Consider the following 115,343-nt stretch of genomic DNA (forward strand, 5'->3'; position numbering starts at 1 on the left):
AAAAAAGACAATTTCTATATTATTTCAATAGAAATTGTCTTTTTTCACTTATCCAGATACTTTATGTCCCGAACTCTATATTAAAAAAGATACTTAAAGTATCTTACAACAAGTATCTTCATTTAAAACAACCTGTATTTGTTGCTCATTAATTTTATAATAATTCCATGTCCCATGCTTTTCAGCAATAAGAACATTTGCATCTACTAATTTTTTTAAATGATAAGAAAGTTTAGATTGTTTTATATCTAATAACTCTTCTAAATCACATACACATAATGATTTATTGAAGCTTTGGCTAATTTGATTTAGTATTTTTAATCTGATTTTATCGGCAAGTGCATTAAACATATTTTCATAAAAGTCAAATTGTTGATCTTCACTCATATCAGTCTTTGTTTTAATAACTTCCATAAAAGACCATCCTTTTTATAATATTTCATTGAGTTTATATTATCTTTACTTCAATTCTTGAATTGCTTGTTTATAGTTATTTTTTGTTGATTCGCCATACTGATTAATGTTCCCTTTAAAGAACTCCTTTTCCATATATATTGTAGCTTCTTTTAAATTGATTTCTCTTGATAGCATAACAAGATTTAAATAACTTACAAAATAACCCACAGTTAAAGTACTTGCATGGTTTACTCGCTATCAAGCACGCCTCCTTATTGTCAACGTAGTTTTATATCATTTAATACATCAATTTTTTTTGATGTATTAAATATAAATCAATATCTATATTATCGCAAGAAAAAAACTATGATTTTACATAAACTTAGGTATTTCTCACAGAAATATTAAAATAATTTTTTATAAATTGTATTATTAAGAATTAAATTTAGTAAAATTTTTAAAACTCAAACAATAACATAGACACCAATCTATATAGATGTTAATCTATAATAGCAAATTAATTAATGAGGTGAGTATAATGTTAAATATTGAAATATACGAAGAAGCTATGTGCTGTTCTACTGGAGTATGTGGTCCAGAACCGGATGAAACACTAATAAAAGCGAACCAAATCAATGAATATTTAAAGCAAAATCAAATAGAAGTTCAACGTTATAATATGAATAATAATCCGAATGAATTCATTAAAAATCAAGAAGTTATTCGTTTAATTCAAGAAAAAGGTGATGAAGTTTTACCAATCACTTTTATAGAAGGCGGTATAGCTAAAACGGGCGCTTATATTACCCAAGAAGAAGCCGATGAAATTATTACAGTTAATCAAATGAGAAATGGAGGATGCTGTGGTGGAGATGGATGCTGTTAAATACTTAAATAAATTGAATTTAGATAACATTGAGTTAACAAAATATTTGTTTTTTACTGGTAAAGGCGGCGTAGGTAAAACGACGATATCAAGTTTTATTGCTTTAAACTTAGCAGAGAATGGAAAGAAAGTAGCTTTAGTAAGTACTGATCCAGCTAGTAATTTACAAGATGTATTTCAAATGGAATTATCTAATAAATTAACTAAATATCAACCTATACCTAATCTCTCTATAGCCAATTTTGACCCGATTGTTGCTGCAGACGATTATAAAGCACAATCTATAGAACCTTATGAGGGTATTCTACCAGAAGATGTGCTTTCTGAAATGAAAGAACAGTTAAGTGGTTCATGTACAGTTGAAGTAGCAGCATTTAATGAATTTACAAATTTTTTATCCGATAAAACTTTAGAACAAGAATTTGATTTCATTATATTTGATACAGCTCCCACAGGTCACACCTTGAGAATGCTTGAATTACCTTCTGCATGGACAGATTATTTAAATACAACGAGTAATGACGCTTCTTGCTTAGGTCAATTATCAGGTTTAAATGAAAATAGAGTTAAATATAATTCAGCACTTGAAAAACTACGTAACCAAGATGATACGACCATGATGTTAGTTGCGAGACCTACTCACTCTTCTATATATGAAATTCAAAGAGCGCAACAAGAATTACAACAACTGTCAATTTCTAAATTCAAAGTAATCATTAACAACTATATAGAAGAAAGTCACGGTTTAATTTCGAGTCAGATGAAATCAGAACAAGATAAAAACATTAATCATTTTACTGAATGGTTAAATAACAATCATGCTTATTACGTTCCATATAAAAATCAGAAAGAAGAAGGTATAGAAAGTTTAACTAATCTATTAAATGATGATAACTTAATTGAAAATGATGACTTTATTGTTGAAGATCATCCGCAATTCAATAAATTAATCGATGAAATTGAAAATAGTAAAGTTCAATATTTATTTACAATGGGAAAAGGTGGCGTTGGTAAAACGACAGTAGCAACGCAATTAGCTACAACGTTATCTAATAAAGGATATCGTGTTCTTTTAGCAACTACTGACCCTACTAAAGAAATTAATGTTGAAACTACAAGTAATTTAAATACTGCTTATATTGATGAAGAACAAGCATTAGAAAAGTATAAAAAAGAAGTACTAGCCACAGTGAATGATGATACACCACAAGACGATATTGATTATATTATGGAAGATTTAAAATCACCTTGTACAGAAGAAATAGCATTTTTCAAAGCCTTTAGTGACATTATGGAGAATCAAGACGACATGGATTACGTCATTGTAGATACAGCTCCTACAGGCCATACCTTGCTGTTACTTGATTCTAGTGAAAATCATCATAGAGAATTAAAGAAAAAATCAACTCAAACTACCAGTAATGTTGAAACATTATTACCCAAAATTCAAAATAAAAATTTAACACAGATGATAATTGTAACATTAGCAGAAAAAACACCTTATTTAGAATCTAAACGTTTAGTAGAAGATTTAAATAGAGCTAATATAGGCCATAATTGGTGGGTTGTTAATCAATCGTTAGTTACGCTAAATCAACGTGATGACCTTTTTAGTAACAAAAAAGAAGATGAATCATTTTGGATAAACAAGATTAAAAATGAAAGTCTTGATAATTACTTTGTCATACCTTATCGAGTATTAGAATATTGATATTATTGATTATAATGAGAACTATATGATAAATAGAGTCTACTTTAAACCAGTTAATAATTTAGGAGTTAAGCAAATATGTAATTTATCAAATGACAATAAAAATTATTAACAATATAAAAGATTCTAAGTAGAAAGGGAGAAAAAAATTGAATTATAGTGAAATATCGCAATACTTGAAAGTGATGGCTGATAGTAGCCGTCTTGAAATATTAGATTTGTTATCTTGTGGTGAATTATGCGCTTGTGATTTATTACAGCATTTTTCTTTTTCTCAACCCACATTAAGTCATCATATGAAAGTATTAAAAGACAATAATTTAATTACATCTAGAAAGGATGGTAATAAAAATTTATATAAATTGAATCATGATGTATTAGATGACATTACATCACGACTCACTCTATTGAGTTCCAGTACTGTCCCATGTATATGTGAAACTGTAGAGAAAGGTGAATGTTAACAATGACAATATTAGCAATCACAATTTTTATATTAACGTTAATTTTTGTTATATGGCAACCTAAAGGTCTAGATATTGGTATTACTGCATTAATTGGTGCTGTAATTGCTATAATCACTGGCGTTGTAAGCTTTTCAGATGTACTAGAAGTTACTGGAATTGTTTGGAATGCGACCTTAACTTTTGTTGCAGTTATTCTCATTTCACTCATATTAGATGAAATTGGGTTCTTTGAATGGTCTGCTATACATATGGTGAGAGCATCAAAGGGTAATGGCTTGAAAATGTTTGTTTACATTATGTTGTTAGGCGCTATTGTAGCAGCTTTCTTTGCGAATGATGGAGCTGCATTAATTCTCACTCCAATCGTGCTCGCTATGGTAAGAAATCTTGGGTTTAATCAAAAAGTCATTTTTCCTTTTATCATTGCAAGTGGATTTATTGCAGATACTACATCTCTCCCATTAATTGTAAGTAATTTAGTCAATATTGTTTCTGCTGACTACTTCCATATTGGATTTATTGAATATGTAAGTCGTATGATTATTCCAAATATATTCTCTTTAATAGCAAGTATTGTTGTATTATGGTTATATTTCAGAAAAGTTATTCCTAACCATTTTGAAATTAAAAATCTTAAAACACCTAATCAAGCCATTAAAGATCCAAAATTATTTAAGTTTTCGTGGATTGTTTTGTCAATCTTACTCATTGGTTATATAATTAGTGAATTTATTCAAATTCCAGTATCGTTAATTGCTTGTTTGATTGCATTTATATTTACTGTATTGGCCTATAAATCGAGAGTAGTAAACACGAAACAAGTTATCAAAGGCGCACCTTGGAATATTGTTCTCTTTTCTATAGGAATGTATTTAGTTGTATTTGGTCTGAAAAACGTGGGTATTACTGCATTATTAGCTAATATGCTATCAAGCATATCAAACTATGGATTGTTTAGTAGTGTGATAGGTATGGGCTTCATATCCGCATTCCTTTCAGCCATTATGAATAATATGCCTACCGTATTAATTGATGCCATTGCTATTGGACAATCTGCAACTACCGGTTTAATCAAAGACGGCATGATTTATGCCAATATCATCGGCGCAGATTTAGGACCTAAAATCACACCTATCGGCTCCTTAGCAACACTACTATGGTTGCACGTTTTAACACAAAAAGGGGTAAAAATTTCATGGGGCACATATTTTAAAACGGGTATTGTTATTACGATTCCTGTTCTGTTTATCACATTAGTTGGTTTATACGTTACACTTATTATATTTTAAAAAAGAGGTGTCAATAATGACAAAGAAAATAATTTACTTTATATGTACAGGTAATTCATGCCGTAGCCAAATGGCTGAAGGCTGGGGCAAAAACATCTTAGGTGATGAATGGCAAGTATATTCTGGCGGTATTGAGGCACACGGTGTCAATCCAAAGGCAATTGAAGCAATGAAAGAAGTTGGAATTGATATCTCAAACCATACTTCTAATTTAATTGACAACACTATACTAAACCAATCCGATTTAGTAGTAACTCTATGTAGTGATGCTGACAATAATTGTCCTATATTACCGCCGAATGTAAAAAAAGAACATTGGGGATTTGATGATCCAGCAGGCAAACCTTGGTCAGAATTCCAACGTGTTAGAGATGAAATCAAAACCGCCATTGAATCATTTAAAACTAGATAAACTTTAAGCGTCTCAATATCATTGGGACGCTTTTTTATTATTAATTATTTTATACTTTTTGATTTATCTTCAGGATTAGTCATTTTTCTTATCTATTTAATTTACACACTAAAAAATATCCTCCTTAACAATAATAAGTTATTTAAATTATTGATTAAGGGGGATATTTTTTATATCTATTTATTTCTCAATCTAGAACTAGATTTTTATCGTGCTTTCAGCTCATTTCCTGTCATCCATTTATGATTTTTAATGATTTTACCATTATCTTTGGATTTGTAATCAACTACGTAAACAGTCGTCTTTTTCACGTTATCTATATTGGCTGTAGCACCTTTCATACCAGACATATGACTTGCTTCTAATTTAACAGTATCGCCTTTACTAAATCCATCTTTAGGTGCATCTTTGATTTCTTCGTTTACGATCCATTTATGATTGTTTACTTTTTCATTTCCATTTGTGGGTTTATAACTTACAACATAGGCATATGTTTTATACGCACCTTTTACAGTAGCTTCTGCACCTTTCATACCTGGCATATGTCCTGCTGTAATCGTTACTTTATCTCCTACTTTAAATTCACCCTCATTAGTCGATGTCATATCTTCAGGAACTTTACTTTCATCATTATGCTTCATATGGCTCTCACTTTTTTGGTCATTAGTGTCTTTATCTTTTTTCATCATATTAAAATCTCCCTATTGATTAGTTTGTTACTTTTATTTGACCCATCATTCCATTATCTTCATGCTCAAGTATATGACAGTGAAACATGTATGTTCCAGTATTTTTAAATACAACCTCTATTTTAGCTTTTTGTCCAGGTTCCAAAGATATAACATCTTTTTTACCCCTCATATCTTTTGGAGGTTTCTCCCCATCCACAGATAAAACTTTAAATTGCGTTCCATGGATGTGGAAAGGATGTTTCATACCACCCATTTTATCTTTGACGTTTTCAATTTCCCATACTTCTTTCTGGTTTAACTTTTGTGTAAAATCTATTCTGTTAGGATCGAATTTATTACCATTAATGGTAACATTATCATTCATACCTTCTAATTTTATTTTTTTACTTACTTTTGGTGTATTACCTTTGTTAGAACTTTTCTCTTTGTTACTAATCGGTAAAATTACAGTTTTATCATTATCAACCAGACTGATTTTCTCGCCTTTCATTTTAGATAAATCTATTACTATTTCTTTTCTTTCTGAAGGAGCTAAATTAATTTCTTTTAATTTTTTAGCGTTTTTTAATTGACCGCCATCTGAAGCAATATACTCAAAACTTTGATTATTACTTAGCTTAAGATTTAAATCTCGAGCATTAGAACCATTTAAAAGTCTCAAACGTATTTTCTCTTCTTTTGTTGTCAGTTTGGGGTTTACTATTCCGTTCACAAGAACAGTATCACCTTGAGTGCCATCTTCGTCTTTCGTTTTTGAATAATTTAATTTTTTAGATACAAATGTTTTATCTTGGATTATTATAGGCAAATCATTTTTTCCATAATCACTAGGATAATTATTCTTTTTACTATCTTCTATATATAATAATCCTGATAAGCCATTATAAACTTGTTTAGCTGTATTTGGAGAGGGGTGGGGGTGATACCATAACGTAGCAGAATCTTGATTAACCTCAAATTTTATAGTTTTTTCTTTTCCTGGTTTTATAACCTGAGAAGGCCCTCCATCCACTTTTCCATTTACTTCTAATCCATGCCAATGAAATGTTGTATTTTCATCTAAGTTATTTATTAACTTAATTTTAACTTTATCTCCTTTTTTTAATTTTAAAGTTGGTCCAAGTAAATTTCCATTGTAGCCTAGAGTATTAGAAAAATTATTTTTGTAAAACTCTGTCTTTCCTTCCTGAGCTTTTAATGTATAATTTTTATAACCATTGTTATCTTTTTTTGACTCTGCAACTTTAGGAAATATTATTTCATTTTTTCCTTGTGAAGAATTTAATTTCTTTCTTTCGTCATGATGTTTCATATTTGTCATATCCATTGTATTTTTCTTATCTTCTTTCATATTCATCATATCATTCTTACTTTCTGCGAAAGTATCATTAGACGCAATAATTATTATGGAAAAAATTATAATTAAAATTGCAAAAACTTTATTATACATAAGGTTTACCTCTTTTATTTTAATTTTAATGTAAAAGCATTAATCGCTACTATAACTGTACTTAAAGACATTAATATTGCTCCTACAGCTGGTGATAATATTAACCCGATAAAAGCTAATGCGCCAGCTGCTAAAGGTACAGCAACAATATTATAACCTGCACCCCACCATAAGTTTTGCACCATTTTTCTCATAGTATTATTTGAAAGAGTCAAGAAATGAATGATATCTGATGGATTACTTTTAACAAGTATGATATCACCTGAATCCACTGCAACATCTGTGCCTGCACCAATTGCTATACCAATATCGGCTCTTATAAGACTCGGCGCATCGTTGATACCGTCTCCGACCATCATGACTTTATTACCGTCACTTTGATAATCTTTTATAATGCTTTCCTTATCTTCTGGCATGAGTTGTGCGTGAACATCACTAATACCTAATTCTTTTGCGACAGCGTGTGCCACTTCATTATTGTCACCTGTAAGCATGACTGGTGTAATATTTCTTGATAGTAAATCAGCTATCATTTGTTTTGAGCTTTCTTTAATTTGATCTCCTTGAGCAATCATGCCAATGACTTGTTGATCCTCAATTAAATAACTGATTGAATTACCTTGTTGAGCTAATTTAGTAAACAAGTCATCGTCATAATTAAGTTTATGTTTATCAAGATAAGAGACATTTGTTATTTTATATGTTTTATTATCAATTAGACCTTCTAATCCGACACCTGGAATATTATTAACGTCTTGTGGATTAGTAAATGAAACATTTTTACTTTTCGCAAAATCAACAATACTTATAGCTAATGGGTGATTAGATTGACTTTCTAATGAGGCGAAAAGGCTTAATATTGTATCATTACTCAAATCATTTTTAAAGCTCTCATAATGATTCACAGAAAAGTTACCCTCAGTTAAAGTACCAGTTTTATCCATCATTACATAATCGATATGTTGAGCTATTTCTACAGACTCTCTATTTTTAATAATTAAACCATTATGTGCACCAATTGAAGTAGAACGTGCAGTGACTAAAGGTATTGCCAAGCCTAAAGCATGTGGACAAGCAATGACTAACACAGTTACAAGACGTTCTAATGCAAAATCAACATCATTTTGAATGAGCATCCAGACAATAAAAGAAATCACGCCAACACTTACAGCAAAGTAGAATAAATAACCCGCTACTTTATCAGATAACAATTCAGCACTAGATTTATCATTTTGTGCTTGATTAACAAGTCCCATAACTTGAGAAAGATATCCATCTTCTCCAACAGCTGTAACCTTGACTTGTATTGTTCCAGACCCATTAATAGAACCCCCGATGACGTTGTCATTTTGATTTTTTTGTACTTTTTTAGATTCTCCAGTGACTAGGGATTCATCTATAGATGTTTGTCCTTGAACGATAATACCATCTGTTGGAATGCTTTCTCCGGCTTTTACTTCGACGATATCATCAGTCATGATGTCTGATATTTTAACTTCTTCGCGTTGGCCATTATCCATAACTTTAATAGCACTATTAGGTAATAGTTCTGCCATTTTCTTTAAAGCATCTCCAGCATTTCCGACAGCATTCATTTCTATCCAATGTCCTAATAGCATAATTAAAATTAAGGTTGCTAATTCCCAAAAAAAGTCCATTGTATGACCAGTTGCACTACTAAAGTTATTCATATAAAAAGCATACAAGCTATAAATATAAGCTACTGAAATACCTAGAGCAACTAAGGTCATCATGCCTGGTTTTTTTGTAGCAATTTCATCTTTACCACCAGACAAGAACGGTTTACCACCATAAAAGAATAAAATTGTACTTAATATTAACACTACCCATTCAGAACCTGGAAATGTGAATTGAAAAGGTAAGTTAACACCCATCATTGGCGATAAGAGAATGATAGGTATTGCAAAAATTAATGAAACAAAAAACTTAACTTTAAAATTTCCATGATGATGTGCATGGCCACTATGATGATGTGAGGCATGGTTATCATGATGCATGTGATTGGAATGATTCATGTGATTTTGATGATTATGCTCTTCACCATTATTATTCAAATTAACCCCTCCCAATGAAAACGTGATAGTAAAGTTACTTATACCATAACATATACCCCCCTACGGTATAAATAGTTTCGATTTATCTTCATTTATGGATTTATTTATATCATTCTGAAAATTATTTCTACACCTCCTACATTAGACCTTGTCATCGATGTTTAAAACAAGGTTTTAATTAAAAGATCTCATCTTAACTATCGCATGACAATACACTCTGACCAAGGTTAGCATTAGCAACACAAGTTATATATTAATATTCTTAAAGAAAATAACGCATTTCAAAGTAGTTCTAGAAAAGCAAACTGTCTAAATCATTATTTAAAGAAGCCAGTAAATGAATTCATAATAAACTCATTTACTGGCTATTTTTCTAGTACTTATGCTCAGTTTCTTCAAACTATATTAATCATTTTTTGATTCTCAAATTCTACGCCACAATATCTGCATTTTATTAAAGATACTATATATTCGATCAATTTCAAAGTAAGTTATATACAATTTATTTTTTAGTTTTATTTATGATATGCTTCACCCTATCAGTGATATTGCTAAAAAGATATTCAATAATGTCATTTTATTACTTAGTAAAAACTTTTTCTTGTATACCTATCATAAATAAGGATACATTTGATTATTTCTTCTCATAATAAACTCTTTAATAACATTAAAATTACTAGTGATTTACACTCACCTTTATGATTTTCATCATCATATTTCAATGTAATAATTGTTATTTTTATTAGTTAAAGTTCATACCATATTTTCTAGTGCAAAATACATTCTTCCAATAATTTTCTCTATTGATTATAGTGTCTACCTTAGTCTTTGTATCAAAAATCTCTAAAATTGAATATTGAAAATTATTTATGATGTAATCTTTCCCTTTATCTAATTTAATTTCATTTAATAATTTATTACCACCTGTTAGATTTTCTATGTTGGCATAGTCCGACCATCGTTGCCATATTCCATCAGTATTACCTGATGCTGATCCTATGTATAATTTGCCATTACTTAAGTCGGTTATAACATAAACACCTTTTACATTCATTAAAGCTTGTTTCCAACTAGGTTCATTTCTTGATATAATTTGTTGCATTTGTGGGTGGGATAACGTTACATTCTGATAACCAGGAAAATGTCCTAATTTAGTATTAGGAGCAATTTCATAAACCTCAGGTTCTAAAGTATCTTGAATATTTTTATATAATCTATTATATAAATCTCTACCTATAGGTTTTTTTAATTTAACGATAAGTCTTTTTCTATATTCTTTATAATCATCCATTAAAGTTAATTCATAACCTACCTCATCAAATACTTCAGGTTCAATCTTTTTGATTTTATATAATCCCCCAAAAATAAAATATTCTGGACCATATGGATAATATTGAGCAAACGCTAGTAAGTAATCTGCATGATTCAAATTGTTATTTGGATGTTTCGTTTTCCATGCATTAATTTGTTCCCATTCAGTTTCATCTTCTTTAAAAAGTAAATCCCAAGCTTTTATTTCAACATTACCTGCATTCATATTAAACTTTATTTTAGTTTTATTTAAATTCGGTACTTTTATAAATTTATTAAGTTCAATCATAATTTTCTTATCCTCTCATTTTTAAATATTATCAATTAGCCAATTTTTGATAATATATTTAATCCCCGTTCTTTACACCTTATCTAAAATTGAGGATATCTTTCACGTAAAATAGACTAACAGCCAACACAGCTCCCATGTGAAATTTTTATAATCTTCATATATTACCTTATCTTTCAGAAAGTAATTTAATCATTATTACAATATTTCGATATTCCGCAATGAAATATCTAAAGTTATTATTTAAACAATTTACCTACACATCTTCCAGATATTTCAAATAAAGTAACTTTAATATTCTAAACAATATCAATTATAAAAAATGATACCTCTGGTATAAAAAATCTTTCCAGAAATATATTTAATAAAAATTACAAAATCTTAGAGATACTCATCTCTTTTTCTTCGAAAAATTATCGATTTTAATCATCCTCGCTTGGCATAAAGTTCATACTATCAGAAAAATAAATGTTCTCTTGCTTGCCTTCAGTAAAGGTAAATTCTACATCTTTCGTACCAATTGAAGAACCTTTTAAGTCACCTGTACCTTTCAATAATAACTTTGGTGCTTGTTTCGTTGGAATATCATATCTTTCCCTTAATTGTTTTACATTATAATCGCTATTTTCTAAATCATATTCTGCAGAGTAACTAGGTACATTGGGATTGTATGATATATTCCCATTCTTATATTCTTTTAAATCTTTAAAATTTGCATATTGAGCGAAGAATTTAAATTCACCTATTTCTCTCTTTATCTTACTATCTTCAATTTTTTTAATAGGGATTATTTTATTGTTTTCCATTTTGACTGGATATTTTTTCTTATTGTTTTGAGGTCTTCCTTTATTATCATATGTAATTTTATTGGTTATATAATCACCTTTAGATGTTTGTGTATTTCTATTTATTTTCAACACCATACCTCTAGGTTCTAAATCTTCTCCTTTACGTTGTATAGCCATTTCCGAGTGTAGTAACCATGTCCCTTTATCATCCTTATCAAATTCTTCATCTCGATAACCTTCTTTATCGTATAAGTCCTCAAGATTTTTGATAGGATACATACCTAATGTTTTCTCAAAACTTTTTTTAATTTTTTCTTCTTTATTATCTTCTTTTGTCATACTTCCACATCCACCAATAAAAAACGTTATTATTAAAAAACTGACGCATAAAAGTAACTTTTTCGAATGTTTCACATTTTCACATCTTTCTATTTATCGTATATTTGTAAACACCATATAAATCAAATTCTTAAACTTCTTCATATTACTCTTTCATATTACCAAACAATAAATACTTAAGATGTAATTCAAATTTAATTTTGCCCTTTATAATTAATAAATGAAACCTCATCACTTACGATATGCTACTGTATATCAGATAGTGATGCGATTTTTTAATTATCCATTCCACATATTAAAACAAAACGACTTTCATAATTAAATTTTGACATTTAAAAAATTTAAAATAGCAAAGTGTATTTACCATTGTAAATTACTTTGCTATTTATGTAGTTCGTCCTTATAAACAATACTAAAGTTCCTTTAAAGTCATTTTACTTTCTTTATTTTTTGTTATTTTCAACAGAATTTAGACTGTCAGTAGTCTTATAAATATCATTTTGAACTTTACCATTCAATTGATTTGTTGAACTGTTTTTCTTTTGGCGTCGCTTGTTGATTGTTTATTTTACTCTCGACTACAAAGACCGTCTATGCCACAATTAGTGCAAAACTTGTCACTCTCATTTACAATTTCATGACCACGATATTGGCAGAATTTATCATCCCGATTTACATTACCCCCCCACAAGCTAAACATTCCATTAAATTGCGCTCTTTATTTTTAATTATTATTAATACAAATATTCTAATTTATTTGACCTTAAAACACTATATAAATTTAAAGTTTTTTAAATATTTACAATAAATAGTTAAATCGAGACATTGCAACATCTGTAGTACAATAAAATTCTAAAAATAAGCTAACAAGAATAGCCCACATACAAATTGGAATATCACTATGCAAACTATGTAAAAAATAAAAATACATTACCTAAAAAGTCTACGTCATTCGTGAAGATGACGTGGACGCTTTTTATTATGTGATGCTTTTACCAGAAGAATACTAAAAGGAGTAACAAATATGAATACAATCAAAAGTACGATACACACAGAAGCGATTTTTAGCGATGATGAACAACACCGATACTTACTTAAAAAGACGTGGAATGAAAAGAAGCCCACATGTACAGTGATAACGATGTCCCCTCATTTAGACGGCATATTATCACTCGATCTTACAACTGTTCTTATCCTCAATCAATTAGCGAATTCAGAACGATACGGTGCTGTATATTTAGTGAATTTATTTTCGAATATTAAAACCCCAGAGAATCTCAAACATATTAAAGAGCCTTATGATAAACATACAGACAGACACTTAATGAAAGCAATAAGTGAGAGTGACACAGTAATTCTAGCTTATGGAGCCTATGCGAAGCGACCATTTGTTATCGAACGTGTTGAACAAGTGATGGAAATGTTGAAGCCTCACAAAAAGAAAATTAAAAAGCTCATAAACCCAGCAACAAATGAAATCATGCACCCACTCAATCCTAAAGCACGCCAAAAATGGACATTGAAATAAAAGGAGGATTATCTATGAACCATGTGACTACACAATCAGACTGACTGACACACGGTTGCTAGTAGCTGCCTAGTATCGCATGAATACGTTTCAATATTAAGGGTCTAGTATGTCATTTCACAGTAATCGAAGGCTAAGAAATATTGGATAAAATCTATAATGATTTTATGAATGATTACTCTATAGCAACCGTACTTAATAATGATTTACAGACAATTATTAACCATTATCTATCAAAGTGAATATTATAATACTTATAAAAAAATAGAGCATCCTTCACTTTGCGGTGAGGAATGCTCTATTTAATATCATTTAATTCATTGGTATTATTATCTAATTAAAAAACAATAGAATACTTAGTTTGACTGTTCATGATTAAAATATTCTTTTAATTCTTCCCACTAAATACGAATAAAAGCATATTTTTACTGTTCTTACGCATTCTTCCGATTAGCTTTTCTATATCGTTTTTCATTCAATAATAATTTTCTTAACATCTTCTAAGTAATCATCTTCAATCATTGGCTTTAAAGTATTTCCATCAATAGCATTTAACATTACATCTTCTTTTTCCTTCAGTCTGTTATAAACTGCTTTATCGATAAAACCTTTATGGGCTCTATCCCCTTCAGACATCAAATAATAATACCTTGTATATTGATTATTATTTAACCCTAAACGATGTATTCTATCACGTGATTGCAACATAAACGTTAAATTAAAGTTATATTCAAAATATATTGCATCATGTACTGTCTGATGTAAAGATATGGACTCGCCTAATGTATTAGGATTAGATATTAGAACTTGTGCATTTCCATTCCTAAAATTATTGATCATATCTACCCTATCTTCTTTAGGTGTTTCTCCATAAATCAATATTGAATTAATATCACTTTCTAGTAACCTCTTATTGATTTTATTCATTGTACCTACAAACAATCCCCATACTAGAACTTTTTTTCCTTGGCTAACTAAGTTTTCAATCAATTCAATACCTTTTTCGAATTTTGGAGAAGTTACATTTTTTAAATCAAAAGAATTATAAATTTGTTGTTTTACTTGATTTTCTTCTTCTTTATTTAATGCTTTATCCAAATCGAAATTTAATTCATCATTCAACATTCCTAGTTCGCTATAATTAATATTCTTTTGCAATAATTCTGGGTTAGTTGAAGCTTGTAGTAACCTTATATAAATCGCTAGTATCCCAGATTCATTTTCGTATATCGCTTTTGCTAATTCAATTTGAATATTACTAGGCTTAACACATAATATAATATCATTTTCTGCTTGAGGCACTTCCAAATCGTTCTTATTTGTACGCCAGAAAAAAGGGTTCAACTTGTCATTAATTTCATTAGGATCAGGATTTTGTAAATCAGCAACATTCCAACCAAAATAAGTATCATACTCATCTTTATATAAAATATTTAAGAAGTTAAATATGTCTTGATAACTATTTGGAATTGGGGTACCAGTTAAAACGTATCTGTAATAACTTTTAGGACCTAAAGTTAATGCATAACTTGCTCTGCTACTATTAATACCTTTTATCCTATGAACCTCATCATAAACTATCATTGTCTTATCATTAATAAGTTCATTTAAAACCCCTACATACTTTTGTATTGCTTCAAAATTCAAAACAATGACATTTGCACTTCCCCAATCTGTTCGTACTTTACCTAAATCATTATATTTTTTATCTCTTAGGTTCATAAAGTGTAATTCTCTTTTATCTTGAAAAACTTCAATAAATTCTGAACGCCAAGCTTCAAATGCATTAATTGGAGAAATAACTATTAATTTATCAACTTTCCGCTTTATTTCACTAGACAAAAAAGCAAATGTGCCATACATCATAGCCGTTTTACCAGCTCCAGGTACAGAAAAATTGGCTGCTCTTTTCATGGTGGCTAAATAAAAACTCGCTCTTACTTGAATAGGTTTTAATGGTCTTGTAATCTCTTGATTTATAACATTATTAAAATTTGAAAGTTCTTCTTGCCATCTTGAATCATTTTCTTTAATTGTTAAGCCAGCAATTCTTTGTTCATTAATAGCATAAGCATTTTTACTAATAAAACTTTTTATATTATTATCTATTAATATATCAGGTTTCGATACTTTAGCTAATGCTTTATTCAGCTCTGAAACTAATCTTTCTATTTCAAGATGTGATAAATCCGCTTTTAAAACATAATTAGTGAAATCAGAAAAATAACTTGTGAATTTCTTTAAAGTTCTATGAACCTTTCTGTTCGTAAGATCACTGTCTATACTATCAACAAAAACAAATTCATTATTAACTTCAACTAGTTGTATCTCAGATTTCATGTTCATAAATATCTATCAACTCTCTACTACAATTATTTATTCTTATTAGCATTTCTCTAATTTCTTTTAATTGTTTTAGATTAAATTGTTCAAAATTAAGACTACTAGGTAAACCATTGCCTTTTTCCATATCATTGAGACTTTCAGACATTGATTTAACATTTTCAATAAAACTTTCCACATTAGCATTTCGTTTACTTTTGCTTACAACTTTGTTATATGAAGAACTTACTTCTCGTAGTTCAGGTATCGATTGGCTTAGTGTACTCTTTAAATCTGCGGTAGATTCTACACGTTTTTCTTCTAATTTATCTCTCAAACCATCGATAGCATCTTCTGTTTCTGTATTAAATTGATGACTACCCTCATTTGAAAAAACGATATTTTCAAAATAATCTCTTCCAGCATATGCCCGTGTGCTTGTCCCTGATTGAATTTGCAAAAGGACAAAACTAAAAAATTTTTCAATAGCATCTTCTAACGAAGGTCCACCTTTAGGATAAGCTTTATCTAACTTAGGTACTGCTTCTTCAAATAATGAATAAATGCCAGCATCTTTTATAATATAATAAGAATTCTCTTGAGCATTAATAAAATCTAAAAATTTTCTTATTAATTTTGCAGAACCTAATTGCTTTTCAATAGTTTTTTTTGTTTTATTTGACTCATTTGCATAGTCCGCTACAGTCATCAACTTTTCAACTTCAATTGTTTGATAAATATCCACCGCTTCATCAACTTTATCATAATCTTGCTTTCCTTCTATACCCATTTGTATTGCAAGTTCTAATTGCTTGATTTTAGCTCGATCAGTCTTTTTATCATAAGTAAATGGTAAAATAACAGCTTCAAAATAAAAAGTATTTCCTGTTTCTTGTTCTAACTGTCTAAGCGCAGTAAACCTTCTATTTCCGTCAATAACTCTACCATCATCTAATACATAACCAAATACTTGCTGACCTTTATCTTTAATAGATTTTTTAGTGTTTTTTAAAGCAGAAGTATTAGCCTCATATATCATATTTTCAATACTTTTATTATAATTATTATCTTCAAATTCATAAGCAACTTTTATATCGTCGCTTACTCTGGATATTACAGAAGCAATTCTTCCATTTCTATCATTATAATACAGAAACTTTAGTGGTATTCTATATACCTCTAAAGTTTCTTGATTTAAATCGGTAATAGTTGTTGGTAACTTAGGTTTTGCTCCGGTTTTATCTACTAAACCATCTTGGACTTTTTCAAGTAATGAAATTTTTTCTGATTTCCCCATCATATTCCCTCACTTTGAATCATCTAATTTTTTAATTTCATTATAAACATCTTGCGCGCTAGTAGCTAATTGATATTTAATATTCAAATTATCTAATGTGTTAAAGAATTTTTTTTGTATTTCACCAATACTTTTATCTCCTAGTCTCATGTTTTCTGCTTTTGTTTCAACAATAAGGTATTTTGCATCTTGTTCATCAGTTTCTATCATATAGACAAAATCAGGCGTAGTAGTGCCACCAGTATATTTAGGAACTTGTATCGCTTTTTTAGGCAAATTACCAAATACAGTTACATTTTTATCGTAATTTCTTTTTAACAACTCTAACTCAGGTGTTACACTATCATATCTAACTGGTGGTCTTTCATATAAAAATCTTTTTTCAGTTTGAATGTTATTTTCAACGTTAGTACCTAAATAATTTGCATCTACCCAATCTTTAAACTCTGATATTTCTGAATCATAAATGGTTGTAGTAGCAGAAAAATCTAATTTTTTATATTCATAACTTTGACTATATTTTTCTTCAAAACGCTTGTTAAATTCTCTTATTATATTATTTAAACTTAATTCACTCAAGAATCGTTCATCACTATTATATTTATCTTTTAAAACGGAAAGTAAATTTTTATGCATTATAGATATTGGTACATTAGTTTTAAGTACAATTTGTTTTAAAAACTTACCATAGTTCATATAAATAAATTCATTTCTATAATTATATTCTGAAATAGATTCCTTGATAACTTGTTTACCTTCATCATCTTTTTCCAAAGATTGATGTATTCTTTCTGGTTGTTGTTTAACAAATAAATCATCGTCGTTCAACAATCTTTCAACAAACAAATACAGATCATCTTCACTCATCTTTTTGAATTCTAACATATATCTTTTAGATAAATTTTCCCATAAGAATCTCAATTTATTCCAATTCTCTTTATTTAACTTCACTTTTAAATTGGGTGGATTTTTTTTCATATCTCTGACTTTATCTGCATTTAATTTAGATGCATTAACTTCTGGATATAATTCTAACAGCCATTCAAATCCTGATTTTTTAACTCCATCAATTTCAACATCTGTTTTAAACTCATTTTTCCTATTAATTAGATTTCGTTCATCTAATTGTTCTAATAACACTTCATCATTATAATGAGGATCCACTTGCTTTCTATGTTCAACTATTTTATTAATCATTTCATCTGTTAATTTATCTTCACTTAATTTAACGTCTACATCAGAATTTATTTCTCCAATTAATTTTTCTGCGAAATCCTTTTCATCATATCCAATTAAAAATGAAAGTCTACTTGGAAATTCATCTTGTGTTAATCTGTGACCATTCTCATCAACAGGTAAACGCAAACCTCTTCCTACTTCCTGTATCTTGCTATTTTCAGAACCAGAAGTTCTCAATTTCGCAATAACGAAAACATTAGGGTTATCCCAACCTTCTCTTAATGTCCATTTTGAAAATAAAAATCTTCTTGTAATCCAGTTACCATTCTCGTCTTTAAAACTCAGCATTTTTTCTTTATTTTTAAGTATATCATTAACTTCAGCCTGTATTGCTTCATCACCGGAACCTCTGTCTTCACCAAAATACCCTGCATGGACCATTTGATTCTCACTATTAAGACTATCATATGTCACTCTTAAAAAATCTAAGTATTCAATCTCTCGTGGTAATTTTTTAACTTCAAATTCTTTTATTAATTTTCTAAGTTTAACTTTTAAGAGTCTCTCAAAAGTCTGTTTCAACCAGCCCTCTTTGTTTCTATATGACCTAATAGAATCAATAAAAAATAATGAAAGTGTTTTTACTTTTGGTTGAAAATTTTCTTTTAGGTTATCTCTCATAAAATTATTGATTTCATGCTCAAAATGTTGATTGATAGCATCATTAATAATTAATTCCTGGTAATTAGTTGTAAATGTGCCAGGCAATAAATCCATACCTTTACTAATTTCTAAGTCATTAGATAAAGTTTTAGCACCAGAATAACTTAAGTCACCTTCAAATAACGAATCTATATTTGCTAAATTCTCGCCTATACCTAGCGTCCATTTATTTTTTCCTTTTTTCAAAACTATCTCTTTGGCTTTTACACTATCAATGGTATATCTATTTTTCGCTTGTTCTGGAGTCAAATTTGGATAGTAAATATCTATTCCCTTTACAAGTCCCTGATTAAAGCTGTCAACAGCATTCAATTCAAATTGAGGCCTACCTCGATAATAATCTTTAATATATACAGCTTTTTTTCCTGTTCCTTTTTTTACTTCAGGAAAAGTAGCACCAAACCTAACAATCATTTGAGGTTCAAGATTTTCTATAGATTTGTAGTTCTTCTTATCCCTAGGAAACCTATGGGGTTCGTCTATTATAACTACAGATTTGGTAGCTTTTAAAGCTTCTATAGGGTTTGAGTAATTACTTAATAAAGTTTGGTCGTAATCAACCTTTGTCATATTTGATGAATTTAACATACCTGCATTAATAAGTAATACTTGAATTTGATTAGCATTTAAATTACTGCTTTCAATAAAGTTACTCAAATGAGGTGGAAAAATTTTTCTGCCTGATCTAGTATTAAAATCGCCTTTATTTATTGTATTTATTTCTATTTCAACATTTCCGTATGTTTCTTGGAAATGTCTTTTAGTTGATAAACTAGTTAAAAAATTCTTTGCTCCCTCTTTAATTGCAGGACTTGGAACTACTAATATAAATTTAAAAATCCCAAATTTTTTATGTAATTCATACATCATTTTAGTATAAACATACGTTTTACCTGTCCCGGTCTCCATTTTTATATCTATGTTAGCTTCTTCTGAATATCTATTTATTATTAAATTATTAGCGAACTCATTGTCACAATTTTTTGAAGTTAAATACTTTTCGATTCCTGTGAAAGTATCTATTATTTTTTTAACTGCTTGTTGTTGGTGAATTAGTTCTTCTAAGAATATTTTCATATTAAAACCTCTTTATTAAATTAACTTTATTATCTAATTGATCCAAAGCTATTTCTAATTCTCTAGTTTCCTCTAATCCAAAAGAATAGCCATATAGTATAATATTTTGCAATAATAATTTATTATTACCTATTAAATTAACCAATTCTTTTGTATTTTTACTACGCCAACCTTCTTTAATTAAATACAACCTTGAATTCTCAATATAATTAGCTTCGTAGTCAAAAATGGTTAGCTTAGATACTTTTGTATTAAAATCATAGCCATCTTGTACTAACCAATTTTCCATTATAACTTCTTCACCTGTTGCTCCGCCTTCTAATCCTAAGTTTTCACTAGAGAAAATATCAATCATATTATCAAATAAATCAAGACCAATATTTTCAAAATTATCAATTTTTTCCAAAACACTGATTGGGGGAGTTACTACAAAGTAATGTCTATATAATTCTAGGTTTTTTTCACTATTTTTTTCATAAATTTTATTTATACGACTTAAAGTTAATTCATCAATACTCTTATAACCTAATTCAAATAGCCTTTCATTAGAAGCAACAGGAACTTTCACATTGTTTTCAGTAACACTATAAGTTTTCTCTGGAATTTGAACGATAATATATTTTCTATTTGTTTTTTCCTTTATGTTAGCTTCAATTACCGCTTCAGCTGTCGTACCTGATCCCCCAAAGAAATCTAATATTATTGAATTTTCATCTGAAAAGTATCTAACTAATTTTTCAACAAATTCTACTGGTTTTGGACTTGTAAATAAAGACTCGCCATCAAATAAGTTCACTAAATACTTAGTAGCCACTTGATTCATAAATTTATTATCAGCACCAAAGAGTGAATTCACTGGATTATATTTGCTTTTTACATCTTTCAAATATTTTTTCACAATAAATCCTCTTTCTGAACCCTTAACTTCCTTCTTAAATTTTACTTTCCCTGATTCAACCCAGTTCTCAAATGTTGTTTTAGAAAAAGCCCAATATCTACCTTTTGGCGGAAGATCGATAGTACCTGTATAGGGATTTTTAATTTCAAACAGTGTATTTTTACTACCACTTCTGGCACTTGGATTATCTGGCGCCCACGGGCCATTAGGATCATTATCAATATTTTTATAAATTCCAAATTCTTTAGCATCACCTTTTATTTTTACCTGATTAATATTTTTAGCATATAACAAGGTGTGTTCATGTTGTTGGTTAAACCCCGTCAAAGAATCATTTGTAGTAGATTTAGTTTTTCTTATAATATCACCAACAAATGAAGATTCACCAAAAATTTCATCTAATAATACTTTCAAAGTTGCAAATTCATTTTCGTCAATTGAGACACTTATTTTTCCAGTTTCTGTAAGTAGCTTTCTAGCTAATAATAACCTAGGATACATAAATGCTAGCCAAGCAGAATGATTAGATTTTCCTTGTATTGATTTAAATCTAATCAATTCTTCGTTTGATAAATTAAATATTTCCATTAATTTTTCATCACTATATTCAAATTTATCTGGATATGTAAAACCATCAGATCCTGTATTATAAGGTGGATCAATATATATATATTCTATTCTACTTTGATAATTGTTTTGCAAATGACGTAAAACTTCTAAATTATCACCTGAAAAAATTAAATTTTCATTTTTGTTTTCAAAATTAATCTTTTTGTTTGGCACTATAATAGATGTTGGCTTTTCCCCAGCCTGCTTTTTCGCATAATTTTTACCTACAAAATTTAAAGAATAACTTGAACTAAACAATGACTGCTGTGAATTTTTAATATTATTATTAAATTTTTCAAAGTCAAAACCACCCAATTCTATTAAATTTCCTTCTTCGTCATAAACATTACTTCTAAAATAATTAGGTATTTTCTCTCTCAATTCTTCCAAAAAAACACTATTTTCACTTACTGTATTATTAAAGCTTTCGTTATCTTTAATCACTGTAACACCCCTAAATTATAATTACTTTAATTTTAACATATCTATTGCTTTTGAATATATTGCCAACAGTAGTAACCTAAGATTTATTATTAGAATTACAACGATTAAATATAAAAATTGATACACCAGATAACATTATAAAATTCACACAATATCAAAATACTGCGATAGCAGTGGATAATAAAAATTCAGAAATACATATAACTTTTATTAATCAAGTAACAAGTGAGATCGCATTAACAGGTATTTATAAAACTTATGAAGAAAAAATTACGACTTAAACGCTGAAGATATTAAAAATTCAAATCAAGAAATAAATGATTTAGGTATAAATTCAGAAGAAAATTAAGATAATGACGGATTCAGATGAAGCTCTAAATGCTTTAGCAGATATTAAACAAAATCAAAATAAACAATTCACACAAAAAGTCGAAAACACTTTAAATAAAGTACTCGATAAACGTGGTTTATCAGAAATATTATCAAATAGTCAAATTCAAATGATTAATAATAAATTGGTTAGTGTAGCAAACTTTAATGTCTTAACTTCTAATCCAAAAGCATTTAAACAAAATACGAAAGATGTATTAAAAAGGAGGGCACAATTTTATTATTTAGTAATATCTCTAGTATGAAGTACCTTATCAAAACCGCACCATTTATAGTACACTTCATTGTAACAGTTAATCCTGAGTTTCAAAATAATTTATAATCGAACTGTGATAATGTCCTTGATTTTATTTCTATTAGTCAAATCGTCTGTATTTTCGGTCAATATTTTTGGTGTATGATTAGCAATATCGTCTTTTAGTTTTTGAGTCCCGTATTTAACTCCATGAGTTTTAATTGTATCAGCTGATGCAAAACAATATTTGTCAGAACTTAAATGCATAAGTTCCCTGAATAATTCTTCTTGTTTTTCTGTCAGTTTTACTTCAAGAATATCTGCCAAGAGGAGTTCAAAATGATTAAACACTCGTCCGTATTCTACCTTCGTTATATGTCTACCAATGTATCTGTATGATAAATCACCAAAAATATCTTTATTCAAGATTCCAGTTGCAAATATTTCTTCTTCAAATTCACGACTAAGATTATTTACATTTTCTCTACATGATGTTTTATTGAATCGTTTTACAAATCTTCTTAAATCTTTGTTCTTAACTAGTAGCCTATAGTCCCTTTTAGTTACTTCATCTACTGGGATTCGATTATCACTTTCAGCTGGGATATATCTTGACAGATATTCTCCCTCTTCTTCATAAAACTTGTATGCACCTCCTACAGGTTGATATTTCCCTGACCTATTATTCAATACTAAAAAATATCTATCATCTATTTTAATTCTATAAAGATATGCAAACGAAATTCTTATTAAAGTGTCATCTTGTAATACACCCGCTCTTTTTAACCTTCTCTGAGATGTCTTCCAGTTACTATTATCAGCTAATTCAATCATACTTCCCCAAATCCCAGGTATAATAGCACCGGCAAATAAAAGAACAACTTCTGAACCAAATAGTATATTAACCTTACTTAAAAAATTGCTAAACAATATAAGTATCAAAAATACAACACATGTACCTAACATTTTTATAATTTTTTTCCAATAGTTATATTCTTGCATTTTAAATACCTCCTATTGGTATATCTACATGACCTATACCTACGCATATGTCATTTTTAATTAAATAACATTCGATATAATGTAATCCTGCAAAATTTGAATTCTCTATAATTTCAGTACCCCTATTGTCTACTATCTGTCCTCTTATACAATTTCGCTTTTCAGCTTCAATACCGATATTTCTAACCTTCCAAAGAATTTTATCATAGGTCGGACAATCAGTATCCCCGAGCCTACACCTAATAGAAAAATTATATGGAATAAACTTTTTAAGTTGTGGGGAGAGTTTATCAAAAAACTTCTCAATCGGCATAACAGAAAAACCATTACCTGAAACATCACAGTCTATGGAAACATTATAGTTTTCATAAATCGGATATAATTCTTCTATAAATTGCTCAGTATCATTGAAACTTAGGAAACGACTCTCACTAATATTGCTTCTTTGATTTTGTTCGGCTAATTCCTCCCAATAAGAATGATTGAAAAACAATGCCCAAGCTTGCAGAGCATCTTCTCGCGAGCATTCCTTATCAAAAAGTATGTCCAACTTATTTAGACTCGCTCTCAATCGATTTTTCCAATTTTCCATTCGCTTATAATCAACATCTCTAATTATTAGCTCTCTCCCATTATCGACAGGAGCGTTAACATCGAGGTGAATATCCAGACGCTGCACAATAGCTTGCATAGTGTAATAAAATTTCTCATCTAAGCGTGAATAATAGTTTTTTAGCTTTGAGTCACATAATATCGTTTGAACAAGTCCACTCGGCATATTTTTCCAACTATCCCTTGATTTACAGAACATCTTGGACAATCTCACTATTTTACGTAAATCATCACCAGAATACTTTACTCGATTAATGAACCACTCTTCTAATGCCTTAATGTGCCTTTCTGTCCATTCTGTCCCTGCATGCTCATATATATAATTATCGTCCCACTCATATTCTTTACTACGTTGGAATACAGCAAAGTCCATATGATAACCAAGAGAACTATACTTTAAACGTACACAACTAGTCTTTACTTCAGGTGGTTGTGCAAATTGCCTAGTTTTTCTTTCAAGAGCGTTTGCTACCATATTACGAGTAGCTTGTGCACCCAAACTATTAAGACAATCTGCTTCAAATACTATACCTACATCAATATCATAGTCTTTCTCGTCATTCTGCGTAATGGTATGCATAGCCATGCTACCTTGAATACGGTCCTCTGAAATTTTATAACTTGTATTTTTCTCTTCATTATATTCATTTAACCCATCTTTAATCCTTCTAATATTCTGTTTTCTTCTTTTTCTTAGTTCGTCCTGTTCTTTAGCAGAAAGTACGACTTTTTTACGATAAAAAGTACTGAATTCCTTTGAGCAATCATACATTTTAAAAACTCCCTTCGTATAAAGCAAACATACATTCAATTAGTTGTTACGTATTTTATTAATAATTTTATATAAAATTTATTTTTATTTTATAGTATTAAATATTATTAAAAAAACCGCATCATTTATGATACGCTTCACCTCTCATGATTTTGAATGCGCGATAAATTTGTTCAATCAATATTACACGCATCATTTGATGTGGGAAGGTCATGTTGCTGAATGATAGTGCGTAGTTGCTGCGTTGTAAGACGTCTTGGTGTAAACCATTGGAGCCACCTATGACAAATGTAAAGTCGCTTTGACCTTGTGTCATGCGTGTTTGCAGTTCTTTAGCGAGTCCTTCTGAAGACACCATTTTGCCTTTGATTTCCAACGTGATTACTGTAGATTGGGAGTTAATCTTATTGAGTAGGCGTTGGCCTTCTTTTTCTTTAACTTGTTCTATTTCTTTGTCGCTCATATTTTCAGGTGCTTTTTCATCTGGTACTTCTATTAATTCGATTTTCGTGTAAGGTCCTAATCTTTTTTCATATTCTGCAATGGCTTGCTTCCAATATTTTTCTTTTAGTTTTCCAACTGATAAGATAGTAATCTTCATTTTATCCTCCAAAAGTACATGATTTATTCGAGTTATCCACAAGTTATACACTTATGCACACATTTCCCTCTTAGTATAACAATTGAATTAACATTTTCTTAGTGTTTTTTAGGAATTATACACATATTTAAAGAAATTCATTGTGAATTTGTGGATAAGTCTGTGAATAATGTGGGTATTTATGTGTGTATTGTACACAATTCTGGATAACTATTTCCTAATCAGTGGATAACTTTACGGTTGTCTTAACGTTATTTTTACAATTATTCCCTATATTTCAGACCTTTTAGACTCACTTACTTCAAATACCGTCACTGATATCCTATTTTCCACACGCATCTTTTTAATCCTAAATTAATATCACCATTATCTTTATGTAAGTGAACTATCATCTAGCAGTATATGTATCACCCCTACCTGAGTCTCATCAATCATCACTACGACATTCAATCAAATATATGAGTGCTCCACTTTCACCTCAATTAAGCATGTGATTAATTAAATGAATTCATATTAACTACGATGATATTGACTTGATAAAGTCTCACATGACAATGTTTTGAGTTACAACATAACTATGAAAGCAGCGGTAGATCATTTATTACGTTGAATCATACTTGTGTTGAACATAGAAACTCACTTTTATATTAAATAGTATGGCCACTAACTATAAATACAATATATTTAAAAAATATTTAAATGCCAATTTTTATTTTGTTACAATTTCTAAATGTTTTTAAATTTTAACTTTATATTTAAGTTTTTATGAGAGTCTTAATATTTTATTTATTCATATTTTTACATCATTACTTTTTTATCAACTAGGAAATGTAATATAAATCACAAAGCGTGTAAGACATCGTTCTCCCCCTTCCATGATGCGCTTTCATTTCAAAAAAATTCCTTAATCAATCGTTCATGCGCAAGCCTGTTTAAACTAACACATAATCATTCCCTGCAATTCTCCTGATCACTTTTCCAAAAAAATAACCTACTTAAGCGTAATACTTAAGTAGGTCGTTTGTCTTACCTCTATTCAATTATAGTGTATAAATCGGTGTGGCTTGTGCTTTATCGGTATCGCAAAGCAATACTTCTTTCTCTGTATCGATATCGTGTTCGTTGAGCACTTGTCCAACACTCATGCGTGCGAGGTCTTTCATATTATTGTCTTGTGACAAATGAGAGAGGTATATACGTTTCGTATTACCTGTAATGACATCACTCATCGCAAGACCCGCGTCTTCATTGGATACGTGACCCATATCACTTAAAATACGTTGTTTCGTCTTCCATGGATAGCGACACATGCGTAACATATCGACATCGTGATTACTTTCAAACATAAAGACATCACTACCTTGAATCATACCTTTCATACGATCTGAAACGTAACCAGTGTCAGTTATCATCGTAAATTTCTTATAGTTATTGTGGAAGATGTAGAATTGTGGATCAATCGCGTCATGTGACACGTTAAATGATTCTATATCAAATCCTGCAAGAGATTTCGTTTCATATGGATTAAAGATAAATTTCTGATCCATTGGAATGCGGCTATCTTTCTTCTCTATCGCTTTCCATGTATTCTCATTCGCGTAAATCGGAAGTTTATATTTACGTGCTAAAACACCAAGACCTTTAATATGGTCGATGTGTTCATGTGTCACTAAAATTCCGTTTAAATCCTTAATGTTTCTGTCGATTTGGCTGAAAAGTTCTTCCATCTTCTTGCCAGTTAAACCTACATCGACGAGTAGGCTACCTTTCTCACTTTCTACGTAAGTGGCGTTACCTGTACTACCACTTGCTAATACACTCATACGTATCAAGCGACTCATCCTTTCTCATATGTACCATAGTTATTTTGTTTATAGGGGTGTGGGGGAACTCGAGTGTCTTACGCTTTATTGAGATGCTTCGACTAAGTTGGCTTTCACTCAATGTTGATTTTTTATCCTAAATTGCGTAGATATTTTAAAGTTTCGATATTCCTTAATACAGTTATTCAAATATCGAAACGTCACGTCCTCTAAATTTCCTTTATATTATACTATATCAATTTTAAAAGTTGAGTTCCAATAGTCCGTTTATACATGATACTAACGGCCATTTAAAATACACACCGCTTCATAACTACGTCGATATTGAGCCTGGCATTGCATTCTCTTAAAGAACCTAACATATCGACCAACATCATTTTTGATATCCACCCTATTTAATTACTCAATCACTTTCAATACGTAAAAAAGCCTGAGATTACTCATCGGTGTCTCAGGCTTAGTTTATATTATCTTATATAGCTTCATAATCAATCCGTAACCCATCACATGTCGTTGGTTCGATAAATGACTTCCAACACAAGTACGCCAAAGTTTGCTCTAGACAGTACAAATTAACGTAACCTTCTATGCTATCGCTTGACGGTTTCATTCAAACGATACGCCACGCATCAATAACCTCTAATAATCAATCACTTTCGGATTATGATTTGTAGCTTCTACATAATAGGTTTGAACTTCATCCTTGCCTTTATGTTTTACTTTAATTTCCCAGTTAGGTTGGAGTAATTGAACGTTTGTTTCCTTTACAACTGAATAATAGCCTAGGCGTGCATCAAGAACTTGATCATTTTGTTTTAAATATCTATTGTAATAAAGGGCTTCAATAGCTTTACGCGGCGTGATGACTTGTTTCTTCGTGCTATTTGAACCTTTAGCTACTTGTATATCATCCATCGCTGTCTGTTTATAGCTTGTCGCCTTGCCATCGCTCAAATTAAACGTTAGGCGCGCTTTACTATTATTCATAATCGGATAATCTTTATACGTTTGTTCGTAAGTGACTTTATCTTTAGTTAAATCACTTAACTGATACTCTTTACCGTTAAAGATTTTCTTTGCAATGTACTCTTTGATATCTTGTAAGTTCTTATCACTCACTTGAACGCCTTTATCAATATCTCCTTCAAGTGTTTTGTCGGAATCAGACGTTTGCATGCTTGAATGATCTTTCGCATAACTTGAGAAATTCTTTGAACGGGCAGTAATTTGTTCAAGTTCAGTATCTTTAACATTTTGATTCAAGACATCCTTGGGCACGTCAATTTCTTCTTGTTGAAAATTGACCTCGTTTACCTTTTCCGAGTCATTAACTTGTGATTTATTCACTTTATCAATATAAACGATGACTAAAAAGATGTTCACAAGAATAAAAACGAAAATGAAAAGTGTTTTCGTGAGTTTCCAGTTCATTTATTCAAGCCTCCCATCTTTATAGGCATACCAATTGCCATCGTATTCTACAAACCAACGTGGTATTAATTCACAGTTACGTTGAACTTCAATATCTTCGTTATTTGCCTTGTCGTCCATATCATAACCAATCGCAATGTTCGTTACCTTTTCAAAATCAATATCAGGATGGTTGGCTAATGCAGAACGCACGGACTCAACGGTAGGGACGGATTTAGATTCTTCACTGTTCAGTGTGACGTCCGTCTTAAGTAGCGAACGTTGATAATCGTAAACGCCTTTATCCCCCCATGTGACTTGGATTTCATTGAAGTTATGTTTATTAAACGTTGGGTGACCGTTGAGGAATCTTTGATATGTGAGTTTCCCCGTTCTATTATCTGTCTTAAATAGGCGATAATCTTCATTTAAGAAGCCACCATGACTATTTATAAACTCGTATGTGCCTGGGATGGTTTCTTGCATGTTGCTTGAACTTTTCGCGTCTTCAGATAAATTCTTATAATGATACATTTCATCTTTATCGTTATAGTTGGCGACACCAGTATTGTTGTTGTATGTTGTCGTACCACTTTGAGAGCTACGAACAATCGTTGAATCATCAAATAGTATTGAGTTCATGCGTTCAACACTGATCGTATTGAAGACCATGCGATACGTCTTTAAGTCTTTCGGTTTGCTTGGTGCAAACACGTGTGTTGCTTTGTCGATTGTATCTTTATTCGTGATGATTTCCGTATAGGGTTGCATGTCAGGTTCGATACTTTTAAAAGCTTTGTCAACGTTATTCCCTTTCATCGTTGTCTTAAGTTTAACTACTTCATGACGGTCTTTGCTAATCGCATATAGTACGACGTGGTTATTATGATCTTGATCGATAAGGAGGCGATCAAAATTAAAGTTATTCGGCACTTTCGCATCGATATCGAGTACTTGACTTAAGTATGTTGAAAGTGGCAAATCATAAGTGAAATCTAGGACGATAAAGTCGTTGCTTAGTTCAGGTATAACAAGGTTATGTTCCCTTTTCAGATGTGATACAGATTTAACTTCTTGATTTTTTAAAGGTTGAATCATCTTGTCTAAGACTGCACCTGATGCCACTGTTCCTTGAGATTTTTCATCTCTAGAATGCACGATTTGAAATGGTGTAATCGTTCCTTCCATTTCTGCAGTCATTGGTTTAGTAAGTGGTTTAGGCTTATCACTTTTACTATTATCCGTGTTATCAATATTTGAAAGGTCTGGAGAAAAGTTCCAGACCATGTATGTCAAAACGATACTCATCAAGACGAGTAGGACTAAAATAATTGATTTAGTATGTTCTTTGTTATTCATCCCAATCACCGTCTTCAATGATTTCGCAAGGAAGTGTAATAAAGATTGACGTACCTTGTCCTTCCACACTGTTAGCCCAAATTCGACCGTTATGTGCTTCGACAATCTCTTTGGAAATAGCTAGACCTAGTCCTGTACCACCCATCTTACGTGTACGTGCTTTATCTACACGATAGAATCTATCAAATATTTTATCTACCTTGTTAATCGGTATTCCAATACCATTATCTTTAATACGAATCGTCATTCTATTGTAAAGTGCATTTTGTTTCACATGAAACTCAACACGTTTCTCGCCACGTGAATATTTCATTGCATTGGTAATGACATTATCAAATACTTGTGTCATCTTGTCTGGATCGATTTCAGCAAAGATGGTTTGTTGCGGAATTTCGCGTACGAATGTCGTATCTTTCGCTGTCATTTCATGACGGTTAATAATTTTGTTGATAAACATATTGAAGTCGATAATTTCTTTCGTAATTTGATCTGATTCATTATCCATTTTAGATAATTGAAGTAAATCATTCACTAAACGAATCATACGTTCAGTCTCTTCGCGTGTGACAGATAGGAATGATGGTGCCAGTTCTTTATCTTGCCAAGCACCTTCTTCAAGTGCTTCGATATAGCTATTCATCGATGTCAGTGGTGTACGTAATTCATGTGAAACATTCGCAACGAATTCGCGACGTTCACGTTCGACTTGTTGTTGTTCTGTGACATCATGTAGTACGGCAATGTAACCTGTCACGAAACCTGTTTCTTGGACAATCGTACTAAAGTTTACGCGTGCAATAATGCCTTCTTCTTCGTTAATATCTAACAAGAAGGAATCACTATTTTCTTGAATTTCCTCTAATGAGAATTCATTTTCTAAGTTAAGGACACTAAGCATGTAGTAGCCGATGACATCTTCTTTCGCGAGACCGAGCATTTTCAGCGCCATGTCGTTTGCAATACGTACACGTCCACGGCGATCTGTCGCAAGAATACCGTCGCTCATATGCGTGATAACAGAATCTAGACGACGTTTCTCACTTTCTGTATTCGCTTGTGCTTCTTGGACACGTTTCGATAAGTTATTGAAGGCAAGTGCGAGTTCACCGATTTCATCGTTACCGTATATCTTCACTCGTTGCGTGTAGTTACCTTTAGACATCTCGACGGTTTGGTTACGCATATCGGTTATCGGCTTAGTAATCGTTCGTGCAATGAAGAATCCTAGTATCACTGTAATGAATAGTGATATCGCTGTCCCTACGATGAATATCTGATTAATGTTGTTCAGCTGATTGTATACATCATTAATTTTCGATTCTATGTATATATCACCGATTGTCTGTTTATCGACTTTAACCGGTATATTATATACCCAAACACGCTCTTTACCACTTCCGTAATCCTTAAGAACCATATGATCATTCGTTTGTCCTAAGGAGAGCGCCTTTTGAACTGAACCGTCGTTGACCTTTTGATTGATAAGACCACGGTTAGACTGCTTGGTTGTTGCCATGATGATTTGATCTTTATCAATAAAGCGTATTTCTCCTATTTCTTGGCGATTCGCATATTCATTCAAAAGGTCTTGGATATCCTTTTGAGCGTTGACTGAACCTTTATCTTTATCTTTATAAACCTTTTCAATATTGACGTCTAATTGCTTCGCATATTGTGTTATGTTTTTCTTGAAGTTATCGAGTAATTCCTTTTCTAAACTATTCGTAAAATACAAACCGATGATTTGCATACCAATAATAATGAGTAGTACATAAACAATAACGAGTTTCGTGTGAAGGGATTGTAGTTGTTTAAGCCACTTCATAAGACGCTCCCTCTAATCATGTTGTTGGAGGAAGTATCCAACGCCTCTACGTGTCACAATGTATTCTGGATGAGATGGATCATCTTCAATTTTTTCTCTTAAACGGCGAATTGTTACGTCCACAGTACGAACATCACCGAAATAATCGTAACCCCACACTGTTTGTAGTAAGTGTTCACGTGTCATGACTTGACCCATATGTTTAGAAAGATAATGGAACAGTTCGAATTCACGATGCGTTAATTCAATGTCTTCTCCACGTTTTTTAATTGAATATGCATCTGGATAAATCACAATATCTTTAATTGTAATTTCATTTGTCGCACCACTTACTTCTTGAGCTGGTTGTGAATAATGACGGCGTAAGTTCGCTTTCACACGTGCGATGAGTTCACGAGTACTAAATGGTTTAGTTACGTAATCATCTGCACCTAATTCAAGACCTAAAACTTTATCAATTTCAGAATCTTTCGCTGTCAGCATGATAATCGGCATTTCATATTTTTTACGCACTTCACGACATACTTCCATACCATCTCTACCAGGTAACATAATATCAAGTAAGACGATATCTGGTTCTTCTTCATAGATTAAATCTACTGCGTCATTACCGTCATAAGCGCAATATACGTCGTAACCTTCTTTTTTTAAATTAAATTCTAAAATATCAGCAATTGGTTTTTCATCGTCAACTACAACAACTTTTCTAGCCATATATTATAAACCTCTTTTCTCAAAGTGTAGTTCTTCCGTTCGTTTACATTGCTAATGTTATATCAAATTTTCGAAGTGCTTCATTATTATTCTGTTCTCTATATAACATATAGCTACCTATTATATAATTTACCATTTATGAACGGTTAATTCTATTTTAGTATTTAAAATTATAGAATAATATTATTTATAATTTTACCATTGAAATACAGTTCCGCAAAATAAGTTAGACTTTTGCAATATGCTTGACGCTTTTGTTTAGGTTTATCATCATATTTTATCAGTTTCGTATATGTCAAAAGTGCAGTAATGACAGTATTTGTAATTATAGAAATATAAGCATGTATAGGAATATTAAGTTTTCATTGCATGTTAAATAAAGTAGGTAATGTGAATCAGAAAGATTAATAAAGTGAAGGTACAATGTTGTATGTAAAAAAGCATAAAAAAATGCCTACCCTATTGGGTAGGCAATACGGTCCCGACGGGAATCGAACCCGCGATCTCCTGCGTGACAGGCAGGCGTGTTAACCGCTACACTACGGGACCTAGCATGGTGACTCCTACGGGACTCGAACCCGTGTTACCGCCGTGAAAGGGCGGTGTCTTAACCGCTTGACCAAGGAGCCGTTCTTAAGCACAAGATAGATTATAGCATAGCTCTACTTTTGATGACAAGATATTTTTTACATAAATTTAATAATATTTTTGTTTCGTTAATCAACCAACACAAACATGCTATGAAGCTTACTGTGGAGAAGAATAAAACCATTGATTTCATTCAAAACTAATTTCAAATTGCTGTTTTAAAATAAAACTGGAGTATGACAAAAGAAGATTGCGAATCATTGTCCTACTCCAAAATAAATAACAGGCGACCATTAAGTTGTGGCCGCCTGTTTAAATATGATTCACTGCATATATAGATAGATATGAGTTAGAAAGCTTTTTACATTCATGTTTATTGGACTAAGAATAATGTTAATCATTTCGTTCAATGCGTTCAATGCTCTAATTAAACAAAACTCACATGCTTTCTTGACGTTTTATTCTACCAAAGTTTCTCTAATAAATTCGTTTGTTCGCGGTCTGGACCTACTGAGAAAATTGAAATATGGACACCGCATAATTCTGAAATACGTTCTAAGTAATTACGTGCATTCTCAGGAAGCTCATCTAAACTACGACAACCTGTAATGTCTTCAGTCCAACCTGGAAGCTCTTCGAAGATAGGTTTACAACGTCTTAATTGATCTAAGTTTGCTGGGTACTCAGTAATTTTTTCACCATCTAATTCGTAAGCAGTACAAATTTTAACTGTGTCTAATCCTGTTAAAACGTCGATTGAGTTAATTGAAAGATCTGTGATACCACTTACACGACGTGAATGACGTAATACAACTGAGTCGAACCAACCTACACGACGTGGACGTCCAGTAGTTGTACCATATTCACGACCCACTTCTCTAATATGGTGGCCATCTTCATCAAAAAGTTCAGTTGGGAATGGACCGTCACCTACACGAGATGTATATGATTTACATACACCAATCACTTTAGACACTGATGTAGGGCCAACACCTGTACCTACTGTAACGTTACCTGCAACTGGATTACTAGATGTAACGAATGGATATGTACCATGGTCGATATCTAACATGACACCTTGTGCACCTTCGAATAATACCTTTTCATCAGCCACATTTGCATCGTCTAAAATTTTAGCTGTGTCTGTCACATAGTCTTTTAAACGTTGACCTGCAGCATAATATTCGTCAAAGATTTCATCGAATGTTGGACAAGTTTCGTTAAACATGCCTTTAAAGTATGCGTTTTTATATTCAATATTTTCTTTAAGTCGGCGTTCGAATGTTTCCTTTTCTAATAAGTCTGCCATGCGAATACCGATACGTTGTGCTTTATCTACGTATGCTGGGCCGATACCTTTTTTCGTTGTACCAATTTTATTATCGCCACGACGACGTTCTTCATATTCGTCTTGAGCTAGGTGATAAGGTAAAATGACTTGTGCGCGATTTGAGATGCGTAGGTTGTCAGTTGAAATGCCACGTTCATTTAACCCATCTAGTTCTTTTAATAATGCGACTGGATCTACAACAACACCATTACCGATTACAGCTAATTTATCTTTATAAAAGATGCCTGATGGTACTAAGTGTAATTTGTAAGTTTCTCCACCGAATTGAATCGTATGTCCCGCATTGTTACCACCAGAAAATCTAGCAATTACGTCTGCTTGCTCTGCTAAAAAGTCTGTTATTTTACCTTTACCTTCGTCTCCCCATTGTGTCCCAACTACTACGATTGATGACATATGAGCACCTCCAAGTTTTTCTCGTTTAACCACTAGGTATTTTACCAATATGATTTTGAATTTGCAAATAAAAATCGAACATTAATTAGCGTTCGATAACGCATTATCTTTCAGTATTTTTTCTGTGCGAAATCACTTTTAAACGTTTCTATGACAGTTATTCAAAGGGTATTTAAGTGAAATACATACACATACTTCCAACATTTTCAAAAGAGAAAAACAAAATAAAAACCGTACAATAAACAGTTTACAACAATTATTGTACGGGAAAATATTTTTTATGACATATCTGCATGAGCATAATCAATATCTGTAAATTTATTATATTGTTTCATAAAGTGAAGTTTCACAGTACCTGTTGGACCGTTACGTTGCTTGGCGATGATGATTTCAATTTCACCGTTATCATCATTTGTCTGTGGTTCAAAACCAGCATCGTCATCATCTTCATCACCTTCACCACGATTATAATAATCATCACGATATAAGAAAGCGACAATATCGGCATCTTGTTCTATAGACCCAGATTCACGAATATCACTCATCATAGGACGTTTGTCTTGTCGCTGTTCAACGCCACGTGATAACTGACTCAGTGCAATAACTGGGCATTCTAATTCACGTGCAATCGCCTTAAGTGTACGTGAAATCTCTGAAACTTCTTGTTGACGGTTATCTGAGAAACGTGATCCGCTTCCTTGAATCAATTGTAGATAATCAATCACAATCATATCAAGACCGTGCTCTTGTTTGAGTCGACGACATTTAGAACGTAAATCATTGATACGGATACCTGGCGTATCGTCTATGAAGATTTTAGTTCGTGATAGCTTACCTACCGCAATCGTAAAGCGACTCCAATCTTCTTCAGTCATTGTCCCAGTTCTTAAACGATTGGAATCAACGTTACCAGAACTACAGATCATACGTGTTGCCAATTGGTCGGCGCCCATCTCAAGTGAGAAGATACCGACAGTATACATATCTTCATGCGTGGCAACCTTTTGCGCAATATTTAAGGCAAAGGCAGTCTTACCTACTGAAGGACGTGCCGCTAGAATGATTAAATCATTACGGTTAAAACCAGCAGTCATTTGATCTAAGTCACGATAACCAGTTGGAATACCTGGTGTTTGACCACTATTTTGGTCGAGTTCTTCTGCGGTTTCATATACCTGTCCTAAGACATCTCTAATATCTTTAAAACCATCACTTTCTCTTGTAGAAGATAGTTCTAAAATACGTCGTTCGGCGTCGCTTAAAATCGTATCTAATTCTAATTCATCATTATAGCCATCATTCGCTATACTATCAGCGGTTTGAATAAGTTTCCGTTTCAACGCATGTTTAAAAACGATATCCGTATAGTACTGAACGTTTCGCGTTGTCGGTACACTCGTCGATAGTTCGGCAAGATATTGAGGGCCACCCGCTTCGTTTAAGCTACCTTCACTTGATAATTGATCCATCAATGTGACAACATCAATTTCCTTATTATCCTCATTTAGGTGCATCATTGCTCGAAAAATATGTTGATGGGCGCCTCTATAAAACGACTCAGGAAGCAAGACTTCCTGAGTAGTATTAATGAGTTCTGGATCTATAATAATGGCACCTAAGACAGATTGTTCAGCTTCATTGCTATGTGGCATTTGATTTTGCTCATACATTCCATCCATTATCTACTTACACCTCTTATTTCAATCCATCTTTTATTTTATCGTCATCTGATATTGTCACGAGATACACTACAGATATTTCAGAGGTTAACAAATTGTATAAGTCATACATCTTATATAATTGCACCTATAATAGTAATCATGTACTATCCTCGCGTCATATCTTTAAATTATTGTTCTACAGTGTGCACACGGATTGTACCTTCGACTTCTTTGTCTAATTTCACTGGAACATTAGTATATCCTAGTGCATGAATACCATGCGGTAAGTCCATTTTACGTTTGTCGATTTTAATATCATGTTGTTTTTTTAGCGCTTCGGCAATTTGTTTCGTACTGATTGAACCAAATAGTTTGCCGCCTTCACCTGTTTTAGCTGATACTTCAACTTCGATATCTTTTAACTGTTCTTTAAGTGCTTTTGCATCATCGATTTCTTGTTGTCTATCTGCTTCGGCACGTTTATTTTGTTGTTCTAATTGTTTTAAGTTACCAGGAGTTGCTTCTACAGCATATTTATTTTTAAGTAAGAAGTTATTTGCGTAACCTACTGGTACATCTTTAACTTCGCCTTTTTTACCTTTACCTTTAACATCTTGTGTGAAAATTACTTTCATGCGTCTTCACTCCTACTCATTTGTTCTGTAATTGCTTGTTGTAATTGTTCTATTGCTTCATCTATTGTCGCACCTTTTATTTGTGTCGCAGCATTTGTCAGATGGCCACCGCCACCTAACGCTTCCATTGTTAATTGAACATTTATGGAACCTAAAGAACGTGCTGAGATACCAATCAGGTTGTCTTCACGTTTAGCTACTACATAAGATGCTTCAATGCCTTCTAAACTTAACAACTCATCGGCAGCTTGTGCAACCGTTACAGGATGATAAATTTTATCATCTGAACCATGTGCAATGGCTACACCTTGATCTTGTATCTTAACTGTTCTTATCAATTCTGAACGATTGATATACGTATCGACATCATCTTTTAAGAAATGTTGCGTTAAGATTGTATCAGCGCCATGTGCACGTAAATAACTTGCAGCATCAAATGTTCTGGAACCTGTTCTTAACGTAAAGTTTCTTGTATCTACTATAATACCTGCATACATAACAGTTGATTCTAAACGAGTCAATCTCTGTTCAGTTGGTTGATATTCTAGTAATTCCGTTACGAGCTCAGCAGTTGAGCTAGCGTAAGGTTCCATATACACAAGTAATGGATTTGAAATAAAGCTTTCGCCACGTCTATGATGATCAATGACTACTTTGCGATTTGCTTTATTTAAGACATTTTCATCTAAGACCATTTCAGGTTTATGTGTATCTACAACAACGACAGTCGTCTTAGAAGTCATCATATCCCAAGCCTCATCCGATGTTACAAAGCGTTCTTTTAGTTCCGGTTTCTTATCAATCTCATCCATAACACGACGTAATGTCGGATCAATATCAGAATCATTAAGAACGATAAATGCCTCTAAATTATTCATTGATGCAAAGCGCGAAACTCCGATAGCTGCACCTATAGCATCTAAATCTGGTCGCTTATGTCCCATAACGATAACTTTATCGCCTTCAGTAAGAATATCTTTGAGGGCATGTGAAATCACACGAGCACGTACACGCGTACGTTTTTCCATAGGGTCAGTCTTACCACCATAGAATCTTACATTGCCGTTCATATTCTTAATTGCAACTTGGTCACCACCACGACCTAACGCGAGGTCTAAACCAGATTGTGATAATTCACCTAAATCAATAAGGTTCTCCGTGCCTTCACCTACACCAATACTTAATGTTAGTTGTGCGCGGTAACCCACACTCTTCTCTCTTAATTGGCTTAAGATTTCAAAATTAGAATCTTCTAGTTCAGCCAATATTTTTTGGTTAAAGTAAGCTACAAATTGATCTGAGTTGTAACGTTTGAAGTAAATATTGTAATCTTGTGCCCAACGACTAATCACACGTGTCACCATAGAGTTAATTTCAGAACGTTGTGTATCGTTCATATTTTGAGTGATTTCATCGTAATTATCTAAAAATATTGTTGCAATAATCGGCTTGGAATCTTCATATAGTTCATTTGTACGTTCAGTTTCAGTCATATCAAAGAAGTATAAACAATGCTCGTTTTCTGAATATCGTACATGATAGTAATAATTGTTGTTTTCTATTTCTACTTCTTGAACTTTTTCCAGTTGTTTTAATATGTTAGGGAAGACTTCATTGACATTTTCAGAAATCACATTCGTTTCAATGTGATCTGTCATAAATTGGTTCATCCACTCAATGTGATTATCTTCATCTAACACAATCATCCCTATAGGCAAGTGCTTAATCGCCTTGTTACTACTTGCCGAGATGTGACCACTTAAATCATCCACATAACTATCCATTTTTAGAAATGCTTTTCTCAATAACACGCCACTAATAATAATCATCACAATGAGTATAGCTGTAGCAATACCTGCTACTAATTGGTTAAAAATAAACCACACGACGACAAGTGCTATGGCAGTGAGTACCATTAAAATAAACGGTATGAGCAAAGCTTTTTTAGTGGATTGACGGTTCATTCTTCCACCTCTAATCACTTTTTAATCATCATTTTTTTATTATTTTCTTTAAATTAATACATAAATCAATTACCCCAAGTAATCCAACAATATGCGTTGCCGGTGTAAGAAGTGTCCCTACTACCATAACAAGAATTGTTGCGAAGTTCGGCCATCTTTTAGCTTTACCAAAGAAGTGAATGACACTTAATCCTTGGATGTACATCACTAATGATAACACAACATCAAAGTTTAACACGATGCTTTGGAACGTACTTGGTTCACTTGCAATCATGACACAAATAAGTACTATAAGATAAAACCATAGTAAATTACGGCTCATTTGCCATGCGAATAAAGGTTTAAAAATAGGTGTTGCTACTTTAAATTTGCGTAAAATTGGAAATGTAATAATCAGATTAATTAAGACAAAAATGAAAATAACTATAATTAGAAAACTAGGGAGTTGGACCGTCATTTGTCGGAAACTTTCCTCAAGAATCTGTCTATAGTTTGAATCGATTCCACTTGTTAAGAAAGCCTCATGCATTGCATTTTTAAAAGGCTTAATTAATACAGCTGCCGTCGGGATTTTATCGAATGTTTGTAATAACATCCATCCAATAAGTGTAACTAAACTTAATGAAGCTGTTGAAATATAAAGAATTCGTTCTTTAGATGTTCTTTCCTTAAGTAATTGTCCGATAATCGCACTTAATAATAAGATTAAGACCATCATACTTAAGACAAATGTATTACCTAATAATGTTGTAAGTACAACTGTTACTAATGCGCTAATTCCGAATGATTGTATGGAACGATTCCATAAAACAATACCAGGAATCGTTGCAAATAAACATAAAATCAAGCCGAGAACAGGTAATACATGCGTTACTAAAGCGACTACTAATAATGAAATAATTGCTAAAATAGTTGCTTTAGGTTGTATTTTTGAAAACACATACGCCACTCCCATACTTTTTTGACTATAACTCCTATTTTAACCTCTTTGCTAAAATTTAACAATAAAGTAAAGCCATACTACCAATGACAGGTTATGCATAAGTACGACATATGAAATAGGCTTTGCTTATATAATCTTCTGTAGGACTATTTTTATGCCAAATAATACTTATCTTATGCCAAAGAAAAATTTACCTACTCTGCACTGTTTAGTATTTCTTATGCGTGCTCATGGGGATTTTGTTCTATTATAAAACTTTCCTATTTACGTCGGAATTGTTTCAAATTTAAGAAATGATATAAATTAGGCGCCCAATCATTAAAATTTAGAAGAAAACCATCATGTCCAACATTATCTGGTACGAAGAAATGACGATGATATTTAAAACGTTCTCCTAAAGCTCTTACTTGATCATCAGGATAAAGTAAATCATCAATAAAGCCCATAGTTAGTACTTTCGTTTCCAACGATTGAAAGACTTCATCAACATCATCTCTCCCTCTATCTAAATGATGACTATCTAAGACGTCTAGCAGTGTTAAATAACAATTTAAATCGAAATATTCTTTGAACTTATCACCTTGATGTTGTTGATAGCTCACTACTTCATCTAGTGTAAAACGTTGATCATAACTTTTAGACGATCGATACGTGAGGAAGCCGAGTTGACGTGCGATACTTAAACCTTCTTTACCACCTATATGTATAGCTTGTCTTGCAATCTCGTTAAAAGCACGACTATAGGAGGACGTTTTATCAGTAGCGGCTAATATGATTGCTTTTTCCACCTCGAATTGACGATTATAAAGCAATTCCATAGCTTGCATGCCACCTAAACTGCCTCCAATGAGAATATTAATCTTCTTAAATTCTAATGCTTGTATACCTAACTCAATAGCTCTAACTATATCCCTCAATGTTAAATGTTCTGGGAAGTTGTCATCATTTAATTTAGAACTCGAACCAAATGGACTTCCAATGACATTGAATGTAAGAAATTGATAATCATGAACTGGAATGTAGCCACCATCAATGATTTCTCGCCACCAGCCAGGTTGCGCATCCGTACCGTATGTTAAATGATTGCCAGTAAGTGCATGACAAACAACGACAAGGGGTTGACCAGGAAGTCCTACATGTTCATAACGTAGACGTAAATGATCAATCGTTTCACCAGATTCAGTTATAAACTCACCTAGTTCTAATGTATTAACCGTGTAATTCGTCATAATAGTTCCATACCTCCTTCAACTAAAAAAGTGCCTTACTCAAATGATGTAAAGGCACTTATCGTACTTATCATTCGAGTTGCTCGTTGGTATTAGCACCGTGCTATTTAAAGTCGGTTGCTGAAGCTTCTACGGGCCAAATCCCTCTGCTTCTCAAAATAAGGTTAGGTAATTTAATTGTATTGTGATGTAGAAATGCATTTCGTCTCTAATAGTCTAAATTTTCTAATTATTTTAATTTTAACTAACTTTTTCTGTAAGTTCAATGAATTGATATGATTTTCAAAGATTAAAAGATTAAACGTAAGCAAGCAATGACAAATATACCTCCGAGAATTGTCACTGTTAGACTACGTGTGAAAATAGCGAGCATCACAGTTGGCACGATTGCAATAATATAAGGTAAATTAAGCGTATAACCAAATGCATGATCATGTTGTTGAATTACACCATCTATAATAAGAGCTGTAAATAAAGTGATAGGAATAAAAGAAAGCCATTTAATTACAATTGCTGGTAAGTTGACACGCGATATCATAACAAATGGAATAACTCGAACGAGTAATGTGACCACGCCACATAAAATAATAAGTACTAATGTATGTAAATCTGTCGTCATTTGTCCATCACCACCCCTAACAATGCAGCAACAATTGCGGCTATTAAAATTGCTAGGTATGAAGGTAGAATTGAACTTAGAAGAAGCATCATCACAATCACACATACAATGAGTACAATATATATTCTCAATCGTGATTTCTTAATCCCTTCAAATTGAGATATACATAAAAAAATAAACATTGCGGTAATTGCAAAGTCTAGGCCGAGCGCATCAGGATTTGAAATATACTCTCCGAAAATGGCACCGATTACACAGGAAACAGTCCAAAATAAGTAAGCAGTAATATTTAGTCCGTGTAGCCATCGATCGTTAATTTTTTCACCTTTAACATATGGTGTTATAGCAACGCCAAAAGTTTCATCTGTTAATAACGTTCCAAGCCCTACCCTATTCCAAAATCCATATTGCTTATAATTAGGTGCTAAAGTCATACTTAATAAGAACATTCGAGAGTTAACGATAAGTATTGTAAGCACAATTGCAGAAATAGGGGTGCCTGCAATCACTAATGTACAAATAATAAATTGGGCTGCACCAGCATAAATAATCAGACACAATAAAATAATTTCTAAAACACTGAAATTTTGGGAGACTGCCACAATTCCAAACGATAGTCCTACACCTGCATAACCAAGTAACGTGGGAATACACTCTTTCACACCTTGTTTAAACGTAAGGTGAGTCATATTATCAGCCCCAGTCTCTCCAATAAAATAATAAAATCAGTCTAATACACTTAATTATTTTATTCAATATATTTAAAGACCGGTATGTGTGCCGTCATACATACCGATGTCTAAAAAAGTGAATATGTAAAGGTTTTATTTTTTCAGAATTTTCTTTCTTATTTTTAGACCCTCTTTTTAACTTCTAGCTTTAAAATCAAAATGTTTACAACATTACTTTTAAAGTTTATCAAAAAATAATAGTTACTGAACTTTTGCAACTTTTTAAAACATCATTGATTTTTAATTTTTTATTAAAATTTTATTTAGAAATAGTAATTTCCAAAAGATACTTAATTTTGTTTGATATAATCACACCATCAAATGAAACGAGGTGTAACAATATTGAATTGGCAACGTAAATGTATACTAACTACTTTGTTGGTTTTAAGTAGTTTATTTTTAGTATTTTCGACTATCACATATGCGAGTGAACGTGATTTTAAAGACAGTCTTAAAATCACTACACATAACGTGTATTTCTTACCTACTGCTATCTACCCTAATTGGGGACAATCTCAGCGCGCTGATTTAATTTCAAAAGCAGATTACATTCAAAATCAAGATGTCGTGATTCTAAATGAATTATTTGATAAAAAAGCTTCAAAAAGATTGTTAACACGTCTACATTCACAGTACCCTTATCAAACACCTATCGTTGGTAAAGGTACAGAAGGTTGGCAAAATACTTCTGGTACTTATAGAAAAATTAAAAAAGTAAGTGGTGGCGTTGGTATTGTGAGTAAATGGCCTATCGTACAACAAGAACAACATATTTATAAAAAAGGTTGTGGGGCTGATATGGCAGGTAATAAAGGCTTTGCCTACATTAAAATTAATAAGAATGGCAAATACCACCATATTATCGGAACACATCTACAAGCTGAAGATCCAACATGCTTTAAAGGAAAAGATAAAGACATTAGACAGAGTCAAATGAGTGAAATTAAACAGTTTATCAAAGACAAGAATATCCCTAAAAATGAACCCGTCTATATCGGTGGTGACTTAAATGTCATTAAAGATTCAGATGAATATCAACAAATGGCAAATAACTTAAATGTTTCATTACCTACTCAATTCGATGGTAATGCATATAGTTGGGATACTAGCAGTAATAGTATTGCGAAATATAATTATCCTAAATTAGAACCTCAACACTTAGATTATATTTTATTAGATCATGACCATGCACAACCAAGCTCATGGCATAATGATACACATAGAGTGAAGTCACCAGAATGGTCCGTGAAATCTTGGGGAAAAACATACAAATACAATGATTACTCAGATCATTACCCACTCTCAGGCTATGCATCAAATGAATAGGACGATTGATACATTTAATTATTAAATTTTAATATTTAGAATAGGAGCTATATGAAACATTGGCATTATACTTCGAATTTCATATAGCTTCTTTATGATATTATTTTATGGTTATATAAAAATAAACGTTGTTTGACAAACTAAGTTAAATATTTTGAATATGAATGATAACGTTTAAAAAATCAATTTCCACTATTTTATATTTTTACAGGCGTTATCTAAAAGATAAATACTTGCTACTTCATGTACTATTTTCATGATTTTATAACTCAATCTATGACAATAAATATTCACTATTTTTTAGACATTCGTTTGTGTGACGTCAGACAACCGTATCTATAAAATCGCTTTTATACCAGTATTTTAAATCGTGAAAATCATTTTAAACTATTTTAGACATCCATCCCTAATTGAATATAAAAATACCAATTTCGCCTTTATATATTAAAAAACTGTCGATAAGTTTATAGAATCTTATCGACAGTTAAATAACTTTTTAATATTGTAATCATCTAGTTAAGTTTATATGATTATTTGATTGGTTTTTCAATTTTAGTTTTGCCACCCATAAATGGTACTAATGCTTCAGGAATTGTTAATGTACCATCTTCGTTTTGATAGTTTTCAACGATGGCTGCAAATGTACGACCTACTGCTAAACCACTACCATTTAATGTGTGTACTAATTCTGGTTTAGAAGCAGCATCACGTTTGAATCTGATATTTGCGCGACGTGCTTGGAAATCAGTACAGTTAGAGCAAGAACTGATTTCTTTATAATCATTGTAACTTGGTAACCAAACTTCTAGATCATATGTTTTACTAGCACTGAAACCAATATCGCCAGTACATAAGATAACACGACGGTATGGTAAACCTAATTCTTCAAGAATAGCTTCAGCATTTTGTGTCATTTCTTCTAAAGCATTCCAAGAATCTTCAGGTTGTACAATACGAACCATTTCAACTTTATCAAATTGATGTAAACGAATTAACCCTCTTGTATCTCTACCAGCTGATCCTGCTTCACTACGGAAACATGCAGTTTGAGCTGTAAATAATTCAGGTAGTACACCTGGTTGAATAATTTCATCTCTATAGAAGTTTGTTAAAGGTACTTCTGCAGTTGGAATCGTATATAAGCCTTCTTTTTCAACTTTAAATAAATCTTCTTCAAATTTAGGTAATTGACCTGTTCCAAACATCGTATCAGCATTCACTAATTGTGGTGTCATCATTTCAGTATAACCATGTTGCGTTGTATGTTTTGTCAACATGTAGTTCATTAAAGCACGTTCAAGTAATGCGCCATCTTTAGTTAAGTATACGAAACGAGCACCAGATACTTTAGCAGCACGTTCAAAGTCAGCCATTTTTAATTCTTCAACTAAATCCCAATGCGCTTTAGGTTCAAATTCAAAATCACGTGGCGTACCCCATTTTTTAACTTCAACGTTTTCTTCATCAGAAGCACCTTGAGGTACGTCTTCATTAATTAAGTTAGGAATACGAATTAAGATATCTCTAATTTTAGTATCTACTTCATTAAGTTGATTATCGATATCTTTAATTTCATCACCTAAATGACGCATCTCAGCAATGACGTCATCAGCGTCTTCTTTATTACGTTTCTTTTGAGCTATTTCTTCGCTCACTTTATTTCTTTTCGCCTTCATCTCTTCAGTTTTACTGATTAATTCACGGCGTTGTTCATCTAATTCTAAAACTTGGTCGACAACTTTAGGATCGTCGCCTCTTAATTCAATTTTGCTCTTCACTTTCTCAGGTTCATTTCTAAATAAACGAATGTCTAACATGTAACCTTCATCCTTTCCCAAATAAAATATATTCAATTTTATGGATGACTTCGTGTGATAAAACAATAAAAAAAGACCACATCCCAGACAAGGGACGTGGTCTACGCGTTGCCACCCTATTTAACAATTTCAAGTAAATTAAAACCATTTACCTCAAATTGCGCTTAACTAAAATAACGGTTATTACCGATTGTTCACATATAGTAGGTAGATTCACATGAATGTCGATTACTTGTTCTCACTTACCACAAGCTCTCTGAAATCGAACTATCTATGCTACTTGTCCTACGAACAATACTTTATTAACTTAATTTTAATATAGCAAAGTCATTATCATATTTCAAGTTATTTTAAATTTGCAACAATTACGTCATATTTAGATGTGCTTATATGCAACACTTTTTAAATCATTTGTGTCCCGCTTCTACAACTTGTTGAAACTGAATATCTTGTTCTGTGTAATAGTAGATACATTGTGACGATATACATACAATTTTTCTCGGATGAGCGGCGAGAGAATTTCAACATTATTATAATCAACTGCTTGTAATGTCACCTTACGTTCTATTTCCATTTAATATTTTTAATTAAATAAATAAAACTGCTACATTATGCTATCGGTCTACTAAAATAATGAATCATACATGACGATGTAAAAAGAGTTTCATTTAACTATTGACGAATGTCAGATACAGGTATAGTATTCTTAATTGTATTTAGAAGAGATGATTTAAAATCACATGTAAACAATTGTTTGAAATAAATAAAAAGATTCGTGAAATAAAAAGCAAACATAAGACTTGCAACATTTTAAGAAATAACATGTTATGGGAGGTTATGTCGTTATGAAAACGTTAGATTCTGTTAATATTCCTATAAGAAAAGACGAAACACATAAAGGTGACTATGGTAAAATTTTATTAATCGGTGGATCTGCTAATATGGGGGGCGCAATCATGCTTGCTGCACGCGCTTGCGTTTATAGTGGAAGTGGACTCATTACTGTAGCAACACATCCAAATAATCATGCTGCGCTACATTCTCGTTGTCCTGAGGCGATGGTTATAGATATTAATGATACTAAAATGCTTACAAAAATGATTGAAGCAACCGATAGTATCCTTATCGGTCCAGGTCTTGGAGTAGATTTCAAAGGTAACAATGCCATCACGTTTTTACTTCAAAATATACAACCTCATCAAAATTTAATTGTTGACGGAGATGCTATAACAATATTCAGTAAGTTGAAACCTCAAATTCCTACATGTCGTGTTATATTCACACCACATCAAAAGGAATGGGAGCGTTTGAGCGGTATACCTATTGAAGAACAAACTTATGAACGCAACCTTGAAGCGGTAGAACGTATTGGCGCGACAGTAGTATTAAAACAACATGGTACGGAAATCTATTTCTGCAATGATGATGTCTATAAATTACCTATTGGCACACCTGCTATGGCTACAGGTGGTATGGGCGATACACTTGCGGGCATGATTACAAGTTTCGTAGGCCAATTTGATAACTTTAAAGAAGCCGTTACAAGTGCAACTTACATGCATAGTTTTATCGGTGAAAAATTATCTGACACAATGTATGTTGTTCCACCTTCACGTCTGATAAGTGAAATTCCGTATGTGATGAAACAACTTGAAGGTTAACAGATATCAGAATTAATTACTGTGCTTATCAGTACTGGTAAATTGAGAAGGTACATTGTTGAGAGGGACAGTTACATTTTAGACACTCTCTATTGAAGGGGGTCTAAATGTATGAAAATGATTATTCATTTATCCTCGATGCATGGTGCTACAGAAGTCATAAAGGACAAATCAATTTAATATAAACAAGAAATTAAAAAATGCATGAGACATAGCTATGTCTCATGCATTTTAGCGTATTGGACGTCGATGACTGAGTTAGAAAATAACCTCATTACAACTCTAGTCCGACTTCCCTATATAAACTTTTGTTCATAAAATCTACAGATAGTTTAATTAAGAGTTACGGGCAGAACAACGAACCCTATGTTTCTGTCTTACTCCCTTTTTAATTATTCATCACTATCTTCTTCATTATCTGAAGCACTCTCGATATCTTCATTCACTCTATCCATAAAATCTTGTCTGATATCAATACGATCATCATTTTCAGGAGATTCTACAGATTCCATTTCTGCATCACCTTCTGTATGAATCGCATTGCCTGGTGTCTGATCATCCACTACCTCTTCTACATCTGCTGTTTCAGTAGTAGTAGATTGTTGCGCTTCATCTGCATTTTCCTCATTATCGTCTTCTTCGTTTACTTTAGCAACAGTAGAAACAAATTGACCATCTCCGAGTTTCATAAGGCGTACACCTTGTGCTGCACGTCCATTTTGAGAAATATCATGAACGTCAAGACGAATAATAACACCAGCGTTAGTTACAACCATTAAATCCTCTTCACCGGTTACAGTTGTGATACAAACGATGTTACCATTACGCTCGGTAATTGTCGCAGTTTTGATTCCTTTACCACCACGATTTGATAAACGATATTCGCTAACAGGTGTACGTTTACCGTAACCATTTTCAGTAACTACTAATACTTCATCTTCACTTTCTGAATCTGCAACATCAAGACCAACGACAGTATCCCCTTCACGTAGAGAAATACCTTTCACACCTGCTGCTGTACGGCCTAATGGGCGTAATGTAGATTCAGAAAATCTAATTAATGATGCATGTGCAGTTCCAATAAGAATATCTTCATTACCTGTTGTTAGACGTACTGCAATTAATTCATCATCTTCTTTAAAGTTAATTGCAATTTTACCGTTTTTGTTAATACGGGAGAAGTTACTTAATGATGAACGTTTAACGATACCTTGTTTTGTCGCGAATACGAGATAATCTTCTTCACTTTCAAGGTCTTTAACTGCAATCATCGTACTTATTGTTTCGTCATTTTCGAGTTCAATCGCATTAATAATAGGTATGCCTTTGGATTGACGTGACAACTCAGGAACTTCATAACCTTTGAGTTTATATACACGACCTTTATTCGTAAAGAACAGAACATGATCATGTGTACTCATTGTTACCAATTGACTAACGAAGTCCTCATCCAACGTGTTCATACCTTGTATGCCACGACCACCACGATTTTGAGAACGATATGTAGATACTGGTAAACGTTTAATATAGTTATTATGACTTAATGTAATAACAATTTGTTCTTCAGGGATTAAGTCTTCATCTTCAAGATCTTCTAGACCACCTAATTGAATTTCAGTGCGACGTTCATCGCCGAAACGTTCTTTAATTTCAGTCAATTCATCACGAACTAATTGTAATAGTACTTCTTCATCAGCTAAAATCTCTTCTAACTCTTTAATATATTCTAGAAGTTCATTATACTCAGATTCTATTTTATCTCTTTCTAATCCAGTTAAACGTCTTAAACGCATATCTAAAATTGCTTGAGCTTGACGTTCAGTTAGTTTAAAACGCTCTTGTAAACTTGCCATCGCAATTTTATCAGTGTCCGATTCACGAATTGTTGTGATAATTTCATCAATATGATCTAGTGCTATTCGTAAACCTTCTAGAATATGGGCACGGTCTCTTGCTTTTTTAAGATTATATTCAGTACGTCGTCTAACCACTGTTTTTTGGTGTTCTAAGTAATGGATAAGTGCTTCTTTTAAATTGATTAGTTTAGGTCTACCATTCACTAAAGCAATCATATTCACACCAAATGATGTTTGTAATGGAGTTTGTTTATATAAATTATTTAAAATAACACTCGCATTTGCATCTTTACGTACATCAATAACTACTCTTACACCTGTACGCAAACTTGTTTCATCACGTAAATCTGTAATACCGTCGATTTTCTTATCTCTAACTAACTCTGCGATTTTTTCAATCATACGCGCTTTATTGACTTGGAAAGGTATTTCCGTTACGACAATACGTTGACGGCCACCACCACGTTCTTCTATTTCAGCACGAGAACGCATTTGAATTGACCCACGACCTGTTTCATAAGCTCGACGAATACCACTTTTCCCTAGTACTAAACCGGCTGTAGGAAAATCAGGACCTTGGATGTCTTCCATCAGCTCATTAATTGTGATGTCTGGATTCTTACTTAAACTGAGCACACCATCAATAACTTCAGTTAAATTGTGGGGAGGAATATTTGTAGCCATACCTACGGCAATTCCTGCCGCACCATTTACTAGTAAGTTAGGGAAACGTGCAGGTAAGACTGACGGCTCTCTTTCATTACCATCATAGTTGTCAATAAAATCAATTGTGTCTTTGTTGATATCACGTAAAAGTTCTAATGTTATTTTAGTCATACGTGCTTCGGTATAACGCATTGCGGCTGCCCCGTCACCATCCATAGAGCCAAAGTTACCTTGACCATCTACAAGTGGATAACGATAACTAAAGTCTTGGGCCATTCTTACCATTGCTTCATAAATTGAAGAATCACCATGAGGGTGATATTTACCCATGACATCCCCGACTATACGTGCAGATTTCTTATAAGGTTTATCGGGCGTCATACCTTGTTCATTTAAACCATAAAGAATACGACGATGTACTGGCTTTAATCCGTCTCTAACATCAGGTAATGCACGAGAAACGATAACACTCATAGCATAGTCTAAGAATGATTCACGCATTTCACTGGTTATATTTCGTTCATTAATTCTTGATTGAGGTAATTCAGCCATCAAGAGATCCTCCTTCAAAAGTTCAGTTCATAGTGTCTAGAAATCTAGGTTGGCATAAACTGCATTGTCTTCGATAAATTGTCTGCGATTTTCTACTACATCGCCCATTAACATTTCAAATGTTTGGTCTGCATCAATTGCATCTTCAAGTCTCACTTGCAACATAGAGCGATGTTCAGGATTCATAGTCGTTTCCCATAATTGGTCTGCGTTCATTTCACCAAGACCTTTGTAACGTGCAATTGACCATTTTGGTGACGGGTTTAATTCTTGTTTCAACTTGTCTAGTTCTCTATCGTTAAATACATAATATTTTTGTTTTCCTTGTGTTAGTTTATATAAAGGCGGCTGAGCAATATAAACGTAGCCCGCTTCAATTAAAGGTCTCATGAAACGATAGAAGAATGTAAGTAATAACGTACGTATATGTGCACCATCAACATCGGCATCAGTCATGATTACGATTTTATGATAACGTGCTTTTGATATATCGAATTCTCCTCCAATACCCGTACCAAATGCAGTAATCATTTGACGAATTTCGTTATTGTTTAAGATACGATCTAAACGTGCTTTTTCCACATTCAAAATTTTACCTCTTAAAGGTAAAATGGCTTGTGTTCTTGAATCACGACCAGATTTAGTAGACCCCCCGGCAGAGTCACCTTCTACCAAGAAAATTTCACTTTCTTCAGGGTTCTTACTAGAACAATCTGCCAATTTACCTGGTAAGCTTGAAACGTCTAATGCTGATTTACGACGCGTAACTTCACGTGCTTTTTTGGCAGCCACACGTGCGCGTGAAGCCATAATACCCTTTTCAACAATAATGCGTCCTACAGATGGATTCTCATATAAGAAACGTTCAAAGTGTTCAGAAAATAATCTATCAACAACTTGACGTACTTCAGAGTTTCCTAATTTTGTTTTTGTTTGTCCTTCAAACTGAGGATCGCCATGTTTAATTGATACGACTGCTGTTAAACCTTCTCGTGTATCTTCACCTGAAAGTCTATCTTTATCCTCTTTAATAATCTTACTTTGCGTACCATAGCTATTTAAAACGCGTGTTAAAGCACGTTTAAAGCCATCTTCATGCGTACCACCCTCGTATGTATGAATATTATTCGCATACGTTAATAAGTTGGTTGCATATCCACTGTTATATTGAAGTGCAATTTCCACTTCAATATCGTCTTTAGACTGATGGATATATATAGGTTCATCGTGAAGAGGTTCTTTATTCTCATTTAATAAATCTACATAGGATTTAATCCCGCCTTCATAATGATATGAGTCTTCTCTAACTTCCTCTTCCCTTTCATCTTTTAAAGTAATTTGAATACCTTTATTTAAGAAAGCAAGCTCACGTATACGCTTTTGAAGTGTTTCATAGTTATAAACTGTTGTTTCTGTAAAGATTTCTTTATCGGCTTTGAATCGAATAACTGTACCTGTTTTATCTGTATCGCCAATTTCTTTAAGATCAAATTGTGGCACACCTTGTTTATAGGCTTGATGATAAATCGTGCCATTACGATGTACATAAACTTCAAGATCTTGTGAGAGTGCATTAACAACTGAAGATCCAACACCGTGAAGACCGCCAGATACTTTGTATCCGCCACCTCCAAATTTACCCCCAGCGTGAAGTACAGTTAATATAACTTCGACAGCAGGGCGTCCCATCTTTTCTTGAATATCAACAGGAATACCACGGCCATTGTCAGTAACTTTAATCCAATTGTCTTTCTCAATTATAACTTCAATATGACTAGCATAACCTGCTAATGCCTCGTCAATACTATTATCAACAATTTCCCATACTAAATGGTGCAACCCTCTTTCTGAAGTTGAACCAATATACATACCCGGTCTTTTACGAACCGCTTCGAGACCTTCTAAAACTTGTATCTGTCCAGCACCATAATTATCTGTGTTGTTTACATCTGACAATGTATTCACCATCACTTTCTCGTTACTTTAGTAATTCACCTTGACTAATACGGTATAACTTAGCGTTATTCATTATTTCATGATCTATTCCTTCAACTGACGTTGTTGTCACAAATGTTTGTACTTTATGTTGAATCGTACTTAACAAATGAGTTTGACGTGAATCATCAAGCTCACTCAAGACATCATCTAAAAGTAAGATTGGATATTCTCCTACTTCAATATTCATTAATTCAATTTCTGCCAACTTAATTGATAGCGCAGTTGTACGTTGCTGACCTTGTGAACCATACGTTTGAGCATCCATGCCATTTACATTGAAACTTAAGTCATCACGATGTGGGCCATAGAGACATACACCTCGTTCTTTCTCTCTTTGTAAATTGTCATTTAACAATGCTAATACTTCTTCAATTAACTCAGATTGATTGGCTTCATAATTACTTAACTTCAAACTTGGAACATAATCGAGTGTCAGTGTTTCTCGATGATTTGTAATACCTGCATGAATGGGTTGGGCAAGTGTTTCTAATTCCTTTATAAAGTGCTCTCGACGTAACGTAACCTTCAGTGCATATTCAGCAAATTGTTGGTTTAAGACTTCTAGCATTGTTGTATCTGTCTTCTGCCCAATTTGTAACTGTTTAAGGTAATTGTTCTTTTGCTTTAGAATACGCTGATATTGAGCTAAATCATTCAAATAGACAGCAGATATTTGTCCTAACTCCATATCTATGAACCGTCGACGTATTTGTGGCGAACCTTTAACGATATTTAAATCTTCAGGCGCAAATAAGACGACATTTAAATGTCCAATATATTGAGTTAGTCTGCTTTGTTCAAGATGATTCACTTTAACTTGCTTACCTTTTTTAGTTATAAACATCGTAAGCGGCATCGTGCCATGTCTATAACTTAGCTCACCCTCTATTTTAGCATAATCAGAATTGAAACGTATGAGTTCCTTATCATTTGACGTACGATGACTTTTAGCAAGCGCTAAGGTATAAATTGATTCAAGTAAATTTGTCTTTCCTTGTGCGTTCTCACCAATAAGGATATTCACTTCAGGATGACAATCTAATGTCACCTGTTCATAGTTACGATAATTCTCTAATTGGAGTGTATTAAGTTTCATTGTTCACCTTGATGGATGATTAAAAAGGAACCCGTATCTTCAGGGATATCTGTAATATCAATGCGGTCGTTGTGTTCTAATTTTTTGCCACGTCTTGTTTCACGTTGTCCATTAATTAAAACCTCAAAATCCTGTAGAAACCATTTGGCTTGTCCACCTGATTCTATGATTCCTTCAGTTTTAAGAAATTGACCTAAAGTGATATTTCCTTCTACAACAACTTCTTGAACCAAAATTTCTCACTCCATTTCTGTATGTGTCATTAATATATTATACCGTTTTTTACTTTGAATTTCATTTAAAATAAAGAATGAAATCGTTTACTTTGATATATATTTTATTTTATCAAAAGCTGCTACAAATTTTATAATTTACTTACAATCATTTTAGAAACTTACACTGAATTTTAATTTTAAAGGGGTTTTTAGCACACTTTTTCCACAAGGGTAATTGAATACTCAAATATATTTATTATTGCTATGAAAAGCGCTCAGTACATTTAAAATTAATTTTACATTCACGATAATTATCTCATTCGTCTATATTAAGTTTTGAATGTTTGAAATGAGGTTTGGTATCAATATAAAAGAGCCTATGCGACAAATGCACAGGCTCCTTTGTATAAGAGATTTAGCAATCTAATACGATTGTAACTTTAATTTTTATTAATATGTTCTAATAGGCAGAATTAATTGCGTTACAGAATCATCATCTTTTGGTTTTAAGATAAATGGTTTCATTGTACCAAAGAATTCTACTTCTACTTCATCATTATCAATGGCTTTTAAAGCATCCATCATGTATTTTGAGTTGAAAGAAATTTTCAAGTTTCCGCCTTCTACATCATTAGCGTTAACTTCTTCTTTAACAGTACCAATTTCAGGAGAAGTAGATGAAAGTTCAACTAATTCATTACCTGTACTTAATTTAATAACATTATTTCCACCTTCTCGTGCTAATAAAGATGCACGATCAATTGCATGATAAAAGTCTCCATTGTTAATTCCTAATTTAATCTCATAATTTTCTGGGAATAAACGTGTCGTATCTGGATAATGACCTTCAAGTAAACGTGAGATGAAATTAATATTCCCCACTCTGAATAACACTTGGTTAGAAGCAAAGAAAATATCAATATCTTCGTCGCTGTCACTCATAATTTTGTTTAATTCAGATAAAGCTTTACCAGGAATGATGACATTTTTATTTTCTGATTCATCTTCTAACTGTAATTTTCTTACAGCTAAGCGGTGTGAATCTGTTGCTGTGCATATTAATTCATTATCTTGTATAAGCCAGTTTACACCAGTAAGTACTGGTCGTGTTTCTGAGGTGGACACTGCAAAATTAGTTTGTGCAATGATATTTTTTAGTACCTTAACAGACAATTGAATAGCGTCATCTCGTGATACCTCAGGTAATAATGGATATTGATCAGGATCTAAACCACTTAAGTTAAATTCTGAATGACCTGATGTGATTAATGTTTGGAATTGTTCATTAGTTGATAATTTAACTTCTTTTCCAGGAAGTTTTTTAATAATATCAACGAAGAAACGACCAGGAAGTACAACTGATCCTGTTTCTGTAATTTCAACAATTTCTTCACCATCAACTTGTTTTGGAATAGTGATTTCTATTGATATTTCTGAATCTGACCCAGTTAAAATGACTTCATTATCTTTAGCATCAATTTTGATACCTGTTAAAATCGGTAAAGTTGTTCTAGGTGAGATAGCCTTTAATGTGTCGTTAAGTTGATTAATAAAATAATCTCTTTTGATTGTGAATTCCATCATTAAATTTAAACTCCTTCCAGTCGTTTATATATAATTATATAGGTTTTAAAATCATAGTAATAGTAGTAGGCACTGTGGATTGGTGGATAAGTCTAAAAAACTTACGAATATCACAGTTATACACATGTGGATAAACTGTGTATGTTGTGTATTAATTTTTCACATTATCCACAATTGCTATTGTTATTCAGAGGGACAACTGCCCATCTTTTTAAGTATTGGGAATTGATTTACTTAGTAATTATTCCCTAAAAGACCGTTTACAATCTGCTAATTTTCAATTTATTCAATATTGATTGATTTATTTCCCATTACTGATTTCTAATTTCTTTTTCTAAGTTTTCTACTTCTTGCTTAAATGTAGGATCAGACTTGATATCATTTGCAATCTTTTCATGGGCATGGATAACTGTTGTATGATCGCGACCTCCAAATTCTTCACCTATCTTAGGTAATGAAAAATCAGTTAATTCTCTAGATAGATACATAGCTATTTGTCGTGGGTAAGCAATTGACTTTGTACGTTTTTTAGCACTAAAATCTTCAATTCTTACACTATAATATTGACCAACTACCTTTTGGATATCTTGAATTGTAATCTTTTTAGACTTAGGTGATTGAATGATATCTTTTAACGCTTCTGCGGTAAGTTCGGTTGTAATAGGTTTCCCTTGTAATTTTGAGTACGCTAAAAGTCGAGTTAATGCGCCTTCAAGTTCACGAATATTTGATTGAATTTGGTTGGCGATGTAATTCAAAGCTTCTGGCGGAATATCAAGATTTTCTTCTTCAATTTTCTTTTGTAATATTGCCATTCTTGTTTCGTAATCAGGTGGCGTGATATCAACTATTAGCCCCCACTCAAAACGAGAACGTAGACGGTCTTCTAGCTTAGCAATTTCTTTTGGTGGACGATCACTTGAAATAACGATTTGCTTATTATTTTGATGTAATTCATTAAAAGTATGGAAGAACTCCTCTTGCGTTTGTTCTTTATTTTGAATGAATTGAATATCATCAATTAATAAAACATCAATTTTACGATACTTTTCACGAAATGCTTCAGTTTCATTATCACGTATTGATTTAATAAATTCGTTTGTGAATTTCTCACTAGAAGTGTAAATGACTTTAGCATTAGGTTTGTTACTAAGAACATGATGTCCAATTGCATGCATTAAATGTGTTTTACCTAGACCTACGCCTCCATATATAAATAATGGATTATAAGCTTCTGCCGGTGCTTCTGCAACAGCTAAACTTGCAGCATGTGGGAAACGATTGCCAGGTCCAATGACAAATGTATCGAATGTATTGTGCATATTAAATTGTTCTTTTCCCCAAGTCTTATCATCTATAGAAGAATTTTGTATTTGGGGTTCTTGAACTTCTTGTGTATTTACATTGTTGTAGGATGCAAGTTCATCTTCAGAAATAAAATGTGGTTTCACTTCATAACCGATGACATCATAAATAATAGCCTGCATAATTTCTGAATATCGCTGATTAAGCCAACTCGCATTGAAAGGCAGACTTACTAATATAATGGCTTCGTCATTTTTAAGTGAGTAGAGTTGCGTATCTTTTATGAACGTTTGATAACTAGTGTTTGAAATTCTTTCCTGGGCAATTTCTAAAACTTTATCCCAAATTTCTTTCTCTGACATAAATAACTCCATCTTTCTTAAAATTTTAGACTTATACACAGAAATAACATAGGTGGATAAAAATAATCACAGTATGTTAATAATTATCCACAAGTTAATCACAATCAGTGGATAACTTAAACATAACTATGATTTATGCACACCATTTATGTATATAAATTTAATAAATAAATCCTTATAAAATCATAATTTGAACGACTTATCCACATAATTATACTTTTTAACTCCAAGTGATGTCAAATGGCTGTGAATATGTTGTTAAATTTTGAATAACTGTGTGTATAGCGCATATGTTATCCACAGTTTTTGAGAGAATTTCTGTGTATAAGTGGATAACTTCAAATAAGCGTCACAATTTCTTTTTTTACTTTGGGAAATAATTTATATGGATTGTATGAACTATGTATATGACAAATTATTATTAAAATTGGTAATAATTTGATGAAGAAAAAAGATTTCTTATATTAAATCACAACAAGTGATTTTCAATCGTTATATTCGTAAATTCATCTTGCTTTATAAAAGGTATTTTGTTATATTGTAGTAGTTGCTTGAATTATGACTAGATAATAATAAGCTATAGAACAAATTTCTTAATAGCAGACACAATAAGAGAGCAATTGCTCAGATGAAGTATGTTAGTAATTGAAGCTAATATATACTTCGTTAATTTATCTATTTATATGAACCAATTTCTAGGTAGGAAGTTGGAAATATTGGTAATTGAATTCAGATGGAGGTGTTTTGCATGGTAAAACGTACTTATCAACCAAATAAACGTAAACATAGTAAAGTTCATGGTTTCAGAAAACGCATGAGCACTAAAAATGGCCGCAAAGTTTTAGCGCGTCGTCGTCGTAAAGGCCGTAAAGTTTTATCTGCATAAGATCACTGAATCATCAGTGGTCTTTTTTTTGTTTAAATAATAAAATGATATTTAAGTATTGTTCTGATATCATTTTCAAAATAATATATACGTATGTTTTGTTAATAGATAATTGTTACTATTAAAATGAATAGATTAGAATAAGCGAGTGATGTTTAATGGAAAAAGCATATCGTATTAAGAGAAATTCAGACTTTCAAGCGATATACAAGAATGGGAAGTCTGTTGCAAATAGACAATTTGTTGTCTATACCTATAAAAATAGAGATTTAAAACATTTTCGCTTAGGAATAAGTGTCTCAAAAAAACTGGGCAACGCTGTTACAAGAAATAGAATTAAAAGAGCGATAAGAGAGAATTTTAAAGTGCATAAGCAAAATATTATCGCTAAAGATATTATAGTTATTGCGAGGCAACCAGCAAAAGATATGAATACACTGGAGATTCAAAGCAGTTTAGAGCATGTGCTTAAAATTGCAAAAGTGTTTAATAAAAAGATTAAGTAGGGTAGGGGATTTAGACGAACCGTAGTCTAACGTCACACATACCGAAGCCTTACATATGAATGTTGAACAGTTTATTAGCTTTTTTTAAAGAAACAATTTACAATGTTATAATGAATTTTTACATTAATAAGGAGGCGAGACTCTTATGGATTTTGATACGATTACAAGTATTTCAACACCGATGGGTGAAGGTGCTATTGGAATTGTGAGATTATCTGGGCCACAAGCTATTGAAATCGGAGATATCTTATATAAAGGAAAGAAAAAGTTATCTGAAGTTGAGACGCATACAATAAATTACGGTCATATTATTGATCCAGAAACAAATGAAACAGTTGAAGAAGTCATGGTGTCTGTATTACGTGCCCCTAAAACTTTCACACGAGAAGATATTATTGAGATAAATTGCCATGGTGGTATTTTAACAATTAATCGTATATTAGAGTTAACTATGACTTATGGTGCACGTATGGCAGAACCAGGTGAATATACAAAACGTGCATTTTTAAATGGTCGTATAGATTTATCTCAAGCAGAAGCGGTTATGGATTTTATACGTTCCAAAACTGATCGAGCTTCTAAGGTTGCGATGAATCAAATAGAAGGACGTTTAAGTGACTTAATCAAGAAACAACGTCAATCCATATTAGAGATACTCGCCCAAGTTGAAGTTAACATTGATTATCCAGAGTATGATGATGTAGAAGACGCAACGACGGACTTCTTACTAGAACAGTCTAAGCGTATTAAAGAAGAAATCAATCAGTTACTTGAAACAGGAGCACAAGGTAAAATAATGAGAGAAGGGTTATCTACAGTTATTGTAGGACGTCCTAATGTTGGGAAGTCTTCGATGCTAAATAACCTTATTCAAGATAATAAAGCAATTGTGACTGAGGTCGCTGGTACAACAAGAGACGTGTTAGAAGAATATGTCAATGTTAGAGGTGTCCCGTTACGACTTGTAGATACTGCGGGTATTAGGGATACTGAAGATATCGTAGAGAAGATTGGTGTAGAACGTTCTAGGAAAGCTCTAAGTGAAGCAGATTTAATTTTATTTGTGCTTAATAACAATGAACCTCTGACGGAAGATGATCAAACTTTATTCGAAGTCATTAAAAATGAGGATGTTATTGTAATCATTAATAAAACAGATTTAGAACAGCGATTAGATGTTAGCGAACTAAGAGAGATGATTGGTGATATGCCACTTATACAAACATCGATGCTTAAACAAGAAGGTATTGATGAATTAGAAATACAAATTAAAGATTTATTCTTTGGTGGCGAAGTACAAAATCAAGATATGACTTATGTATCTAATTCACGTCACATTTCATTGTTGAAACAAGCGAGACAATCAATTCAAGATGCGATTGATGCTGCTGAGTCTGGTATCCCAATGGATATGGTACAGATTGATTTAACACGTACTTGGGAAATTCTAGGAGAAATTATTGGAGAATCAGCGAGTGATGAATTAATAGATCAACTATTTAGTCAATTTTGTTTAGGAAAATAATGATATAAAAATATAAACAAGACGGTAAGACGTCTAAAATTCAAGATTTTATGACTTTTGGGAGGTAAAAGAGTGGTTCAAGAATATGATGTAGTAGTCATTGGTGCTGGTCACGCCGGTATTGAAGCAGGTTTAGCTTCAGCTCGTCGGGGTGCTAAAACGCTGATGTTAACAATTAATTTAGATAATATTGCTTTCATGCCATGTAATCCATCTGTAGGTGGTCCTGCGAAAGGAATCGTTGTACGTGAAATAGACGCTTTAGGTGGACAAATGGCAAAAACTATTGATAAAACTCACATTCAAATGCGTATGCTTAATACAGGTAAAGGTCCAGCTGTTAGAGCTTTACGTGCTCAAGCAGATAAAGTATTATATCAACAAGAAATGAAGCGTGTACTTGAGAATGAGGATAATTTAGACATCATGCAAGGTATGGTTGATGAACTCATTATAGAAGATAATGAAGTTAAAGGTGTTCGTACTAATATTGGTACAGAATATCGTTCTAAAGCTGTCATTATTACAACAGGTACATTCTTACGTGGAGAAATTATACTAGGAAACTTAAAATATTCTAGTGGCCCTAACCATCAATTACCATCTGTAACTCTAGCAGATAATTTAAGAAAATTAGGATTTGATATCGTTAGATTTAAAACGGGTACACCACCACGTGTAAATGCGAGAACCATCGATTATTCTAAAACTGAAATCCAACCAGGTGATGATATAGGTCGAGCGTTTAGTTTTGAAACAACCGAATTTATTTTAGATCAATTACCTTGTTGGTTAACTTATACAAATGGAGATACACATCAAGTCATTGATGATAACTTACATTTATCTGCTATGTATTCCGGTATGATTAAAGGTACAGGTCCTAGATATTGTCCATCAATTGAGGATAAATTTGTCCGCTTTAACGATAAACCAAGACATCAACTTTTCTTAGAACCTGAAGGACGTAATACGAATGAGGTATACGTGCAAGGATTATCTACTAGTTTACCTGAACATGTTCAACGTCAAATGTTAGAAACCATTCCAGGTCTTGAAAAAGCAGATATGATGCGTGCGGGTTATGCTATTGAATATGATGCAATCGTGCCTACTCAATTATGGCCAACGTTAGAAACAAAAGCGATCAAAAACTTGTATACTGCAGGTCAGATTAATGGAACATCAGGATATGAAGAAGCAGCGGGACAAGGAATCATGGCAGGTATTAACGCTGCTGGTAATGTTTTAGGTACAGGTGAAAAAATACTCAGCCGTTCAGACGCATATATTGGTGTACTTATAGATGATTTAGTCACTAAGGGTACAAATGAACCGTATCGATTATTAACTTCACGTGCGGAATATCGATTATTACTACGTCATGATAATGCTGATTTACGTCTTACTGATATGGGGTATGAATTAGGTTTAATATCAGAAGAACGCTATGCAAGATTTAATGAAAAACGTCAACAAATCAAAGATGAAATACAACGACTTACCGATGTACGTATTAAACCAAATGAACATACGCAAGCAATTATTGAAGCTAAGGGTGGTTCAAGATTAAAAGATGGCATATTAGCGATTGATTTATTACGTCGTCCGGAAATGAACTACGAAACAATTTTAGAAATCTTAGAAGAATCACATCAACTTCCTGAAGCGGTTGAGGAACAAGTTGAAATTCAAACAAAATATGAAGGTTATATCAATAAATCTTTACAACAAGTAGAAAAAGTTAAAAGAATGGAAGCGAAAAAAATTCCTGAGGATTTAGATTATAGCAAGGTAGATAGTTTAGCATCTGAAGCACGCGAAAAGTTAGCTGAAGTTAAACCATTAAATATTGCACAGGCTTCACGAATTTCAGGTGTGAATCCAGCAGATATCTCAATTCTACTTGTTTATTTAGAACAAGGTAAACTTCAAAGGGTGAAACAATAATGAGTATTGAATGGTTATCAGAGAAATTAAGCGAGCAAGGCATAGAACTATCTAATACGCAAAAAGAGCAATTTCAAAAATATTATCAATTACTTGTTGAATGGAACAAAAAAATGAATTTGACAAGTATTACTGATGAACATGATGTTTATTTAAAACATTTCTATGATTCAATAGCGCCTAGTTTCTATTATGATTTTAACGGTCAATTAAGTCTTTGTGATATCGGTGCTGGTGCAGGTTTTCCAAGTATACCTTTAAAGATAGTATACCCTGAATTGAAAGTAACGATTGTAGATTCTCTAAATAAAAGAATACAATTTCTAAATCATTTAGCTGCAGAACTAGGTCTTGAAGATGTTAGTTTTGTGCATGATCGAGCAGAAATATATGGCAAGGGTGTCTACAGGGAGTCTTATGATATTGTTACAGCTCGTGCAGTAGCGAGATTGACTGTCTTAAGTGAGTTGTGCTTACCTTTAGTAAAAAAAGGTGGACAGTTCCTTGCACTTAAATCATCAAAAGGTGAAGAAGAATTGCAAGAAGCGACGTTTGCTATTAACATTTTAGGTGGTAATGTGAAAGAGACTCATACTTTTGAATTACCTGAAAATGCCGGTGAGCGACAAATGATTATTATTGATAAACGTAGACAGACATCAAAAAAATACCCAAGAAAACCAGGTACGCCAAACAAATCTCCACTAGTTGAAAGTTAAGACATCATAGTATGATAAATAATTGAGAGGGAGAGAATGGATAATGAAGAAACCTTTTTCAAAATTATTTGGTTTAAAAAATAAAGATGACATCATTGGTTATACTGAAGAAGAACGTAATAATAATGTAGAATCCATTCATATTGAACGTATCGTACCCAATCGTTATCAACCTAGACAAGTATTTGAGCCAAATAAGATTAAAGAATTAGCAGAGTCTATTGAAGAGCATGGATTATTACAGCCTATAGTTGTACGTCCAATTGAAGAAGATATGTTCGAAATTATAGCCGGCGAACGACGATTTCGAGCATTACAGTCGTTGCATAAACCTCAAGTAGATGTCATTGTTCGAGATATGGATGATGAAGAAACAGCGGTAGTTGCATTGATTGAAAATATTCAACGTGAAAACTTATCTGTCGTCGAAGAAGCGGAAGCTTATAAAAAGTTACTTGAAATCGGGGGAACGACTCAAAATGAATTAGCAAAAAGTCTAGGCAAGAGCCAAAGCTTCATTGCTAATAAACTTAGATTATTGAAGTTAGCACCCAATGTGATTAAGAGATTACGTGAAGGTAAGATTACAGAAAGACATGCACGAGCGGTATTAGTATTACCTGATGAAACACAAGAAGAATTAATCGAGCAAGTTATTAGTCAGAAGTTGAATGTGAAACAAACTGAGGATAGAGTACGTCAGAAAACTGGACCAGAGAAAGTAAAAGCGCAGACTTTCCAATTTTCTCAAGATGTAACACAAGCAAAAGAAGAACTAGGTAAGAGTATTGAAACGATAGAAAAATCAGGTATACGCGTTGAACAAAAAGATAAAGAACATGAAGATTATTATGAAATTAAAATAAAGATATATAAGAAATAATTATAAGAGTCTGGTACATATTTTGATGATGTATTAGGCTCTTTTTATCGTATTACAGTGCATTATCTTTAATAGTATAACGGTAAAAAATTCTGTGCAATAAAATATCCAAATAGCAAATATCAACATTAATAATCATATTAAATGTACCTAATAACATCTTAACCATAGCAAAGAAAACTTGTATTGCGTCACTCAATGAAAGAGCGGTTATATTAGATAAACGTATAATATTTTAAATGATGAAAAAGTGACTTTAAAATGTTTTACGTGAAACAAAAATTATCATTATTTAGAAAATTAGGTGATTTAAACAATATATTTACAACAATTGATTTACGCTATAAACTAAAAGTAAACGATACGTTTCGTTTAATAAATATGGATGAGAAGGGTTATTGTGTTTGGTATATCAATTTCTAGTGCTATACTACATTTCGTTATCGGAGGATTTGCTGTTGCACTTGCATCAATTATGGCTGATAAAGTAGGAGGAAAATTAGGTGGCATTATTGCCACAATGCCGGCAGTCTACCTTGCAGCTATTATAGCGTTAGCTATAGACCATAAAGGACAGCAACTTATTCAAATGTCAATTCATTTAAGTACAGGAGCAATTGTTGGGATTGTCTCATGTATTGTAACTGTGTTCTTTACTTCAATTTTTATTGGTAAGAAAAATTATAGAAGTGGAACAGTATTTGCAATTCTTTGTTGGTTTGTGATTTCTGTTGCGATTTTCTTAGTCAGACATATTTAAATTGGAGGATTAAAAATGAAGTTAGCAATTATTAAATTTTCAGTTGGTGGTTTAGCTGTTTTAATTAGTTATATTGTTTCTGTCGTGCTTCCATGGAAGGAATTTGGAGGTATATTTGCAACCTTTCCCGCAGTGTTTTTAGTTTCAATGTGTATTACTGGTATGCAATTTGGCAATGAGGTAGCTATGCATGTGAGCAGAGGCGCAGTCTTCGGTATGATAGGAGTTTTATGTAGTATACTAGCAACCTGGGGATTACTACAAGCTACACATATGTGGCTATTGAGTATTATTGGTGGTTTTGTAGCTTGGTTTGTAAGTGCATTGATTATTTTTGAAATTGTGGAATTCATAGCACATAAAAGAAGGGATAAACATGGCTGGAAGACCAAAAGATCCAACAATCAATAAAAAAATTTATACTGAGATTCAACGTTTATTGGAAACGACTCATTTTAGAGATATTACTATAGATCAAATTTCTGAGAATACTGGTATTTCTAAAGCAACTATTTATAGACGTTGGAAGGATAAATCTTCAATTATCATGTCCGCGTTTATTGAACAATCTCAATATATTGTGATTCATAATCAAGATAATTTATATGATGATTTATTCCAGTTTTTAGTGAAAATAAAAGATATCTATAAAACAAAACTAGGTAGTGCTGTGATTGAAATATTAATTAGTCATCAACAAATGGAAGCTAGAGAAACTTTTATGACTAATTACTTTAATCATAATCGCAAAGTTTTAAAAGAGATTGTTCGTAAGCACATACAAGAGGAAGAACAAGATTTGTTTATTGATTTAATCTTCTCACCCATCTATTTTAATATATTAATTAAACCTGAAACTCTGGATAAAAATTACATTAAAAAGATGTTGAATCAAGTTTTACGTATATATCATTGATATGAAAAACGCTCCTTTCGAGGAGCGTTTTTTGTTTTTCATGTAACAGGTTAGCCTAAGGTCAGTCTATTAAAACCTTTAACCATACTATGTCAAAGCATTTTGACAATGATAAAGGTGACATCGCAAAAACTATTTGATAGCTTTTATAGAGAAAACCTGATTTGATTTAATAATAATATTAAATGATTTCAAATCATAATTAAGGAGTTTAAAGCAATGAATGTTAGCAATCAAATCAAAAAAATTTAGAGAAAGAGATGGGTATTCACAAGAATTTTTGGCTGAGAAAATGTTTGTTTCAAGACAAACTATTTCAAATTGGGAAAATGATAAAAGTTATCCGGATATTCATAATTTACTTATTATGTGTCAACTCTTCAAGGTATCTCTAGACGAACTAGTGGAGGATGATTTGAAAAACGTGCAAATCAAAAATATTAAAAAAGAATTAGACTTTTGGACATGAATGATGATAATTACAATGGTATTAGGAAGTGTTCTCATAGGTCCTATGATTCATTACTTTCATTGGTTAGGAATAGGAATAACATATTTAGTATTTTTAATAGGTATCATTGCTTCTACAAAATTAGAAAAAATTAAAATAAAAAATGATATTGAAACATACGACAGGATATTAGCATTTATTAATGGTAAAGATCCTAAAGAGGTGCAAAAAAGTAAGTTTAGAGATATATGGACATCCTCAATTTCTTTTATTTTCTTTGTTGGTGTGATCATCGGTATAAGTTACTTAAGTATCATTTTAACTGATTATTTTTTATAAAAATCAAAAAGAGAATAGACTGGATGCCTATTGAATTTGACACCCAGTCTACTCTAAGAATGATTATTTATTGCTTTGTCCACTCATAATAATAATGGGAAATATGAAACAACACATAATACAAAATTATGATTATTGTTTTCATAAATATTCCCTACATAGTTTTTATTGCACTTAATAGCAGCGTTTAGCTATTCATTCCACTTATCATACCTGATCCTATTAATATGATGAGTGCAACGATTCCTAATATCACAGATGCTTTTTTAGATAAACGACTAGTTGAGTAATAAACAACACCTGTTAAAAAGGCTTTTAAAAGATTAGTTAAACTGAAAGCCATGAGTGTTTTATTATCCTTTGAAAAAATGTTTAAGCTATCAAGCTTATAGTCTGTTATCTTTAGTCCAAAAACTATTTGAATTAAAGAAATAATAGTTGTAAATCCTAAAATAATGATTGAATAAGAGAGTGCTGCTGAGAATAAACTGCTCGCTTTGGCGTCAGATTTAAATATTTTAGAAATAATTAGAAAGATTAAAAATACTACAACAACACTAAAGATTGTTCCTATGAAAGCGCCTATAGTTGTAGACATACGTAACATATTTTCATCCATTTGGTTATTAGCTATCGATTGGTTATCTAATAGTTCATTACTAGTATTATATGTGATGAAAGCGCTAATAATAGCTAATACTATCACTATGATTGATTTAAGTATCCATTTTGGCTGATGTCTTAGTTTGTTAAAATGATTAACAAATGGAATACTTGAGTTTTGAATATCATTTTCTTTTAATTCCTGTGTACTCATGTAATATATCTCCTTTACTTATTAAGGTTAGTTTGATGGTAACATTTTATTACATAATATAAAATGCAAAATCCTTAAATTTAATTAAATATAGTTACTAATACTAATTTAAAGGTAAAATGATTGATAATATATTAAAAATTATAAGATTTAGTAATTTTTTTACATATAAAAGATTAATAATTTTACAAATGTGTTATCATTTCCTTGTGAATCTATTACACAAGGAGAATATATATGAATAAGAAACTATTGTGGAGCATCATTGGTATTGTAATTATTGTCGTATTAATCATTGCTGCTTTTATATTAAAACAAGTTAATGGTTCAGGTAGTAAAGATAGTAATGCTTACGATACATATACAGTAAGAAAAGAAACACCTATTAGTTTAGAAGGCAAAGCGTCTCCAGAATCTGTGAAAACTTATAACAATAATCAATCTGTGGGTAACTTCTTAAGTGTTTCAGTACAAGATGGTCAAACAGTTAAACAAGGTGAACGTATCATCAATTATGATACAAATGGGAATAAACGCCAACAACTATTGAACAAAGTGAATCAAGCACAATCTCAAGTTAATGATGATTATCAAAAAGTAAATCAAAGCCCTAACAATCATCAATTACAAGTTAAATTGACTCAAGATCAAAGTGCTTTAAATGAAGCTCAGCAGTCATTGTCACAATATGACAGACAACTCAATGACAGCATGAATGCATCATTTGATGGTAAAATTAACATTAAAAATGATTCAGATGTAGGCGAAGGGCAACCTATTTTGCAATTAATTTCTTCAAATCCTCAAATTAACGCAACTATTACAGAGTTTGATATTAATAAAATTAAAGAAGGCGATGAAGTAAATGTCACTGTAAATAGCACAGGTAAAAAAGGAAAAGGAAAAATTCTTAAAATAGATGAACTTCCTACAAGCTATGATACAAGTGACGATAGTACAGCATCATCGGCACAAGCAGGGGCACAAGGTGATAGTGAAGAAGGAACTGAAATGACGACATCTAATCCTACAATTAATCAGCCAACAGGTGGTAAAAGTGGCGAAACATCAAAATATAAAGTTATCATTGGTGATTTAGATATACCCGTGAGATCAGGCTTCTCTATGGATGCTAAAATCCCTCTTAAAACTAAAAAGCTACCAAATAACGTGTTAACAAAAGATAATAACGTATTTGTCGTTGATAAAAATAATAAAGTTCACAAACGTGAAATTAAAATTGAACGTAATAATGGTGAAATCATTGTGAAAAAAGGATTGAAATCTGGCGATAAAGTCCTTAAAAGTCCAAAAGGTAATTTAAATGATGGAGAAAAAGTAGAGGTGTCATCATGATTGAATTGAGAAAAATCAATCGACACTTTAAAAATGGAAATGAATCAAATCATATTTTGAAAGACATAGATATTCATATTGATGAAGGTGAATTTATTGCTATCATGGGTCCGTCTGGTTCAGGTAAAAGTACGTTAATTAATATCTTGGGATTTATTGATCGTGGATATGAAGGAGAATACTTTTTTAACAATGAGAATTATCAAAAAAGCTCAGATAATAAGCTCGCAGAAATTCGAAATCATACTGTAGGTTTCGTCTTTCAGAATTTTAAATTGATTCAAAATAACACTATTTTAGAAAATGTAAGTATTCCGCTAATTTATAATGGTTTGAGTAATAAAGCGAGAAAAAGCAAAGTTTTAGACGGACTTCATGACGTCGGTCTAAAAGGTAAAGAGAATCTCTTACCAAATAAATTGTCAGGAGGGCAGCAACAACGTGTAGCTATTGCCCGGGCAATTATTAATGACCCTAAGTTTATTATTGCCGATGAACCTACTGGCGCTCTTGATTCGAAGACATCTCAAGATATTATGGAGCTTTTCGTAAAACTGAACAAAGAACAGAATACAACTATTATTATGGTAACGCATGATCGTGAAGTGGCGGAAAAAGCTGATCGTATTATCCATATTTTGGATGGGCGTGTGCAAGAGGAAGAGGTGTTGACACGTGAATAACTTTTCAAATGTCATATCAGTTGCTATTCGTTCCATTTTAAAAAACAAACGACGTAATATCTTTACGATGATTGGAATAATTATTGGTATCGCATCAGTAATTACTATCATGTCGTTGGGGAACGGTTTTAAGAAGTCAACGACTGAGCAATTCAATGATGCTGGTGCTGGTAAAAATCAAGCTTCAATTTCTTACATGACAGAAAATATGGAAGCGCCTAAAAATAATCCATTTAAGCAAGAGGATATGAGTGTTGTTGAACAGGTTAATGGTGTTAAGAGTGCTAAAGTAAAAGAGGATAAGGATAGCACATATTCAGTCAAAATTACGAATACACATGGCAGTAGTGATGCTAGTTTAAAAAAGGTTGATAAACTGACAGATGTAGATGAAGGAAAAGGATTTACGAATGATGATAATGAAGTGCTAGAAAAAGTAGCCGTTATAGATAAAAAAATTGCTAAAAAAGTATTCAATAATCAGGCAATGGGTCAATCTATTTATATAAATGGAGAAGGGTTTAAAGTCGTAGGCGTCTCTGAAAGCTCAGAAGTCGATGAAAGTGGGATGCCTATTGAGTCATTAATTCAAATACCTTCAAAAACATTTAATAAATATATGGGCAATTTGACACAAGGTATGCCTCAATTATTAGTTACAGTTGAAAAAGGTTCAGATAAGAAAGACGTAGGTAAAAAGGTCGAAAAAGTGTTGAATAAAAAAGGAACTGGCGTATCTGAAGGTCAATATAGTTATGAAGATAATGAAGCGGTGATGAAAACGATAGGTTCAGTCTTAGACACGATTACTTACTTTGTCGCAGCTGTTGCGGGAATATCACTCTTTATTGCAGGTATTGGTGTGATGAATGTCATGTATATTTCAGTCACTGAACGAACAGAAGAGATTGCAATTCGTCGTGCATTTGGCGCTAAAGGTCGAGATATTGAAATACAATTCTTAGTAGAAAGTGTTGTGTTATGTCTCATAGGTGGTATCATCGGATTAATTCTAGGTATTATTATTGCTACATTGATTGATCTCGTGACACCTGAAATGGTTAAGAGTTCCGTCAGTCTAGGTTCCGTCATCCTAGCTGTAGGTGTATCAACATTGATAGGCATCATTTTCGGTTGGATACCTGCACGTTCAGCTTCTAAAAAAGAATTAATTGATATTATTAAATAATCTATAGCATAGAATGATTTATCGTAAGGTACTATATGGTCGAAATTCTTGTTAACACAGCTATTAGTGTTTATATTGTTGCATTATATACTCAATGGTTAAGTACACGCGATAATTTGAAAGCATAGTAGTTATTAGCCTTTATCACCTATACCCCCTCACTGTTACAAATAGAGGGGGTTAATATATATGTGAATACTTATTTCTGACTATCTATCAATCAGTTGAAGAATGTAAAAAAATTTTTCATGAATTGAATAAAAAATATAAAAAGCAGTATATGTATTAACTAAAATTATCACGATCTTTAATTAATTTATAATATGAATTTAAAATATGGATATGGAAATATAAAGTGATTCAACATTATATGCGTAATTAATTATTAGAAAATATTGATGTAGATTAAATTTTTACAGAAGAGTATTTATAACTATTTGCAGGAAAAATAAAAAGGTTAATGTAGTTAGCTTACTATCAGCGCACGAATAGTGGTTGATCAATAGAAAAATTATAGATGCAAAGTAAACCATCCGTTTGTACGGGTGGTTTTGATTTTGTAAGGTAAAAACTCATTATTGCAGGATATACAAGAGTATTGTCTATCGAGCGAAATATAGAAAGGTAATTTGAAAATTTGAGATGATATATAACTTTAAACATTGAGTAGACTCAACTCAAAAAGTAAGATTAGTTATTAAAAATGTTTCGCATGCTACTTTTTTCATTTAATGATACTTGAATTGTTATTAATAAATAAGATTATTTTATCAATTTTAATTGTGATTAATGCGATAAAATAGATAAATATAATCGAAAATAATGTATTAGATTATTTTAAATGCTGTAATAGAATCAATAAAATGTTTTAAAAACTAAAAAGTTAACAAAAATTTAACCAAATTAGTTAAAAAAATTAATAACTTTTATGTTATTTTGAATTTAGCAGTTATTTTTTCATTCTTTATAAGGGAAAAATCTTATAGAGGTGATTTCTTTGACAAATAATAATAGAATAAAAAGATTTAGCATTAGAAAATACGCAGTGGGAGTAGTATCAATTATTACAGGTGCAACAATTTTCATCGGAGGGCAACAAGCTCAAGCAGCTGAAACTTCAGTGCAACATGCGGATGCACACCCAGAAGACTCGCAAACAACACAACAATTAAAAAATGATAAGGTAGAAGAAACGTTAAAAGCTTCAAAACAAGGTAATGCTGATAGTCAACAAGTACAAACAATTGATCAATCTAAAACAAATCAAAACAACCAACATTCTGTAGCTGAAAGTGCACAACTGAAAAGTGATGAGACAGCTAATCAGCCAAAAAAAGAAGAAGGTAGCTCAGTAAAACAAGACGTCCAACCGTCTAAAAATGTAAATCAACAAGACGTAGCTACTCAATCAAATGAGAGAGAAAATAATGACATAAAAGATGAAGGTCAAACTTCAAAGACGAGCAATCAACATATCCAGAGTTCTAACAGTTATAATCAATCAACAGGAACAAAAGACAGCTACTCAGAAGAAATCGACCAACCATTAGTGAAATTACAAAAGCCGTCTAATGATTCTACATATCAAACACAATCAAAAACAAAACAAGATAGTTCTAAACAACTCCCTCAAGAAAAAACAACAAAACGTCAAATTCAAACAACTGAAAATGAACAGACAACTAAAGTTGATTCTAAAAAAGCTAATGACACTCAAAATGTTGAAAAACATACTCAAGAGCCTAAAAATGATACATCAACATCACAAAAAAATCATCAACAAGTAGCTACAAAAGAACAATCTAATAGAAGTACAACAAGGGAGACGCAAAAGCAATCAGCAAATGCTAATCAAAATCATCAGTCTACACATCAAGCACAGTTCAAAAACCAATATCCAGTAGTATTTGTCCATGGTTTCCTAGGCTTTGCAGGTGATAATCAATTTAGTTTAGCTCCAAAATATTGGGGTGGTACAAAATACAATATTGACAGAAATTTAACTAATGAGGGATACAATGTACATGAGGCAAATATTGGTGCTTTTAGTAGTAACTATGATCGCGCAGTAGAATTGTATTACTATGTCAAAGGAGGACGTGTTGATTACGGTGCAGCGCATGCAGCTAAATATGGTCATCATCGCTATGGTCGAACATACAAGGGCATCATGCGTGATTGGGAACCTGGCAAAAAAATTCATTTTATAGGTCACAGTATGGGTGGTCAAACCATTCGTCAAATGGAAGAATTCTTAAGAAATGGTAACCAAGAAGAAATAGAATATCAACGTCAACATGGGGGTACTATATCCGATTTATTTACAGGTGGTAAAGATAATATGGTTGCTTCAATTACTACACTTGGCACACCACATAATGGTACACCTGCTGCAGATAAAATTGGCACACGTAAACTTGTAAAAGAAACGATTAATCGTATTGGTAGATTAAGTGGTGGTAAAGATGTAGATATAGATTTAGGTTTTTCTCAATGGGGATTAAAACAACAACCAAATGAAAGCTACATTGATTACGCGGAACGTGTATCCAAAAGTAAGATTTGGAATACTGAAGATCAAGCTGTTAATGATCTGACAACGCAAGGTGCTGAAAAAATTAATCAACAAACAAGTCTAAATCCTAATATTGTCTACACTACTTATACAGGGTCAGCGACTCACACAGGACCTCTTGGTAATGAATTACCTAATTCTAGTGAAATTCTTTTGTTGAACTTAACCAGCCGTATTATTGGTAAAGATGCAAACAAAGAAATTAGACCGAATGATGGTGTAGTTCCAGTTATATCATCACAACATCCTTCTAATCAAGCCTTTAAAAAAGTTGATGATTATACACCAGCTACTGATAAAGGTGTTTGGCAAGTGAGACCCGTTCAACATGATTGGGACCATTTAGATTTAGTAGGTATGGATGCATTTGATTTAACACATACAGGTAGAGAATTAGGTCAATTCTATCTAGGTATTATGGATAATATCATGAGAATCGAAGAAGCAGACGGTATTACAAATAAATAAATTTATAGTGTAAGGAAGCCCTCAATAGGGAGGTCACACTGACCTCTATGTTGAGGGCTTTTGTATTATGGTTATTTATTTTTCTCTTCACGTCTCTTTAGGATATATGCACCACCGAGTAAACCCACAGGTATACCAATAAGCGGTGTGACAATGTTACTTAAAATAAATATGATTACAGTTAAACTGAGTACGTTAAACCAATTAATTGTTAAGTTTTTTAAATCCTCATATGATTGTTTGATTAATTCTTTGAATTTCATAATAAAAACCGTCCTTTATTAAAATAATTTTGTGAATTGAGTTACTAAATAGAATGCTTAATCATACGACTCGAGTGTATAAATGAAATCATAGCAAAAATGAAATAAACAATTGTATATATAATCATTACTATGAATATAGGTGACATTGAGACATTTCCTAGAAGTTTCATAAATGCAAGTGCTGCAAATAATGCATGTAATAAAGCAATAAGAAGCGGTAATCCAAAATTAAATGCAATTTTTAATAGTAAACCTTTAGACATATCAGTGTAGGTAAATCCTATACGACGTAATATCTTAAAGTTATCAAGTTCATCCTCAGTTTCATCCATTTGTTTAATGTAAATAATACAACCAGCAGCCATTAAAAATGCTATTCCTAAGAATGATGTTACAAAGATAAGTATGCCATTGCTTTGGTTTATAAATTTCTTATATTCATCGTGCGATACAATATTACGATTAACTTTTGAGGCAATTTTTTCTGCTTTTTTCACATCTTTGTGAGTGTTGAAATTAAAACCGTACATCTTATTAACAATATTGTCAGTTTTTAATGTGTTATATACCTCCGGACTCACCTCAACTATAGGAGCTCCAAATGATAATTGGGATGGATATATTTTAGAGTTATCTTTGTCTTTAACGATAATAGATTGTTTAGATTTTCCTTTAACTGTAATCTTATGATTTAAATGAATATCTATTAATCCTGTTGATGATTGTATATTCGTTATTTTAGCTTCATGACCTTTGAGATGTGAGTTCATCATTAGTGATGTTGTATTAGTAGACATATCAGAACCATTTTTACTCTTCATGACGTGGTCGCTTAATGTTTTTGGATTGATTACTTCATAAGTCCGCTGATGATATTTTAAATTTCCTTGATCTAGTTTATGTTTAAATTGCGCAGCTATTTTATTCTGGCTTATATTAAAATCATCTGGAGAGGTCATTTCTAAAGTTGTATTAGTATTAGATTGTGTAATTGCCGCGAAGCAAAGAATACTAACCGTGAAAGCTGAAATGATAGCAATAACTGTGAGAGACATCGCATTTTTCTTCATTCTGTGCATGATAGATGATGTAAAGACAACGTCTGTGATATTTACACGACCATGTTTAATATGTTTTAGTGTTTTAAAAATAAGTGATACAGAACTTCTAAAGAATAAGAAAGCACCAACAATAGTTAAAAAAAGTATGCTAAAAGGTGTAATCAAAGCAGTTGTTAAGGCTTTAAAAACACCAAACATTTCAGTAGACATATAATATCCAAATACTATCATTATAATTCCTAAAATGCCGCCGATTGCTTCAAACGTAGTTATCCGTTTTTGGGTAGCTTCCGGGGTATAATTGTCTTTCATCAAAGCTAAAATGCTGTGTTTTTTTAAGAAAATGTAATTTTGTATCATTATCAATAAAAAAGCGACAGCTAACATTACGATAGTAATAAGTATAGCTTGGGGTTCAAAGCCAATAGAGATATGTGTGTTTAACTTCATTAATTTAGAAGCGATAACAAGTAAAAGTTTTGAACCAAAAATACCAATTAAAGTGCCTAAAATTCCTGTTACAATAAAAAATACTAGTTGTTCTATATTGAGCATTCTTAGAATATTTCCACGTGTTAAACCTATCAGTTGGTATAAGGCAAACTCTTTTGTACGCCTTTTAATAAATAAATGATTTGCATACATTAAGAAAACAACAATAATGATAAAAAGAATTGTGGCACCAATTGTGGCACCATTTTTAATAATAGTTGAAGAATCTGAGTTATTAATACTATGTGAATATTTTAAAGTTGAGAAACTAAAATAAAGTATAATGCTAATCAATAATGAAAATAGAAACATTCCATAATGCTTAATATTTTTTCTTAAATTTTTAAGGATAAGTTGGTTAAATGTCATGACTGACACCACCTAATGCGGTTTGAAGTTTCATAATTTCTTGGTAAAATGTTTGTTTTGAATCGTTACCCTGGTAGATTTCTGAGTGTATATCACCGTCTTTCAACATAATGACTCTCTCAGCGTAACTAGCGGCTGAAGGATCATGTGTCACCATCATAATGGTTGAATTAAATTGTTTATTCATATCTTCTAGACGGTGTAACAAATCTTGAGCACTTTTAGAATCTAATGCGCCAGTAGGTTCATCTGCGAAAATAATTGTTGGTTTATGGACGAATGCCCGGGCTGCCGCCGTACGTTGTTGCTGACCGCCAGAAATTTCACTTGGATATTTATTTCCCAGGTTATAAATACCTAATGCCTCAGCCACTTCTTTATAATTTTGTTCCATTTCATATTTATGGAATTTTTGTACTGAGAGTGGTAGCATAATATTTTCTTTTACTGTTAATGTGGGTAAAACGCTATAATCTTGAAAAATAAAACCGAGATGTTGTTTTCGAAAATTTGCCACTTCTTTGTGGCTCAGTTTATTAATTTCTTTACCTTCAACTTCTACAGTTCCTCCTGAAATAGTATCTATTGAACTTAACACATTGAGTAAAGTCGTTTTACCTGATCCAGAAGGACCCATGACAGCTACAAATTCCCCTTTTTCAACTGAAAAACTTATATTATTTAAAGCTCGATATTTTTGTTTGTGACCATATACTTTTGATAATTGATTTGCTGTTAAAATAGCCATCCTCTCACTCCTTTAGTTATCTATATTTAAATTGTAGGATGGTTGGGATATCCTTGCCTTTATCTAAACTTACATTTATAGACATGAAACTTACATGTTTGAAAGATACTTGTTTTATAATTTATCAAAATAAATATAAGTGAATGCTTTTGGTTTAATTTTCCGGATTATCCATGGCGCTTAATTTAAACTGAATTTTTAAAAATAAGGTTTTAGTTAATCATTAATAATAATTTAAAAATTGTTTGTTATAATTTATTATGAATTTATGAATGGAGAAAAGGAGTATTAATATGAAAAAAGTATTTATGATCATAAGTATACTTACCATAACTGTTACTTTAAGTGCATGTGGAGGTTCTGGAAAACAAAAAGAGCCATCTAAGGAAAGTCAAAAATCTGATAAATATGATTATGTTTATTATGAAATATTAAATGATGGAGATTCTGAAACGCCAAATGTTGAGATTAAATATAAAGATAAAAAAGGTAAATCACATATAGAAAAAGCTGATTTAGATCACGTGTATGAACATATACTAGGTGATGGTAATAAAAAACCATATATTGTAAAGGATGGGAAGAAAATTCATGTATATCGACCACCATATATGATTTATGGTGATGATGATGTTGAAGGCAAAGCCGTTTCGAAAGATGAAGTTACGAAGTAAAAGAAAGGTGACAAAATGAAACAGCTATTATTTAAAACAAGTTGCGTAATAATGGTACTTCTCACGTCTTCTTTAAGTATTGTCAGTACATATTCTCATGCAACAACGTCAGGAGGAACGAGTAGTTCCAGTTCGGCAAGTTCTAGTTCAAGTAGCAGTGCAGCTTCTGCATCTAGAGGTTCAACTTCTTCAAGTACAAGTATGAGTCGTTCTAGTGCAATAAATGCGTCTCGCAATGCACAACAATCTAGTCAGCGTGCTGCCCAACAAGCAACAAAATCAAGTCGTGTAACAGCAACCAAAAATAAAGGACAACAGAGTGTATCAAGCCAAAAAGCACAATCTCGTTCTTTAATGCCGTCTCAAAGACCTTATGATTCAAGTGCACCATATTCATCTCAATATATTGCTACAACTTATTATAATAATTGGTTATTCTATTATATTTTTGCACATTCGTTTTTAAATCAACATGAAAAGAAAAACAGTGTAGATGCTCAGTTTAATATGTTGAAACAACAAATGAAGCCTCATGAGAAACTTTATACTGTTACTGTAAAGACTAAACAAGGAAAGCGTGTCGTTGTTGTACCTAAAAAACAATATGACAAAATTGAAAAAGGAAAACACATTAAAGTTAAAAATGGTGTTGTTCAGTAATCTTTTATGAGCCCATGTAAGCTCAGTGATAAATGACATAAAAACATATCAAGGGAGCCATAATAATGAAGAAAGAAATAATAGAATGGATTGTAGCCATAATCGTTGCAATTGTTATCGTCACACTTGTGCAAAAGTTTTTATTTGCTTCTTATACAGTCAAAGGAGCATCTATGCATCCAACATTTGAAAATCGAGAAAAAGTGATAGTAAGTCGTATAGCAAAAACGCTTGATCATATTGATACAGGAGATGTAGTGATTTTTCATGCTAACGCGAAGCAAGATTATATTAAGCGACTTATTGGTAAACCAGGTGATTCAGTAGAATATAAAAAAGATCAACTATATTTAAACGGTAAAAAAGTAGATGAGCCTTATTTAAGTGAAAATAAAAAACATAAAGTTGGAGAATATCTAACGGAAAACTTTAAGTCTAGAGATCTTAAGGGTACGAATGGCAATATGAAAATTCCTAGTGGTAAATACTTGGTTTTAGGTGATAATCGTCAAAACAGTATTGACAGTCGCATGGATGAAGTAGGTCTTTTAGATAAAAATCAAGTTGTTGGAAAAGTAGTTTTGAGATACTGGCCATTTAATCGGTGGGGCGGTAGTTTTAATCCTGGAACATTTCCTAACTAATTAAATAAAACCCCTTAGTGCATATTTTCAATGACATACGTACTAAGGGGTTTTTTAATGCTTATTCTACTTCAATATGCTTACCGACAGCTTCCCATTTTATAGATACTGTTATGATAATTCCGAGTAAAGGGACAATGGACAAGATTAACATAGTATTCGTTAGACCTACTGCAGCAAGAATGATTGGAAAGACAAAAGTACCTATGATACTACCAGTACGACTTACAGATTCTACAAAGCCAGTAGCTTGTGAACGTAAATGAGTCGGAAATGATAAGGCACCAATTGTTTTTCCTTGAGTACCAGGACCTCCTGAATGGCCAAATAAAAATAATCCAATAAGGAAAGTGTTAAGAAGCATTGGTAGATGATGATAAAAGAGTCCTACACATACCATTGAAAGTAATACAAGTGTGAAGCCTATCATTGTAAGCTTGCGTGTACCTAATTTATAAGTCAATTGAGCACCTAAATATGCGCCTAGAATACCTGCTATATTGACTATAGCAGTACCTAATAATACACCTATTTTATCCTTACTAATAAGATAAGTTGCAATAATAGGTATGTATAAACCGACACCATAGTACTGCATACCTTGTAATGTTGAAATCGCAGTCGCCAGGATAATTCTTTTTATATATCTCGGTTTAAATAAGTCTGTCCAAGAATTATGTGGCGAAGTCACATCAGAATTTAAATCATCTTCAAGCGTTCCCTCTAGGTGGATGTCTTTATGATAATATTTTCTTATAAATTCAGTTGCTTTTTCTAAAGAATAATGATTAATCACCCATGTCGGACTTTCGTGTAAATATTTAATTCGCAAGATGTACAAGACAAAAGCAATAAGTGCACCAAATCCAACTGCATATCTCCACAAATGTGCACCAGCCCCTAGCATAAAGAACGCAGTGACCACTAAAGCAGAAGTAACTATTGCAACATACCAAACGACTTGCCAATAGTTAACATTTCTTCCTTTGTGCTTTAAATTACTTATTTCCGCAATAAAAGTGAAAGCAACTGGACTATCCATTCCAATAGCAAACCCCATTATACAACGACATATTATTAGAATAATTACATTTGGTGCGAGTGCCGCACCAAGAGAGGTTACAGTAAGTGTTAGTAAGGCAATTGATAAAATACGCTTGCGTCCAAACTGATGTGCTAATGTACCACCAAGTAATGCACCAAATAATGCACCAATAGGTAAAGAGGTCATTACTATAGATAGCGTTGTTGGTGATAAGTGAAACTGTTGAGTGAGTTGATCAGTCATTGTACCTAAAATAGTAATATCATATGCATCTAAAAATATAGTTCCTAATATTAAGAATAAAACCATCTTAGATGTCGATGTTTGAGCTTCATTGTCTATGAGTCTAAATAAGTCAGTTTTTGATTTAACGAAATCCATATTTTCATCCCTTATTTTCATTTTCTTTTCAATCGTAATCCAAGGTCATTAATTCAATATAAAATTAAGATTAAAAAATTATTAATGTTTTTAAAGATGAGAAGTGATTTGTGGATAACTAGATAGGTAAAAAATAGAAAAGTTGTTATAGCAACGTTTTAAGTTAGGGTGTAATTATCCACAGCAGCTGGATTATATGTGTATAATTTACAGAATTGTGTGACAATCATAGCTGTTTATTTGCTATCAACAGTTTTAAATGTTGGAGATATAGATTGTATGATAAATTACGTTTAATTTATTATTAAAGTTAAAGATTGTATATTTTTTATAATTTCAAATAATCTAATTAGAAAATTCTTTTGATTAAATATAATTTGTTGTATTAGTTAATAAATGAAAAGCAATTAGATTTTTGTAATAGTTTAGAAAATATTTGGTGTTTGAGAAAGTTTTATTTTTAAAATGAATAAATATATAGAATATCCTCTCAATTGAAACAAATTTTATCACTCGAATTCCTCAAATTTCTTAGGATCTTCTTCAAGAGATTGACTAGATATCATTTTAAACGTATTAGATAATTTCAAAAATTTCTTAACTTAAAGATTTTCTACAGGAGAGTTGTGAAAGAAAAATCATTTAGCTCAATCGCTTTATCTTTGGGTTTGAAAAATTAGATAGAGTTTTTGTATAAAATTGACTATCACTATTTTAAGGTTTCTAGCACTTACAGCTAATAGTCTTCTCTATGATTCATATTTCCAAACAATCCTATAATTTAAGCTTTATTTATGAATACATTTGGTAAATATTAAAAATTTATAGTTAAGACTGTATCGAAATTTGATAAAGATTAATTTAAATATGTGGTGGTTCATTTTATTTTGCAAGATGTTTGTAAAAACCTTGTTTTAACTCTCTTACCAACGAAAATTCTATAGAAAATGTAAAGTTTTTAAGATATCTATAAAAATAAATTACATAATTTCATTATTAAATCCTCATTGTTTTAAAGTTTTCTATAGAAAGAAATAATTATTTAATTTTTCATCTGTTTTGTACTGCTAATTTAGAATTAGTAGCAAAGATTATTAGTTTCTAACCTCCATTATAGAGCATTTTTACTCCTAAAAGTTAAATGCTTTTATACTTTTATAATAAAGCATCTTTAAACTTTATTTATAGAAATAAAAGCCGAAAAATGAAAGGGATTAAAAGTAATTATAAAAATAATTGGGGTAATTTATATTATTATATTAATTTATTTTTTTAAAAAAGTATTGTTTTGCTTTATTGGATAAATTATGCTTATAAAGTATTTACATAAAAATGTAAATGCAATTTACAAGTAAATATTCAAATTATTTCCTTGTAAAATATTTATTTTAACTGGAGGTATAGTATGAAAAAGAGAAGACAAGGACCAATTAACAAGAGAGTGGATTTTCTATCCAACAAGGTAAACAAGTACTAGATTAGGAAGTTCACAGTAGGTACAGCTTCAATACTCGTGGGTGCTACGTTAATGTTTGGTGCCGAAGACAATGAGGCTAAAGCGGCTGAAGACAATCAATTAGAATCAGCTTCAAAAGAAGAACAGAAAGGTAGTCGTGATAATGAAAGCTCAAAACTTAATCAAGTCGATTTAGACAACGGATCACATAGTTCTGAGAAAACAACAAATGTAAACAATGCAACTGAAGTAAAAAAAGTTGAAGCACCAACGACAAGTGACGTATCTAAGCCTAAAGCTAATGAAGCAGTAGTGACGAACGAGTCAACTAAACCAAAAACAACAGAAGCACCAACTGTTAATGAGGAATCAATAGCTGAAACACCCAAAACCTCAACTACACAACAAGATTCGACTGAGAAGAATAATCCATCTTTAAAAGATAATTTAAATTCATCCTCAACGACATCTAAAGAAAGTAAAACAGACGAACATTCTACTAAGCAAGCTCAAATGTCTACTAATAAATCAAATTTAGACACAAATGACTCTCCAACTCAAAGTGAGAAAACTTCATCACAAGCAAATAACGACAGTACAGATAATCAGTCAGCACCTTCTAAACAATTAGATTCAAAACCATCAGAACAAAAAGTATATAAAACAAAATTTAATGATGAACCTACTCAAGATGTTGAACACACGACAACTAAATTAAAAACACCTTCTATTTCAACAGATAGTTCAGTCAATGATAAGCAAGATTACACACGAAGTGCTGTAGCTAGTTTAGGTGTTGATTCTAATGAAACAGAAGCAATTACAAATGCAGTTAGAGATAATTTAGATTTAAAAGCTGCATCTAGAGAACAAATCAATGAAGCAATCATTGCTGAAGCACTAAAAAAAGACTTTTCTAACCCTGATTATGGTGTCGATACGCCATTAGCTCTGAACACATCTCAATCAAAAAATTCATCACATAAGAGTGCAAGTCCACGCATGAATTTAATGAGTTTAGCTGCTGAGCCTAATAGTGGTAAAAATGTGAATGATAAAGTTAAAATCACAAACCCTACGCTTTCACTTAATAAGAGTAATAATCACGCTAATAACGTAATATGGCCAACAAGTAACGAACAATTTAATTTAAAAGCAAATTATGAATTAGATGACAGCATAAAAGAGGGAGATACTTTTACTATTAAGTATGGTCAGTATATTAGACCGGGTGGTTTAGAACTTCCTGCAATAAAAACTCAACTACGTAGTAAGGATGGCTCTATTGTAGCTAATGGTGTATATGATAAAACTACAAATACGACGACTTATACATTTACTAACTATGTTGATCAATATCAAAATATTACAGGTAGTTTTGATTTAATTGCGACGCCTAAGAGGGAAACAGCAATTAAGGATAATCAGAATTATCCTATGGAAGTGACGATTGCTAACGAAGTAGTCAAAAAAGACTTCATTGTGGATTATGGTAATAAAAAGGACAATACAACTACAGCAGCGGTAGCAAATGTGGATAATGTAAATAATAAACATAACGAAGTTGTTTATCTAAACCAAAATAACCAAAACCCTAAATATGCTAAATATTTCTCAACAGTAAAAAATGGTAAATTTATACCAGGTGAAGTGAAAGTTTACGAAGTGACGGATACCAATGCGATGGTAGATAGCTTCAATCCTGATTTAAATAGTTCTAATGTAAAAGATGTGACAAGTCAATTTGCACCTAAAGTAAGTGCAGATGGTACTAGAGTTGATATCAATTTTGCTAGAAGTATGGCAAATGGTAAAAAGTATATTGTAACTCAAGCAGTGAGACCAACGGGAACTGGAAATGTTTATACCGAATATTGGTTAACAAGAGATGGTACTACCAATACAAATGATTTTTACCGTGGAACGAAGTCTACAACAGTGACTTATCTCAATGGTTCTTCAACAGCACAGGGGGATAATCCTACATATAGTCTAGGTGACTATGTATGGTTAGATAAAAATAAAAACGGTGTTCAAGATGATGATGAGAAAGGTTTAGCAGGTGTTTATGTTACTCTTAAAGACAGTAACAATAGAGAATTACAACGTGTAACTACTGATCAATCTGGACATTATCAATTTGATAATTTACAAAATGGAACGTACACAGTCGAGTTTGCGATTCCTGATAATTATACGCCATCTCCCGCAAATAATTCTACAAATGATGCAATAGATTCAGATGGTGAACGTGATGGTACACGTAAAGTAGTTGTTGCCAAAGGAACAATTAATAATGCTGATAATCTCACAATTGATAGTGGTTTCTACAAAACACCAAAATATAGTGTTGGAGATTATGTATGGAAAGATACAAATAAAGATGGTATCCAAGATGACAATGAAAAAGGAATTTCTGGTGTTAAAGTAACGTTAAAGGATGAAAAAGGAAATATAATTAGCACTACAACAACTGATGAAAATGGGAAGTATCAATTTGATAATTTAGATAGTGGTAATTACATTATTCATTTTGAGAAACCGGAAGGCATGACTCAAACTACAGCAAATTCTGGAAATGATGATGAAAAAGATGCTGATGGGGAAGATGTTCGTGTAACGATTACTGATCATGATGACTTTAGTATAGATAATGGTTATTTTGACGATGATTCAGACAGTGACTCAGACGCAGATAGTGATTCAGACTCAGACAGTGACTCAGACGCAGATAGTGATTCGGACTCCGACAGTGACTCAGACGCAGATAGTGATTCCGATTCAGACAGCGACTCGGATTCAGATAGTGATTCGGATTCCGATTCAGACAGTGACTCGGATTCTGATAAAAATGCAAAAGATAAATTACCTGATACAGGAGCAAATGAAGATCATGATTCTAAAGGCACATTACTTGGAGCTTTATTTGCAGGTTTAGGAGCATTATTATTAGGAAGACGTCGTAAAAAAGATAATAAAGAAAAATAGTACTATTGATTCATTCATAAGTTATTTCAAGCCAGGTCTATATGGCCTGGTTTGAAATCATATTAAATTGAAAGGAGAAAAAGATGAGTATGGAAAATCATATAGAAAGATTGATTAATCATGTTGAAAAAACAATAGAAATAAAAGAATATGCTTTTTTAAGCCTTGGAAAATCTAATATAAAAGCCAAAGTTAAATTATTAAAAAAGCCTAATTACCTTAGAAGGGATATTACTAAAGAAATTCAAAAGTTTAGACAGAAAACAGGAGCGTTTCCTTCATGGGTAAAAATAGACATTGTTACTGAAGAAGAAGTTACTTTATTTAAAGATGTTAAAGATGAATTAACGCAAACTAGAAGAAATTATATTGATTTTGGTATAGCTTTAGATCAATACTGGAATTTATCATTTTTACCTGAAGAAATAAACACTAATGCATTTATTAAACCAGTGAAAACAGATGGGAAAACGAAGCTTATTCTATCTGAACAAAATATAAATAACTATTTAAGAAAGTATACGAACCATAAGAAAAAGTTTGCTTATGATTTTTATGAAAACAAAGAAGTTATTAAGTTCAAAACTAAAGGTTTTATCTTAGACGAACAAAAGATATATGAATTACACGATGAAGGTTATAAAAAAGGATTAAGAAAGGTCGATTATTTACATAAAGAATTAGACCATTTAATTGAAAGTGGTACATATTTCCTAGGAAATATGCTATCAGATACTGGAAGATATCAATATGGTTATTTTCCACATTTTGATAAAGAAATCAATTTCTATAATATATTAAGACATGCTTCTTCAACTTATGCATTAATAGAGGGTTTAGATTATTTAGGAAAAGATTTAACTATAGTCGAAAAGGCAATTAACTACGTTATTGAGAATTATTTCTATGATAATGAAGGTGTTGGATATATCTTTGATGATACAAAAGATATTAACGAAATAAAATTAGGACAAAATGCTGCCTTTATATTTGCGGTTTGTGAATATTTAAAGCATAACCCCAATAAGCAATACTTATGCGTGGCACAAAAAGTTGCTCGAGGAATTTTATCAATGATTAATCAAGATACATACGAAACAACTCATATTTTAAATTATCCGGATTTAACTGTGAAAGAATCATTTAGAATTATTTATTATGATGGTGAAGCAGCTTTAGCATTATTACGCTTATATCACCAAGATCATAATGATAAATGGTTGGAAGTTGTGAAGAAGTTAATGGATCGATTTATTGAAAAAGAGTATTGGCAATACCATGATCATTGGCTTGGGTATTGCACGAACGAGTTAGTTCAATTGTGTCCGCAAGATAAATATTTTGAATTTGGGATCAAGAATGTGAACACCTATTTGGAATATATTGAACAACGTGAAACAACATTCCCAACATTTTTAGAAATGTTAATGGCAACCTATAAGCTTATTCAAAAAGCAAAAGCTACACATCGTCAAGAGCTTGTGACTCAGTTGATTGATGAAGAAAAATTAATCAATGTGATTCATACAAGAGCAGAATATCAACGAGTAGGATTTTTCTATCCTGAAATTGCAATGTACTTCAAAAATCCAAAGCGAATTCTTGGTAGTTTCTTCATAAAACACCATGGGTATCGAGTTCGGATTGATGATATCGAACATTATATATCAGGCTATGTTCAATATCAAAAGGCACAGATTAAAGATGAAATATTATAGAATAAATTAAAGGTGAAGATGATGTATGATGTTTCACACTTCTCTTCACCCTTATATATCTTAATAAATTGGCGATTATAAATTAACTTTTAACGTTCTGAAAACAGTGAGCCATGTATCAAAAACATTTTTGTCATTAAATATTTGGGCATGTTTAATACTTTCCTTAGAAAATTGTTCTCTTAAGTTAGAATCGAGTAATAACTTTTTAACGCTGTGATAGAGTTGTTCTTTATTATCTTGTTCAATTAAAAAGCCATTTTTATGATTAACAATTAACTCAGAAGGTCCGTATTTGGTATCATAACTTACTGTAGGTACGCCTTTAGCAATCGTTTCAAGTACACCTAAATTGAACCCTTCCATTTTACTTGTCAATAAAGATAAATAGGCGGTCTCTATTTCTTGATTTAAATCATAAATGAAGCCACGTAAAAACACGTGATTTTCTAAATGATATTGAGCTATTAATTTACGATAATGTGTTTCTTCTTTACCAAACCCAAATAAATGTAACTGTAAATTTGGAAATGCTGGAACTAGCTTAGACATTAGTTCTATTTGATGATCTAATTGCTTTTCAGGAGAATAACGGCCGATAGAAATCATTTTGTTAGGCAATGGTTTATTGTCACTACTATGATGAGATTCATTTGTATCAATATAACCTGCAGGTATAACGTAAATGGGAATAACGTTATTAATTTTTACAGATAAATCTGTTTTTTGTTGTTCAGTAGATACTATGATTCCTGAATATCGGGATAAGTTATCTAAAACAGGTTTATACGCTTGTTTGATTTCAGAATGATATATATCATTGATATTTTTTACGTGGGTACTGTGGAAAACGGCGAGAACTGGTATTTTAGTATCAGTTTGATCAATGATTGGCCCTGTAACGATGTTTTTATCACATAAAAATACGTCTCCTAAATGATATAGCGCATTAATTGCAAACGCTAAAAGTTCATTTTCATCGTTGAAAAAACGAACGCCTCGTGAAGTATTATAAATGATAGATTGTACCGTAGGATGTTCGTGCTCAGGGTTGTAATATTTTTGAAATTTAACTTTTTGTGTAGGTGTAAAAAATTGTTCCATCACGACTTTTTGTTGAGAGGTTAAAATTCTACTACAACTTAAAAAGCCTCTTGTATCGTAAAAATCTCTTCTAATTTTACGTTGTTGTATATCAAAATGGTTAATATAGTCTAAAGTTTGATAATTTGAATCAACAAAATGCACATACATTTTATATGTGTCGTTATCGTATATTTTAATATCATTCGTATTTTCAACGAATTTTAAGGTATAATTACATATATTTTGCCAATAATTTATCCAATCAATATGTTTTTTCTCAAAGTTAATACTATCTTGTAGAAAATCGTAAAGACTGAAAATATCTTTTGAATCGATGTTTAACGAATGTGCATGCATATATAAACGTGGTGACCAAGATGTGAATATGAGTTTATTTGGGACTAAATTATCTTTAAATAGCTTTAATCTATTGATCATAGCTTGTTCTATACCTGTTAATTTATTACCTAAATTCTTACCGATAGAATATATCATTATGATTTCCTCCCATTACATACGGTTTCAACTTAAATTAGAAATAAAAAATAATAATTTAATCTAATAATTTATTTTCTATTATTTATAGAATAAAATAAAGATTGTTTAATGTCTACTTATTATTCATATTTTGGATTTTACTAATCAATATTGAGAAGTATATTTTAAAAAGTTATCTCAGTGTTTTTAACGTTTGTGTTGTTGATGATGATCTATCTTAAGTTAAGCTTTTTCACTCTAATATTGGTTGTAGGTATAAGACAATAGAAACAAGAGAACTACATACACACTTGTGACTTAGAGAATATCGAATTCTAGTAATCAAGTTTTATGACATAATCCTATATTCGTGTATACTAAAATAACAGAAAATTCTAAAAAAGGATGATTTTGTATGTTTAGTTATCAAATAAATAAAAATATTAAATTAAAAATATTAGAAGAACGAGAAGCCGAACAGTTATTTAAATTAGTAGATAGCAATCGTGACTATTTAGCTGAATTTCTACCTTTTGTTGAACATACGAAGAAAGTTGAAGATAGTAAACACTTTATCCATTCGGCGTTGCAACAATTTATCGATGGTAATGGATTTCATTGTGGAATATGGAGTAATAAAGAATTGATTGGAGTCATAGGATTGCATTACTTAGATTTAGTTAATAAAACAACTTCAATTGGTTATTATTTAGCTGAAGACTTTCAAAAGAAAGGTATTATGACTAAATGTACTAAAGCGTTAATTCGCTATGTATATGAAGTGTATGATATTAATCGTATAGAAATACGAATGTCTACTAAAAATAAGAAAAGCAGAGCTATACCAATTAGACTTGGGTTCACGCAAGAAGGTATATTGAGAAGTAATGAACGATTACAAGGGGAATTCTCAGATAGTTATGTTTTTAGCTTGTTGAGGGAAGAATGTACGTATACTAGATAAAACTCCTCGAAAGATATGTTTATCTTTGTTTTAGCGAAAGCATTCAAATAAAATTTGATAATTCTCTAAACATTTTAAAAGCGTCTGGGGATGATAATCCAGACGCTTAAATATATTATGCTTATTTTTCACGAAGTACACGTGTCATTTCTTCAATTTTACCGGTGTGTAATGGCACATGGATAGCATTTAACATTAATAATTCATCAAGTGTGTTACAACCTGCGATAGGTTGGTCTAATTTTTGAGCTAACTGCTCGTGTGTTAATTTTTTAGCACGTTCTGGTAATGTTTGAATGTGTTGTTTGATTTCGTTGATAGCAGGTACATCTTGTCCCTTCCAGTCTCTAGGATTTGAACCATATCCAAACAATTTATTATATTTTTCAACATCTACGACATGTTGATTGCCCAATGATAATGCTTGTTCAAAGATTGTTAATACATGACCATATTGCCAATGTAAAGTGTTTGGGAAATGTTGAGTTTCTTTATCTAATACTTCTTCAACATTCCAATTGTCATAATCGGCTAAAAGATTGTTTACGCCCAATTCAATGACATTATAAACTGTGATATTACTCATCATATTCCCCCTTTCTTATATCGATGGTATTACTAAAAATACCCATTAAAAAGCTAGCATATGCATTAAAGATAAAAGTTATCACAAGTTTTAGTTTAAATTTAATGTATATGGGTCTTCTCTTTTTTAATCTGTTCCTTTAATACATATATAAACATATCAGTGTATTAGTTGTAAAAACTGAGAAGTAAGATGAATCTAGAGTTTATTAGAGACATTGATATACGAATTAATTGATAATTCAACTAATAACTCGAAATTTAGTTCAAATGCAGTAGGCCTTTTTGATAGAAATGAAGAACAAAGTTTTAGATTGAGTAACGAATGTTTATAAAGTAGTTCGAGATTAGTATAGGAAAAGCGTGCCTCTTTCTTTTTAAACTCCTACGAGATACATTTATTTATCATCTAATCTGATAAGTTGGGTTCTATTGAGTCAGTGACACTTAAAATATGATGGTCATATACCTATTGATTATGAATCATTATGCTTTTTCTTATTTTTATCTTTAATCATTTCAGAAGGAACAGCAAAGATAAATACTAGAATAAACAAAATGAGCGCTAAATGAGGTACATTTTCTAGGAAATACCATCTTAAGTGCCAGTCAAACATATCATTTGCATAATTTACAAAATACTTGGTAAACAATAAAGCAACACATATGCCTGTTAAAGTATCTAAAACTTTAGTTAATAATGTCATTAAAGTACTCCTTTATCCCATTTTTAATTAACTATTTATAAATATATTAATAAATAATTATCTTTAAATGCAAATAAATTATTAAAAACTTAAAAGATATAAATAACCCCCTGAATTTTCAATTACCGAAAATTTAGGGGGTTTTTAATATTATAGTTCTTGTTTGTTAAAAATTTTAATCGATAAAATATAAGAGATAATAATTGAAATCAATCCAAGTATTCCATAAATAGAATATACAACATAGCTTTGTGTGTTGCTCAGCATTGTAATCATAGAGCCACTTCCTGTTTGATTACTCAATATCATTGATGCGATATAGAATAAGAAATAGATAATAATGACAGCAAATGTTGTAGTCATCACAATGACATTTGAATTTTCAGAACCGAATTTGAATGTTAGAGGAAACATAATGGAGAAAGTCCCTGCGCCACCAATGGCAACACATAGTGAAATGAATACCATACTTAAACTTTGTGTGATTAGACCGACACTAGGTACACCTGCAAGTATCCCAACTAATGCACACAAGAGAAAAATAGTATAATAACTTTTAACATAATCAGCTCTTCTAACAGGAAGTGTGGATATGTAATTCATCCATCTTGAGTCCTTTTCACGTTTGAAGTTATCCGTAATAGGAGATATTAAAAAAATGATAGCAAGAAAGCTGTTCATCGTTGGATTTAAAAATGAGAAAACGACTGCAGCAATAATTCCGACTACTAAATAGATGAAAAATGATTTTTTAGCTGTATAAAATATACTAAGAGTAAGACCTTTCATTATACTTCACCTCGCATAATAATTTTAGTTGCATCATCGATTGTCTTTAGTGGTTGTGCATCAGGTACTTTTTGATAGTTATTCACTAAACTGATTTGTCGATCATTACGTCTGCGCGTTGCGATTAGATACTCATTTGAAATATTGAAATGCTCAACTGGTTGATCGATGATGCCGTATTGGCTCAATAAAACTTCTTTACTTTCTTTTAAAATAATTCGACCATCACGCATAAAAACGAGCTGAGTAGCTAGCTGTTCAATATCTTCAGAAATATGTGATGAAATTAATATGGCACGATCGTCTCCTAAATAATCCTCTAGAATTTCTAACACATGTTCACGTCCTGATACGTCCATACCTGCTGTAGCTTCATCTAAGATTAATAATTTAGCATCATGGCTTAAAGCAATTGTTAAAGCTGCTTTCATACGCATTCCTCTTGAGAATGTCTTAATTTGATTATTTGTTGGTAGTTCAAATGCTTTGATTAAAGAAAAGAATGTATCGCTGTTCCAAGCATCATATATTTCAGTAAAAACTTTATTGATATATTGTAGAGTTAATTTATCTGGAACACGTAAATCATCAAAAACTACACCTAAATGTTCTTTATATTTGAAGTCGTTCTCTGTCACCTCTTTATCGAAGAATTTCAGTGAACCATTATCTTTATGTCTATTTCCTACAAGTGTATTAATGAGGGTAGACTTACCTGAACCATTTTTCCCAATTAAACCCACTACCTCGCCAGGTTTAACAGAGAATGTGATGTCAGTAAGCTGAAATTCTGAATTCTTATATGATTTATTGAGTTGCTGAACTTCTAATAAGTTTTCCATAATTTACTCCTTTTCTTTAAATTAGTTTTAGGATTTCTGTTCTGATTTATAAAAATTACTGACTTTCAGTAAATATCCCAATGAATTATAGATAAATAAAATGATAAACAAAATTATGCCTAGCGATTGATTCATGCCTGTAGTTATTGAGAATATTCCCAACATCATAATTCCTATAAAAAGTAATACAATATTCTGCTGGTGCACTTTATACAAGGAAACGAGTGTGATGTATCGCTCTCCTTCGTCCATAATATTAAATGCTTTTTCAGTGTAATGTTTCTCTCCTAATTTAGGGTATCGAGCATCAAATTTTCTATAAAATATCCCAATCATTATGGATGAAATGATTGTAATAAAGAAAGGAATCATTATTAGAGCAATGTGATTCTCAGATGAATTTCCTATGACGGGTATTAAAATTGCAATAAAAGCGACAATTAATTGCATTGTGTAAATAAATCTTACTTTCAATGATTTGATGTATGATTTATTTTCATATGTATCTGCTAAATCATCTGAAATATTTGCGTCAATTTTAGCTTTATAGTGAAGTGACGCGTTTTGGACTATAAATAAATACACAGTAAGTATAACATTTATTAATGATGCTACGATGGTTGTATAAAGCACAACTTTAAAGTTAGCGAACTGTGCATAATTAAATAACTTCTCCCAGTTAATAGCTCCTATGATGTATCCGATGATGCCTCCAACTAATCCTCCTAATAAACATAGAAGTGCATACCTTTTTATTTTCAAAAGTCTTCCTCCTCCATAATAAAGATATCTTCAACAGGTTCACCAAAGATTCTTGCAATTTTTATTGCGGTTAATATAGATGGTGTAAAATCGTTGCGTTCTATTAAAGACACCGTTTGTCGTGATATTCCAGCTTTTTTAGCAAGCTCTGTTTGATTATATCCATCACGGGCTCGTAATTCTTTAAGTCTATTGCGCAAATTGTATCACTTCCTTACAAATATACTATATAATATCTTTGTCATTATGACAAGTATATTAGTCAAAATGACAAAGATAATAGACTTTTTAGGGATTGTATAAAATTGATTTTTAGTAATACAATTTTTAATAAAATTTATTAGTTTTTAAAAAAGAAATACTTTTAACATATAAATAAGACCTCAACTATTAATTTTTTACTTAAATTTAAACAAATGTATTTTGTAAATGCCTTCATTTTGGTAATATATACCTATTGTTGCAAAATATAGGAGGTTAGGGTATTGAGCTTTTATCGTTTTATGAAGAATTTTGAAGGTGAAAAAAGTCATTTTGGAGATTTGTTTGAAGGTATGAAAGATATTAATTTTCCTGAAAACATTACGACTCCAAGGGAAATTATGGAAAAGTTCCAACATTGGTTACAAGAACCTAGTTTACACGATACGATACAAGATGCGATTAAGCAGTATCAAAATAAATAACTTTCATCTATATTAAAAGGTTGTTGAATAAATCAGGGTTTTAGTCAAAATCTTTTAATGTAATTTTTATACATATACGTTGATAGGATTCATTTTCGGAAAAATAGTGCAAATAAATCAATGATTTCGTGTTTTGAATAAATAATCAAAATAATAGATGATATGTCTCAACTGTTTTTTAACAATGGCGATTGTTTTATACTTATTCATAAAAGTCTATGGGACATCAAGACGATTAAATATGGCTTCTTAATCTATTATCAATGATGTTGGTGATTCTAAAAAACACTTTACCAGTGAATTGATAGGAAAGATAAGTTTAGATTACGTTGCTTCTATTATGAAGCATGGGTGACAAATATAAAGGAAAGTAAGTATTGATTGCATAATAAAATTTAGAAATGTAAATCATCGTAGATATAATAGTAGATGTTAAGGAAATCTTATAAAGATGACTTGTGTTAAGTGGGACGGTTAGACTACCCCGTTTGTATAGACATGAGTATTTCTTTTATGGTTTCCTCTTTTTTTACAACAATGGATTAACTATATTTAGTGAAGTGAGAGTGATTATGAAATTAAAATTGATCATTGCTTAGAAAGAAAGTGATGCATTTGATGACGATAGATCATAATGGAATTTTTCTATGTAAATTTGGTAATATAATGTGGAATGTGTTTACTGCAATTAAAGTATGTAATACTCATTTAAATACAATGAAGGTAAGAGATAAACTCTTAAATAATAGATTTGAATATCCAAATATAATGACAATAAGAAAAGAAGGTTTGCTTCTTCCCTCATTTTTTAGAAAAGTATAAGTTATATTAAGGAGATGAATATGACATGTCACGCATAGTATTAGCTGAAGCATATCGAACACCTATAGGCGTGTTTGGTGGTGCATTTAAGGATATACCTGCCTATGAACTAGGTGCAACAGTTATTCGTCAAATTTTAGAACATAGTCAAATAGATCCTAATGAAATCAATGAAGTTATTCTAGGAAACGTATTACAGGCAGGTCAAGGACAAAATCCTGCTCGTATTGCTGCGATTCATGGTGGTGTGCCAGAAGCGGTATCTTCTTTTACTGTAAATAAAGTTTGCGGTTCTGGATTAAAAGCGATTCAACTTGCCTATCAATCTATTGTAGCGGGAGATAATGAGATTGTTATCGCTGGAGGCATGGAAAGTATGTCTCAATCTCCAATGCTTCTTAAAAATAGTCGTTTCGGTTTTAAAATGGGAAATCAAACTTTAGAAGATAGTATGATAGCTGATGGTTTAACTGATAAGTTTAATGATTACCATATGGGTATCACAGCCGAAAATCTAGTTGAACAGTATCAGATTAGTCGTAAAGAACAAGATCAATTTGCATTCGATTCTCAACAAAAAGCATCACGTGCACAACAAGCTGGTGTATTTGATGCTGAAATTGTACCTGTAGAGGTACCACAACGTAAAGGCGACCCCCTAATTATTTCTCAAGATGAAGGCATTAGACCTCAAACGACAATTGATAAGTTAGCACAACTCCGTCCAGCATTTAAAAAAGATGGATCAGTAACTGCTGGTAATGCATCCGGTATCAATGACGGTGCTGCTGCTATGCTCGTTATGACGGAGGACAAAGCGAAAGCATTGGGCTTACAACCTATAGCTGTATTAGATAGTTTTGGTGCGAGTGGTGTGGCGCCTTCAATTATGGGTATTGGTCCAGTTGAAGCGATACATAAAGCTTTAAAACGTTCTAATAAAGTGATAAATGATGTTGATATTTTTGAATTAAACGAAGCTTTTGCAGCGCAATCAATTGCTGTAAACCGTGAGTTGCAATTACCGCAAGATAAAGTCAATGTTAATGGTGGTGCGATTGCACTAGGACATCCGATAGGGGCTTCGGGTGCGCGTACTTTAGTTTCATTATTACATCAATTAAGTGATGCTAAGCCAACAGGTGTGGCATCTTTATGTATCGGTGGCGGTCAAGGTATCGCTACGGTTGTATCTAAATATGAAGTTTAACATTTAGTGGAGCACGGTTTTTATATCATAAAAGTGTGTATTAAAAAAGCTATAAACGAAGTCGTTTTAAAAACTTCGTTTATAGCTTTTTACTTAGTTAGAAAGAGTTCATTGCTATTCAAATATTATGATGATGAACATTGATGGAATAATATCATAGCGGTTGTGCACCACTTGAACCACCACGTGGTTGAGAACGCTAGATGAAAGACATCAATTAAGGTTTTATTGCGAATGCACGAACTGGAAAGCCTGGTGCATCTTTTGGTTTTGGGCTGATTGCATAGATAATTGCACCTCTGGTAGGTAATTGATCTAAATTGGTAAGTAATTCGACTTGGAATGTGTCTTGACCTAAGATATATCTTTCGCCAACAATATCACCATTTTTAGCTGTATCAATTGAGGCATCAGTATCAAATGTTTCGTGACCTATGGATTTAACACCACGTTCTTCAATGAGAAATTTTAATGCATCAAGGCCCCAACCTGGAAGATGTTGATGGCCATCTACATCTTTATTTTCAAATTTTTCTATATCTGGCCAACTTTTTGACCAATCAGTACGTAATGCGACAAAAGTACCTGCTTCAATGCGACCGTGTTGTTGTTCCCAATCTTCTAAATGTTTACGTGATACGATAAAATCTGAATTTTGTGCAGCTTCTTTAGAATAATCTAAAACAATTAATGGTAAAACAAGTTCTTTTAAATCTAATTCTTCTAAATATCTTCTATTTTCAACGAAATGGATTGGAGCATCAATGTGTGTTCCATATTGAGTTACGATACTCCAACGTTGTACATAAAACCCATGATCTTTAACATTGAATAGCGTTGAGACTTCACCTTTTTCAAATTCGCTAAAACGAGGGATATTTGGGTCGAAAGTATGTGTTAAATCGACCCACTGAGCCTCTTTTAAAGTATTTAATTGATTCCAAAGTGGATACTGTGACATTTGCCTCACCTCTAGCTCGTATTATGCTGTTGTTGATTCAGATTCTTGACGTTTCTTTTTAACTGCATTGACTAACACTGTTAATGCATCTTTCACTTCATTTTCTTTACGTGTTTTTAGACCACAGTCTGGGTTAACCCAGAATAGAGAACGATCAATTTGTTGTAATGAACGATTAATTGCAGTAGTAATCTCTTCTTCGGTTGGAATACGTGGACTGTGAATATCGTAAACACCTAATCCAATTCCTAAATCATAATTAATATCTTCGAAATCTTGAATTAAGTCTCCGTGACTACGAGAAGTTTCAATAGAAATAACATCTGCATCTAAATCATGGATAGCATGAATGATTTGTCCAAATTGAGAATAGCACATATGTGTATGAATTTGTGTTTCATCATGCACAGATGATGTCGCTAATTTAAATGAATGTACAGCATCTTCTAAATATTGTTCGTGATATTCAGAGCGTAGAGGTAAGCCTTCACGCAACGCTGGTTCGTCAACTTGAATGACTTTGATACCTGCTTCTTCTAAAGCTAACACTTCTTCATCAATGGCTAAGGCAATTTGATCTTGAACAACCTTTCTAGGTACGTCTACGCGTTCAAATGACCAGTTTAAAATAGTAACTGGACCTGTAAGCATACCTTTTACTGGTTTGTCAGTTAAGCTTTGCGCGTATACTGTTTCTTTTACAGTAAGTGGGGCAGTCCACTTCACATCTCCATATATAACTGGTGGTTTAACTGCACGAGAACCGTAAGACTGTACCCAACCGAATTTTGTTACTAGGAAACCTTGAAGTTTTTCCCCAAAAAATTCAACCATGTCGTTACGCTCAAACTCACCGTGTACAAGTACGTCTAAACCAATATCTTCTTGGATTTTAATCCAACGAGCGATTTCATTTTGTAAAAATTCTTGATACTCAGCATCTGTAATGCGATTATTTTTCCAATCTGCTCTAAATTTACGGACTTCACGAGTTTGAGGGAACGAACCAATCGTAGTCGTAGGTAAATCTGGTAAATTTAGACGTTGGTTTTGTAATTGCTTGCGTTTAGCAAATGGTGATTTACGATGTGTCGGTACACTTTCAAAATCGTATTCAAGATTTTTAAATGATTGGCTTTGGAAGCGTTCATAACGTGCTTTGTAATGTTCATATTTTGACAGGTCATTATCATTGAATAAGCGACGCAATGCATCTAATTCGTCTAACTTTTCAGTAGCAAAACTTAATCCTTCTGCAATAGATTCATCAAGTGTTTCATCATCTAGTGATACTGGAACATGTAGAAGTGATGATGAAGGTTGAATGACTAACTGTTGTGTGTGTTGTTGTAATGTTTCGATTAATTGTTTTTTTGCTTCAATATCAGCCGCCCATACATTTCTGCCATCAATGATTCCTGCATAAAGTGCTTTACTTTGATCGAAATCACCATCTTCAATTTGTTTTAAGTTATAGCCGTTATCGTGTACCAAATCTAATCCTAAACCGCCCACTGGTAATGAACTTAAGAATTTTAAGTGAACACGTTCAAAGTAAGTTTGAATGACGAGATATTTTCCTAAACCTTCATTTGCGAAATAGTCGTATGCTTTTCTAGTAATGTCTTCATAACTTTCGCTGTCATCAGTCACTAGAATAGGCTCGTCAATTTGAATATACTCAGCACCTGCATCTACAAGTGACTGTAAAACTTCTTTATATAAAGGAAGTAATGTTTCAACTTTTTCCTCGAACGATTGATGACCACCTTTTGATAATTTTACAAATGTGATAGGACCAACAATTACAGGATGCGCATTTACATTAATTGATTGTGCATATTTAAAACGTTCTAATAACGTATTTTTTTCAACTTTAGGTTCTACGTTGTCCCATTCAGGTACAATGTAGTGATAGTTGGTGTTAAACCATTTAATAAGTGCACTTGCAACATGCTCTTTGTTACCACGAGCAATATCAAATAATAAATCATCATTGACTTCGCGTCCTTGGAAACGTTCAGGGATAATATTGAACAATAAAGACGTATCTAAAATATGATCATATAAAGAGAAATCCCCAACTGGAATGCTATCAAGATGATAATTTTTCTGAAGTAAAAGATTTTCTTTGTGTAAATCAGTCAGTGTTTGATCTAATTCTGCTTTGTCAATTTTATGTGCCCAATAATTTTCGATTGCTTTTTTCCATTCTCTTTTTCTACCTAATCTTGGGAATCCTAAGTTTGAAGTTTTAATTGTTGTCATAATATTGCCTCCTTGTTGGCAGTGATTGATTTAGAGTATGCTGCGAGTTCCAATGAATAATCTACCTTTTGGAAAGGTGTAATAATGTACAGACCGTTGAAGTATTCATGTACTGTATCAATGAGTTCTTTGGAAAGTCTTAAACTTAATTCTTTAGTCTTTTCTTTATCATCTTTAACAGATTTGAATTGGTTAAGTACATCGTCTGACATTTTGATGCCAGGCACTTCATTATGTAAGAAAAGTGCGTTGTTATAACTTGCGATTGGCATGATACCTATGAAGAAAGGTGTATTTAAATGTTTTGTTTCTTCATATACTTGAATAATTTTTTCTTTACTATAAACGGGTTGAGTTATGAAATAACTCATGCCACTTGCTACTTTCTTTTCAAGTCGTTTAATGGCTCCATCTAATTTTCGTACGTTAGGATCAAACGCACCAGCGATGTTAAAGTTAGTATGTTTTTTCAGCGCATCGCCGTCAGTGTTAATACCTTTGTTAAATCTTAGTGCAAGTTCTGTAAGGCCTTTTGAGTTCACGTCATAGACATTTGTAGCTCCAGGCAAATGGCCTACTTTAGAAGGATCTCCGGTAATAGCTAGTATTTCATTGACACCAATGAGTGATAAACCTAGGAGATGAGACTGTAATCCTATTAAATTACGGTCACGACATGTTACATGTACAAGAGGCTCAATATCGTAGCGTTGTTTAATTAAACTTGCCGCTGCGATGTTACTCACTCTTACGGTAGCTAATGAATTATCCGCCAATGTAACAGCATCTATGCCAGCTTCATCTAATTTTCCTACATTATCGAAAAATGTATCAGTATCCAAATGTTTAGGTGTATCAAGTTCTACGATGACTGTTGGGCCATTTTTAACTTTAGAAGTAAGGTTTTGTTTAAGAACTCGCGTTTGCTTTTGAGATGAAGCTTTATTAATAGGGATTACCTTTTTATCTTTAACGGGTTTTAAATGTTTAACTGCTGATTTAATATAGCGAATATGTTCAGGTGTTGTACCACAACAACCACCTATCAATCTGACTCCTTCATTAATTAATTCTTGAGCTATATCTCCGAAATATTGAGCATTATCACTATATTTGAATTCACTATTCTCGATATCTAATAAACTAGCGTTTGGATAACACGATAAATACGCATGTTTAGGAAGTTCTATATGTGAAAATGATCGTTGCATATGGTGTGGGCCATGGTGACAATTTAATCCAACTACATTGGCGCCACATTCAACTACGTATTTCAATGCCGCATTAATTTCAGTGCCATCAACTAAGTAATTCGTATTTGAAGCGGTGAGTTGAGCGATGATTGGAATATCGTATTTTTGTCGTGTAGCAGTGACGATGCGAGTTAATTCATCTAAATCGTAATAAGTTTCAAATAGAAGGGCATCTACACCTTCATCAATTAATGTATCGATTTGAAGTTCTGTATGATATTGAATTGTTGAAAGACTGATATCCTCTTGCCGGACGCCTCTGAATCCACCTACCGTTCCAAGTATAATTGTGTCTTCATTTGCTGCACGTTTAGCAATTTGAACTGCAGCTTGGTGAATTTCTTTAACTTTATGTTCAAGACCAAAGGACTTTAATTTTTCAAAGTTAGCACCATACGTATTCGTTTGAATGACGTCTGCACCAGCTTCGATATAAGAACGATGAATCCGCTCGACCTTATCTGGATGAGTAAGATTGTATGCTTCCGGACAAGTATCAAGACCTTCCGAGTAGAATATTGTTCCAATAGCGCCATCAGCTACTAAAACGTTGCTCTTTAATTGGTTCAGTAAATGACTCATTGAAAGCCTCCTTTAAAGCGTAGTTAAAATCTGCGATGAGTTCTTCTGGATTCTCAAGACCTACACTTAAACGGAATAACCCGAAAGTGATGCCGCGTTCACGTCTCACATCTTCTGGCACTGCTGCATGAGACATTGTTGCGGGATGTGATAGGATAGTTTCTACACCACCGAGACTCACTGATACAAGTGGTAAAGTAAGAGAATCGACGAACTTTTGTGCTTTAGATTCATCTTTAAGTCGGAAACCTATCACTGCACCTCCAGTTGAAGCTTGCTTGAGATGTGTAGGATTATTTCCTGGGTAATACACTTCAGAAATCTCCTCTCTTTGACTCAAAAATTGAACAAGACGTTCAGCATTATGAACAGATTGTTTAAAACGAACTGGTAATGTTTTAAGATGTTTTGCAAGTGCCCAACTATCATATGCAGAAAGGGCTGTGCCCGTGCCGTTCTGTAATAAGTACAATGCATTTGCAACCTCTCTATTATTAGTAATTGCTGCACCTGCAATTAAATCGCTATGTCCACCTAGAAATTTAGTTGCACTATGAATAACTATGTCAGCGCCTAGTGCTAAAGGTGATTGACCCAAAGGTGTCATAAACGTATTATCAACAGCTAATAGTATCTTATGTTCCTTTGCTAGCGTTGCTACAGCATGAATATCTGTAATTTTGAAAAGTGGATTTGAAGGCGTCTCTACATAGATGAGTTTTGTGTTTGATTGAATAGCTTCAGTGATATGATCTATATGTGTAGCGTTAACTGTAGTAAATTCAATATTGAATCGATTGAGTATTTGTTCAGTTAATCTAAATGTGCCTCCGTAAACATCATCAGGTAAAATAACATGATCCCCAGCGTTTAATGTGAGTAAAACGGCTGAAATTGCAGCAATGCCTGAAGCATAAGCAAATGCATATTTACCACCTTCTAAACGTGCAAGTTTCTCTTCAAGTAAAGTTCGGTTAGGGTTACCACTTCGTGCATAATCATATTGAGTCTCACCGCCTAACACTTTTTGATGGAATGTAGATGAATCGTAAAGTGGTGGGTTAGCTGAGTCGTAGTCTTTACCTCTACGCACATCGAATATTACTTCTGTTTCTTTAGATAAACTCATGAAATCACTCCTACTTTAGAATTCTCTAATGCTTGAATTATGTCAGCTTCTATATCGTTATAATCTTCTATACCTACGGACAATCTGATGAGATATTCATCAATGCCACGCTTATCTTTTTCCTCATCTGGCATATCAACGTGTGTTTGTGTATAAGGGAAGGTGATAAATGTTTCTGTACCACCTAAGCTTTCTGCAAATATGCAAATATCTAAATTTTCCAAAAATTTAGCTACGCTATATGCTTGGTTCAGTCTTAAACTAAGCATGCCTGTTCGTCCACTATATAAAACTTCATCAATTGAATCTGACTGGCGACATCGTTGTGCAAGTTTTTGAGCATTTTCTTGGGAACGCTCTATGCGAAGATGTAATGTCTTTAGACCTCTTTGTAAAAGATAACTATCAAGTGGTGATAGAGTTGCTCCAATCATATTATGGAATTGATTCAATTGTTCAGCTAATTGAGCATCCTTAACAGTTACAACTCCAGCTAACACATCGTTATGTCCGCCAATATATTTTGTTGCTGAATGCAGAACGATATCTGCACCTTCTTCGAGTGGTGTCGAAAGATAAGGTGTTAAAAAAGTGTTATCGATAATTGTTAATAGTTGATGTTTTTTGCTAAGGATATAATATGGTTCTACATCAATTTCAATCATTTGTGGATTTGAGATTGGTTCAATAAATAATGCTCTAGTTTGTGGAGTGATGTTTTTTTCTACTTCTTCATAATTTAAAAAATCTACATATTTAAACTTCAAACCATATTGTTTCTCGTAAAAATCGAATAACCGAAATGTTCCACCATATAGGTCAAATGCAACGAGAATTTCATCACCTGGTTTGAATATATTACATATTAACTGAATCGCTGCCATACCACTGGAAGTAGCAAATGAAGCAATGCCTTTTTCAAGTTGTGCAAAAGCTTCTTCAAAGGCTGTTCTTGTTGGATTTTTCGTTCGTGTATAATCATAGCCTGTTGATTCACCTAGGTGAGGATGCTGATATGCAGTAGATAAATATATTGGATTGGCAATTGCGCCAGTGTGATCTTGTGTTAAAGCAATTTGAGCTAAATCTGTATCCTTCATAGCTAGCTCCTCCTATTCAGTAAAAATAAAAAAGCTTCCGTCCTTTAGACCCGAATGATTCGGATGTAAAGGACGAAAGCTTAAACTTCGCGGTACCACCTTTGTTTGCTACTTTATTACTAAAGTAACCTCAATCAGTACGCCATAGTGTTAAAACAGTATACTGAAAATAGCTGATACACAATCTTCTTATCGTAACATCATTAAATAAAACAAAAACTCATTTAATCCATATGTGAATAAATGAGTATTAACGATAAATTGTGACGTATAAAATTTCCAGTACGCCATTTAACATCAATGTTAATACTGTATCGCTATAACGGGCGAACCCGTTGATACCTCATATTGGCATCAACACTCCAAGGCCATTTTCAAACTTTCTTTCAATGCCTTCTCTCAGCGTGTGAAGACTCTCTGTATAAGCAGTGTAAGTTTTACTTTCCTTTTTACAGTGTGTAAAATGTTTTTTAAATTGTTAATACATAGATTACATAGTTTGAATTTATTTGTCAATGATTTTTCTGAAAATTTTGATTTAACAATTAATTTATTATCAGAAATACATCTGAAAATATGTGACGTAATAAGCTTCATATTAAGCCATTAGTATTAATTTGAAAGGCTTGTATTATTGGATTGAACTTTTTTAAAATAAGTAATGAATCAATGAGGATTGATTATTCATTAGAGATACTTAAATTAAGATAGAAAGATGTGGAAAAGAGATGGCATATACAGATGATCAGAGGTTGAAAATGAATAATGATGATAGTGTGCAATTTATTGCACTAGAATTAATTAGACCTAATCCTTATCAGCCACGTAAGACGTTTGAAGAAGAACGACTCAATGATTTAGCTTCATCAATTCAACAACATGGTATATTACAGCCTATTGTATTACGTCAAACTGTTCAAGGTTACTATATTGTTGTGGGTGAGCGACGATTTAGAGCATCTAAGTTGGCGGGATTAACAGAAGTGCCAGCTATTATTAAAGAACTATCTGATGAAGATATGATGGAATTGGCAATTATTGAAAATTTACAGAGAGAAGATTTAAATGCCATTGAAGAAGCAGAAAGTTATAAAAAAATGATGACAGATTTGAACATTACCCAACAAGAAGTTGCGAGACGATTAGGTAAGTCACGTCCTTATATTGCCAATATGCTTAGGTTATTACAGTTACCTAAAAATGTTGCTCAAATGGTTCAACAAGGAGCGTTATCAAGTGCTCATGGGCGTACGTTATTAACTTTGAAAGACGCCAGTAAAATAAAAAAGACGGCAAAACAAGCCGCTCAGGAGTCGTGGAGTGTAAGGTATTTAGAGGAGTACGTCAATGGTTTAGTCAGTAAAGACATCTCAAGGAAAGTCGACAAAGAGACTAAGGGAAGTAAACCTAAAATGATTCAACAGCAGGAAAGATTTTTAAAAAAGCAATATGGTGCGAAAGTAGATATTTCGACATCTAAAAATGTCGGAAAAATCACATTTGAATTTAAATCTGAAGCAGAATTCAAACGCTTGATTCGTCAACTTAATAAAGATTATAAGGAATATTAAAAAATTAGCCTTTATAAATAGGAAGCATATACATAGTTTTATAAATATACCTCAAAAGGATAGTATTTTAAAACCATAGACGTATTATCTAAATGAATAAATTAAGTTATAATAAATGAATTATGAAAAAAATGAAAGGGAGGGCATATTTTATATGAATCAACTTAAACATATTTTATCTTCATTGTTCGAACCTTTAACAAAGGTTGAAACATATGAAAATTTAATTACTAAAGTAATAATGATTTTAATTTATATCCTTGTAGCGATTGTTGTTATAGCAATTTTGAATAAGATTATTGAGCAAGCATTTAAAATTCAAAATAAAAGTAAAAAAGGGAATAAAAAACGTTCAAAAACACTGATTTCTCTTGTAAAAAACATAGTAAAATATATCGTATGGTTTGTTGTTATCACAACAATTTTAAGTAAGTTTGGTATTAGCGTCGAAGGTATAATTGCTAGTGCTGGAGTTGTAGGTATTGCTGTTGGTTTCGGTGCGCAAACGATAGTGAAAGATATTATTACAGGTTTCTTTATTATCTTTGAAAATCAATTTGATGTGGGTGACTATGTTAAAATCAATAGTTCAGGAACTACGGTAGCAGAAGGTACTGTGAAATCTATTGGTTTAAGATCAACGCGAATTAATACAATTTCGGGAGAACTGACTATTTTACCTAATGGTAGCATGGGGGAAATTACGAACTTTTCAATTACAAATGGGACTGCTATTGTAGAACTACCAGTATCAGTTGATGAAAATATAGATCAAGTTGAAAAGAAACTCAATCGTTTATTTGTTTCTTTACGTAGTAAATATTACTTATTTGTCAGCGATCCAGTTGTTGATGGCATTGATGCGATAGAATCTAATAAGGTTACTATACGAATTTCAGCAGAAACAATTCCTGGTGAAGGATTTTCAGGCGCTCGTATTATTCGTAAGGAAGCTCAAAAAATGTTTAGACAAGAAGGTATTCGCATGCCACAACCAGTCATTTCAAATTATAATGAAGGAAAAAGCTAATCATCATTGGAGGTCATTTCATGACGTCAAAGTATGGAATAAATGATATAGTAGAAATGAAAAAACCACATGCATGTGGAACGAATCGTTTTAAGATCATTAGAATGGGCGCTGATATTCGTATTAAATGTGAACATTGTCAGCGCAGTGTCATGATTCCACGGCAAGTGTTTAATAAGAAAATGAAAAAAGTTCTTGAATCTCATCAAGACAAAGAAAGTTAGGAGAATGAATAATGGCTTTAACAGCAGGTATCGTAGGTTTGCCTAACGTAGGTAAGTCTACCCTATTTAATGCAATTACTAAAGCTGGCGCATTAGCAGCAAACTATCCCTTCGCAACGATTGATCCCAATGTTGGTATCGTTGAAGTGCCAGATTCACGTTTAATAAAATTAGAAGAAATGGTTCAACCTAAAAAAACAATTCCTACAACTTTTGAGTTTACTGATATTGCAGGTATTGTTAAAGGTGCATCTAAGGGCGAAGGTTTAGGAAATAAATTCCTTTCACATATTCGTGAAGTAGATGCTATATGTCAGGTGGTTCGTGCGTTTGACGATGAGAATGTAACACATGTATCAGGGCGTGTTAATCCGCTTGATGACATAGAAGTCATTAATATGGAACTTGTTTTAGCAGATTTAGAATCTGTTGAAAAACGTTTACCGAAAATAGAGAAGATGGCTCGTCAAAAAGATAAAACAGCTGAGATGGAATTACGTATATTAACACAAATTAAAGAAGCGTTAGAAGACGGTAAACCAGTACGCAGTATTGATTTCAATGAGGATGATCAAAAGTGGGTTAATCAAGCTCAGTTATTAACATCTAAGAAAATGTTATACATTGCTAATGTTGGCGAAGATGAAATTGGAGATAAAGATAATGATAAAGTGAAAGCAATTCGTGAATATGCAGCAAACGAAGATTCAGAAGTTATCGTTATTAGTGCAAAAATCGAGGAAGAAATCGCTACATTAGATGATGAAGATAAAGAAATGTTCTTAGAAGATTTAGGCATCGAAGAACCAGGTTTAGACAGACTCATTAGAACAACATATGATTTGTTAGGTTTATCTACTTACTTTACTGCCGGTGTGCAAGAAGTGCGCGCTTGGACATTTAAACAAGGAATGACTGCACCACAATGTGCTGGAATTATTCACACTGATTTTGAACGTGGTTTTATTCGTGCAGAGGTAACAAGCTATGAAGATTATGTACAACATGGTGGCGAAAATGGTGCTAAAGAAGCGGGAAGACAACGTTTAGAAGGTAAAGATTACATCATGCAAGATGGGGATATTGTTCATTTCCGTTTTAATGTTTAACTTAAAGCATGTATTTATATTAATGAGGCACTCTAAGATTAGAAGCAAATTCTAGTTTTAGGGTGTTTTTTTGATAATAAAATTGAAAATTAGGAGATAAATTAGTCAGCATACTACAATGATAATTACTAATGATGCAATCATTTGTAGTTAGGAAATAGAATTATTTATTAATAGAGCAATGAAGCTTTCCATCAAACTTTCATTGCTCTTATGTAAGGATTCCAAATTCTTAAAAAAATGGAATGATTTTGCTTGCTTTAATGATGTCTTGTGTACTAAAAAATTGTTTGCCTTCACCAGTGTATGCGGGTTCGAGAACTAAATTTGCTTTAGCGCAGTATAGCCATTCTGGGTGAATGCCACTATTTAAGATATCTTGAAACTCTTGGAAATCTTTATTCCAATCTAAATTTAATCTCATGAAAAACACCTCATATGTATTTTAGAACAAACGTTCGTTAAAGTGAAGTGTTTTTGTTCGTATGTGTTCGTATTTATGAAGTGAACCAAGACGAATTCACATTTTCGTCAATATAATTTGCATCGACATTTTGATTTAATTCAGGAGAGTAGTAACTATTTGTATATTGCCATAGCACTTTCTCTCGGTTTGGTTCCTCAGCTTGATATGCTGCTAACCAGTAGCCATCATATGAACTGACAGCATTTGATGCATGATTTAACATGAAATTTTCATATGAATAAAAAAGGATCTTCTTGTTTCCAGCAAGCTTTCTCATTTCGTTTGCCCATGCTTGTGTCGCTGTTTCATCATCTCCGGATTTAACGGTTTGTTCTTCATAATCATTAATGTAAAAGGCGGCTTTGGGAGCACGTTGAGATAAAGTTTTAGCTTCATAACGTGCATCTTTTGGACTTTCGTACATGCTATAAGAGTACACGCCGTATTTCATTTTATTTTGTTCTAATAATTCTGCATTTTTTTCAAAAGTCTTATCAACGTATTCTGAACCGTACTGTGCTCTTAAAATAATAAAATCATAATTTTTCTTTAGTTGTTTTATTTGTTCATTAGTTAAAAGTCCTTGCCATTCAGAAATATCTAAGACTCTTTCACCATTATTTGTTTCAGTAATATTAGATTCAGCAGAGAAAGTAGAACGATTTTGTGTTTTATGAGGTTGCTTTTTAGGATGGTCTTTTAAGTATTGTTGATAGCCATACCCCATTGTACCTTTTTCGCTTACAGAAGATGAAGATGCTTGTGCTTGAGTATCTATAAAATTAAGGCTAGTAGCGAAAATTGAAAGTGAAATGATTGAGTAAGAAAATTTCTTTAACATAAACGACTCCTTTATAATGAATTTAATATTAAGTGCAATTATATGAAATATAATTTTGATGTTATTATAACTAAAATGAAGTATCAACTATCTATTAAGTAACATTAATATAATTTGAATATAAAGTAATGTATAACATAAATAGGATGATTGCGTTTGAACAACGAGGGCAGTCTCAGAGGAGTCTTAAACCAATAATATGTATTGATATTTTCAAAAATAAATAATGCTCATCAATATTTAAGGGTAAGATTCATCTGAAATTGATTGTAAAAAGTAAAGCTCTATGCTATAATTCTTTTCTGTGAGTAATGAAAATTATTCCTTGCTTATCACATTAAATATTGATAAGCCGTATAGACCACAAGGAGGTGCAAATAAACTATGAGAACATATGAAATTATGTATATCGTACGTCCTAACATTGAAGAGGATGCTAAAAAAGCGTTAGTTGAACGTTTCAATGGTATCTTAGCTTCAGAAGGATCAGAAGTTTTAGAAGAAAAAGACTGGGGTAAACGTCGCCTAGCTTATGAAATCAATGATTTCAAAGAAGGTTTCTATAACATCGTACGTATTAAAACTGATAACAATAAATCAACTGACGAATTCCAACGTTTAGCTAAGATTAATGATGATATCATTCGTTACATCGTTATTCGTGAAGACCAAGATAAGTAATAATTTAGATGGGGGCGTTTAAATGTTAAATCGAGTTGTATTAGTAGGTCGTCTAACGAAAGATCCAGAATACAGAACCACACCCTCAGGCGTAAGTGTAGCGACATTTACTCTAGCAGTTAATCGTACTTTCACGAATGCTCAAGGGGAACGCGAAGCTGACTTTATTAACTGTGTAGTCTTCCGTAGACAAGCAGAAAATGTAAATAACTACTTGTCTAAAGGTAGTTTAGCTGGCGTTGATGGTCGCATACAATCACGTAGTTATGAAAATCAAGAAGGTCGTCGTATTTTTGTTACTGAAGTCGTATGTGATAGTGTTCAGTTCCTTGAACCTAAAAATGCACAACATGGTGGCCAACGTTCACAGAACAATAATTTCCAAGACTACGGTCAAGGATTTGGTGGTCAGCAATCAGGACAAAATACATCTTACAGCAACAATAATTCATCAAACTCAAATCAGTCGGATAATCCGTTTGCAAATGCTAATGGACCGATTGATATCAGTGATGATGATTTACCATTCTAATAATGAACGAATAAAATAAAATGAGTCAAAGGAGGCAGTTAACCATGGCAGGTGGACCAAGAAGAGGCGGACGTCGTCGTAAAAAAGTATGCTATTTCACAGCAAATGGTATTACACACATCGACTATAAAGACACTGAATTATTAAAACGTTTTATCTCAGAACGTGGTAAAATTTTACCACGTCGTGTAACAGGCACTTCAGCGAAATATCAACGTATGTTGACTACAGCTATCAAACGTGCTCGTCATATGGCTTTATTACCATATGTTAAAGAAGAACAATAATATATTATTTATTGTAAAACCCCGTAAGTATAGGCTTACGGGGTTGTTTTTGTGTTTTGGAATATTTAAAAAGGGCAGAAAAAGCAGTGAATTTGAAAGCTAGATTTTTAGATACATATCCTTCGACGATATTTCAGTAATGTTATGAGATTGAATCCCAAAATGAGTTAAGATTATGCGTTGAAAAATGGTTAGGTGCATAACATCTTTAAATATTGATTGATGATAATAGTTTACCATTCCCAAATTTGAAGAGGTTTGTTATGCGTGCCATTTTTCTTGTTAAGTTGAGTAGTTAATTCTTCAATCTCTATATGTCTTTTAGTTCTTAAGTTATATAAAATATGTAAATTTATGTGCCACATCTTCTATTCATGATGAAAGTATCTACGTTGACATCAAGATGTCATTTTATCAATTAGTATACCTATGGGGTTATACTTTGAAGTTGTAGCACCATCATTAACATTTAATGTTTGTAATTTTGTTTTTTATTAGAAAGCATGTTTAGAATAGCTGATAATATAGTACAGATGATTGTAACTATGATTAGTGTCGTTACTACATAGACTTGATTACTTTGAATATTAAAACCTATTTCAAAATGACCTTGTAAGTGTCCTTTTATAAAAAAGTTAAGTGTAATGATAGTGAGAATTGCTAAAAATGAAAGGAAACCTATAACTTGTATAATTTGGTTAATACGTTGAAATTTATTTTTATGTTGCATGTAAAATACCTACTTTAAATATTTTTATAAATAGTTCATTTTAGTCATCTTTAATAGCTTAACATAATAGGATTGAGGTTGATAATAATAAATATTGAAAAAATAAAAACAAAATAGCTTGTATCAGTAAAATAAAAATTCCTACAAAACGTTTAATCATTTTTGACATGGGGTATCTCATACTAGTGAATAAAATATATAAGTAAAGGAGACAATCAATTATGTTTGGATTAATAGGTATGATTATTGTCGGCGGTATCATTGGATGGATCGCAGGTTTAATTTTAGGTAAAGACGTACCAGGAGGTATTCTAGGAAATATTATTGCTGGTATTGTAGGATCATGGGTTGGTACTATGATTTTAGGTGAATGGGGACCACAATTAGGTAAAATTCACATCTTTCCAGCATTATTAGGTTCAATTATTTTAATCTTTATTATTTCATTAATTTTAAAAGCACTAAGAAAAAAATAATAAGTATAGATTAAGTTTAATTTAGGTAGAAAATGTGTTGCTTGATTATTTGAAAGTAATCAATTAACACAATTAAAGCATGTGTGTTTATCTATACGCACGTAACTCAATGATAGATGTTGATGATGTCTTTAATCGTTTGAGTTACATTAATTATAGTTATCAAAGCATCCAAACCAATAAAAATGGTGTGGGTGCTTTTTTCATGTTATAAAACATAAAAAAGGATGGCGCTGGGTTACGCCATCCAGGAGTATTATGTTCATGAATATAAAAGACTTTGTAGTTACTAAATAACTACAATTTAATATTATCAGATTGCTATTTATCTGACAACATTAAAGGTTTTGATTTTTAAAATTTCCAACAAAATTGAGAAAATTATTACTTTGATTTAAAGGCATCTGTTCGGTTTCATTCGCCATTGGTGATATGTAATAATGAATTGTAAAACGACATCGAGGAGGTTTCTTATGGACGGTTTAATTACATTTATCATTATCACATTATTGATTATTATAGTACCTGGGCCAGATTTCATTATTGTAATGAAAAACACTATTAATTCAAGTAAAATGAATGGTTTTATGGCCGCATTTGGTATTACTACGGGGCATATTTTATACTCTTCATTAGCTATTTTTGGAATTATATACATACTTACGAGTTTACACTTTGTTTTTTTAACAATAAAAATATTGGGTGCTTGTTATCTTATTTATCTCGGAATCAAAAGTATTTTGAGTGCGCACAGTTCTGTTGATTTTAGTAAACAAGCTTTAGCTGATGTCAGAAATGTGAGTTATATCACTTCTTTTAGACAAGGTTTTTTAAGTACAAGTCTTAACCCTAAGGCTTTATTATTTTATGTTAGTATATTCCCGCAGTTCCTTTCTAACGGTAATATACATATGAAATCTGAAGTTGCGTTATTTGCTTTTTCAGTTGTTGTAGTTATATGCTTATGGTTTTTATTTTGTGTATTCATCTTTCAATATATTAAATTATTATTCAGCAGACCGAGATTCAAGGCTATATTTGATTATATTGTAGGGTTTGTTTTAATTGGCTTATCTATTAATTTATTATTAAGTAAAAGTAGCTAAGTCAGAAATGAGGAGACAGAATGGAAATTTATTTAGTGAGGCATGGTGAGTCACAGTCCAATTATGATAATAAACACGGGTATCTATATTTTTGTGGACAGTTAGACGTCCCTTTGACGGAAAGGGGTATAAAAAGCGCTAAAGAACTATCTGTTTATTTTAAAAATAAATACATTGACAATGTATATGTATCAGATTTAAAAAGAACAAGGCAAACGTATGAGGAGCTATTTCCTTATGATATTCCAACAATATATACAAAGACGTTAAGAGAGCGTTCGTTAGGTGTTTTTGAAGGTAAAAATAAAGAAGAAGTTTGTAAAGACAAACGGTTCGAAAAATATTTCCGTGATCCTAATTATAAATACTTTAGACATAGCTTTTCGCAAAAAGCACCACAAGGAGAAAGTTATCAACATGTCTATGATAGAGTGGTTACTTTCATTGAAAATGAGCTTAATCAACAGCAGAGACGTGTAGTGATAGTTGCGCACCAAGTTGTAATTAGATGTTTTTTCGTCTATTTTAAAATGATAACTAAGGAAGAAGCCTTAGCGACGGAAATTCATAATTGCTATCCATATTTAATTAAAAAAGAAATGAAGTTTTGAATACATATATAATCATGTGAGTTGTAAAATTGTAATTGCTGGCTAAATTGATATTAATTCTCTATCAAAAGGTATGATTGAGGTCTATAAACAACCGTAGCAATATTGTTATATATAATATAGAATTGTGAGTGAAGCCTGGGGCATAGATTATCGATGTCCCAGGCTTTCATAACATACAATCAGTCAAATGATAGAATTAAAAATATACACACATATCAAACCATTTTTTACAAGAGGATGGGGCCCCAACAAAGAGAATTTCACTAAGAAATTCAACAAGCAAAGCAAGTTGGGGATGGGCCCCAACAAAGAGAATTTCACTGAGAAATTCAACAAGCAAAGCAAGTTGGGGATGGGGTCCCAACAAAGAGAATTTCACTGTAAATTCTACCTTTCTTGCCCCTTTATTTGATTAATTTATTTTATCTGAAGTAGATGGGTGCACTGAAAGTGTGACAATAGAACTAACAAGTAATGCAAGTATCGTTAAGGAAGCCATAAGCATAATGACAATTTGTCCCATAATTAAGCTAATGATTACTAAAAACCCCCACATCATCAGTGCACTTATTTGTAATATCGCCGATATGATTCTACATGCAAGATGATTAAATATACCTAATATGAGTGCTGGTAAAGCCATTATAACTATTGTCGTAATGGCTATGAGTACTGTATAAGGTTCGTTATAGTTGATTGTGTGTGGGCCTGTTGGATATTTTGCTAAAACAAGTACTAAGCCGATGGTGGATAGTATTGCTAAGATAATAAATGTTAAACGTATCTTCATAATGATTTTCCTCATTTCTTTTTATTTAGAAAAAATATATATGCTATATTAATTTTATTGTGTAATAAATATATTGAATTGTCAAAATAGCGAAGGCATGTTTCAAAAAGATGGGATGATGAAATTAACTCGAATATCAAAAACAAGCCCAAAAAAGATGTTAGTACAACATCTTTTTTGGGCAAGTAAAATAATGTGATATAGAAAAAACATTTTGTTTTATTTATTAAATACTTCTGTGTCTATTCCTTTTTTCTTAAGGAAAGTAGTAATTTTATCTTGTTGCTTTTTATTTACATCACCTGAATATTTTGTGGGTACATCAACAACGTTAATTGAATTTTGTGGTTGGTAGTTTAATTTCTCAATGTCTTCATCTACATTTGAAATGGTACTATTTAAAGCGTGAAAATAATTAATTATGCGATCTGTTGGATCTTTATATTCTTCAGGGATGTGATTGTTTTTTATAAATTTTTTGAAATGTAAATCGTTCTTAACTGCTAAATTGGATAACTTGCTAAGACGATCAGCTTGTGATTCTGTGATTTTAGGATTACTATCACTTTGTTTATCTAATTTATGTTGCATGACATACTTATTATCAAGTACATCGCTATTCGCTTGTAAATATTTTTCTAAAGCTTGCTTCATCTCTTTTTCGCTAATTTTTTGTCCCTTTTTGTTTGAAGAAAAGATATCTTTTTCCTTTAAAGTTTTAGCGTTTTTAGGTGCATGAGCGTTGCTGTGATGCTCTTGATTATTGTTATCGTTCGTATTTGAGCATGCTGCAAGTGTTAAAGACAACGCTAGTATCAAGTATGTAATGACTCTCTTTTTCATAGAATTGAGTAACTCCTTTTATGTCTCTATCATTAAACAGTGTTTTAAATTTATACATCTATTAGAGTATCATTTATCGAAAAATATTTGAATATTTTAGAACTACATTTACTGTTAGATATGACTAAATTATGGCGGATTATATGAATGATATACCTGTTTCAATAGGTTTTTTATAATAAAAAACAGAGCTCCAACATGGGAACTCTGTGAAGTTAAAATATTTATGATAAATAACGTTTTAAAAATTAATTTCTAATTATATAATCGAATGCATTAAGTGCGGCATTAGCACCAGCACCCATAGAAATAATAATTTGCTTATTTTTTTGATCGGTAACGTCACCAGCGGCAAAGATACCAGGAACGTTTGTTGCGTTATCGCGATTAATCATAACCTCGCCACGTTCATTTAATTCGACAGCATTTTGCAACCAAGATGTATTAGGAACTAATCCAATCTGTACAAAAATTCCATCTAAATTAACTACTTGTGACTCTCCGGTAGTCATATCTTCATAGCTAATACCTGTAACGTAATCGTCACCAATTACTTCTGTTGTTTTAGCACTCGTTTTAATATCAACATTAGGTAGTGAACGTAAACGTTCTTGTAATACGCTATCAGCTTTTAATTCAGAAGCGTATTCAAATAATGTTACGTGTTTAACGATGCCGGCTAAATCAATAGCTGCTTCTACACCAGAGTTACCACCACCGATGACAGCAACATCTTTATTTTCAAATAAAGGTCCGTCACAGTGAGGGCAGAAAGCCACGCCTTTATTGATTAGACGGTCTTCGCCTGGGATGTTTAGTTTACGCCAACTTGCACCTGTGGAAATGATGACAGTTTTACTTTCTAAAACAGCATCATTTTCTAAAGTTACGCGAATAGCTGAATCTGTTTTTTCGATATTTGTAGCACGAATACCAGTCATTGTATCAATATCATATTGTGCAATATGTTCTGCAAGATTTGATGAGAACTCTGAACCTGTCGTTTCTTTAACAGTGATGAAGTTCTCGATACCAGCAGTATCATTAACTTGACCACCAATTCGATCAGCGACAATACCTGTACGTAGCCCTTTACGTGCTGTATAAATTGCAGCACTACCACTTGCAGGTCCGCCACCAACGATTAACACGTCATAAGGATCTTTATCGTTGAATTCAGAGGCATCTTGCGTGCTTCCTAATTTAGTTAAAATATTTTGAACTGTCATGCGTCCATTACCAAATTCTTGACCATCTAAGAAGACGGCAGGAACTGCCATAATGTTTTCAGATTCTTCACGGAAAACAGCGCCATCAATCATAGTATGAGTAATGTTAGGATTAATAACACTCATTAGGTTTAATGCTTGAACGACGTCAGGACACTTTTGACAAGTAAGACTTACAAAGGTTTCGAAATGAAATGGACCTTCGAGCCCTTTAATTTGATCGATAATGGATTGCTTTTCTTTAGGTGCGCGACCACTCACTTGTAGTATAGCTAATACTAAAGAGTTGAATTCATGGCCTAAAGGTATGCCAGCAAAGGTAATACCTGTTTCTTCACCAGGGCGATTAACTGAAAAACTTGGTGTACGTTTTAAAGATTTTTCAGTTATTGTTATGTGTGCTGACATCTCAGCCATCTCATTTAATAATTCTTTGAGTTCGTTTGATTTATCATCAGAGCCTAGGCTGGCAACGAATTCAACGTCGCCTTCCATAAGCTCAAGTAATTGTTGTAATTGTTGCTTTAAATCAGCATTAAGCATATTTTAATGCCTCCTTAGATTTTACCTACTAAGTCTAAACCAG

97 protein-coding genes, 2 tRNA genes, 7 pseudogenes, 1 riboswitch and 1 other annotated feature (1 of these 108 running past the window's edge) are annotated in these 115,343 nt (G+C 32.2%); of the genes and pseudogenes, 45 read left to right on the forward strand and 61 right to left on the reverse strand.

All coding sequences use genetic code 11. The features are described from left to right. Positions 1-93: 93 nt before the first annotated feature. The gene (locus tag AC1Q7N_RS02785) at positions 94-414 is read right to left on the reverse strand and encodes an ArsR/SmtB family transcription factor (RefSeq protein WP_002484911.1); all 321 of its coding nucleotides are present in this window, start codon (positions 412-414) and stop codon (positions 94-96) included. Positions 415-934: 520 nt separating this feature from the next. Here AC1Q7N_RS02785 and arsD point away from each other — a divergent pair. The 5 genes from arsD to arsC all read left to right on the forward strand — a co-directional run bounded on the left by arsD (position 935) and on the right by arsC (position 5,161). Next, entirely contained in the window at positions 935-1,282 is a 348-nt protein-coding gene (arsD, locus tag AC1Q7N_RS02790) for an arsenite efflux transporter metallochaperone ArsD (protein ID WP_002449502.1), read from the forward strand. After that, the gene (gene arsA, locus AC1Q7N_RS02795; protein ID WP_002504650.1) at positions 1,269-2,993 is read left to right on the forward strand and encodes an arsenical pump-driving ATPase; all 1,725 of its coding nucleotides are present in this window, start codon (positions 1,269-1,271) and stop codon (positions 2,991-2,993) included. Before arsD ends, arsA begins: the two co-directional genes overlap by 14 nt. Positions 2,994-3,142: 149 nt before the next feature. Continuing rightward, the gene (locus tag AC1Q7N_RS02800) at positions 3,143-3,457 is read left to right on the forward strand and encodes an ArsR/SmtB family transcription factor (RefSeq protein ID WP_002467638.1); all 315 of its coding nucleotides are present in this window, start codon (positions 3,143-3,145) and stop codon (positions 3,455-3,457) included. A gap of 2 nt (positions 3,458-3,459) precedes the next feature. Next, positions 3,460-4,749: an arsenite efflux transporter membrane subunit ArsB gene (arsB, locus tag AC1Q7N_RS02805; RefSeq protein WP_049324010.1), complete on the forward strand. Its 1,290-nt coding sequence runs from the start codon at positions 3,460-3,462 to the stop codon at positions 4,747-4,749. A 16-nt stretch (positions 4,750-4,765) separates the two neighbouring features. Further along, complete coding sequence (arsC, locus tag AC1Q7N_RS02810) at positions 4,766-5,161, forward strand: arsenate reductase (thioredoxin) (protein WP_049324009.1); 396 nt, start codon at positions 4,766-4,768, stop codon at positions 5,159-5,161. A 206-nt stretch (positions 5,162-5,367) separates the two neighbouring features. On the opposite strand, the gene AC1Q7N_RS02815 is transcribed toward arsC, so the two are convergent. From AC1Q7N_RS02815 to AC1Q7N_RS02835, 5 genes are all read right to left on the reverse strand, one after another. Continuing rightward, complete coding sequence (locus tag AC1Q7N_RS02815; protein WP_049324008.1) at positions 5,368-5,850, reverse strand: YdhK family protein; 483 nt, start codon at positions 5,848-5,850, stop codon at positions 5,368-5,370. A gap of 19 nt (positions 5,851-5,869) precedes the next feature. Continuing rightward, a complete protein-coding gene (locus AC1Q7N_RS02820; RefSeq protein ID WP_095323999.1) occupies positions 5,870-7,303 on the reverse strand; it encodes a multicopper oxidase family protein in 1,434 nt (477 codons plus the stop codon). A gap of 14 nt (positions 7,304-7,317) precedes the next feature. Continuing rightward, positions 7,318-9,378, reverse strand: a complete 2,061-nt coding sequence (locus AC1Q7N_RS02825; RefSeq protein ID WP_049324006.1) for a heavy metal translocating P-type ATPase — start codon at positions 9,376-9,378, stop codon at positions 7,318-7,320. Positions 9,379-10,120: 742 nt separating this feature from the next. Next, positions 10,121-10,978 (reverse strand): GIY-YIG nuclease family protein, encoded by an 858-nt coding sequence (locus tag AC1Q7N_RS02830; protein WP_145376400.1) that lies wholly within the window; start codon positions 10,976-10,978, stop codon positions 10,121-10,123. A 422-nt stretch (positions 10,979-11,400) separates the two neighbouring features. Continuing rightward, positions 11,401-12,180, reverse strand: a complete 780-nt coding sequence (locus AC1Q7N_RS02835) for a tandem-type lipoprotein (RefSeq protein ID WP_145376402.1) — start codon at positions 12,178-12,180, stop codon at positions 11,401-11,403. 801 nt (positions 12,181-12,981) lie between these two features. Here AC1Q7N_RS02835 and AC1Q7N_RS02840 point away from each other — a divergent pair. The 3 genes and pseudogenes from AC1Q7N_RS02840 to AC1Q7N_RS02850 all read left to right on the forward strand — a co-directional run. Then, positions 12,982-13,115, forward strand: a pseudogene (locus AC1Q7N_RS02840) (DUF960 domain-containing protein); the annotation flags it as partial. Between the two features lie 14 nt (positions 13,116-13,129). Further along, the gene (locus AC1Q7N_RS02845; protein ID WP_002495469.1) at positions 13,130-13,633 is read left to right on the forward strand and encodes a DUF1643 domain-containing protein; all 504 of its coding nucleotides are present in this window, start codon (positions 13,130-13,132) and stop codon (positions 13,631-13,633) included. Between the two features lie 14 nt (positions 13,634-13,647). Beyond that, positions 13,648-13,875, forward strand: a pseudogene (locus AC1Q7N_RS02850) (hypothetical protein). Positions 13,876-14,104: 229 nt separating this feature from the next. Here the strand turns inward: AC1Q7N_RS02850 and AC1Q7N_RS02855 are convergent. The 4 genes from AC1Q7N_RS02855 to AC1Q7N_RS02870 are packed head-to-tail and all read right to left on the reverse strand — an operon-like array spanning position 14,105 to position 22,182. Next, positions 14,105-15,979, reverse strand: coding sequence for an SNF2-related protein (locus tag AC1Q7N_RS02855; RefSeq protein ID WP_145376404.1), 1,875 nt, complete (start codon positions 15,977-15,979; stop codon positions 14,105-14,107). Beyond that, the gene (locus tag AC1Q7N_RS02860) at positions 15,963-17,252 is read right to left on the reverse strand and encodes a hypothetical protein (RefSeq protein WP_002495470.1); all 1,290 of its coding nucleotides are present in this window, start codon (positions 17,250-17,252) and stop codon (positions 15,963-15,965) included. Before AC1Q7N_RS02860 ends, AC1Q7N_RS02855 begins: the two co-directional genes overlap by 17 nt. A gap of 9 nt (positions 17,253-17,261) precedes the next feature. Then, entirely contained in the window at positions 17,262-20,231 is a 2,970-nt protein-coding gene (locus tag AC1Q7N_RS02865; protein ID WP_002495471.1) for a type III restriction-modification system endonuclease, read from the reverse strand. A gap of 1 nt (position 20,232) precedes the next feature. Beyond that, the gene (locus tag AC1Q7N_RS02870) at positions 20,233-22,182 is read right to left on the reverse strand and encodes a site-specific DNA-methyltransferase (RefSeq protein ID WP_002495472.1); all 1,950 of its coding nucleotides are present in this window, start codon (positions 22,180-22,182) and stop codon (positions 20,233-20,235) included. 167 nt (positions 22,183-22,349) lie between these two features. On the opposite strand from AC1Q7N_RS02870, the gene AC1Q7N_RS02875 reads away from it, so the two are divergent. Both AC1Q7N_RS02875 and AC1Q7N_RS02880 read left to right on the forward strand, forming a co-directional pair. Beyond that, on the forward strand, positions 22,350-22,463 hold the full coding sequence (locus AC1Q7N_RS02875; protein ID WP_232481196.1) for a hypothetical protein: 114 nt from the start codon (positions 22,350-22,352) through the stop codon (positions 22,461-22,463). Positions 22,464-22,535: 72 nt separating this feature from the next. Beyond that, positions 22,536-22,817, forward strand: coding sequence for a hypothetical protein (locus tag AC1Q7N_RS02880; RefSeq protein WP_002495474.1), 282 nt, complete (start codon positions 22,536-22,538; stop codon positions 22,815-22,817). 71 nt (positions 22,818-22,888) lie between these two features. On the opposite strand, the gene AC1Q7N_RS02885 is transcribed toward AC1Q7N_RS02880, so the two are convergent. The 18 genes from AC1Q7N_RS02885 to AC1Q7N_RS02970 all read right to left on the reverse strand — a co-directional run bounded on the left by AC1Q7N_RS02885 (position 22,889) and on the right by AC1Q7N_RS02970 (position 43,000). Continuing rightward, positions 22,889-23,809, reverse strand: coding sequence for an SMODS-associated NUDIX domain-containing protein (locus AC1Q7N_RS02885; RefSeq protein WP_145376406.1), 921 nt, complete (start codon positions 23,807-23,809; stop codon positions 22,889-22,891). 1 nt (position 23,810) lies between these two features. Next, positions 23,811-25,193: a nucleotidyltransferase gene (locus AC1Q7N_RS02890; RefSeq protein WP_002495476.1), complete on the reverse strand. Its 1,383-nt coding sequence runs from the start codon at positions 25,191-25,193 to the stop codon at positions 23,811-23,813. A gap of 121 nt (positions 25,194-25,314) precedes the next feature. Further along, positions 25,315-25,794 (reverse strand): 23S rRNA (pseudouridine(1915)-N(3))-methyltransferase RlmH, encoded by a 480-nt coding sequence (gene rlmH / locus AC1Q7N_RS02895; protein ID WP_002495477.1) that lies wholly within the window; start codon positions 25,792-25,794, stop codon positions 25,315-25,317. A 1,040-nt stretch (positions 25,795-26,834) separates the two neighbouring features. Further along, on the reverse strand, positions 26,835-27,635 hold the full coding sequence (locus tag AC1Q7N_RS02900) for an MBL fold metallo-hydrolase (protein ID WP_002447628.1): 801 nt from the start codon (positions 27,633-27,635) through the stop codon (positions 26,835-26,837). Between the two features lie 621 nt (positions 27,636-28,256). Continuing rightward, on the reverse strand, positions 28,257-29,048 hold the full coding sequence (locus tag AC1Q7N_RS02905) for a two-component system regulatory protein YycI (protein WP_002447629.1): 792 nt from the start codon (positions 29,046-29,048) through the stop codon (positions 28,257-28,259). Continuing rightward, positions 29,049-30,386, reverse strand: coding sequence for a YycH family regulatory protein (locus AC1Q7N_RS02910; RefSeq protein ID WP_002447630.1), 1,338 nt, complete (start codon positions 30,384-30,386; stop codon positions 29,049-29,051). Then, positions 30,379-32,211, reverse strand: a complete 1,833-nt coding sequence (walK, locus tag AC1Q7N_RS02915) for a cell wall metabolism sensor histidine kinase WalK (RefSeq protein ID WP_145376408.1) — start codon at positions 32,209-32,211, stop codon at positions 30,379-30,381. Before walK ends, AC1Q7N_RS02910 begins: the two co-directional genes overlap by 8 nt. 12 nt (positions 32,212-32,223) lie before the next feature. Continuing rightward, on the reverse strand, positions 32,224-32,925 hold the full coding sequence (yycF, locus tag AC1Q7N_RS02920; RefSeq protein ID WP_001831816.1) for a response regulator YycF: 702 nt from the start codon (positions 32,923-32,925) through the stop codon (positions 32,224-32,226). Between the two features lie 476 nt (positions 32,926-33,401). Beyond that, positions 33,402-33,474: transfer RNA gene (locus tag AC1Q7N_RS02925), tRNA-Asp, on the reverse strand. A gap of 5 nt (positions 33,475-33,479) precedes the next feature. Beyond that, positions 33,480-33,554, reverse strand: a tRNA-Glu gene (locus tag AC1Q7N_RS02930). A 422-nt stretch (positions 33,555-33,976) separates the two neighbouring features. Next, a complete protein-coding gene (locus AC1Q7N_RS02935; protein ID WP_038399393.1) occupies positions 33,977-35,260 on the reverse strand; it encodes an adenylosuccinate synthase in 1,284 nt (427 codons plus the stop codon). A 278-nt stretch (positions 35,261-35,538) separates the two neighbouring features. Further along, positions 35,539-36,939 carry a replicative DNA helicase gene (dnaB, locus tag AC1Q7N_RS02940; RefSeq protein WP_001831779.1) on the reverse strand — a complete coding sequence of 467 codons (1,401 nt, stop codon included), beginning with the start codon at positions 36,937-36,939 and terminating at the stop codon, positions 35,539-35,541. 170 nt (positions 36,940-37,109) lie between these two features. After that, the gene (rplI, locus tag AC1Q7N_RS02945; protein WP_001831811.1) at positions 37,110-37,556 is read right to left on the reverse strand and encodes a 50S ribosomal protein L9; all 447 of its coding nucleotides are present in this window, start codon (positions 37,554-37,556) and stop codon (positions 37,110-37,112) included. Beyond that, entirely contained in the window at positions 37,553-39,520 is a 1,968-nt protein-coding gene (locus AC1Q7N_RS02950) for a DHH family phosphoesterase (protein WP_001832525.1), read from the reverse strand. The genes rplI and AC1Q7N_RS02950 overlap by 4 nt, the downstream gene beginning before the upstream one ends. Before the next feature lie 28 nt (positions 39,521-39,548). Then, on the reverse strand, positions 39,549-40,475 hold the full coding sequence (locus AC1Q7N_RS02955) for a YybS family protein (RefSeq protein ID WP_002494609.1): 927 nt from the start codon (positions 40,473-40,475) through the stop codon (positions 39,549-39,551). A 248-nt stretch (positions 40,476-40,723) separates the two neighbouring features. After that, entirely contained in the window at positions 40,724-41,692 is a 969-nt protein-coding gene (gene metX, locus AC1Q7N_RS02960; RefSeq protein WP_002489333.1) for a homoserine O-acetyltransferase MetX, read from the reverse strand. 64 nt (positions 41,693-41,756) lie between these two features. Beyond that, positions 41,757-41,857: riboswitch (SAM riboswitch) on the reverse strand. Positions 41,858-41,981: 124 nt separating this feature from the next. Beyond that, positions 41,982-42,311 carry an AzlD domain-containing protein gene (locus tag AC1Q7N_RS02965; protein WP_002489331.1) on the reverse strand — a complete coding sequence of 110 codons (330 nt, stop codon included), beginning with the start codon at positions 42,309-42,311 and terminating at the stop codon, positions 41,982-41,984. After that, on the reverse strand, positions 42,308-43,000 hold the full coding sequence (locus tag AC1Q7N_RS02970) for an AzlC family ABC transporter permease (protein ID WP_002489324.1): 693 nt from the start codon (positions 42,998-43,000) through the stop codon (positions 42,308-42,310). Before AC1Q7N_RS02970 ends, AC1Q7N_RS02965 begins: the two co-directional genes overlap by 4 nt. A gap of 384 nt (positions 43,001-43,384) precedes the next feature. Here AC1Q7N_RS02970 and sph point away from each other — a divergent pair, with 384 nt between their 5' ends. After that, a complete protein-coding gene (gene sph, locus AC1Q7N_RS02975) occupies positions 43,385-44,368 on the forward strand; it encodes a sphingomyelin phosphodiesterase (protein ID WP_002489329.1) in 984 nt (327 codons plus the stop codon). Between the two features lie 530 nt (positions 44,369-44,898). Here the strand turns inward: sph and serS are convergent. Further along, the gene (gene serS / locus AC1Q7N_RS02980; protein ID WP_002475481.1) at positions 44,899-46,185 is read right to left on the reverse strand and encodes a serine--tRNA ligase; all 1,287 of its coding nucleotides are present in this window, start codon (positions 46,183-46,185) and stop codon (positions 44,899-44,901) included. Between the two features lie 87 nt (positions 46,186-46,272). Then, positions 46,273-46,488, reverse strand: a binding site (T-box leader). 542 nt (positions 46,489-47,030) lie between these two features. On the opposite strand from serS, the gene AC1Q7N_RS02985 reads away from it, so the two are divergent. Next, entirely contained in the window at positions 47,031-47,846 is an 816-nt protein-coding gene (locus AC1Q7N_RS02985; RefSeq protein WP_001831762.1) for an NAD(P)H-hydrate dehydratase, read from the forward strand. A gap of 392 nt (positions 47,847-48,238) precedes the next feature. Here AC1Q7N_RS02985 and gyrA read toward each other — a convergent pair whose 3' ends face one another. The 6 genes from gyrA to dnaA all read right to left on the reverse strand — a co-directional run bounded on the left by gyrA (position 48,239) and on the right by dnaA (position 57,480). Continuing rightward, complete coding sequence (gene gyrA / locus AC1Q7N_RS02990; protein WP_001831812.1) at positions 48,239-50,920, reverse strand: DNA gyrase subunit A; 2,682 nt, start codon at positions 50,918-50,920, stop codon at positions 48,239-48,241. 36 nt (positions 50,921-50,956) lie between these two features. Then, positions 50,957-52,888, reverse strand: coding sequence for a DNA topoisomerase (ATP-hydrolyzing) subunit B (gene gyrB, locus AC1Q7N_RS02995; RefSeq protein WP_002487274.1), 1,932 nt, complete (start codon positions 52,886-52,888; stop codon positions 50,957-50,959). 10 nt (positions 52,889-52,898) lie between these two features. Next, complete coding sequence (recF, locus tag AC1Q7N_RS03000; RefSeq protein WP_002458520.1) at positions 52,899-54,014, reverse strand: DNA replication/repair protein RecF; 1,116 nt, start codon at positions 54,012-54,014, stop codon at positions 52,899-52,901. Then, entirely contained in the window at positions 54,011-54,247 is a 237-nt protein-coding gene (gene yaaA / locus AC1Q7N_RS03005; protein WP_001831806.1) for a S4 domain-containing protein YaaA, read from the reverse strand. Before yaaA ends, recF begins: the two co-directional genes overlap by 4 nt. Positions 54,248-54,679: 432 nt before the next feature. Beyond that, the gene (dnaN, locus tag AC1Q7N_RS03010) at positions 54,680-55,813 is read right to left on the reverse strand and encodes a DNA polymerase III subunit beta (RefSeq protein WP_002447644.1); all 1,134 of its coding nucleotides are present in this window, start codon (positions 55,811-55,813) and stop codon (positions 54,680-54,682) included. 311 nt (positions 55,814-56,124) lie between these two features. Then, on the reverse strand, positions 56,125-57,480 hold the full coding sequence (gene dnaA, locus AC1Q7N_RS03015; protein WP_002475480.1) for a chromosomal replication initiator protein DnaA: 1,356 nt from the start codon (positions 57,478-57,480) through the stop codon (positions 56,125-56,127). Between the two features lie 748 nt (positions 57,481-58,228). On the opposite strand from dnaA, the gene rpmH reads away from it, so the two are divergent. The 10 genes and pseudogenes from rpmH to AC1Q7N_RS03065 all read left to right on the forward strand — a co-directional run bounded on the left by rpmH (position 58,229) and on the right by AC1Q7N_RS03065 (position 66,415). Then, positions 58,229-58,366, forward strand: coding sequence for a 50S ribosomal protein L34 (rpmH, locus tag AC1Q7N_RS03020; RefSeq protein WP_000240855.1), 138 nt, complete (start codon positions 58,229-58,231; stop codon positions 58,364-58,366). Between the two features lie 158 nt (positions 58,367-58,524). Beyond that, a complete protein-coding gene (gene rnpA / locus AC1Q7N_RS03025) occupies positions 58,525-58,872 on the forward strand; it encodes a ribonuclease P protein component (protein WP_001832522.1) in 348 nt (115 codons plus the stop codon). A gap of 145 nt (positions 58,873-59,017) precedes the next feature. Next, the gene (mnmE, locus tag AC1Q7N_RS03030; protein WP_001831768.1) at positions 59,018-60,397 is read left to right on the forward strand and encodes a tRNA uridine-5-carboxymethylaminomethyl(34) synthesis GTPase MnmE; all 1,380 of its coding nucleotides are present in this window, start codon (positions 59,018-59,020) and stop codon (positions 60,395-60,397) included. 72 nt (positions 60,398-60,469) lie between these two features. Then, a complete protein-coding gene (gene mnmG / locus AC1Q7N_RS03035) occupies positions 60,470-62,347 on the forward strand; it encodes a tRNA uridine-5-carboxymethylaminomethyl(34) synthesis enzyme MnmG (RefSeq protein ID WP_001831818.1) in 1,878 nt (625 codons plus the stop codon). After that, the gene (rsmG, locus tag AC1Q7N_RS03040) at positions 62,347-63,066 is read left to right on the forward strand and encodes a 16S rRNA (guanine(527)-N(7))-methyltransferase RsmG (RefSeq protein ID WP_002494612.1); all 720 of its coding nucleotides are present in this window, start codon (positions 62,347-62,349) and stop codon (positions 63,064-63,066) included. Before mnmG ends, rsmG begins: the two co-directional genes overlap by 1 nt. Before the next feature lie 43 nt (positions 63,067-63,109). After that, positions 63,110-63,949 (forward strand): nucleoid occlusion protein, encoded by an 840-nt coding sequence (noc, locus tag AC1Q7N_RS03045; RefSeq protein ID WP_001831794.1) that lies wholly within the window; start codon positions 63,110-63,112, stop codon positions 63,947-63,949. A gap of 400 nt (positions 63,950-64,349) precedes the next feature. Beyond that, a complete protein-coding gene (locus AC1Q7N_RS03050) occupies positions 64,350-64,709 on the forward strand; it encodes a DUF3147 family protein (RefSeq protein WP_001831810.1) in 360 nt (119 codons plus the stop codon). 15 nt (positions 64,710-64,724) lie between these two features. After that, on the forward strand, positions 64,725-65,120 hold the full coding sequence (locus AC1Q7N_RS03055) for a DUF3147 family protein (RefSeq protein ID WP_001831775.1): 396 nt from the start codon (positions 64,725-64,727) through the stop codon (positions 65,118-65,120). Beyond that, the gene (locus AC1Q7N_RS03060; protein WP_001831797.1) at positions 65,086-65,625 is read left to right on the forward strand and encodes a TetR/AcrR family transcriptional regulator; all 540 of its coding nucleotides are present in this window, start codon (positions 65,086-65,088) and stop codon (positions 65,623-65,625) included. The genes AC1Q7N_RS03055 and AC1Q7N_RS03060 overlap by 35 nt, the downstream gene beginning before the upstream one ends. Positions 65,626-65,844: 219 nt before the next feature. Beyond that, positions 65,845-66,415, forward strand: a pseudogene (locus AC1Q7N_RS03065) (helix-turn-helix transcriptional regulator). Between the two features lie 187 nt (positions 66,416-66,602). Here the strand turns inward: AC1Q7N_RS03065 and AC1Q7N_RS03070 are convergent. Then, positions 66,603-67,232: a YIP1 family protein gene (locus AC1Q7N_RS03070; protein WP_002486168.1), complete on the reverse strand. Its 630-nt coding sequence runs from the start codon at positions 67,230-67,232 to the stop codon at positions 66,603-66,605. Positions 67,233-67,469: 237 nt separating this feature from the next. Between AC1Q7N_RS03070 and AC1Q7N_RS03075 the strand changes: the two genes are divergently transcribed. The 4 genes from AC1Q7N_RS03075 (at position 67,470) to lip (ending at position 73,503) form a co-directional block, all read left to right on the forward strand. Further along, entirely contained in the window at positions 67,470-68,588 is a 1,119-nt protein-coding gene (locus AC1Q7N_RS03075) for an efflux RND transporter periplasmic adaptor subunit (protein ID WP_001831820.1), read from the forward strand. Further along, a complete protein-coding gene (locus AC1Q7N_RS03080) occupies positions 68,585-69,271 on the forward strand; it encodes an ABC transporter ATP-binding protein (RefSeq protein WP_001831756.1) in 687 nt (228 codons plus the stop codon). Before AC1Q7N_RS03075 ends, AC1Q7N_RS03080 begins: the two co-directional genes overlap by 4 nt. Next, entirely contained in the window at positions 69,264-70,460 is a 1,197-nt protein-coding gene (locus AC1Q7N_RS03085) for an ABC transporter permease (protein WP_001831769.1), read from the forward strand. The genes AC1Q7N_RS03080 and AC1Q7N_RS03085 overlap by 8 nt, the downstream gene beginning before the upstream one ends. 997 nt (positions 70,461-71,457) lie before the next feature. Then, entirely contained in the window at positions 71,458-73,503 is a 2,046-nt protein-coding gene (gene lip / locus AC1Q7N_RS03090; RefSeq protein ID WP_492712778.1) for a YSIRK-targeted triacylglycerol lipase, read from the forward strand. A gap of 71 nt (positions 73,504-73,574) precedes the next feature. On the opposite strand, the gene AC1Q7N_RS03095 is transcribed toward lip, so the two are convergent. The 3 genes from AC1Q7N_RS03095 to AC1Q7N_RS03105 are packed head-to-tail and all read right to left on the reverse strand — an operon-like array spanning position 73,575 to position 76,439. After that, on the reverse strand, positions 73,575-73,766 hold the full coding sequence (locus AC1Q7N_RS03095) for a VraH family peptide resistance protein (protein ID WP_001831751.1): 192 nt from the start codon (positions 73,764-73,766) through the stop codon (positions 73,575-73,577). A gap of 44 nt (positions 73,767-73,810) precedes the next feature. After that, entirely contained in the window at positions 73,811-75,691 is a 1,881-nt protein-coding gene (locus AC1Q7N_RS03100) for an FtsX-like permease family protein (protein WP_001832519.1), read from the reverse strand. After that, positions 75,681-76,439, reverse strand: a complete 759-nt coding sequence (locus AC1Q7N_RS03105) for an ABC transporter ATP-binding protein (protein ID WP_001831790.1) — start codon at positions 76,437-76,439, stop codon at positions 75,681-75,683. Before AC1Q7N_RS03105 ends, AC1Q7N_RS03100 begins: the two co-directional genes overlap by 11 nt. A gap of 293 nt (positions 76,440-76,732) precedes the next feature. Here AC1Q7N_RS03105 and AC1Q7N_RS03110 point away from each other — a divergent pair, with 293 nt between their 5' ends. The 3 genes from AC1Q7N_RS03110 to lepB all read left to right on the forward strand — a co-directional run bounded on the left by AC1Q7N_RS03110 (position 76,733) and on the right by lepB (position 78,417). Continuing rightward, positions 76,733-77,113: an LptM family lipoprotein gene (locus AC1Q7N_RS03110; RefSeq protein ID WP_001831755.1), complete on the forward strand. Its 381-nt coding sequence runs from the start codon at positions 76,733-76,735 to the stop codon at positions 77,111-77,113. 15 nt (positions 77,114-77,128) lie between these two features. Continuing rightward, positions 77,129-77,773, forward strand: coding sequence for a hypothetical protein (locus tag AC1Q7N_RS03115; RefSeq protein ID WP_002494614.1), 645 nt, complete (start codon positions 77,129-77,131; stop codon positions 77,771-77,773). 65 nt (positions 77,774-77,838) lie between these two features. Then, positions 77,839-78,417 carry a signal peptidase I gene (gene lepB, locus AC1Q7N_RS03120; protein WP_001831808.1) on the forward strand — a complete coding sequence of 193 codons (579 nt, stop codon included), beginning with the start codon at positions 77,839-77,841 and terminating at the stop codon, positions 78,415-78,417. Positions 78,418-78,478: 61 nt separating this feature from the next. On the opposite strand, the gene AC1Q7N_RS03125 is transcribed toward lepB, so the two are convergent. Further along, on the reverse strand, positions 78,479-79,843 hold the full coding sequence (locus AC1Q7N_RS03125) for an MFS transporter (protein WP_002495487.1): 1,365 nt from the start codon (positions 79,841-79,843) through the stop codon (positions 78,479-78,481). A gap of 1,405 nt (positions 79,844-81,248) precedes the next feature. Between AC1Q7N_RS03125 and AC1Q7N_RS03130 the strand changes: the two are divergent. Further along, positions 81,249-84,287: pseudogene (locus AC1Q7N_RS03130) on the forward strand (SdrD B-like domain-containing protein). 83 nt (positions 84,288-84,370) lie between these two features. Further along, positions 84,371-86,005, forward strand: a complete 1,635-nt coding sequence (locus AC1Q7N_RS03135; protein ID WP_032605475.1) for a hypothetical protein — start codon at positions 84,371-84,373, stop codon at positions 86,003-86,005. A gap of 75 nt (positions 86,006-86,080) precedes the next feature. Here the strand turns inward: AC1Q7N_RS03135 and AC1Q7N_RS03140 are convergent, their stop codons facing one another. Beyond that, the gene (locus tag AC1Q7N_RS03140) at positions 86,081-87,586 is read right to left on the reverse strand and encodes a glycosyltransferase family 4 protein (RefSeq protein WP_002484797.1); all 1,506 of its coding nucleotides are present in this window, start codon (positions 87,584-87,586) and stop codon (positions 86,081-86,083) included. Positions 87,587-87,983: 397 nt separating this feature from the next. Here AC1Q7N_RS03140 and AC1Q7N_RS03145 point away from each other — a divergent pair, with 397 nt between their 5' ends. Then, positions 87,984-88,532 (forward strand): GNAT family N-acetyltransferase, encoded by a 549-nt coding sequence (locus AC1Q7N_RS03145; protein WP_002485215.1) that lies wholly within the window; start codon positions 87,984-87,986, stop codon positions 88,530-88,532. Positions 88,533-88,653: 121 nt separating this feature from the next. Here the strand turns inward: AC1Q7N_RS03145 and AC1Q7N_RS03150 are convergent, their stop codons facing one another. The 6 genes from AC1Q7N_RS03150 to AC1Q7N_RS03175 form a co-directional block, all read right to left on the reverse strand. Further along, the gene (locus tag AC1Q7N_RS03150) at positions 88,654-89,118 is read right to left on the reverse strand and encodes a bacillithiol transferase BstA (protein WP_001831338.1); all 465 of its coding nucleotides are present in this window, start codon (positions 89,116-89,118) and stop codon (positions 88,654-88,656) included. Positions 89,119-89,593: 475 nt separating this feature from the next. After that, on the reverse strand, positions 89,594-89,824 hold the full coding sequence (gene elxI1, locus AC1Q7N_RS03155; RefSeq protein ID WP_001831347.1) for an epilancin biosynthesis-related protein ElxI1: 231 nt from the start codon (positions 89,822-89,824) through the stop codon (positions 89,594-89,596). Positions 89,825-89,974: 150 nt separating this feature from the next. After that, complete coding sequence (locus AC1Q7N_RS03160) at positions 89,975-90,613, reverse strand: ABC-2 transporter permease (protein ID WP_002455915.1); 639 nt, start codon at positions 90,611-90,613, stop codon at positions 89,975-89,977. After that, a complete protein-coding gene (locus tag AC1Q7N_RS03165) occupies positions 90,613-91,455 on the reverse strand; it encodes an ABC transporter ATP-binding protein (RefSeq protein WP_001831349.1) in 843 nt (280 codons plus the stop codon). Before AC1Q7N_RS03165 ends, AC1Q7N_RS03160 begins: the two co-directional genes overlap by 1 nt. A 27-nt stretch (positions 91,456-91,482) precedes the next feature. Next, entirely contained in the window at positions 91,483-92,217 is a 735-nt protein-coding gene (locus AC1Q7N_RS03170) for a DUF3169 family protein (RefSeq protein ID WP_001831331.1), read from the reverse strand. Beyond that, positions 92,214-92,417: a helix-turn-helix transcriptional regulator gene (locus tag AC1Q7N_RS03175; RefSeq protein ID WP_001831346.1), complete on the reverse strand. Its 204-nt coding sequence runs from the start codon at positions 92,415-92,417 to the stop codon at positions 92,214-92,216. Before AC1Q7N_RS03175 ends, AC1Q7N_RS03170 begins: the two co-directional genes overlap by 4 nt. Before the next feature lie 285 nt (positions 92,418-92,702). Here AC1Q7N_RS03175 and AC1Q7N_RS03180 point away from each other — a divergent pair, with 285 nt between their 5' ends. The 3 genes and pseudogenes from AC1Q7N_RS03180 to AC1Q7N_RS03190 all read left to right on the forward strand — a co-directional run bounded on the left by AC1Q7N_RS03180 (position 92,703) and on the right by AC1Q7N_RS03190 (position 94,935). Then, positions 92,703-92,903, forward strand: coding sequence for a sterile alpha motif-like domain-containing protein (locus tag AC1Q7N_RS03180; RefSeq protein ID WP_001831332.1), 201 nt, complete (start codon positions 92,703-92,705; stop codon positions 92,901-92,903). Positions 92,904-93,521: 618 nt separating this feature from the next. Next, positions 93,522-93,735: pseudogene (locus AC1Q7N_RS03185) on the forward strand (hypothetical protein). 15 nt (positions 93,736-93,750) lie between these two features. Further along, complete coding sequence (locus AC1Q7N_RS03190) at positions 93,751-94,935, forward strand: acetyl-CoA C-acetyltransferase (RefSeq protein WP_145376412.1); 1,185 nt, start codon at positions 93,751-93,753, stop codon at positions 94,933-94,935. Between the two features lie 217 nt (positions 94,936-95,152). Here AC1Q7N_RS03190 and AC1Q7N_RS03195 read toward each other — a convergent pair whose 3' ends face one another. Genes AC1Q7N_RS03195 through AC1Q7N_RS03215 form a run of 5 tightly spaced genes read right to left on the reverse strand, consistent with a single transcriptional unit; the run spans position 95,153 to position 102,228 of the window. Beyond that, on the reverse strand, positions 95,153-95,896 hold the full coding sequence (locus AC1Q7N_RS03195) for a cyclase family protein (RefSeq protein ID WP_002495493.1): 744 nt from the start codon (positions 95,894-95,896) through the stop codon (positions 95,153-95,155). Between the two features lie 21 nt (positions 95,897-95,917). Continuing rightward, complete coding sequence (gene metE / locus AC1Q7N_RS03200) at positions 95,918-98,164, reverse strand: 5-methyltetrahydropteroyltriglutamate--homocysteine S-methyltransferase (protein WP_002437223.1); 2,247 nt, start codon at positions 98,162-98,164, stop codon at positions 95,918-95,920. Beyond that, a complete protein-coding gene (locus tag AC1Q7N_RS03205) occupies positions 98,161-99,999 on the reverse strand; it encodes a bifunctional homocysteine S-methyltransferase/methylenetetrahydrofolate reductase (protein ID WP_002495494.1) in 1,839 nt (612 codons plus the stop codon). The genes metE and AC1Q7N_RS03205 overlap by 4 nt, the downstream gene beginning before the upstream one ends. Then, positions 99,953-101,128 carry a cystathionine beta-lyase MetC gene (gene metC, locus AC1Q7N_RS03210; protein ID WP_002437219.1) on the reverse strand — a complete coding sequence of 392 codons (1,176 nt, stop codon included), beginning with the start codon at positions 101,126-101,128 and terminating at the stop codon, positions 99,953-99,955. Before metC ends, AC1Q7N_RS03205 begins: the two co-directional genes overlap by 47 nt. Next, positions 101,125-102,228: a PLP-dependent transferase gene (locus tag AC1Q7N_RS03215; RefSeq protein WP_002447675.1), complete on the reverse strand. Its 1,104-nt coding sequence runs from the start codon at positions 102,226-102,228 to the stop codon at positions 101,125-101,127. The genes metC and AC1Q7N_RS03215 overlap by 4 nt, the downstream gene beginning before the upstream one ends. Before the next feature lie 728 nt (positions 102,229-102,956). On the opposite strand from AC1Q7N_RS03215, the gene AC1Q7N_RS03220 reads away from it, so the two are divergent. From AC1Q7N_RS03220 to ychF, 4 genes are all read left to right on the forward strand, one after another. Next, positions 102,957-103,799 (forward strand): ParB/RepB/Spo0J family partition protein, encoded by an 843-nt coding sequence (locus AC1Q7N_RS03220; RefSeq protein WP_002495495.1) that lies wholly within the window; start codon positions 102,957-102,959, stop codon positions 103,797-103,799. Between the two features lie 154 nt (positions 103,800-103,953). Continuing rightward, positions 103,954-104,829, forward strand: coding sequence for a mechanosensitive ion channel family protein (locus tag AC1Q7N_RS03225; protein WP_492712784.1), 876 nt, complete (start codon positions 103,954-103,956; stop codon positions 104,827-104,829). Between the two features lie 20 nt (positions 104,830-104,849). Further along, positions 104,850-105,053, forward strand: a complete 204-nt coding sequence (locus tag AC1Q7N_RS03230) for a DUF951 domain-containing protein (protein ID WP_001831361.1) — start codon at positions 104,850-104,852, stop codon at positions 105,051-105,053. A gap of 11 nt (positions 105,054-105,064) precedes the next feature. Then, a complete protein-coding gene (ychF, locus tag AC1Q7N_RS03235; protein WP_001831336.1) occupies positions 105,065-106,162 on the forward strand; it encodes a redox-regulated ATPase YchF in 1,098 nt (365 codons plus the stop codon). A 232-nt stretch (positions 106,163-106,394) separates the two neighbouring features. Here ychF and AC1Q7N_RS03240 read toward each other — a convergent pair whose 3' ends face one another. Both AC1Q7N_RS03240 and AC1Q7N_RS03245 read right to left on the reverse strand, forming a co-directional pair. Next, a complete protein-coding gene (locus tag AC1Q7N_RS03240) occupies positions 106,395-106,586 on the reverse strand; it encodes a hypothetical protein (protein WP_001831355.1) in 192 nt (63 codons plus the stop codon). A 73-nt stretch (positions 106,587-106,659) separates the two neighbouring features. Beyond that, on the reverse strand, positions 106,660-107,469 hold the full coding sequence (locus AC1Q7N_RS03245) for a GH25 family lysozyme (RefSeq protein ID WP_002495496.1): 810 nt from the start codon (positions 107,467-107,469) through the stop codon (positions 106,660-106,662). A gap of 384 nt (positions 107,470-107,853) precedes the next feature. Between AC1Q7N_RS03245 and rpsF the strand changes: the two genes are divergently transcribed. Genes rpsF through rpsR form a run of 3 tightly spaced genes read left to right on the forward strand, consistent with a single transcriptional unit; the run spans position 107,854 to position 108,969 of the window. Further along, positions 107,854-108,150 (forward strand): 30S ribosomal protein S6, encoded by a 297-nt coding sequence (gene rpsF, locus AC1Q7N_RS03250; protein ID WP_001831345.1) that lies wholly within the window; start codon positions 107,854-107,856, stop codon positions 108,148-108,150. Positions 108,151-108,172: 22 nt separating this feature from the next. Next, entirely contained in the window at positions 108,173-108,682 is a 510-nt protein-coding gene (gene ssb, locus AC1Q7N_RS03255) for a single-stranded DNA-binding protein (RefSeq protein WP_002495497.1), read from the forward strand. A gap of 44 nt (positions 108,683-108,726) precedes the next feature. Then, a complete protein-coding gene (rpsR, locus tag AC1Q7N_RS03260; protein ID WP_001831354.1) occupies positions 108,727-108,969 on the forward strand; it encodes a 30S ribosomal protein S18 in 243 nt (80 codons plus the stop codon). 183 nt (positions 108,970-109,152) lie between these two features. On the opposite strand, the pseudogene AC1Q7N_RS03265 reads toward rpsR, so the two are convergent. Further along, a pseudogene (locus AC1Q7N_RS03265) lies at positions 109,153-109,325 on the reverse strand (XRE family transcriptional regulator); the annotation flags it as partial. A 113-nt stretch (positions 109,326-109,438) separates the two neighbouring features. Further along, entirely contained in the window at positions 109,439-109,699 is a 261-nt protein-coding gene (locus tag AC1Q7N_RS03270) for a hypothetical protein (protein WP_001830921.1), read from the reverse strand. Between the two features lie 221 nt (positions 109,700-109,920). Between AC1Q7N_RS03270 and AC1Q7N_RS03275 the strand changes: the two genes are divergently transcribed. After that, complete coding sequence (locus tag AC1Q7N_RS03275; RefSeq protein ID WP_001832461.1) at positions 109,921-110,175, forward strand: GlsB/YeaQ/YmgE family stress response membrane protein; 255 nt, start codon at positions 109,921-109,923, stop codon at positions 110,173-110,175. Between the two features lie 221 nt (positions 110,176-110,396). Here the strand turns inward: AC1Q7N_RS03275 and AC1Q7N_RS03280 are convergent. After that, positions 110,397-110,486, reverse strand: a pseudogene (locus AC1Q7N_RS03280) (hypothetical protein); the annotation flags it as partial. 162 nt (positions 110,487-110,648) lie between these two features. On the opposite strand from AC1Q7N_RS03280, the gene AC1Q7N_RS03285 reads away from it, so the two are divergent. Then, entirely contained in the window at positions 110,649-111,281 is a 633-nt protein-coding gene (locus AC1Q7N_RS03285) for a LysE family translocator (protein WP_001830914.1), read from the forward strand. Positions 111,282-111,301: 20 nt separating this feature from the next. Further along, positions 111,302-111,892 carry a histidine phosphatase family protein gene (locus AC1Q7N_RS03290; protein WP_002437189.1) on the forward strand — a complete coding sequence of 197 codons (591 nt, stop codon included), beginning with the start codon at positions 111,302-111,304 and terminating at the stop codon, positions 111,890-111,892. Between the two features lie 415 nt (positions 111,893-112,307). Here AC1Q7N_RS03290 and AC1Q7N_RS03295 read toward each other — a convergent pair whose 3' ends face one another. The 4 genes from AC1Q7N_RS03295 to ahpC all read right to left on the reverse strand — a co-directional run. Next, positions 112,308-112,685, reverse strand: coding sequence for a YdeH family membrane protein (locus AC1Q7N_RS03295; RefSeq protein WP_002437185.1), 378 nt, complete (start codon positions 112,683-112,685; stop codon positions 112,308-112,310). 219 nt (positions 112,686-112,904) lie between these two features. Beyond that, a complete protein-coding gene (locus AC1Q7N_RS03300; RefSeq protein ID WP_002437175.1) occupies positions 112,905-113,528 on the reverse strand; it encodes an NDxxF motif lipoprotein in 624 nt (207 codons plus the stop codon). A 248-nt stretch (positions 113,529-113,776) separates the two neighbouring features. Further along, the gene (gene ahpF, locus AC1Q7N_RS03305) at positions 113,777-115,300 is read right to left on the reverse strand and encodes an alkyl hydroperoxide reductase subunit F (RefSeq protein ID WP_492712787.1); all 1,524 of its coding nucleotides are present in this window, start codon (positions 115,298-115,300) and stop codon (positions 113,777-113,779) included. A 14-nt stretch (positions 115,301-115,314) separates the two neighbouring features. Continuing rightward, positions 115,315-115,343, reverse strand: the 3' end of a protein-coding gene (gene ahpC / locus AC1Q7N_RS03310; protein ID WP_002437170.1) for an alkyl hydroperoxide reductase subunit C. 541 nt of this gene lie beyond the right edge of the window; 29 of the gene's 570 nt are visible here — the last part of the coding sequence; its start codon lies beyond the right edge, outside the window; it ends in the stop codon at positions 115,315-115,317.

It is taken from the genome of Staphylococcus sp. GW823-FHT05F06 (assembly GCF_058795495.1).

Bases quoted from the DNA above. Each gene is read 5' to 3' on its own strand.
- AC1Q7N_RS02785 (WP_002484911.1), bottom strand. From the start codon at position 414: ATGGAAGTTATTAAAACAAAGACTGATATGAGTGAAGATCAACAATTT.
- arsD (WP_002449502.1), top strand. From the start codon at position 935: ATGTTAAATATTGAAATATACGAAGAAGCTATGTGCTGTTCTACTGGA.
- arsA (WP_002504650.1), top strand. From the start codon at position 1,269: ATGGATGCTGTTAAATACTTAAATAAATTGAATTTAGATAACATTGAG.
- arsB (WP_049324010.1), top strand. From the start codon at position 3,460: ATGACAATATTAGCAATCACAATTTTTATATTAACGTTAATTTTTGTT.
- arsC (WP_049324009.1), top strand. From the start codon at position 4,766: ATGACAAAGAAAATAATTTACTTTATATGTACAGGTAATTCATGCCGT.
- AC1Q7N_RS02815 (WP_049324008.1), bottom strand. From the start codon at position 5,850: ATGATGAAAAAAGATAAAGACACTAATGACCAAAAAAGTGAGAGCCAT.
- AC1Q7N_RS02820 (WP_095323999.1), bottom strand. From the start codon at position 7,303: ATGTATAATAAAGTTTTTGCAATTTTAATTATAATTTTTTCCATAATA.
- AC1Q7N_RS02830 (WP_145376400.1), bottom strand. From the start codon at position 10,978: ATGATTGAACTTAATAAATTTATAAAAGTACCGAATTTAAATAAAACT.
- AC1Q7N_RS02845 (WP_002495469.1), top strand. From the start codon at position 13,130: ATGAATACAATCAAAAGTACGATACACACAGAAGCGATTTTTAGCGAT.
- AC1Q7N_RS02855 (WP_145376404.1), bottom strand. From the start codon at position 15,979: ATGAACATGAAATCTGAGATACAACTAGTTGAAGTTAATAATGAATTT.
- AC1Q7N_RS02860 (WP_002495470.1), bottom strand. From the start codon at position 17,252: ATGGGGAAATCAGAAAAAATTTCATTACTTGAAAAAGTCCAAGATGGT.
- AC1Q7N_RS02865 (WP_002495471.1), bottom strand. From the start codon at position 20,231: ATGAAAATATTCTTAGAAGAACTAATTCACCAACAACAAGCAGTTAAA.
- AC1Q7N_RS02880 (WP_002495474.1), top strand. From the start codon at position 22,536: ATGACGGATTCAGATGAAGCTCTAAATGCTTTAGCAGATATTAAACAA.
- AC1Q7N_RS02885 (WP_145376406.1), bottom strand. From the start codon at position 23,809: ATGCAAGAATATAACTATTGGAAAAAAATTATAAAAATGTTAGGTACA.
- AC1Q7N_RS02890 (WP_002495476.1), bottom strand. From the start codon at position 25,193: ATGTATGATTGCTCAAAGGAATTCAGTACTTTTTATCGTAAAAAAGTC.
- rlmH (WP_002495477.1), bottom strand. From the start codon at position 25,794: ATGAAGATTACTATCTTATCAGTTGGAAAACTAAAAGAAAAATATTGG.
- AC1Q7N_RS02900 (WP_002447628.1), bottom strand. From the start codon at position 27,635: ATGAGTCGCTTGATACGTATGAGTGTATTAGCAAGTGGTAGTACAGGT.
- AC1Q7N_RS02905 (WP_002447629.1), bottom strand. From the start codon at position 29,048: ATGAACTGGAAACTCACGAAAACACTTTTCATTTTCGTTTTTATTCTT.
- AC1Q7N_RS02910 (WP_002447630.1), bottom strand. From the start codon at position 30,386: ATGAATAACAAAGAACATACTAAATCAATTATTTTAGTCCTACTCGTC.
- walK (WP_145376408.1), bottom strand. From the start codon at position 32,211: ATGAAGTGGCTTAAACAACTACAATCCCTTCACACGAAACTCGTTATT.
- yycF (WP_001831816.1), bottom strand. From the start codon at position 32,925: ATGGCTAGAAAAGTTGTTGTAGTTGACGATGAAAAACCAATTGCTGAT.
- AC1Q7N_RS02935 (WP_038399393.1), bottom strand. From the start codon at position 35,260: ATGTCATCAATCGTAGTAGTTGGGACACAATGGGGAGACGAAGGTAAA.
- dnaB (WP_001831779.1), bottom strand. From the start codon at position 36,939: ATGGATGGAATGTATGAGCAAAATCAAATGCCACATAGCAATGAAGCT.
- rplI (WP_001831811.1), bottom strand. From the start codon at position 37,556: ATGAAAGTAATTTTCACACAAGATGTTAAAGGTAAAGGTAAAAAAGGC.
- AC1Q7N_RS02950 (WP_001832525.1), bottom strand. From the start codon at position 39,520: ATGAACCGTCAATCCACTAAAAAAGCTTTGCTCATACCGTTTATTTTA.
- AC1Q7N_RS02955 (WP_002494609.1), bottom strand. From the start codon at position 40,475: ATGGGAGTGGCGTATGTGTTTTCAAAAATACAACCTAAAGCAACTATT.
- metX (WP_002489333.1), bottom strand. From the start codon at position 41,692: ATGACGAATTACACGGTTAATACATTAGAACTAGGTGAGTTTATAACT.
- AC1Q7N_RS02965 (WP_002489331.1), bottom strand. From the start codon at position 42,311: ATGACGACAGATTTACATACATTAGTACTTATTATTTTATGTGGCGTG.
- AC1Q7N_RS02970 (WP_002489324.1), bottom strand. From the start codon at position 43,000: ATGACTCACCTTACGTTTAAACAAGGTGTGAAAGAGTGTATTCCCACG.
- serS (WP_002475481.1), bottom strand. From the start codon at position 46,185: ATGTTAGACATTCGTTTATTTAGAAATGAACCTGAGAAAGTGAAGAGC.
- AC1Q7N_RS02985 (WP_001831762.1), top strand. From the start codon at position 47,031: ATGAAAACGTTAGATTCTGTTAATATTCCTATAAGAAAAGACGAAACA.
- gyrA (WP_001831812.1), bottom strand. From the start codon at position 50,920: ATGGCTGAATTACCTCAATCAAGAATTAATGAACGAAATATAACCAGT.
- gyrB (WP_002487274.1), bottom strand. From the start codon at position 52,888: ATGGTGAATACATTGTCAGATGTAAACAACACAGATAATTATGGTGCT.
- recF (WP_002458520.1), bottom strand. From the start codon at position 54,014: ATGAAACTTAATACACTCCAATTAGAGAATTATCGTAACTATGAACAG.
- dnaN (WP_002447644.1), bottom strand. From the start codon at position 55,813: ATGATGGAATTCACAATCAAAAGAGATTATTTTATTAATCAACTTAAC.
- dnaA (WP_002475480.1), bottom strand. From the start codon at position 57,480: ATGTCAGAGAAAGAAATTTGGGATAAAGTTTTAGAAATTGCCCAGGAA.
- rpmH (WP_000240855.1), top strand. From the start codon at position 58,229: ATGGTAAAACGTACTTATCAACCAAATAAACGTAAACATAGTAAAGTT.
- rnpA (WP_001832522.1), top strand. From the start codon at position 58,525: ATGGAAAAAGCATATCGTATTAAGAGAAATTCAGACTTTCAAGCGATA.
- mnmE (WP_001831768.1), top strand. From the start codon at position 59,018: ATGGATTTTGATACGATTACAAGTATTTCAACACCGATGGGTGAAGGT.
- rsmG (WP_002494612.1), top strand. From the start codon at position 62,347: ATGAGTATTGAATGGTTATCAGAGAAATTAAGCGAGCAAGGCATAGAA.
- noc (WP_001831794.1), top strand. From the start codon at position 63,110: ATGAAGAAACCTTTTTCAAAATTATTTGGTTTAAAAAATAAAGATGAC.
- AC1Q7N_RS03055 (WP_001831775.1), top strand. From the start codon at position 64,725: ATGAAGTTAGCAATTATTAAATTTTCAGTTGGTGGTTTAGCTGTTTTA.
- AC1Q7N_RS03060 (WP_001831797.1), top strand. From the start codon at position 65,086: ATGGCTGGAAGACCAAAAGATCCAACAATCAATAAAAAAATTTATACT.
- AC1Q7N_RS03070 (WP_002486168.1), bottom strand. From the start codon at position 67,232: ATGAGTACACAGGAATTAAAAGAAAATGATATTCAAAACTCAAGTATT.
- AC1Q7N_RS03075 (WP_001831820.1), top strand. From the start codon at position 67,470: ATGAATAAGAAACTATTGTGGAGCATCATTGGTATTGTAATTATTGTC.
- AC1Q7N_RS03080 (WP_001831756.1), top strand. From the start codon at position 68,585: ATGATTGAATTGAGAAAAATCAATCGACACTTTAAAAATGGAAATGAA.
- AC1Q7N_RS03095 (WP_001831751.1), bottom strand. From the start codon at position 73,766: ATGAAATTCAAAGAATTAATCAAACAATCATATGAGGATTTAAAAAAC.
- AC1Q7N_RS03100 (WP_001832519.1), bottom strand. From the start codon at position 75,691: ATGACATTTAACCAACTTATCCTTAAAAATTTAAGAAAAAATATTAAG.
- AC1Q7N_RS03105 (WP_001831790.1), bottom strand. From the start codon at position 76,439: ATGGCTATTTTAACAGCAAATCAATTATCAAAAGTATATGGTCACAAA.
- AC1Q7N_RS03110 (WP_001831755.1), top strand. From the start codon at position 76,733: ATGAAAAAAGTATTTATGATCATAAGTATACTTACCATAACTGTTACT.
- AC1Q7N_RS03115 (WP_002494614.1), top strand. From the start codon at position 77,129: ATGAAACAGCTATTATTTAAAACAAGTTGCGTAATAATGGTACTTCTC.
- lepB (WP_001831808.1), top strand. From the start codon at position 77,839: ATGAAGAAAGAAATAATAGAATGGATTGTAGCCATAATCGTTGCAATT.
- AC1Q7N_RS03125 (WP_002495487.1), bottom strand. From the start codon at position 79,843: ATGGATTTCGTTAAATCAAAAACTGACTTATTTAGACTCATAGACAAT.
- AC1Q7N_RS03135 (WP_032605475.1), top strand. From the start codon at position 84,371: ATGAGTATGGAAAATCATATAGAAAGATTGATTAATCATGTTGAAAAA.
- AC1Q7N_RS03140 (WP_002484797.1), bottom strand. From the start codon at position 87,586: ATGATATATTCTATCGGTAAGAATTTAGGTAATAAATTAACAGGTATA.
- AC1Q7N_RS03145 (WP_002485215.1), top strand. From the start codon at position 87,984: ATGTTTAGTTATCAAATAAATAAAAATATTAAATTAAAAATATTAGAA.
- AC1Q7N_RS03150 (WP_001831338.1), bottom strand. From the start codon at position 89,118: ATGAGTAATATCACAGTTTATAATGTCATTGAATTGGGCGTAAACAAT.
- elxI1 (WP_001831347.1), bottom strand. From the start codon at position 89,824: ATGACATTATTAACTAAAGTTTTAGATACTTTAACAGGCATATGTGTT.
- AC1Q7N_RS03160 (WP_002455915.1), bottom strand. From the start codon at position 90,613: ATGAAAGGTCTTACTCTTAGTATATTTTATACAGCTAAAAAATCATTT.
- AC1Q7N_RS03165 (WP_001831349.1), bottom strand. From the start codon at position 91,455: ATGGAAAACTTATTAGAAGTTCAGCAACTCAATAAATCATATAAGAAT.
- AC1Q7N_RS03190 (WP_145376412.1), top strand. From the start codon at position 93,751: ATGTCACGCATAGTATTAGCTGAAGCATATCGAACACCTATAGGCGTG.
- AC1Q7N_RS03195 (WP_002495493.1), bottom strand. From the start codon at position 95,896: ATGTCACAGTATCCACTTTGGAATCAATTAAATACTTTAAAAGAGGCT.
- metE (WP_002437223.1), bottom strand. From the start codon at position 98,164: ATGACAACAATTAAAACTTCAAACTTAGGATTCCCAAGATTAGGTAGA.
- AC1Q7N_RS03205 (WP_002495494.1), bottom strand. From the start codon at position 99,999: ATGAGTCATTTACTGAACCAATTAAAGAGCAACGTTTTAGTAGCTGAT.
- metC (WP_002437219.1), bottom strand. From the start codon at position 101,128: ATGAGTTTATCTAAAGAAACAGAAGTAATATTCGATGTGCGTAGAGGT.
- AC1Q7N_RS03215 (WP_002447675.1), bottom strand. From the start codon at position 102,228: ATGAAGGATACAGATTTAGCTCAAATTGCTTTAACACAAGATCACACT.
- AC1Q7N_RS03220 (WP_002495495.1), top strand. From the start codon at position 102,957: ATGGCATATACAGATGATCAGAGGTTGAAAATGAATAATGATGATAGT.
- AC1Q7N_RS03225 (WP_492712784.1), top strand. From the start codon at position 103,954: ATGAATCAACTTAAACATATTTTATCTTCATTGTTCGAACCTTTAACA.
- AC1Q7N_RS03230 (WP_001831361.1), top strand. From the start codon at position 104,850: ATGACGTCAAAGTATGGAATAAATGATATAGTAGAAATGAAAAAACCA.
- ychF (WP_001831336.1), top strand. From the start codon at position 105,065: ATGGCTTTAACAGCAGGTATCGTAGGTTTGCCTAACGTAGGTAAGTCT.
- AC1Q7N_RS03240 (WP_001831355.1), bottom strand. From the start codon at position 106,586: ATGAGATTAAATTTAGATTGGAATAAAGATTTCCAAGAGTTTCAAGAT.
- AC1Q7N_RS03245 (WP_002495496.1), bottom strand. From the start codon at position 107,469: ATGTTAAAGAAATTTTCTTACTCAATCATTTCACTTTCAATTTTCGCT.
- rpsF (WP_001831345.1), top strand. From the start codon at position 107,854: ATGAGAACATATGAAATTATGTATATCGTACGTCCTAACATTGAAGAG.
- ssb (WP_002495497.1), top strand. From the start codon at position 108,173: ATGTTAAATCGAGTTGTATTAGTAGGTCGTCTAACGAAAGATCCAGAA.
- rpsR (WP_001831354.1), top strand. From the start codon at position 108,727: ATGGCAGGTGGACCAAGAAGAGGCGGACGTCGTCGTAAAAAAGTATGC.
- AC1Q7N_RS03270 (WP_001830921.1), bottom strand. From the start codon at position 109,699: ATGCAACATAAAAATAAATTTCAACGTATTAACCAAATTATACAAGTT.
- AC1Q7N_RS03275 (WP_001832461.1), top strand. From the start codon at position 109,921: ATGTTTGGATTAATAGGTATGATTATTGTCGGCGGTATCATTGGATGG.
- AC1Q7N_RS03285 (WP_001830914.1), top strand. From the start codon at position 110,649: ATGGACGGTTTAATTACATTTATCATTATCACATTATTGATTATTATA.
- AC1Q7N_RS03290 (WP_002437189.1), top strand. From the start codon at position 111,302: ATGGAAATTTATTTAGTGAGGCATGGTGAGTCACAGTCCAATTATGAT.
- AC1Q7N_RS03295 (WP_002437185.1), bottom strand. From the start codon at position 112,685: ATGAAGATACGTTTAACATTTATTATCTTAGCAATACTATCCACCATC.
- AC1Q7N_RS03300 (WP_002437175.1), bottom strand. From the start codon at position 113,528: ATGAAAAAGAGAGTCATTACATACTTGATACTAGCGTTGTCTTTAACA.
- ahpF (WP_492712787.1), bottom strand. From the start codon at position 115,300: ATGCTTAATGCTGATTTAAAGCAACAATTACAACAATTACTTGAGCTT.